Annotated in this window: 91 protein-coding genes, 1 tRNA gene, 2 rRNA genes and 2 pseudogenes (2 of these 96 cut by a window edge); 45 read left to right on the forward strand and 51 right to left on the reverse strand. The window is 70.7% G+C overall.

What is annotated here, in order from left to right:
• Positions 1-255: the beginning of a hypothetical protein gene (locus tag IPH07_31595; GenBank protein MBK6921984.1), read on the reverse strand. The gene continues 558 nt to the left of window position 1, outside the view; the window shows 255 of its 813 coding nt (coding positions 1-255); the start codon lies at positions 253-255; its stop codon lies off the left edge, out of view.
• Positions 256-410: 155 nt separating this feature from the next.
• Between IPH07_31595 and IPH07_31600 the strand changes: the two genes are divergently transcribed.
• The gene (locus tag IPH07_31600) at positions 411-1,283 is read left to right on the forward strand and encodes a fumarylacetoacetate hydrolase family protein (GenBank protein MBK6921985.1); all 873 of its coding nucleotides are present in this window, start codon (positions 411-413) and stop codon (positions 1,281-1,283) included.
• Between the two features lie 169 nt (positions 1,284-1,452).
• On the opposite strand, the gene IPH07_31605 is transcribed toward IPH07_31600, so the two are convergent.
• Positions 1,453-2,205 (reverse strand): hypothetical protein, encoded by a 753-nt coding sequence (locus tag IPH07_31605; protein ID MBK6921986.1) that lies wholly within the window; start codon positions 2,203-2,205, stop codon positions 1,453-1,455.
• A gap of 21 nt (positions 2,206-2,226) precedes the next feature.
• Positions 2,227-3,186: a glutathione synthase gene (gene gshB, locus IPH07_31610; GenBank protein MBK6921987.1), complete on the reverse strand. Its 960-nt coding sequence runs from the start codon at positions 3,184-3,186 to the stop codon at positions 2,227-2,229.
• Positions 3,187-3,382: 196 nt separating this feature from the next.
• Here gshB and IPH07_31615 point away from each other — a divergent pair, with 196 nt between their 5' ends.
• Genes IPH07_31615 through IPH07_31625 form a run of 3 tightly spaced genes read left to right on the forward strand, consistent with a single transcriptional unit; the run spans position 3,383 to position 6,289 of the window.
• Positions 3,383-3,874, forward strand: coding sequence for a hypothetical protein (locus IPH07_31615; GenBank protein ID MBK6921988.1), 492 nt, complete (start codon positions 3,383-3,385; stop codon positions 3,872-3,874).
• A 19-nt stretch (positions 3,875-3,893) separates the two neighbouring features.
• The gene (locus IPH07_31620; GenBank protein MBK6921989.1) at positions 3,894-4,886 is read left to right on the forward strand and encodes a tetratricopeptide repeat protein; all 993 of its coding nucleotides are present in this window, start codon (positions 3,894-3,896) and stop codon (positions 4,884-4,886) included.
• Entirely contained in the window at positions 4,883-6,289 is a 1,407-nt protein-coding gene (locus IPH07_31625) for a hypothetical protein (protein MBK6921990.1), read from the forward strand. The genes IPH07_31620 and IPH07_31625 overlap by 4 nt, the downstream gene beginning before the upstream one ends.
• Positions 6,290-6,313: 24 nt before the next feature.
• Here the strand turns inward: IPH07_31625 and IPH07_31630 are convergent, their stop codons facing one another.
• The 3 genes from IPH07_31630 to IPH07_31640 all read right to left on the reverse strand — a co-directional run bounded on the left by IPH07_31630 (position 6,314) and on the right by IPH07_31640 (position 9,081).
• Complete coding sequence (locus IPH07_31630; protein MBK6921991.1) at positions 6,314-6,529, reverse strand: hypothetical protein; 216 nt, start codon at positions 6,527-6,529, stop codon at positions 6,314-6,316.
• Positions 6,493-7,359: a penicillin-insensitive murein endopeptidase gene (locus IPH07_31635; GenBank protein MBK6921992.1), complete on the reverse strand. Its 867-nt coding sequence runs from the start codon at positions 7,357-7,359 to the stop codon at positions 6,493-6,495. The genes IPH07_31630 and IPH07_31635 overlap by 37 nt, the downstream gene beginning before the upstream one ends.
• Positions 7,360-7,458: 99 nt before the next feature.
• Positions 7,459-9,081, reverse strand: a complete 1,623-nt coding sequence (locus IPH07_31640; protein ID MBK6921993.1) for a B12-binding domain-containing radical SAM protein — start codon at positions 9,079-9,081, stop codon at positions 7,459-7,461.
• Positions 9,082-9,277: 196 nt separating this feature from the next.
• On the opposite strand from IPH07_31640, the gene IPH07_31645 reads away from it, so the two are divergent.
• Genes IPH07_31645 through IPH07_31655 form a run of 3 tightly spaced genes read left to right on the forward strand, consistent with a single transcriptional unit; the run spans position 9,278 to position 12,506 of the window.
• Positions 9,278-11,722 (forward strand): VWA domain-containing protein, encoded by a 2,445-nt coding sequence (locus IPH07_31645; GenBank protein MBK6921994.1) that lies wholly within the window; start codon positions 9,278-9,280, stop codon positions 11,720-11,722.
• Positions 11,719-12,276, forward strand: coding sequence for a sigma-70 family RNA polymerase sigma factor (locus tag IPH07_31650; GenBank protein ID MBK6921995.1), 558 nt, complete (start codon positions 11,719-11,721; stop codon positions 12,274-12,276). Before IPH07_31645 ends, IPH07_31650 begins: the two co-directional genes overlap by 4 nt.
• Positions 12,273-12,506, forward strand: a complete 234-nt coding sequence (locus IPH07_31655) for a hypothetical protein (protein ID MBK6921996.1) — start codon at positions 12,273-12,275, stop codon at positions 12,504-12,506. The genes IPH07_31650 and IPH07_31655 overlap by 4 nt, the downstream gene beginning before the upstream one ends.
• Positions 12,507-12,540: 34 nt before the next feature.
• On the opposite strand, the gene IPH07_31660 is transcribed toward IPH07_31655, so the two are convergent.
• Positions 12,541-12,867, reverse strand: a complete 327-nt coding sequence (locus IPH07_31660; GenBank protein ID MBK6921997.1) for a hypothetical protein — start codon at positions 12,865-12,867, stop codon at positions 12,541-12,543.
• A gap of 378 nt (positions 12,868-13,245) precedes the next feature.
• The gene (locus IPH07_31665) at positions 13,246-14,142 is read right to left on the reverse strand and encodes a sigma-70 family RNA polymerase sigma factor (GenBank protein ID MBK6921998.1); all 897 of its coding nucleotides are present in this window, start codon (positions 14,140-14,142) and stop codon (positions 13,246-13,248) included.
• Between the two features lie 107 nt (positions 14,143-14,249).
• Here IPH07_31665 and IPH07_31670 point away from each other — a divergent pair, with 107 nt between their 5' ends.
• Complete coding sequence (locus tag IPH07_31670; protein ID MBK6921999.1) at positions 14,250-17,165, forward strand: serine/threonine protein kinase; 2,916 nt, start codon at positions 14,250-14,252, stop codon at positions 17,163-17,165.
• A gap of 35 nt (positions 17,166-17,200) precedes the next feature.
• On the opposite strand, the gene IPH07_31675 is transcribed toward IPH07_31670, so the two are convergent.
• From IPH07_31675 to IPH07_31695, 5 genes are all read right to left on the reverse strand, one after another.
• Positions 17,201-18,292 carry a hypothetical protein gene (locus IPH07_31675; GenBank protein ID MBK6922000.1) on the reverse strand — a complete coding sequence of 364 codons (1,092 nt, stop codon included), beginning with the start codon at positions 18,290-18,292 and terminating at the stop codon, positions 17,201-17,203.
• 63 nt (positions 18,293-18,355) lie between these two features.
• On the reverse strand, positions 18,356-19,021 hold the full coding sequence (locus IPH07_31680) for a hypothetical protein (GenBank protein ID MBK6922001.1): 666 nt from the start codon (positions 19,019-19,021) through the stop codon (positions 18,356-18,358).
• A gap of 132 nt (positions 19,022-19,153) precedes the next feature.
• A complete protein-coding gene (locus IPH07_31685) occupies positions 19,154-20,068 on the reverse strand; it encodes a hypothetical protein (protein ID MBK6922002.1) in 915 nt (304 codons plus the stop codon).
• Positions 20,069-20,173: 105 nt separating this feature from the next.
• Entirely contained in the window at positions 20,174-22,021 is a 1,848-nt protein-coding gene (locus IPH07_31690; protein ID MBK6922003.1) for a hypothetical protein, read from the reverse strand.
• A 48-nt stretch (positions 22,022-22,069) separates the two neighbouring features.
• Entirely contained in the window at positions 22,070-23,218 is a 1,149-nt protein-coding gene (locus IPH07_31695; protein MBK6922004.1) for a saccharopine dehydrogenase NADP-binding domain-containing protein, read from the reverse strand.
• A 67-nt stretch (positions 23,219-23,285) separates the two neighbouring features.
• Between IPH07_31695 and IPH07_31700 the strand changes: the two genes are divergently transcribed.
• On the forward strand, positions 23,286-24,170 hold the full coding sequence (locus tag IPH07_31700; GenBank protein MBK6922005.1) for an ATP-sensitive inward rectifier potassium channel 10: 885 nt from the start codon (positions 23,286-23,288) through the stop codon (positions 24,168-24,170).
• Positions 24,171-24,192: 22 nt separating this feature from the next.
• Here the strand turns inward: IPH07_31700 and IPH07_31705 are convergent, their stop codons facing one another.
• Complete coding sequence (locus tag IPH07_31705) at positions 24,193-24,429, reverse strand: hypothetical protein (GenBank protein ID MBK6922006.1); 237 nt, start codon at positions 24,427-24,429, stop codon at positions 24,193-24,195.
• On the opposite strand from IPH07_31705, the gene IPH07_31710 reads away from it, so the two are divergent.
• The 3 genes from IPH07_31710 (at position 24,419) to IPH07_31720 (ending at position 26,556) form a co-directional block, all read left to right on the forward strand.
• Positions 24,419-24,658, forward strand: coding sequence for a hypothetical protein (locus tag IPH07_31710; protein MBK6922007.1), 240 nt, complete (start codon positions 24,419-24,421; stop codon positions 24,656-24,658). The two genes, IPH07_31705 and IPH07_31710, sit on opposite strands and share 11 nt — an antisense overlap.
• Before the next feature lie 56 nt (positions 24,659-24,714).
• Positions 24,715-26,064, forward strand: coding sequence for a hypothetical protein (locus tag IPH07_31715; GenBank protein MBK6922008.1), 1,350 nt, complete (start codon positions 24,715-24,717; stop codon positions 26,062-26,064).
• Between the two features lie 153 nt (positions 26,065-26,217).
• Positions 26,218-26,556 carry a DUF1641 domain-containing protein gene (locus tag IPH07_31720; protein MBK6922009.1) on the forward strand — a complete coding sequence of 113 codons (339 nt, stop codon included), beginning with the start codon at positions 26,218-26,220 and terminating at the stop codon, positions 26,554-26,556.
• 27 nt (positions 26,557-26,583) lie between these two features.
• On the opposite strand, the gene IPH07_31725 is transcribed toward IPH07_31720, so the two are convergent.
• From IPH07_31725 to IPH07_31735, 3 genes are read right to left on the reverse strand one after another with little or no spacing between them, the layout of a single operon-like run.
• Entirely contained in the window at positions 26,584-27,243 is a 660-nt protein-coding gene (locus IPH07_31725) for a cupin domain-containing protein (GenBank protein MBK6922010.1), read from the reverse strand.
• Between the two features lie 17 nt (positions 27,244-27,260).
• Complete coding sequence (locus IPH07_31730) at positions 27,261-27,965, reverse strand: SDR family NAD(P)-dependent oxidoreductase (GenBank protein ID MBK6922011.1); 705 nt, start codon at positions 27,963-27,965, stop codon at positions 27,261-27,263.
• On the reverse strand, positions 27,962-28,633 hold the full coding sequence (locus tag IPH07_31735; GenBank protein ID MBK6922012.1) for a glutathione S-transferase family protein: 672 nt from the start codon (positions 28,631-28,633) through the stop codon (positions 27,962-27,964). The genes IPH07_31730 and IPH07_31735 overlap by 4 nt, the downstream gene beginning before the upstream one ends.
• 24 nt (positions 28,634-28,657) lie before the next feature.
• On the opposite strand from IPH07_31735, the gene IPH07_31740 reads away from it, so the two are divergent.
• Complete coding sequence (locus IPH07_31740) at positions 28,658-29,575, forward strand: LysR family transcriptional regulator (protein MBK6922013.1); 918 nt, start codon at positions 28,658-28,660, stop codon at positions 29,573-29,575.
• Positions 29,576-29,616: 41 nt separating this feature from the next.
• Positions 29,617-29,886, forward strand: coding sequence for a DUF2277 domain-containing protein (locus tag IPH07_31745; protein MBK6922014.1), 270 nt, complete (start codon positions 29,617-29,619; stop codon positions 29,884-29,886).
• A 105-nt stretch (positions 29,887-29,991) separates the two neighbouring features.
• Here the strand turns inward: IPH07_31745 and IPH07_31750 are convergent, their stop codons facing one another.
• Both IPH07_31750 and IPH07_31755 read right to left on the reverse strand, forming a co-directional pair.
• Positions 29,992-30,702 (reverse strand): Bax inhibitor-1/YccA family protein, encoded by a 711-nt coding sequence (locus tag IPH07_31750; protein MBK6922015.1) that lies wholly within the window; start codon positions 30,700-30,702, stop codon positions 29,992-29,994.
• Positions 30,703-31,155: 453 nt separating this feature from the next.
• The gene (locus tag IPH07_31755) at positions 31,156-32,517 is read right to left on the reverse strand and encodes a hypothetical protein (GenBank protein MBK6922016.1); all 1,362 of its coding nucleotides are present in this window, start codon (positions 32,515-32,517) and stop codon (positions 31,156-31,158) included.
• Positions 32,518-32,754: 237 nt separating this feature from the next.
• On the opposite strand from IPH07_31755, the gene IPH07_31760 reads away from it, so the two are divergent.
• The 4 genes and pseudogenes from IPH07_31760 (at position 32,755) to IPH07_31775 (ending at position 37,104) form a co-directional block, all read left to right on the forward strand.
• Positions 32,755-33,678, forward strand: a complete 924-nt coding sequence (locus tag IPH07_31760; protein ID MBK6922017.1) for a LysR family transcriptional regulator — start codon at positions 32,755-32,757, stop codon at positions 33,676-33,678.
• Between the two features lie 133 nt (positions 33,679-33,811).
• Positions 33,812-34,276, forward strand: coding sequence for a nucleoside deaminase (locus tag IPH07_31765; protein MBK6922018.1), 465 nt, complete (start codon positions 33,812-33,814; stop codon positions 34,274-34,276).
• The gene (locus tag IPH07_31770) at positions 34,273-35,259 is read left to right on the forward strand and encodes a hypothetical protein (GenBank protein ID MBK6922019.1); all 987 of its coding nucleotides are present in this window, start codon (positions 34,273-34,275) and stop codon (positions 35,257-35,259) included. Before IPH07_31765 ends, IPH07_31770 begins: the two co-directional genes overlap by 4 nt.
• A 669-nt stretch (positions 35,260-35,928) precedes the next feature.
• Positions 35,929-37,104 (forward strand): annotated as a pseudogene (locus tag IPH07_31775) (chemotaxis protein).
• A gap of 216 nt (positions 37,105-37,320) precedes the next feature.
• On the opposite strand, the gene IPH07_31780 reads toward IPH07_31775, so the two are convergent.
• From IPH07_31780 to IPH07_31795, 4 genes are all read right to left on the reverse strand, one after another.
• A complete protein-coding gene (locus IPH07_31780) occupies positions 37,321-38,772 on the reverse strand; it encodes a bestrophin family protein (GenBank protein ID MBK6922020.1) in 1,452 nt (483 codons plus the stop codon).
• Positions 38,773-38,874: 102 nt separating this feature from the next.
• Positions 38,875-40,320, reverse strand: coding sequence for a VCBS repeat-containing protein (locus IPH07_31785; GenBank protein ID MBK6922021.1), 1,446 nt, complete (start codon positions 40,318-40,320; stop codon positions 38,875-38,877).
• 185 nt (positions 40,321-40,505) lie between these two features.
• Positions 40,506-40,805, reverse strand: a complete 300-nt coding sequence (gene yhbY / locus IPH07_31790; GenBank protein ID MBK6922022.1) for a ribosome assembly RNA-binding protein YhbY — start codon at positions 40,803-40,805, stop codon at positions 40,506-40,508.
• Positions 40,806-40,825: 20 nt separating this feature from the next.
• Positions 40,826-41,638, reverse strand: a complete 813-nt coding sequence (locus tag IPH07_31795; GenBank protein ID MBK6922023.1) for a TlyA family RNA methyltransferase — start codon at positions 41,636-41,638, stop codon at positions 40,826-40,828.
• Between the two features lie 54 nt (positions 41,639-41,692).
• On the opposite strand from IPH07_31795, the gene IPH07_31800 reads away from it, so the two are divergent.
• The 5 genes from IPH07_31800 to IPH07_31820 all read left to right on the forward strand — a co-directional run bounded on the left by IPH07_31800 (position 41,693) and on the right by IPH07_31820 (position 45,629).
• Positions 41,693-41,875: a hypothetical protein gene (locus IPH07_31800; GenBank protein ID MBK6922024.1), complete on the forward strand. Its 183-nt coding sequence runs from the start codon at positions 41,693-41,695 to the stop codon at positions 41,873-41,875.
• A 32-nt stretch (positions 41,876-41,907) separates the two neighbouring features.
• Positions 41,908-41,980: transfer RNA gene (locus IPH07_31805), tRNA-Ala, on the forward strand.
• Between the two features lie 73 nt (positions 41,981-42,053).
• Positions 42,054-42,827: a Stp1/IreP family PP2C-type Ser/Thr phosphatase gene (locus IPH07_31810; protein MBK6922025.1), complete on the forward strand. Its 774-nt coding sequence runs from the start codon at positions 42,054-42,056 to the stop codon at positions 42,825-42,827.
• A 4-nt stretch (positions 42,828-42,831) separates the two neighbouring features.
• The gene (locus IPH07_31815) at positions 42,832-44,076 is read left to right on the forward strand and encodes a hypothetical protein (protein MBK6922026.1); all 1,245 of its coding nucleotides are present in this window, start codon (positions 42,832-42,834) and stop codon (positions 44,074-44,076) included.
• A gap of 137 nt (positions 44,077-44,213) precedes the next feature.
• Positions 44,214-45,629: a hypothetical protein gene (locus tag IPH07_31820; protein MBK6922027.1), complete on the forward strand. Its 1,416-nt coding sequence runs from the start codon at positions 44,214-44,216 to the stop codon at positions 45,627-45,629.
• A gap of 25 nt (positions 45,630-45,654) precedes the next feature.
• Here the strand turns inward: IPH07_31820 and IPH07_31825 are convergent, their stop codons facing one another.
• The 6 genes and pseudogenes from IPH07_31825 to IPH07_31850 all read right to left on the reverse strand — a co-directional run bounded on the left by IPH07_31825 (position 45,655) and on the right by IPH07_31850 (position 53,509).
• Entirely contained in the window at positions 45,655-46,050 is a 396-nt protein-coding gene (locus tag IPH07_31825; protein ID MBK6922028.1) for a PIN domain-containing protein, read from the reverse strand.
• Positions 46,047-46,292 (reverse strand): AbrB/MazE/SpoVT family DNA-binding domain-containing protein, encoded by a 246-nt coding sequence (locus IPH07_31830; GenBank protein ID MBK6922029.1) that lies wholly within the window; start codon positions 46,290-46,292, stop codon positions 46,047-46,049. Before IPH07_31830 ends, IPH07_31825 begins: the two co-directional genes overlap by 4 nt.
• Positions 46,293-46,374: 82 nt before the next feature.
• The gene (locus IPH07_31835; protein MBK6922030.1) at positions 46,375-47,412 is read right to left on the reverse strand and encodes a coproporphyrinogen III oxidase; all 1,038 of its coding nucleotides are present in this window, start codon (positions 47,410-47,412) and stop codon (positions 46,375-46,377) included.
• 51 nt (positions 47,413-47,463) lie between these two features.
• Complete coding sequence (locus IPH07_31840; protein ID MBK6922031.1) at positions 47,464-48,558, reverse strand: putative metal-binding motif-containing protein; 1,095 nt, start codon at positions 48,556-48,558, stop codon at positions 47,464-47,466.
• 190 nt (positions 48,559-48,748) lie between these two features.
• Positions 48,749-52,409 (reverse strand): annotated as a pseudogene (metH, locus tag IPH07_31845) (methionine synthase).
• A gap of 47 nt (positions 52,410-52,456) precedes the next feature.
• Positions 52,457-53,509 (reverse strand): metalloregulator ArsR/SmtB family transcription factor, encoded by a 1,053-nt coding sequence (locus tag IPH07_31850; GenBank protein ID MBK6922032.1) that lies wholly within the window; start codon positions 53,507-53,509, stop codon positions 52,457-52,459.
• Positions 53,510-53,645: 136 nt separating this feature from the next.
• Here IPH07_31850 and IPH07_31855 point away from each other — a divergent pair, with 136 nt between their 5' ends.
• The 3 genes from IPH07_31855 (at position 53,646) to IPH07_31865 (ending at position 56,228) form a co-directional block, all read left to right on the forward strand.
• Entirely contained in the window at positions 53,646-54,737 is a 1,092-nt protein-coding gene (locus tag IPH07_31855) for a hypothetical protein (GenBank protein MBK6922033.1), read from the forward strand.
• Between the two features lie 7 nt (positions 54,738-54,744).
• Entirely contained in the window at positions 54,745-55,239 is a 495-nt protein-coding gene (locus IPH07_31860; GenBank protein ID MBK6922034.1) for a hypothetical protein, read from the forward strand.
• Between the two features lie 74 nt (positions 55,240-55,313).
• A complete protein-coding gene (locus IPH07_31865) occupies positions 55,314-56,228 on the forward strand; it encodes a sel1 repeat family protein (protein MBK6922035.1) in 915 nt (304 codons plus the stop codon).
• Positions 56,229-56,306: 78 nt separating this feature from the next.
• Here IPH07_31865 and IPH07_31870 read toward each other — a convergent pair whose 3' ends face one another.
• From IPH07_31870 to IPH07_31880, 3 genes are all read right to left on the reverse strand, one after another.
• The gene (locus IPH07_31870; protein ID MBK6922036.1) at positions 56,307-58,067 is read right to left on the reverse strand and encodes an amidohydrolase family protein; all 1,761 of its coding nucleotides are present in this window, start codon (positions 58,065-58,067) and stop codon (positions 56,307-56,309) included.
• Between the two features lie 112 nt (positions 58,068-58,179).
• A complete protein-coding gene (locus IPH07_31875; GenBank protein ID MBK6922037.1) occupies positions 58,180-58,353 on the reverse strand; it encodes a hypothetical protein in 174 nt (57 codons plus the stop codon).
• Between the two features lie 257 nt (positions 58,354-58,610).
• On the reverse strand, positions 58,611-59,576 hold the full coding sequence (locus tag IPH07_31880) for an AraC family transcriptional regulator ligand-binding domain-containing protein (protein ID MBK6922038.1): 966 nt from the start codon (positions 59,574-59,576) through the stop codon (positions 58,611-58,613).
• A 141-nt stretch (positions 59,577-59,717) separates the two neighbouring features.
• On the opposite strand from IPH07_31880, the gene IPH07_31885 reads away from it, so the two are divergent.
• The 4 genes from IPH07_31885 (at position 59,718) to IPH07_31900 (ending at position 65,974) form a co-directional block, all read left to right on the forward strand.
• Positions 59,718-60,947, forward strand: a complete 1,230-nt coding sequence (locus IPH07_31885) for a hypothetical protein (protein ID MBK6922039.1) — start codon at positions 59,718-59,720, stop codon at positions 60,945-60,947.
• Between the two features lie 219 nt (positions 60,948-61,166).
• Positions 61,167-62,078 (forward strand): helix-turn-helix domain-containing protein, encoded by a 912-nt coding sequence (locus tag IPH07_31890; GenBank protein MBK6922040.1) that lies wholly within the window; start codon positions 61,167-61,169, stop codon positions 62,076-62,078.
• Positions 62,059-65,058 (forward strand): protein kinase, encoded by a 3,000-nt coding sequence (locus IPH07_31895; protein ID MBK6922041.1) that lies wholly within the window; start codon positions 62,059-62,061, stop codon positions 65,056-65,058. Before IPH07_31890 ends, IPH07_31895 begins: the two co-directional genes overlap by 20 nt.
• A gap of 115 nt (positions 65,059-65,173) precedes the next feature.
• Positions 65,174-65,974 (forward strand): hypothetical protein, encoded by an 801-nt coding sequence (locus IPH07_31900; GenBank protein MBK6922042.1) that lies wholly within the window; start codon positions 65,174-65,176, stop codon positions 65,972-65,974.
• 13 nt (positions 65,975-65,987) lie between these two features.
• Here IPH07_31900 and IPH07_31905 read toward each other — a convergent pair whose 3' ends face one another.
• Positions 65,988-66,692 (reverse strand): hypothetical protein, encoded by a 705-nt coding sequence (locus IPH07_31905; protein MBK6922043.1) that lies wholly within the window; start codon positions 66,690-66,692, stop codon positions 65,988-65,990.
• A gap of 76 nt (positions 66,693-66,768) precedes the next feature.
• On the opposite strand from IPH07_31905, the gene IPH07_31910 reads away from it, so the two are divergent.
• The 3 genes from IPH07_31910 to IPH07_31920 are packed head-to-tail and all read left to right on the forward strand — an operon-like array spanning position 66,769 to position 68,944.
• A complete protein-coding gene (locus IPH07_31910) occupies positions 66,769-67,329 on the forward strand; it encodes a hypothetical protein (protein ID MBK6922044.1) in 561 nt (186 codons plus the stop codon).
• Complete coding sequence (locus tag IPH07_31915) at positions 67,329-67,724, forward strand: hypothetical protein (protein ID MBK6922045.1); 396 nt, start codon at positions 67,329-67,331, stop codon at positions 67,722-67,724. Before IPH07_31910 ends, IPH07_31915 begins: the two co-directional genes overlap by 1 nt.
• A 5-nt stretch (positions 67,725-67,729) precedes the next feature.
• Positions 67,730-68,944, forward strand: a complete 1,215-nt coding sequence (locus IPH07_31920; GenBank protein ID MBK6922046.1) for a hypothetical protein — start codon at positions 67,730-67,732, stop codon at positions 68,942-68,944.
• A 77-nt stretch (positions 68,945-69,021) separates the two neighbouring features.
• Here IPH07_31920 and IPH07_31925 read toward each other — a convergent pair whose 3' ends face one another.
• The 3 genes from IPH07_31925 to IPH07_31935 form a co-directional block, all read right to left on the reverse strand.
• A complete protein-coding gene (locus IPH07_31925; protein ID MBK6922047.1) occupies positions 69,022-70,056 on the reverse strand; it encodes a C40 family peptidase in 1,035 nt (344 codons plus the stop codon).
• A 25-nt stretch (positions 70,057-70,081) separates the two neighbouring features.
• Positions 70,082-70,540 carry a hypothetical protein gene (locus tag IPH07_31930; GenBank protein ID MBK6922048.1) on the reverse strand — a complete coding sequence of 153 codons (459 nt, stop codon included), beginning with the start codon at positions 70,538-70,540 and terminating at the stop codon, positions 70,082-70,084.
• A gap of 238 nt (positions 70,541-70,778) precedes the next feature.
• Positions 70,779-71,735, reverse strand: a complete 957-nt coding sequence (locus tag IPH07_31935) for an HD domain-containing protein (protein MBK6922049.1) — start codon at positions 71,733-71,735, stop codon at positions 70,779-70,781.
• A 248-nt stretch (positions 71,736-71,983) separates the two neighbouring features.
• Here IPH07_31935 and IPH07_31940 point away from each other — a divergent pair, with 248 nt between their 5' ends.
• Genes IPH07_31940 through IPH07_31950 form a run of 3 tightly spaced genes read left to right on the forward strand, consistent with a single transcriptional unit; the run spans position 71,984 to position 73,795 of the window.
• Positions 71,984-72,682 carry a hypothetical protein gene (locus tag IPH07_31940; GenBank protein MBK6922050.1) on the forward strand — a complete coding sequence of 233 codons (699 nt, stop codon included), beginning with the start codon at positions 71,984-71,986 and terminating at the stop codon, positions 72,680-72,682.
• 21 nt (positions 72,683-72,703) lie between these two features.
• The gene (locus IPH07_31945) at positions 72,704-73,024 is read left to right on the forward strand and encodes a glutaredoxin (protein MBK6922051.1); all 321 of its coding nucleotides are present in this window, start codon (positions 72,704-72,706) and stop codon (positions 73,022-73,024) included.
• Positions 73,025-73,066: 42 nt separating this feature from the next.
• Positions 73,067-73,795, forward strand: coding sequence for a hypothetical protein (locus tag IPH07_31950; protein ID MBK6922052.1), 729 nt, complete (start codon positions 73,067-73,069; stop codon positions 73,793-73,795).
• 32 nt (positions 73,796-73,827) lie between these two features.
• Here IPH07_31950 and IPH07_31955 read toward each other — a convergent pair whose 3' ends face one another.
• Together IPH07_31955 and IPH07_31960 are read right to left on the reverse strand one after the other, a co-directional pair.
• On the reverse strand, positions 73,828-74,805 hold the full coding sequence (locus tag IPH07_31955) for a hypothetical protein (GenBank protein MBK6922053.1): 978 nt from the start codon (positions 74,803-74,805) through the stop codon (positions 73,828-73,830).
• Positions 74,806-74,956: 151 nt separating this feature from the next.
• A complete protein-coding gene (locus tag IPH07_31960) occupies positions 74,957-76,093 on the reverse strand; it encodes a hypothetical protein (protein ID MBK6922054.1) in 1,137 nt (378 codons plus the stop codon).
• Between the two features lie 213 nt (positions 76,094-76,306).
• Between IPH07_31960 and IPH07_31965 the strand changes: the two genes are divergently transcribed.
• Positions 76,307-76,750, forward strand: coding sequence for a methylated-DNA--[protein]-cysteine S-methyltransferase (locus IPH07_31965; protein ID MBK6922055.1), 444 nt, complete (start codon positions 76,307-76,309; stop codon positions 76,748-76,750).
• Positions 76,751-76,846: 96 nt separating this feature from the next.
• On the opposite strand, the gene IPH07_31970 is transcribed toward IPH07_31965, so the two are convergent.
• The 3 genes from IPH07_31970 to IPH07_31980 all read right to left on the reverse strand — a co-directional run bounded on the left by IPH07_31970 (position 76,847) and on the right by IPH07_31980 (position 78,703).
• On the reverse strand, positions 76,847-77,203 hold the full coding sequence (locus IPH07_31970; protein MBK6922056.1) for a hypothetical protein: 357 nt from the start codon (positions 77,201-77,203) through the stop codon (positions 76,847-76,849).
• Between the two features lie 714 nt (positions 77,204-77,917).
• The gene (locus tag IPH07_31975) at positions 77,918-78,088 is read right to left on the reverse strand and encodes a hypothetical protein (GenBank protein MBK6922057.1); all 171 of its coding nucleotides are present in this window, start codon (positions 78,086-78,088) and stop codon (positions 77,918-77,920) included.
• Positions 78,089-78,544: 456 nt separating this feature from the next.
• Positions 78,545-78,703, reverse strand: a complete 159-nt coding sequence (locus IPH07_31980; GenBank protein MBK6922058.1) for a hypothetical protein — start codon at positions 78,701-78,703, stop codon at positions 78,545-78,547.
• 170 nt (positions 78,704-78,873) lie between these two features.
• On the opposite strand from IPH07_31980, the gene IPH07_31985 reads away from it, so the two are divergent.
• Positions 78,874-79,206, forward strand: coding sequence for a hypothetical protein (locus IPH07_31985; protein ID MBK6922059.1), 333 nt, complete (start codon positions 78,874-78,876; stop codon positions 79,204-79,206).
• Positions 79,207-79,295: 89 nt separating this feature from the next.
• Here the strand turns inward: IPH07_31985 and IPH07_31990 are convergent, their stop codons facing one another.
• Positions 79,296-80,732 carry a YkgJ family cysteine cluster protein gene (locus tag IPH07_31990; protein MBK6922060.1) on the reverse strand — a complete coding sequence of 479 codons (1,437 nt, stop codon included), beginning with the start codon at positions 80,730-80,732 and terminating at the stop codon, positions 79,296-79,298.
• A gap of 26 nt (positions 80,733-80,758) precedes the next feature.
• Between IPH07_31990 and IPH07_31995 the strand changes: the two genes are divergently transcribed.
• Positions 80,759-81,499: an SDR family NAD(P)-dependent oxidoreductase gene (locus IPH07_31995; GenBank protein ID MBK6922061.1), complete on the forward strand. Its 741-nt coding sequence runs from the start codon at positions 80,759-80,761 to the stop codon at positions 81,497-81,499.
• A 14-nt stretch (positions 81,500-81,513) separates the two neighbouring features.
• Here the strand turns inward: IPH07_31995 and IPH07_32000 are convergent, their stop codons facing one another.
• From IPH07_32000 to IPH07_32020, 5 genes are all read right to left on the reverse strand, one after another.
• Entirely contained in the window at positions 81,514-81,831 is a 318-nt protein-coding gene (locus IPH07_32000; protein MBK6922062.1) for a hypothetical protein, read from the reverse strand.
• Between the two features lie 197 nt (positions 81,832-82,028).
• Positions 82,029-83,363 (reverse strand): hypothetical protein, encoded by a 1,335-nt coding sequence (locus tag IPH07_32005; protein ID MBK6922063.1) that lies wholly within the window; start codon positions 83,361-83,363, stop codon positions 82,029-82,031.
• 41 nt (positions 83,364-83,404) lie between these two features.
• Complete coding sequence (locus IPH07_32010; protein ID MBK6922064.1) at positions 83,405-84,061, reverse strand: hypothetical protein; 657 nt, start codon at positions 84,059-84,061, stop codon at positions 83,405-83,407.
• A gap of 47 nt (positions 84,062-84,108) precedes the next feature.
• Entirely contained in the window at positions 84,109-86,124 is a 2,016-nt protein-coding gene (locus IPH07_32015) for an NAD(+) synthase (protein MBK6922065.1), read from the reverse strand.
• A 38-nt stretch (positions 86,125-86,162) separates the two neighbouring features.
• Positions 86,163-88,493 (reverse strand): DEAD/DEAH box helicase, encoded by a 2,331-nt coding sequence (locus IPH07_32020; GenBank protein ID MBK6922066.1) that lies wholly within the window; start codon positions 88,491-88,493, stop codon positions 86,163-86,165.
• Positions 88,494-88,618: 125 nt separating this feature from the next.
• Between IPH07_32020 and IPH07_32025 the strand changes: the two genes are divergently transcribed.
• The 5 genes from IPH07_32025 to IPH07_32045 are packed head-to-tail and all read left to right on the forward strand — an operon-like array spanning position 88,619 to position 94,041.
• Complete coding sequence (locus IPH07_32025) at positions 88,619-89,992, forward strand: DUF692 domain-containing protein (protein ID MBK6922067.1); 1,374 nt, start codon at positions 88,619-88,621, stop codon at positions 89,990-89,992.
• Positions 89,989-90,714 (forward strand): nucleotidyltransferase domain-containing protein, encoded by a 726-nt coding sequence (locus tag IPH07_32030; protein MBK6922068.1) that lies wholly within the window; start codon positions 89,989-89,991, stop codon positions 90,712-90,714. The genes IPH07_32025 and IPH07_32030 overlap by 4 nt, the downstream gene beginning before the upstream one ends.
• Positions 90,714-91,736 (forward strand): hypothetical protein, encoded by a 1,023-nt coding sequence (locus IPH07_32035; GenBank protein MBK6922069.1) that lies wholly within the window; start codon positions 90,714-90,716, stop codon positions 91,734-91,736. Before IPH07_32030 ends, IPH07_32035 begins: the two co-directional genes overlap by 1 nt.
• Positions 91,733-93,061, forward strand: a complete 1,329-nt coding sequence (locus tag IPH07_32040) for a hypothetical protein (protein ID MBK6922070.1) — start codon at positions 91,733-91,735, stop codon at positions 93,059-93,061. Before IPH07_32035 ends, IPH07_32040 begins: the two co-directional genes overlap by 4 nt.
• Positions 93,058-94,041 (forward strand): TauD/TfdA family dioxygenase, encoded by a 984-nt coding sequence (locus IPH07_32045; protein ID MBK6922071.1) that lies wholly within the window; start codon positions 93,058-93,060, stop codon positions 94,039-94,041. Before IPH07_32040 ends, IPH07_32045 begins: the two co-directional genes overlap by 4 nt.
• 20 nt (positions 94,042-94,061) lie before the next feature.
• On the opposite strand, the gene IPH07_32050 is transcribed toward IPH07_32045, so the two are convergent.
• Positions 94,062-95,654 carry a B12-binding domain-containing radical SAM protein gene (locus tag IPH07_32050; GenBank protein ID MBK6922072.1) on the reverse strand — a complete coding sequence of 531 codons (1,593 nt, stop codon included), beginning with the start codon at positions 95,652-95,654 and terminating at the stop codon, positions 94,062-94,064.
• Positions 95,655-95,904: 250 nt separating this feature from the next.
• On the opposite strand from IPH07_32050, the gene IPH07_32055 reads away from it, so the two are divergent.
• Positions 95,905-98,208 carry a VCBS repeat-containing protein gene (locus IPH07_32055; GenBank protein MBK6922073.1) on the forward strand — a complete coding sequence of 768 codons (2,304 nt, stop codon included), beginning with the start codon at positions 95,905-95,907 and terminating at the stop codon, positions 98,206-98,208.
• A gap of 24 nt (positions 98,209-98,232) precedes the next feature.
• Here the strand turns inward: IPH07_32055 and IPH07_32060 are convergent, their stop codons facing one another.
• The 3 genes from IPH07_32060 to IPH07_32070 form a co-directional block, all read right to left on the reverse strand.
• The gene (locus IPH07_32060; protein ID MBK6922074.1) at positions 98,233-99,054 is read right to left on the reverse strand and encodes a class I SAM-dependent methyltransferase; all 822 of its coding nucleotides are present in this window, start codon (positions 99,052-99,054) and stop codon (positions 98,233-98,235) included.
• 178 nt (positions 99,055-99,232) lie between these two features.
• Positions 99,233-99,349: ribosomal RNA gene (gene rrf / locus IPH07_32065) — 5S ribosomal RNA — on the reverse strand.
• 240 nt (positions 99,350-99,589) lie between these two features.
• Positions 99,590-101,426: ribosomal RNA gene (locus IPH07_32070) — 23S ribosomal RNA — on the reverse strand (it continues 1,102 nt past the right edge of the window).

Consider the following 101,426-nt stretch of genomic DNA (forward strand, 5'->3'; position numbering starts at 1 on the left):
CTTTGCGAGTGCACCGATGTCGGCCGGGGCTCGACCGAGCGCGCACCACGAGGTCGGCACACCGGCGCCCACCAGCACCGCGACCATGGCGTCCAGTGCCGCCGTCGAGCTGCACCACGGCGGGGTCGGGCCGCGCCCGACCAAGGCCAGCAACACGCCGCGGCGGCGCGCCAGTTGCGGCATCGTGTCGAGCAGCGCGACGCCGATGCCCGCACTCACCTCGGCGTGCACGCGCAGGGGGTTCGGCACGTTCACGGCCGGCGGAGGTTAGCACGGACGCTCGGGTCCGTTCCCACGCCCGCCCGCGGTGCTACCATTGCCTCGCACGGGACAGGGACCCGTCGCGCTCGCCCCCACGCCGAAGCGCGACGCCATCGCCACGCGTGGGACCGTTTCGAACGGAGGTCGACGTGAGTCACGAGGTGATCTGGATCGGTCGCGCTTCTCGACCCGGCCGCGCGCGACAGCTCTACGTGCGCGTGCGAACCGACGGGCGCGCACCGACGCCCGACGACGTCGCGACCGCCATCGATGATCCCTTCGCCGCGGCCACGCCGGCCCTCAGCGGCGAGGCCCCGGGCGACGCCGCCGAGCTCGCCGCGTCGCTGCCCGATCGGCCCGAGGTCCTGCGGGCGCCGATCCGCGATCTGACGCTGCGTGCACCGCTGCGCCCCGGCAAGATCATCTGCGTCGGTCGCAACTACGCCGCCCACGCCAAGGAGATGGGCAACGAGGTGCCGACCGAGCCGCTGCTCTTCAGCAAGCCTGCGACCGCGTTGTTGCCGTCGGGAGCACCGTTGTCGCTGCCGCGGGGCTACGAGCGCATCGACATGGAGGCCGAGCTGGTGGTGGTGGTCGGCCGCACCGGCCACAGCTTCGATCGCGAGCGCGCGCTCGAGCACGTGTTCGGCTACGTGCTCGGCAACGACGTGTCGAACCGCGACCTGCAGAAGCTCGACAAGCAGTGGACCCGCGCCAAGGGCTTCGACGGCTTCGCGCCGCTGGGTTCGTTCATCCGCGTGCACGGCGGTGCAGCCCCGCCCGCCGACGCGCGCATCCAAGGCTTCGTCGACGACGCGCTGCGACAGGACGCGCCGCTGTCGGACATGATCTTCGACATTCCGTACGTGCTCGCGTACGTCGCCGCTTGCATGACGCTCGAGCCGGGCGACCTGATCTTCACCGGCACGCCGGAGGGCGTCAGCGCGCTCGCGCCGGGCTGCGTGACCGCGGTCGGCATGACCGGCTTCGAGCTCGGTCGCCTGGCGACCCCCGTGCGGTAGCGGGCTAGTACCTCGACACAGCGATAGTGACGGGCCATAACACCGCCCTGACCGCGCCTCGCTGCGTTGCCGCGCCTTGAAAATACGCCCGGTATTCCGGCGGCACGGCGCCTTGCGGAGTCGCGGCCATGACGGCGTTCTGACCCATCACTATCGCTGTGTCGAGGTACTAGCCCGAGATCAGCCGCTCGAGCTCGTCGTCGAGCATGCGCACGACCGGCAGGCTGCGGTACAGGCTGCCCATGTCGCGGCGCGGGCCATCGGCGTCGTGCGGCTCGTGGGGGATGTCGAGCCCGTGCGGCGGCGCCTTGACGAAGTTGGCCTCCATCGCGATGAGCAGGCGACCGGTGCAGGTGCACGGGTTCTGGTTGTCGACGTGGGTGCAGCGCGGCGTGAGGTAGTCTTCGACGCGCTTGCGTGCGCGGGTGAGGCGCACGCGGTAGGCGCTCTCCTTGATGTTGAGCAGGTCGGCGGCCTCGACCGGGCCGAAGCCCATGAGGTCGGTGAGCACGAACGAGACCCGCACGCCCGGCGGCAGGCACGACAGCGTCGCCGTCAGACAGGTGCGCTTGAGCTCCCACAGCATCGTGTGCAGGCGCGCCGGATCGCCGCCCAGCGGACCACCGGTGAGATCGATGGGCCGCGTGATGTCGCTGCGCAGGATCTCGTCGAGGCCTTCGAAGCTGTAGTCGGACTTGCGGCCGAGCGACTCCTCGAGCGATCGCGCGAGCAGCCCGAGCAGCGCGTCGCTGGGCTTGGGCGCCGACAGGAACTTCTCGTCGCCCTGGGCCCGCGCGTCGACCACGAGCTGACGCACCGCCGTCTGGGCCTCCTCACGGCTTCCGCACATGTGATACGCGAACGCGTACAAGCGGGGGAGTTCGCTGCGCAGAAGCTGCTGGAAGCTCGTTGAATCGGGCATCGGTACGCTCGGCCAACAGTGTCACTTCTTGGCGGTGTAGCCAAGCTTTCGTTCGAGGGCCGCCCAGAAGCGGGCCTGCATCGTGTCGTCGTCACGGAGGCCACCGAGTTGGTTGATCTCCTGCATCCCGGTTGGGCTGGTCACGTTGATTTCCGTGAGCAGGCCGCCAATGACATCGATTCCGACGAAGAACTGCCCTGCTTCGCGCAAGACCGGCCCCACGCGCGAGCAGATCGCGCGATCGGCCGCATCGAGCTCGGTGACGACCGGCCGACCGCCGGCGTGGAAGTTGTTGCGAAGCTCGCCGCTCGCAGGCACGCGCAGCACCGCGCCGATCGGCTCACCGTCGACCAAGAGGATGCGCTTGTCACCGACACTGGCGGCCGGGATGTACTGCTGGGCGATGGTCCAGCGGGTGCCGTCGGCGGTTGCGAGCTCGAACAGGCTGCCGAGGTTGGGATCGTCGGCGCGGGCCAGCAGCACCTCGCGGCCGCCGAAGCCGAACACCGGCTTCACGATCATCGCACCGCCGAGCAGCTCGAGCGTCCGTCGCAGCTCCGCGGGATCGCGGACCACGTGGGTCTTGGGCGTGAGATCGGCGAACGCCGCCGTCGACAGCTTCTCGTTGAAGTCGCGCAGGCCCGAGGGCGCGTTGAAGACCGCCGTACCCGCGCGATCGAGGATCCACGTCGCGGTCAGGTAGCCCTGATCGAACGGCGGGTCCTTGCGCATGAGCACCACGCCGAACTCCGCCATCGATCGCCACTGGACCTCGCCCCGCACGGTCCGCAACGGGGCCTCGGGCGCCATCGCCACCGCGGTCGCGCGCACGTGGGCCTGGGCCTCGCGCAGCACCAGATCCGAGAGCATCGCCACGTACGGGCGATGTCCGCGTCGGATCGCTTCGTCGATCATCACCAGGGTCGAGTCCGCACGGGGTGCGAACGACTCCGGCGGATCGCAGACGAACAGAACATCCATGGACGCTCGCTTTCGGCGCAGCATCCCATGCGGACCATGCTTGGGGAACCCGCCCGATCGACCCGCCCGCGGCGACGCGCGATCGGATGGTTTCTTGGATCGACGCGGACGGCCTCGGTAGGATACGGGCCTACAAGTGTCGGCGGCCGCGAAACGCACCGGGACCCGAGACCCACGCCCGCGCGGTCAGGCGCGCGTGGTCGCGACGCCGCGGCGATCGACCCGCACCGGCGCCGGTGCGATGCCGCCACCGGCGTGGGCGAAGGTCTCGCGCATTCGGCTGATCCGTCGCGAGGTCCGCGAGACGCTCTCGGCGGGCGCGCTCGATCTCCTGCTCGAGCACGCCGAGGTCGTGATCGAAGGAAGTCACGAGCTCGGTGAGTCGCGACCCGGTCCGCGACAGGTGTTCGCGACGGTGATGATCACGATCGATCTCCCGCGCTGCGCCAACCGATTCCGCGAGCCACCCGATGCCGCGACCGCCGAGCGCATCGCCGAGCTGCTGCGCGACGCCACCGTGCTACGCCCGCGACTGGTCGCGCTCGCACGCCCACGACTGGCCGAGCTCGCCGAGCTCGCGCCCGACGCGCTCGATCTCTCGCTGGAAATCCATGTCCGTGCCGACGGCGTGCGCGTGCTGATCGACGGCGATCTGGCGGGCTGGCCACGCGCGCACCGACGGGGTTAGCCTGGGGATCCTCCGAAGCATGAGCGTTGGCGCCTCCATCGATCTTCCCGACATCGAACCCAGCGAGCCCGGTGGCTACGGCGTTCGCGAGGTCGCACGACTCTTCGCCGTGCCCGAGCATCGCCTGCGTTACTGGTCGCAGACCGGCTTCATCGTGCCGTCGCTGCGCATCGAGGGCCGCTCGCTGTACAGCTTCCGCGATCTCATCGCGGTGAAGGTCGCCAAGGCGCTGGTCGACGAGGGCGCGAGTCTGCGTCGCATCCGTCGCTCGTTGTCGACGCTGCGCGCGAACCTGCCCGGCATCGACACCTCGCTGTCGCGTCTGCGCATCCGCTGCGATCAGGACCGCGTGTTGGTCGACGAGGGCGAGCACAGCTTCGAGGCCGAGAGCGGCCAGCTGGTGCTCGACTTCGCGGTGTCGAGCCTGCACGAGCAGGCCGCGCGCGTGCTGGCGATGCCCAGCAACCCGGAGCACGGCGAGCCGACCTCCGCCCACGACTGGTTCCTGCGCGGCTGCGAGCTCGAGCGCGAGCGCGATGGTGCGCCCGGCGATCTCGCGGGCCTGGCCGCGGCGCGCCACGCCTACGAGACCGCGATCGGCCTCGATCCGGCGCTGGCCGCCGCGTGGACCAACCTCGGCGGCCTGCTGGCCGAGCTCGGCGACACCGAGGCCGCGCGCGAGCACTTCGAGATCGCGCTGCAGCACGATCCCGATCAGGCCGAGGCGCAGTGCAACCTCGCGGAGCTGACGCTGCAGGCCGGTGATACCGAGGCCGCGATCTCGGCCTACCGTCAGGTCCTGCGCACGCAGCCCGACTGGGTCGAGGCCCACTATGGTCTGGCGCGCGCGCTGCTGCAGGTCGGCGGCAAGCTGCAGGCGCTGGCGCACCTCGAGCGCTACGTCGCGGCGGTGGCCGCGGTCGCGCCGGAGCTCCGCGACGACGCGCTCGAGGCCCGTCGCGAGTGCGCGGCCCAGGTCGCGCTCGAGCTGCGCGACGAACTGCAGCCGTGACCCGCGAAATCGCGACGCGCGCGCGCGAACAGGCGCTCGTGCGAACGCTCGAGCAGCTCGGCCCCACCCGCGTGGGCCAGCGCCTGGGCCTGGGCCGCATCGCGTCGCTGGCCGACTTCCGGGCCAGCGTGCCGATCTTCGACCGGGCCCGCCACGAGCGGGACATCGAGAATCCGCTCGGCTTCGGCGTGATCGACGACGCCGAGAGCGGCGCGATGTCGTTGGCCGGCGCCACGCTCGAGCGCGAGCAGGTGATCGCGGTGTGGCGCGAGCGACTGGGTGCGGCCCCGATCGCGCGGGTCGCCTCGCTGCACGCCCACGGCGCCGATCCGCTGGCCGAGCGAACCCTGCGCGACGATCTGCGGGGGTTGGGCGGCGAGCTGTTCCACCTCGACCGCCTCGACGACGCGCCGCGTGTGCTCGAGCGCCTGCGCGCGTTCGATCCCGACGTGCTGGTCGTGCCCAGCGCGCTGACGTGCGCATGGTTGCAACGGGTGCAGCGCATGCCGCTGCGCCGCATGTTTCCGGGCTTGCGTGGGGTGCTGTGCCAGCACGATCTCTCGCGCCCACCGCAGACCGGCGTGTCGGTCCACGCGATCGGATGGTTCTTCCGCGGCCTGCGATGTGCGGTGCCGAGCCTGCGCGCCCCGCAGGACTCGATCACGCTCGCGGTCGGCACCCAGCTGCTCGAGCTGCTGCCGTACTCGAACCCCGAGGACGACGGTCGTCGCATCTACGCCGAGCGAACGATCCTGCCCGAACAGGCGCTGCTCGGGCATCGCTACGAGGTCGTGGTGTCGTCGCCCCTGGGCATGCTGCGACTGCGCACCGAGCAGCACGTGCGCGTGGTCGGCTTCGATCCGCCGACCCACGCGGCGCCGCACCCCCGGGTTCGCGTGGTGCGACTATCGACGCCGCCACCCGATGTCGCCCTCGAGGGATGCACGGTCGCCGGCGCGTGGCTCACGGCGTCGGTGCGTCAGGCCCTGGCGCCCGAAGATCCCGCGCTCGTCAGCGCCGAGATCGGCCCCGATCCGCAGAGCCTCGCGTTCGTGCCGTCGCCGCCGTCGTCGTCGAGTCGGCTCGGCGATCCGTTTGGTGAGACCGAGCTGTCGCCGCGCTCGCTGCAGGGCAACGAGGGCACCCGCCGCCCCCGCGCACTGCTGTGTCGCATCGAGCTGCAGGGCTTCGTGCGGCCGGAGCTGGCGCGTCGGCTGTCGACCCGCATCGACGACAACCTCCGCCTGCGCTCACCGGCGTACGCGTGGTTGCGCGAGCGCTCCGAGCTCGACGCACCACGGGTGATCGTGCTCGCGGCCGGCACCGCAGCGTCGGAGACCGAACGCCGCGTCACCGAGCTCGCGACCGGCGTGTGGACCCCCGACGTGCGCGTGATCGCTTGAGCCCGCCGCGCGGCTCGCTCGAGCCTACTTGCAGTACTTCCGGCCCGGGTGTGCCGGCTTGGCCCAGGCCGCGCGTCGATCGAGGAACGCGACCACGTCGGCGTGCATGGGCCCGGCCTTCTCGCGCGCCTCCTCGACGCTGGTGAGCTTGGGCCGCTTGGTCTTGCGCTTGCCCGGCGCCACCACGGCGGCGCCCTGCGACTTCAGCAACGCGCGCTGCCAGGGGTAGATCGGCGCCACGTCGTTGCAGCCGCCAGCGATGTCCTGCGCGGTGCAGAACACACGGATGTGCATGTGATCGTCGTGGGGAACCGCGGCTGACAGGTGACGTCGGCGAAGCGCTGCACGATCTCGGCCGGCGCCTTTGCGCGCTTGGCCTCGGCCAGCAGCAGCGTGCGTAGGTGCTCGACGATGAAGATCTGCTGCACCTGCAGGGTCTCGTCGGCCAGCAACACCGCGACGAATGCCCAGGTGCGCGGCAGATCGATCGACAGCGGCACGTCGTCGTCGGCGATCGCGAGGTCTTTGTAGTCGGTGCCGTTGCCCTCGGGATCGAGTGGCACCGCCTTGCCCTCGGCGGGGGTGCCGTCTTCGTGCAGCAGATAGAACATCACGTCCGCGTCACGACCGGCGCGATGCGAGCCGTGGCCGACGATCTCGCCACCCTCGGGCATGCCGATGTCGCCGAAGGTCAGCGTCGAGCCGGGCAGCTGCTCGTGCACCGCGACTGCGGCACGCACGAGCGCGGCGACCAGCTCGACCGTGCCGTGGCGACGCTCGGGCTTCTTGCGCGGCGAGAAGCGGTAGCCGGGGCCCGAGAGCGGCAGCGGCACACCGCCCTCGAGTGCGCCCTCGTTGGGGCTGCCGATCGAGGTCGAGTGGGACGGATCGAGCGTGAGCGGATCGGGCCCGCCACCGGGGACCTCGGGGGGTGCCGGCACCGGCGCGGGCTCGGGTTGCGTCGCCGCGGCCACCGGAACCGGCGCCGGCTCGGCCTCGGGGGCCTTGGCGCCGGCCCGCGCGGGCTCGGGCCGGTCGCACGCGATCGCACCGGCGGCCAACAGGAGCATGCAAACTCGCCCATGCGCGTGCACGACGAAATCGTGCGCCGGCGGTGGGGGGTCACGCAAGGAATCGTCGCGCGTTCGGGTGCTTCGTCAGGGCGGCGTTCAGGTCGCGATCGGCAGCGCGAAGCGCATGCGCGGCGGCGCGGGGGTCGGCGCAGCGGTCGGCGCGACACCACTGGCCCGCTCGCGACGCACCGCCGCGAGGGCGCGTTCGACCATCGGCAACACGTCCTCCTGCGTGTAGCGCAGGAAGTGCTCGCCCTGGATCGCCTTCTCGAACGCCCACGCGACGTGGCCTGGCGAGCGGCGCAGCACCTTGGTCAGCAGCGCCCAGAAGATCCTGCGGCGCGGGCTCTTGACGCCGAGGTGCCACACCGAGCGCAGCAGGATGCGCTCCCAGCCCGCGCGCAGCCGCGGGCTGCTGGCCCGCACCGGCGTGCGCTCGAGGTACGCCATGCACCGTCGCAGATAGCCCTCGACCGAGTACAGCTCGCGCATGAGCGCCGCGTAGCCCGACAGCAGGGTTTCCTCGTCCATGGCGGTCACGAAGTTGGGCCGCCCGAATGCGTCGCCCATGAAGCCGGTGCGCAGGCGGCCTTCGGCGCCGAGCCGTCGCCACAGCGCGGTGCCGGGCAGCGCCGTGAGCATGCCGATCATCGCCAGGGGAATCGGCGCATCGGCGAGGAACTCGCGCTGGATCTCGAACGCACCGACGTCGTCGGTATCGAAGCCGACGATGAAGCCGCCCATCACCTCGAGGCCGGCACGCGTCAACATGTCGACCGCTTCGACCAGATCGAGCTTGAGGTTCTGTCGCTTCTTGGCCGCCGCCAACGACACGCCGGACGGCGTCTCGATGCCGAGGAACACCGACGAGAAGCCGGCGGTGACCATCTGCGCCACCACCTCGGTCTCCTTCGCGAGGTTGACGCTGGCCTCGGTGTAGAGCTCGTACGGCGTGCCACGTGCGCGCTGCCACGCGGTCAGCTCGGGCAGCAGCTTGCGGACCTCGCGGAGGTTGCCGATGAAGTTGTCGTCGACCACGAACACCGAGCCGCGCCAACCCAGCTCGTACAGGCGGTCGAGCTCGCCGAGCACCTGCGCGGGCGTCTTCATGCGTGGCAGCCGACCGAAGATCTCGATGATGTCGCAGAACTCGCAGGTGAAGGGGCAACCGCGCGAGTACTGCACCGACATGCTGGTGTACTCCTGCATGCGCAGCAGCTCGTAGCGCGGCACCGGCGAGCGCTTCACGTCGGGTCGCGCCGACTTGTCGAGATCGACGCGGCGCTGCTCGCCCGCAGGCGCGTGTGCGGCGGGTCGCTGCGCCTCGATCAGCGCCAGCAGCTCGGCCTCGCGGCCTTCGACCTCGCCGCCGAAGATCGCGTCGGCCTCGGGGAAGGTCTCGGGCGCGGTCGTCGGCCCAGGGCCACCAACGACGGCGCGCTTGCCCAGGGCGTGCGCGCGGCGGATCACCTCGCGCATCGAATCGCCCTGGATGTGCATGCCGCCGACCAGCACGACATCGGCCCACTGCAGGGCCTCGTCGTCGAGCGACTGCACGTTCATGTCGACCAGCCGGAGCCGCCACGCGCTGGGTAGCACCGCCGCCATGGTCACCAGCCCCAGCGGCGGTAGCGAGGCGCGCTTGCCCGCGATTCGCAGGCCGTATTCGATGCCCCAGTACGTCTTGGGGAACTGTGCATAGACGAGCAGCGCGCGCATCGGTCGACCGTAGCAAGCCGCGCCCGCGGCGACTGTCGCGGTTCGGTCGCCGCGGCTGATCGTCTGCACACCCACGGTGAAGGCGGGCGCCAGCGCCCGCGCCGGTCATCGCCCTCCGGCTTGTCACGGATTCGCGGGCCCCTGCGTTGGTGGGGCGCCGCGACGCTTCCACCCCCCGCGGCGAAAGGGTTCCGCCATGATCGCCTCCGCCCACTCCATGTCCGCCGAGTCCCACGCCACGGGTGCCACGCTCGTCGATACCCACGGCCGCACGTTGCCGCTGCGAGCGACGGCGCTGGAGGTCGATGCGGGCGCCGGCCTCGCCCACGTGGTGCTTCGCCAGGTATTCGCGAACATCCACGACGAACCGCTGCGCGTGACCTATCGCGTGCCGCTACCGCCCGATGCGGCGGTCTGTGGCTACCGCTTCCGTATCGGCGAGCGCGAGATCATCGGCACGGTCGAGCGCCGCGATCGTGCGCGCGAGCGCTTCGAGGAGGCGCTGGTTGCCGGCCACACCGCAGCCCTGCTGGAGCAGGAGCGCAGCAGCCTCTTCACGCAGGAGCTGGGCAACCTGCCGCCGGGTGCGACCGTGACGGTGGAGCTGCAGCTCGATCAGAAGCTGGCCTGGATCGCCGAGCGCGGCGGCGGCTGGGAGTTCCGCTTCCCGACCGTGGTCTCGCCGCGCTACCTCGGGGCGCCCGGTCGCGTCCACGATGCCGAGCGCGTGAGCACGCCGACGACCCTCGATGACATCCCGGTCGCGATGTCGCTGCAGCTGACGATCGCCGACGCGCTCGAGGGTGCGGCCCCCGAATCGCCCTCGCATCCGATCCATGCGAGCACCAGCGATGGCTGCCACGTCACGTTCGCCGACGGCGCCGCCGCGCTCGACCGCGATGTCGTCGTGCGGTGGCCCGTCACCTGTCCGACCGCGTGCGTGCGCATCGCGTGTGCCCGCCCGAAGCCGGAGCACAGGCTCGCGCACCAGTGCTTCGCGCGCCTGACGATCGTCCCGCCCGATCTCGCCCACCCTGCGGTCCCGGTGCCCCGCGACCTCATCGTGCTGCTCGACACCAGCGGCTCGATGTCCGGCGCGCCGCTGCAGCAGTCGCAGCGGCTGACCTGCGCGCTCATCGACACGCTCGGCGAGCACGATCGCCTCGAGCTACTCGAGTTCTCCAGCGCGGTCCGCAGCTACGCGGGCGCGCCGGTGTTCGCGAGCGCAGCGAACCGAGCCCTCGCCAAGGCGTGGGTCGGCGCGCTACGAGCCAGTGGCGGCACCGAGATGCGCTCGGGGATCTCGGCCGCGTTGTCGTCCCTGCGCGACGAGGCCCAGCGACAGATCGTGCTGGTCACCGACGGCCAGATCGGGTTCGAGCAGGAGATCGTCGCCGAGATCCTCACGCGCATGCCCTCGGCGTGCCGCGTGCACACCGTGGGCGTGGGCTCCGCGGTGAACCGCTCGCTCACCGAGGGGGCCGCCCAGGCCGGGCGTGGCGTCGAGATCGTGATCGGCGTCGACGAGGATCCCGAGCGTGCGATCACGCGGCTGCTCGCCCACACCACCGCGCCGCTCGTGGTCGACCTCGAGATCGACGGTGACGCGCTGATGGAGCCCGCGTCGCCGCGCCTGCCCGATCTACTGCGGGGGACGCCCGCGTCGATCTCGCTGCGCGTGAGGCCCGAGGGTGGCTCGTTGCGCGTGCGGGGCCGCACCGCCGGCGGCGCCTGGGCGCAGCACGTCGAGGTCCCGACACTGCGCTCGGGCGTAGGCAATGCGGCGATCATCACCCGCTTCGCGCGTGAGCGCGCCGAGTGGATCGAGCTCGGCATCGCGGCCGGAGCTCCGCGCAAGACCGAAGAACAGCGCCTCACCGCCCACGCGCTGGCGTTCGGCATCGCCACGCGCATGACCTCGTGGATCGCGATCGACGAGACGCCGGGCGTCGATCCGCGCCAACCGACGCGACACGAGACGATGCCGCACATGCTGCCGCACGGCGTGTCGGCCGAGGGCTTGGGTCTGCGCCCGAGCGCTGCCGGCCTCGGGCCCGCGCAGGGCTTCGCCGCCGCCTCCGCGGGCGGGGCCGGCGAGCAAACCAGGGTGACCAGCATCGTCGCGCGCGCGGTTCGGCGGCAAGCTCCGCCGGCTGCAGCGGCCCCACCGGCGCCCGCGCCCAGTGCTGCGCCACCCCGCGGCCAGGACGCTCGCAAGGGCAAGAAGATGGTCGAGCAGCGCGATGCGCTCGACGAGCGCGCCGCACCGATCGCGATCGGCGAGGACTCCGGAGGCCCGGCGCACGCATCCGAGTCCGACGCCGAGGGCATCGCGATCCGCGTGCTGCGGGCGCGCGCCTACTGGCTCGCCGACGGCGACCTCGCGCTCGAGCTCGAATCGCCGACCGAGGCACTCGCGTGGCAACCGCCCGCACACGTGACGCTGGTGTTCGCCGACGGTCAGCGGCTGCAGATGCGCGTCGACGCCTCGCGCAGCACCGCACCCGGCGTCCACGGCTCGGGGCTGCAGCTGCGCCTGGTGTGCGTGGCCGCGGCCGACGGCGGCGTCACCCCCTCACCCGCGCTGGGACGACTGACCCACGTCATCGTCGATCCGCAGCTCCACCTGGAGGTGTCGTGACGGTCGATCTCGACACGCTGCTCCCGGCCATCGTCGCCGGCGACGCGGACGCCTTCGGGCGCTTCGTCGCCGGCGCCGAGGCGCGCGTGCGCGACAGCCTGCTCTCGTTCGCCGCCGCGATCGACGTCGAGGCGGTGCTGCAGGAGGCACTCCTGCGGGTGTGGCAGGCCGCCGGCCGTGTGGTGCCCGACGGTCGACCGCAGTCGCTGCTGCGCTTCGCGATTCGCATCGCTCGCAACCTCGCGATCAGTGAGACCCGCCGTCGGCGACCGCAGCTGGCCGTGGGTGAGGACGGGCCCGAGCCATCGGTGGTGCCCGAGACACCCGACCCGCTGCTGCGCGAAGTCATCGCGAAGTGTCACGAGAAGCTGCCGGCTCAGCCGGCGCGAGCGCTGCAAGCCCGCCTCGACGGCCCGTGGCGCGCCGACCCAGAAATCGCCGAGTCGCTCGGCATGCGCACCAACACGTTCCTGCAGAACTTCACCCGCGCGCGCAAGCTGCTCGCGCAGTGTCTGGCCGACCACGGTGTCGACATCCAGGCGGAGCTGCGATGACCGACGACGAACGACGCAATCTCATCGAGCAGGTGGCGGGCGCCTGGCGGCCGCGCTCCGCCACCGGCGAGGTCCGCGATCACCCCGCGTGGCACGACCTCGACGACGACGATCGTCGCGCGGCCGCGGCCCTGGCGGCCGCGTGGCGCCGCCTCGAGGCCGCGCTGGACCCTGCGGGGCTCTCGAGCACCGCCAAGGCCGTGCTCGCGCGCATCCGCGGCGGTGGTTGAGATCGACGACGGTCGGACCGAGCGCCCCGCGTCTTCAGACGCAGATCGATCCCACTTCGGCGACGCAGGCCAGGCCGGGAGGGCAGCTCCCCCCGCCGCTGCAGTCGAGCCCGCACACACTGTGCTGCTGTCCGACCTGGTCCATGATGTCGAGACAGATCGGCGATGCGGTGCCCGCCGGTGGTTGGCCGCAATCCTGCGGCGCGTTGCCGCACGGGGTGACGCTGCAGTAGCCACCGAGGATCTGGCCTCCCGCCGTCAACACGACGCACACGCTCGATGCGCAGTCGCTGTCCGTCTGGCACGGCGACCACATGTCGACCGCCGGATCCGCCGGCCCGCCGCTGCTGCTGTCCCCCATCCCGGACGACGATCCGCCCCCCGACATCTCGGCACCCGTCGATGCGTCGCCGGAGCTTGCGCCGTCGGAGTCCGACCCCTCGCCGCCCGTCGAGGTGGTCTCGTCCCAGGCGCTCGCGCCCTCGGCACCGGCCTCCGTCTCGGCCGCAGTGCCCCCGCCCGCGCTCCCGACCGAGGCGCCGGAGGCAGAGGCACCACTGCCCGTCCCTGCGGCCGAACAGCCCAGTGACGTGGCGACGATCAACCAAAGCTCGCACCGACACGGAAACGGGAGCGAGCGGGAAGTTGCGGGATGTTGCGGTGCCACGTCCGAGTCGACACGGTCCCCCGGACCGATTTGCAAGACGGCGCGGAGAAATCTGCAAGCCCACCGAGCGGCTCACGTCGGCGAGTCGTCGACCAGGCGCTCCGAGGACAGCAGGCTGCGCAGGCTGCCGTCGAAACGACTTCGCACGAGGTCGACCAGCTCGTGGACCGCACGCGACTCGCCCAGCTCGGCCGCAACACGCCTCGCGAAGGCGGCAGCGAGCGCATCGCGGGCCGACGACAGCCAGCGCGAGGCGGTCGACACGTGCACCTGATAGGCCCGTGCGAGCGACTCGAGCGGCAACTCGTCGATGTGCCGCAGACGGAGCAGATTGCGCTCGCGCGGCGAGAGGTCGGCAAAGGCCCCCCGAAACGCGCGCGAGAACAGCTGCTGCGACTCGCGACGCATCTCGGCGAGTTCGGGCGTCGAGACCAGCAGCTGCTCGGTGAAGGCGTCGGGCTCGAGGCTCACCGGCACCTGGCCGCGACGCTCGTTCAGCGCCGTGCGTGTGGCGACGATGCGGATCCACCCGGCGAGCGAGCCACGACCGCGATACTGGGCGATGCGCGGCGGGGCCGAGGAGCTCGCGACCAGCAGACGTACGCGAACGCACTGGCGCAGCTCGTCGAAGTCGGCGGCGGGCAGCGAGAAGCGACGCAGCGCGCGATCGATCTCGGGCAGCAATGTGCGCTCGAAGGTGTCGACGGCGGCGGGATCATTGGCGGCCGCCGCAGCGGCGAGCCACAGATCGGCGGCCGGGAGCACCGCCAACCCTGCCGCATGCGAGCCGCTTGCGCCCTCGACGGCGAGCGCAAGCGCGAGGCCCCACGCATCCGCGGGCAGTCGCACCTCCGGATGTGTGGCGATGGCGTCCGCACACAGCCGCTCCACCACGGGCGCGAGATCGGCATCGGGCCCGAGCTCGGGGATCCGAGCCCGCATCGCGGCGATGACATCGAGGACGTCCAACAGCTTCTGCTACCATCGAAAATGCCGAGGTGTCCATGGTGGGTCATCCGTGCCCGAACGACAGCACGCTGCACGAGTTCGCAACCGGTTGTCTGCCGCAAGCAGACGTGGACGCGATCGACCGGCATCTCGACGCCTGCCCGGCGTGTCGTGCGATCGTCGGCGCCGCCGGCCTGCGAACCGGGGCCGCGGACCCCAACGCGACGCTCTCCGATCGGGGCATCGCTCGCCCGTGCGTCGGTGACGTCATCCACCGCCATCGCCTGAGCGGCCTGCTCGGCACCGGCGCGATGGGAGTGGTGTACCGCGCCACCGACCTCGCGCTCGGGCGCAGCGTCGCGATCAAGCTGCTGCATCACTCGTGCGTCGACCCCAGGCTCGAGCACCGACTCGCCCGCGAGGCGAGCACGCTCGCGCAGCTCTCCCACCCCAACGTCGTGCGCGTGTTCGACGTCGGTCGCTCGAACGGGCGGACGTTCATCGCGATGGAGTTGGTCGAGGGAGCGACGCTCCGCCAGTGGCTGCTCGAGCGGCCGCGGTCCGTCGCAGCGATCGTCGACGCGTTCATCGCTGCGGCCATGGGACTGTCGGCCGCGCACGCCGTCGGCGTGGTCCACCGCGACTTCAAGCCCGAGAACGTCCTCGTCGGCCAGGACGGCAGGGTGCGCGTGACGGACTTCGGGCTGGCGCTCGAGTCCGCAGCGGCGCAGATCGTGACGCAACCCGGCCGGGGCTCTGGTGCCTCGGGCCGGTCGATCGACGCGGAGCGCTCGAGCGGCACCTTCGCGACGGTCGGGACCCCCGCGTACATGGCACCGGAGCAGCACCTGGGCCACGACGTCTCACCGGCGTGCGATCAGTTCGCGCTGTGCGTGGCGCTGTACGAGGCGCTCTGGGGGGAGCGTCCTTTCCCTGGCCGCACCTACGAGGAGCTGCGAGCGGCCGTGCTGCGCGGCGCAATCGCCCCCGGGCGAAAGCCCAACCGCGACGTTCCACGCGGGCTGGAGCGGGCAATCCTGCGCGGTCTCTCGCGGGATCCCTCGCAGCGACATGCATCCATGGCGGAGCTGATCGCCGCGCTGCGTCGGCGGCCCCGAAGCTGGCGCGCGCTGGCGGCCGCCGCCGGTCTGGTGGCCGTCGCGGGCTCGAGCCTCGCGATGGCCGCTCGCACACCGGTCGGTTGCGAGGGGGTCGGCGCCGAGCTCGAGTCGGTGTGGTCCGAGCACTCGCGGGGTCGCGTCCAGCACGCGTTCGCGGCCACCGGCACGTCGTACGCCGAAGCAGCGACCACTCACACACTCGCCACGTTGGACGAACATGCCGCGCGGTGGCGGACGGTGCGTCGAGACGTCTGCGAGTCACGACGCTCGGGCGAGATCACCGAGGCGGGTCACTTGGCCGCCACCGCGTGCCTCGCCCAGCGTTCGAGGATGCTCACCGCAACGGTCGCTCTGCTCGCGCGGGCGGATGCCGCCGTCGTGGAGCGTGCGAGCTCGCTGGTGGGCGAGCTCGACGCACCAGAAGACTGTCGCGACGCCCAGCCGGGGCCGCGCCCTGAGTCCGACGACGATCCCGAGCAGGCTCGACTGCAGGCACTCATCGATGAGGCCACGGTGCTACGTCGCGCAGGACGCATCGACGAGGCCCACGCGCTGCACCAGCGCCACCGTGCGGAGTTCGAGGCCCTGCCGGCGAGCCCACTGCGTGCGAGGGCGCTGCTGTCGTTGGGGATGATCGAGCAGGAGCGGCGCTCGACCGACGCTGCGATCGCAGCGCTGCGCGACGCCCATCACCTCGCGCAGGAACACTCGATGGCAAAGGAGGCCAGCGTCGCGGCGCTACGCCTCGCCGGCGTGTACTGCAACCTCGTCGGAGACCGCGAGATCGCCCACGTGTGGCTGCGCAACGGGCAGCTGGCGAGTCGACCGGCGAATGATCCCGAGCTGACCTCGGCGGCGCTGCGAACGGCGGCGATGTTGCACCGCGCGGAGGGGCAGCACCCGCAGGCGCGCGTCGAGTACCAAGATGCACTCCGCATCCTCGTGCGCGAGGGCAAGACCGATCCGCTCATCACCGCGGGCGTGTGGCTGATGCTGAGCGGCGTCTCGCGGCACCTCCGGGAGTACAGCCGCGCAGAGCTCGAAGCTCGCCAGTCCCTCGTGATCGCACGAACCGAGCTCGGTGCGAATCACCCGTTCGTCGCGCGGGTCTATGGCGGGCTGGCCGACACCGCACTCGCACGCGGCGACCTGCGAGAAGGGCGAGCGTTCATCGACGCCGGAGTTGCGATCGAGCGGCTGCAGAGCACTCGACGTGGCCTCACCCTGCCCACGCTGCTGTACCAGCGGGGGCAGATCGAGGCGGAGGCTGGCGAGTACGTCCAGGCGATCGCGACGCTCGAGGAAGCCGCTTCGCTCTACGAAGAAGCCGGCGCCGAGCAGAGTGCTGCCGCGCCGTTGACGGTCATCGGCCTCACGCAGCTCGAGCTCGGCCTGCTCGACGCGGCACACGCGAACGTGTCGCGCGCGCTCGAGCTCGAGTATCGACGTGGTCAGCTGGGACGCACGGACGAGGCGCTTGCCCTGCACAATCTCGCGACCGTCGAGAGCGCCATGGGCCGCACCGAGGACGCGCGGGCCAGGTTCACCAAGGCGATCGAGCTGTGGGAGGCGACCCTCGGACCCGACGCGCGGACCCTCGGCCTTGCCCTCAGCGGGCTCGGGCAGCTCGAGCTGGCCGCCGGCAATGCCGTGGTCGCGCGAGCCCAGCTCGAGCGCGCTCTGCCGCTGTTCGGCACGCTGCACACCGAGCGCGACGATCTCGCCGAGACGGAATTCGCGTACGCGCGCGCGCTGTGGGCCGATCCGAGTGCCGACGCAACCGAGCGTCGTCGCGCGATCGAACTCGCGGGTGCGGCCGCGACGCGGTTCGCCGACGTCGGCCCCCTCCGAGACCACCGCCGCGACGCGGCTGCGCGCTGGGCCGAGGAGCATGCCGCGCGGCTCGGCGCCACCACACCGTGACTCGCACGCAGCGCCCTTCGCGGTGAGCACCGCGATCAGCCCGCCGGGACGAACTCGTCGCAGGTCTGATCGATGAGCGCCACCGCATCCTCGAAGAACGAGTTGAACGAAGGCGCGCACACGCTGCCACGCGTGTGATTGGGGAACATCTCGACGAACGAACGCAGCTTCACCGCGTCTTCCACCTGTGCCGAACACGAGGGTGCCGGCTGATCGACATCGTTGATGAGCCCGAGCATCACCACCGCACTCGCGTCGCCCTTCTTGGATGCGACGATGTTGGCATACCAACCCTCGGGCGTCCCCGTCGAGCCCTTGTCCTCTTCGTCCGTGATGATCGTGACGACGAGGATGGCGTCGTCGCGGACGAAGCCCTCGTTGCAGCTGCCCGGCGCACCAAGGTCCTCCGACAGCGCTCCGACCATCGCACTCATCGCCATCTCGTCGGATTCGCCGTCACTCCCGACCCTCGCGGCGCACTGGAACGCGCCCGAGAGATCAGGCTCGGAGCTGTCCATGTACCGCGCGCCCGTCGCGAAGTTGCAGCGGTGATTGGTCGCGTGGCTGCCGATCGGGTACGTCACGCCGGCCCCGAGCGTGGCGTCGCAGACCGACGGGGCCCCGGTGGCGCAGGGATAGTCCGGGATCGACGGGCAGAAGCCACCGAAGAACCCACACAGCAGGGAGCAGTCACCACCCCACGCGGCATCGGTGTCGGTGACCATGATGTGATGATCCTGCGCGTCGGTCAGCGTGCTCTGGATGGTCTGGATGAAGCCGGGGAAGCTCGCGATGAGGGCGTCTTGCTCCTCCGACATCGAGCTCGAGTTGTCGATGACGAACAGGAAGTCGACCTTCTTGCAGCCGGTGGCGCCGTCGCCGACCGACGCCTGTCCCCCGCCTTCGGCGGCGACATCGAACACCGAACCATCCCCGGTCGGGACCGCACCGTCGTCGTCGCTGGACTCGACGCCCTGCGTCACCGCGCCCAGCGTGATCGACAGCTGCCCACCGCCCTCGCCCCGGGCTTCGTCCGGCGGCTCGCCACAGGCACCCAGGGCCCCGGGAGCGAAGAGCACCAGCCAGCTGCGCACACCGTTGAATCGACTGCAGTGGAGTGTCGCCACGGGTGGTCGACACACCCGCGCTCGCGCGTTTGCACGGCGAGCGCGAGAAAGTGCGGTCCCCGGTCAGAAGCCGCAGCAGGCCATCGCGTAGGCGTCGAGGGCGTCGAATGTGTCGCAAACGTTGTCGGAGGGGCACTCGGCGGTGAAGATGTCGCCGTCGAAGCACGTGCACGTCGGCCCGTCGCAGATCACGCGATGGTCGTAGTCGGGCCCCGAGCAGCCCCACTCGCAGGTGCCAGTCTCGCCGCCGCCGACGTAGCAGCTCTCGTCGCCGCCGCCGCAGACCTCGTCGGCCTTCTGCTGCGCGATCTCGCAGTCAGGGTTGCCGTTCATCAAGCTCGCGCAGTCGAGGGTGCCGAAGCAGGTGAACGCGTCGCACTGCGCCACCTGGCACTCGGCGGTCGACTCGGCGAGCTCTGCGATACAACCGGTGACGCAGTCTTCGTACGGGCCGGCATCGATGCCACACGTGATGATCGCGGCACAGTAGGACTGACAGCCGGTGACCCAGTCGCCTGCACAGCCCGCGGGCACCCCGGTGGTGTCGAGCGTCGTCATCGCGGTCGTCATCGTCGTGCTCGCCGTGGTCGTGGCGGTGGTGCCCATCGAGCCGCCGGAGTCCGAGCTCCCGCTGCCGCCACCGGTCTCGTCGGAGGGCACCGACGGGGCACACGCAATCCCACCGAGCACGAGCACCACACACCACCGCAAGCACGAGCGATCCGCCATGATCCGGAAGTATGCGCCACCGCCGAGGGCCGGGCGAGAATCGGGGATGGTTCGCGTCCGCGCCGGCTGCTCCCCACGCCCGTCCTCTTGCGGGGTCGCGCAGAACAACCGCCGCGGCGGTCGCAGGCGCGCTCACGCGCAGGCGGGACAACCATCGGGTTCGCCACAGTCGCCAGGGCAGTCGTTCGAGGTGTTGGGGGGCGCGCACGCGGTCTCGTGCGGATCACACTGTCCGTTGCCGCACAACGTCGCACAGCCGAGGAAGTCGCCGGCGCGCTCGCTGTCGAGCACGCTACCGTCGAAGCTGAAGTCCAGCAGCTCCAGGTGGCCGAACAGGCACGGCACCTGCTCGCCGCCGGTGTCCGGGAACACCATCTCCGCCGCGCGCAGCGTGCACCCGACGCCCTCCTCGTGGTGGCAGACGATGCTCGCGAGCGGCACGCCCTCGCTCACGAGCTGATTGCCGTCGACGGCGAGTCCATCGAGCGGCGCCACAGTGTCGCCAGCGGCGTACATCACCTCGTGGGTGTCGCTGCGAACCCAGAGGAACTCGTCGGCAGGCTCGCCGTCGGCGATCGTCGTGGCCCCGGCGCAGCCTCCGTAGACGTCGATGAACGGCTGCATCGGCGCCTCATCGCTGCAGTCGCGCCAGCACGCAGCCCAGTCCTCGCCGGCGGTCGCGTCGCAGATGCCGTTGCCGCAGCAGATCCCACAGTCCGCCTCGCAGGAGCCGCAGCTCTCGTTGGCGGTGCACTGCCCGTCGCCGCAGACATCGGGGCAGACGTTGCAGTCGGACTCGCAGCTCGCGCAGCTCTCACCGAGATCACACGTGCCATCGCCACACGATGGCGCCGCGCTGGTGACGGTGGTCACCTCCGAGCCGCTGGGGTCGTCGCCGTCGTCGGCGACGCCGCTGCTGCCCGGGCTCGGATCGAGCGGGAACGTGGTCGACGTCGGTGAGTCGTCCTTGTCGACGCAGGCCAGTGGGATGAGGTGGGCGAGCGCGAGCATGGTCGCGCGAAGCGTGGGTGGAGCGAAGCGGGACATCGCGGGCCTTTCGGGGCGCGCGGTCCCCCGCGACCGCCCCCTCTGACCCGAGGTGACGCGACCCGGGATTTCGATCCCTTCGCCCGCGATCGGCCGCGGCCGACCTCAGGCCGGCGGGATGTCGACCTGGATCTCGGCGACGTTGTTGCTGTAGTCGCGCTCGTTGATGATCGGCGTGTCGGTCCCCACCGGTGGGTTGTTGAGCCGGATGCGTAGGGTGTAGGTCCCCGCCGGCACGTCGGTGATGTCGATCCACTGGCAATCGAGGTACGAACCGTAGATGTCGGCGAACCCGCGGCTAATGCCCTGGTTGCCGCAGTCGAAGTTGCCGCCTTGTTGCGGCCACGCCCACGACTCGAGATCGATCAGGCAAAACGCCTGCTTGTGTCCGGTCGCGACCAGGCCGGTGCCGTCGTCGAGCTCGTACGCCGCGTAGTTGTCGAAGTGGTAGTGCGCGTGGCAGCCGCTGTAGTGGAACAGGTCGGGGTGATTCGACGGCACACCCATGGCCATGTCGCGCGACCCGATGTTGGGCGTGCGGGTGTCGAAGCGCAGCAGTCGACGCAGGCCAGGGCCATTGACGCAGGCCTCCTGCACCGTGCAGCTGTTCTGGTTGACGAAGATCTCGTCGATCCAGGGGTTGAGCGCGTTCTCGTCGACGAAGATGTCGGGAGCATCGCAACCCATCGCGCCGTTGCCGGGGTCGTCGGGGCTCGCCGGCGGGTTGTCGAAGTCGATGCCGGCGACCGACGACGCGCAGCGGTAGATGCCAGCGTTCACTGCTCCCTGCGAGCAGCACAGGAGGTCGTCGGCGCACGCCGCAGCGCCCATCGCCGGGTCGCATACCGAGCCCTCGCCGCCGTTGCAGAGGTTGTCGCCCTGGTGGGCGATGACCGCGACCGAGTCGATCGCGCCCTCGGTGATGCCGCTGCCGAGGTCGGTGGCGGTCACGCGCAGGCGCGAGCCGGCGACCATCGGCAACCCGCACGCGGCGTACTCGATCGGCGTCCAGGTGTTGCTGTTCGCGATCGACTCGCTGCTCTCGAGCTGTTCGAGCGTGTGATGGCGATAGCCGTCGGGCTCGGCGTCATCGGGTGTCAGCAGCTCGACCTTGAGCAGCGTGCCGGTCTCGGTGCCCGACTTGTAGAAGAAGCGCGACAACTGCACCGTCGCCGACTCGGCGCCGGTGAGGTCGAAGGCCGGCGAGGTCAGGGTCGTGCTGCCTCCCGACACGTCGGCTTGATCGACAATCGCATCGGGGTTCTGGCCCGTGAAGTAGCAGCTGTTGCCGCCGGCACACATCTCCGGCTGCGCCACGTCGGCAAAGCGCATGGTGCCGACCGGCTCGCCGCGCATCCACGCGCCGCTGGTGGCGGTGCCCTCGACATCCCAGCCGAGATCGTCGTCGAACGGATCCTCGAACACCGTGTGCGTGTGACCGTCGCCCGCGGTGGTGAAGGTCCAGGTCGCGCTCTTGTCCGAGTGGCTGGTGTCGGGGAAGTCGGGGTGGATCGCCTGCACCTGCCACGCGTACGTCTGCTCGTAGTTGAGCGTGAGCGGGCCGATGCACGGACCCTCGTACCCCGGCTGATCACCGAGGCGACCCTGCGTGAGCTCGATGTCGTCGACGAAGACGCGGTAGCGCACCGGGTCGCCGTCGGGATCTTCGACCAGCTCCCAGCACAGCTCGGTCTCGATCGCGACCTCGGTCGCGCCGTCGGCGGGCGACACCAGGTTCGGCGTCGGCGGAGGCGCGCCCGGATCTCCGGTTGTGGTGCCGGTGTCGACGCCACTGGTGCTGGTGGTCGGATCGACCGTCGTCGACGCCGTGGTCGTCGAGGGATCGCTGGTGCTGCCACCACCGGTGCTGTCGCCGGCGACACCGCCACCGCCATCGCTACACGCGAGCAGTGGGAGGCAGGCGACCAGCGGGGCGAGGACGGCAATGCGCATGACGCTGGATGGTACGCCGCGGCGCCACCTTCGGTCAGCCCGCCGTGCTCACGAAACCTCGATCTCGAGGCCAGAATCTCGCAATCGCGCCAGCAGCGGCTCGTGCAGCGCGCTCGCGGGTGTGAGCACGCCCCCCCGATGCGGCAGTCGATCGCGCGCCTCGACGAGCACGCGCGCCGACTCGACCAACATCACGGCCGTGAGGCCGTAGCCGGGATCGCGACCGCTCACGGTCGTGCGCACGGTCCGCCCCGAGGCGCCGCGACCGACGAAGGTCGCGGTGAACTTGCTCTTCGCGCGCTCCGACTCGCTGGGCCCGTCGCCGCTGGGGATCTTCGACAGCAACCACCGCCGTGTGGGCCCCAGCTGCGACAACAACGCGATGCCGGCGACACCACCGAGCAACGAGGCCGTGCGCGCGAGCGTCTTGGTCTGCAGCCAGTGGCGATACTGCACGTCGGGCCCGACGTCGGCGCAGAACCGGAGGCTCCGCTTCACCACCAGCGGATCGACCGACGGGAACGGCACCACCCACTGCTCCACCGCGGGCTCGAAGTGCGGCCGCATCGGCTTGCGTGGGCCGGCGCCGGTGCGTTCGCCCTTGGGCGCAGCGGGCTTGGCGTGGCGCAGCTGCGACAGCGCGTGGATCAGCGAGGCCCACGTGCCACCCGAAGGCGCGCCAGTGATGCGCACGTAGCCGTCGATCTCCGCCGAGCGCTCGTCGGCCAGCGCTCGTGCGGTGACCCAGGCGCCCAGATCGTGCGGGATGCTGTCGAAGCCGCAGCACGACACCACCAGCACCCCCGCCGCGACCGCGCGCTCGTGGTGCTTCGCGATGTTGCGCTGCCAGAAGGCGGGCTCGCCGGTGATGTCGACGTAGTCGCAGCCGTGCTCGACGCACGCGGCCACCAGCCCATCGCCGTAGCGATCGTAGGGCCCCACGGTGGTCGCGACCACCCGGCTGCGCGTGGTCAGCTCGCGCAGCGAGTCGGCGTCGTCGCTGCGTGCCGTCAACAACGGCAGCTCGGCGGGTGCCCCGTGGCCGGCGACCAGCTCGTCGCGCAGCTCCGCGAGCTTGCCGGCATCACGGCCGGCCAGGCCCCAGCGCAGCTTCGCGCCGCGGCGCGCCAGCTCGATCGCCGCCAATCGACCGGTGAAACCGGTTGCTCCGAACAACACCACGTCGAGCTCTCGCATCGTGACGCGGAGGCTACCACTTCGGTCGGCTTGCGAGCCCGCAGGCGGCGCGCGACCATCCGCGGCGATGGCCGAGCCGATCCGTCGCAACCCCGCCGACGCGGTGCGCCTGGGCACGCGCGCGCGCCCGCCGTCGGATCTCTACTACGACCTCATGCGGCGCCCGTGGCGATGGCTGATCGCATTTCTCGCCGCGGTGTTCGTGCTCGCGAACCTCTCGTTCGCGCTGCTCTACTCGCTGCAGCCCGACGGCTTCCACGGCAGCGATCACATCGGCTTCCGCGAGGGCTTCGACTTCAGCGTGCAGACCTTCGCGACCATCGGCTACGGCGCGCTCTCGCCCAAGACCCTCTACACCAACCTGCTCGTCACCACCGAGGCGCTCGCCGGCATCATCTACAGCGCCATCGCCACCGGCCTGGTGTTCTCGAAGTTCTCGCGCCCGAGCGCCCGCGTGCTCTTCAGCGAGCCGATGGTCGTGACCCGCCGCAACGGCCGCCCCTACCTGCAGTTCCGCCTCGCCAACGCCCGCGGCAACGAGCTCGTCGAGGCCTCGCTACGGGTCACCATGCTCAAGACCGAGACCACCACCGAGGGCCACGCCATGCGTCGGCTCTACGAGATGAAGCTCGATCGCGCCATGACGCCGCTGTTCACCCTCAGCTGGCTCGTCATGCACGAGATCGACGAGCACAGCCCCATGTTCGGCGAAGACGCCGCCTCGCTCCAAGCCGACGAGGCGCTCTTCATCGTGACCCTCACCGGGATCGACAGCACCTTTGCCCAGACGGTCCACGCCCGCCGCTTCTACGAGTTCCACGACATCCGCTGGGACCACCACTTCGTCGACATCATCACGCCGCATCCCTCGGGACAGCTGCAGATGGACCTCGGCAAGTTCCACCACATCGTGCCGGATGCGAGTGAAGCCTCGGTGAACGCGGACGAGTGAGCGCCTCGCGGAGGGCGCGGCCTCAACTCGCAGCGTTCGCGGCGGCCGGCGCGGACTCGGCTTGCACGGGTTGCACCTCGTCGCCGAAGCGAGTCCGGTTGGGCACACTACCGGCCGGCGGCACGTGGGCGCCGGCGACGACGATCGCCGCAGCACCGACATACGCGGCGGTGCCGACGGTGGCGCCATCGCCGATGCGAGCGGCGTGGTTGATGCCGGCACACGGCTGCAGCAACGGCTCGCTCGGCGTGCAGCTCACCACGCAAGACTGCGCGCAGCTGTCGTTCCTGTTCCAGGGCGGACCGAGCCCGCTGCCGCTGACGATCAGCGGCGACTGTCCGTGCGAGGTGGTCAACCCCTCGGGCACGCCGCCGGTCACCTACTCGGCGCGTTTCAAGCCACCCGCGCGCGGCAGCTGCACGTACGACTGGATCCTGCAGAACAGCCAGCCGACCTGCAAGATCAAGATCATCGTCTCGAAGTCGTAGCAGCGCGCGGCCTCGCGCCCGCCTGTCACACGCGCGGCGCTCGTCCTCCACCGGGCATGCCACCCCGATCTGCGCTCGCGCTGCTCGCCATCTTCGCCGTCGCCACGCCCGCGTCCGCTCGCGTCTCGCCATCGGTGGGCGCCGCGGGTCAGCGGCCGACCCCGACCGCCGCAGACGCGCATCCGACCGCGGGCAAGACACCGCAGCCGCAGCTCAAGCCGGCGAAGTACCGGCTGGCGATCCAGTTCGTGCGCACGGCCGACGACGACGGCGGCCGACCGAGCACGCTCACCCGCGCGAAGGCACAGGCGGCGATCGACGCCGCGAACGTCATCTATCGCCGCAACGGCGGTGACGTGTCGTTCGTGATGCACGCGGACTCGAACTTCGACGCGCCCCCTGTGCGCAGCACTGCGCTCAACCGCGACTGCATCTTCGCGCCGGGGCAGACGATCGCGACCATCGAGGCGAACACCGATCGCAGCGTCGATCCGCAGACGCTGTGCGACTCGACGACGCCGGCCAACGCGCGCTCGGCCTACGGGCTCGAGCGATCGGATCGCATCGTCGTGTTCTCGCGCGGGGGCAACTTCAAGCTCGCGTGGGACGGCGACGCGGGCCACTGGTCGGTGAGTCGCCCGACCGGCGGGGAATCGTGGGGGACGCGGTCGTTCGTGCGCATGCCCAGCACGTTCGACGGCAGCTCGTTGCTGGCCCATGAGCTCGGCCACTACCTCCACAACCCGCACACGTTCGATGGCGGTCCGTCGGTCACGACCGCCGCCGAGGCGAAGGCGGCCATGGAAGCGTGGGTCGCCGATCACCCGGGCGATCATCCGAGCGCGGTGTTCGACGGCGACGCACGCAGCGACTATCCCGTCGACGACACCCCACCCGACCCCCGCGGCTCGCTGCTCATCGACGTACATGGCGGCGACAAGTGCGACCCCGACCACGGGAGCGTGACGATCGGCGTCGTGGTCCGCGGTGCGCGGCAGAACGTCACGCTCACGCCCGACCGCTCCAACGTGATGAGCTACTTCAAGGGCTGCCCGTTCCCGCAGCACTTCAGCAGCGCGCAGTACGAGAACATCCACGCCGCGCTCGCCGGCAACCGACGCGACCTGCTCGCCAGTGACGGCGGTTGCTACTCGCGCGGCAGCGATGGTCCGATCGTGACGAGCGACGACGGGCTGGTCGCGACCATCCGGCGCATCGCCGCCTGCAAGCTGCTCGAGCGCAAACCGATGCCGTGGGAGGAAGTGATGGGCACCATCTACAGCCAGCCCGGCGATCTGAAGGCGGGGTTCCGCAAGGTCGGGATCGCGACTGGTGCGATCGGTGTGCACGTCGCGCGCGAGAAGGCTCTGCTCGAAGCGTTGCGGACCCCACCGGTCGACGACTGAGCTCGCAAAGCCTGCGCGCGCGGCTGCGTCGGTGATCGAGGGTCGGCACTGCTACCGGCGCTTCGCGGTCGGTGCTCGCCGGACGGTGGCGATGTGCCGGCCGCACCAGATCGAGATGGGCCGCTGCTGCGCGTCGGGACGTGGCGCGGTGTCGTGCACGTGTCGGTCTCGTCGCTGTCGCACCTGCTCGACCTGCTCGCAAAGCCCGAGACCCTCGCGGGTGTGGAGCGCATCGTCACGAACCTGCCCGGGCTCTCCCGTGCCCTGCTCGCGCTGCCCACCAGCGACCGCACGCTCGGATTCCTCACCGGCGCGAGCGCGGCGATCGAACGCGTCGCTGCGCGCGGCAGCACCAACCCACTGGGCCTGTTCGGTGCGCTGCGAGCCCTTCGCGATCCAAAGGTGCAGGCGGTCGTCGGCTTCGCAGCCGCGGTCGCCCACGAGGTCGGCGAGGAGCTCGAGAAGCCGCAGCAGCTCCCACCGGCGCGGTGACATCGAACCGGCCGCGAGAGATCGGGCTCAGCGCCGCGCGGCGAAGTGCCCGGTCTTGGTCCACACCTGCGCCCCGGCTGCGGATCGCACCCGCGCCGGTGGAGCCGCACGGCGCCACCATGCGGGTGCGCGTAGCTCGACGCCCGCGGCCTCGAGCGTGCCCTCGCACAGCAGCAGCTCCCAGCCAGCGCCGGTGCCTGCGGGTAGCTCGCCCTCGAATCCGACCGGCAGCTCGAGCAACGCGACCGCTTCGGCGCCATGCGCATGCAGCTCGCAGCGACGCATGCCCGACGGCAACGTCACCCACGCGCGCTGCTGCGGACGCACGACCACGCTGCGCGTGTCGTCGCCGGCGAACTGTCGCAGCTTGACGAAGATCGTGCAGCCCAACGCGGCCGATGGCGCGTGGCGACTGCCTGGTGGGTTGCGCACGTAGGTGCCGGCCTCGTACTGCCCGTGCTCGTCGTCGAAGCGCCCCGCGAGCACCAAGAACTCCTCGCCGCCGCCGTGCTCGTGCGCGGGGAAGCTGCAGCCTCGTGCGTAGCGAACCACGCTGGTGGCACGCGCGACCTCGTCGCCGTCGCGTTCGAGCATGCGTCGTTCGACCCCTGCCGCGGGCGCCGGCACCCACGGCAGGGTCGCGATGGCGATGATGGCGTCGCGCTCGAGGTCGGCGTGGATCTCCATGGGTCGTGCTCCGAGGGCTAGAAGAATCGATCGTCGCAGCGCCGCAGATCGAGTTCGTGGGTCCAGGTGTCGCGGGGCTGGTCGATCACCATCATGAAGGTACGCGCAACCGCGTCGGGGTCCATGCACGCATCGTCCGCCGCTGCGAAGCGGGCCTGGGTGCGCGCGCTGGCGATGAGACCATCGAGCACGACGTGGGCGACGTGGATGCCACGGGGGGCCAGCTCGCGCGCGAGTGACTGCGCGAGCCCGCGCAGGGCGAACTTCGCGGAGGCGAACGCCGCCGAGCGCACCCCGCCACGCATCGACGCGGTCGCGCCCACGAACACCAGCGTGCCGGTGCCGCGTGCGAGCATGCCGGGCAGCACCGCCTGCGCCGTCACGAACGCGCCCAGGCAGGTCGCCTGCCACGAGGACGTGAACACCTCGGGCGTCAGCTCCATCGCCGGCGCGAGCACGACGCGATGGGCATTGTAGATCACCAGCGCGGGCGGGCCGAGCTCGGCCTCGATGGTACCGACGGCCTCGACCATCGCGTGCGGGTCGGTCGCGTCGCCGACGATGCACCGCGTCGCGACCTCGCGTGCGAGCTCGCCCAGCGCTGGCGCTCGTCCGATCGCGGCGGTCGACCAGCCGGCAGCCGCGAGCTGGCGCAGCAACGCCGCGCCGAGCCCGAGGTTGGCACCGACCACCACGGCCACGCGGGGTCGCACGTCGTTCACAGCGGCGACGGGGCTCCCAGCCCGGGCATCGCGACATGGAACGCCGCCGCCTGGAGGCCGTCGATCCACGCGCGCGTGGCCGGGAACCCATCGAGGCTCACGCGGCCCTCGGGCGCGAGCGCGACGCAGGGGTAGCACGCGAGGTCGGCCACCGAGAGCTCCGCGCCGGCGAGGTAGGGCGTGCGCGCGAGCTGCTGCTCGACCAACGCCAGGCTCGCGCGCGCCGCCTGTTGCACGGCGGCGATGTCCATCGGCACCCCGAGCAAGTAGTGCAGGCGAGCGAGATGGGGACCGTTGTGGATCTCGTTGGCGGCGAACGACAGCCACTGCATCACCTGCGCCGCCGAAAGTGGTGTCGCCCCCAGCCAGGTGCCACCGCGATCGAAGCGACGCGCGAGATACACGAGGATCGCCTGCGCGTCGTAGATGGTCGTGCGCTCATCGGGGTCGACCAACACCGGCACCTGCCCACGGGGGTTTCGCGCGAGGTGTGCCGCCTGCTTGTGCTCGCCCTTCACGACATCGACGACCTCCTCGCGATACGCGAGATCGAATGCGCGCAGCATCAAGCGGACCTTGTGGGTGTTGCCGGAGAGTGGGTGACCGAACAGCGTGAACATGCCGATACTTCTTGTCGCGAAGGCGGCCCCGCTGGTAGACCTATCCATCGAATCGCAACATAGCGATCGCCTATGCCGAACTTCGCTGCCCTGCGCTACGCCGCCGCCGCCGCGCGCACCGGTTCGTTCACCGGCGCCGCGCAGGAGTGCGGCGTGGCCCAGCCCACCGTGTCGAACGCGATCGCGGCGCTCGAAGAGGAACTCGGCGCGCGGATCTTCGAACGTGGCGCGCGGGGCCTCGCCCCCACGCCCGCTGGCCGCACGTTGCTGCCGCTGGTCGACGCCGTGCTCGCCGCGGTGGGCGACCTCGAGCGCGGCGCCCATGCGCTCGCCCATCCCGAGCAACAGGTGCTACGGCTGGGCTTCTCGCCGCTCGTCGGCGCACGCATCGGCCTGTTGATGCAGCCATTCGCACGCGAGCACCGCGACGTCGATGTCATCTACAAGGAGTGCACGGTCGACGACATCGAGGCGCGACTGGCCGGCAACACCGTCGACATCGCCTTCGGCGTCGGGCTCGGACGCGGCAAGGATCGTGGTCGACAGGTGCTCTACCGCGAGCGCCTGCGCTACGTCGCGGCCGGCGGCGCATCGAACACCGAGACCATCGACGTCCACGAGGTCGCGCGGCGTCGCTTGCTGCTCACCGTCGGCGTGTGTGGCCTGGCCGCCGCCACGCGGGCGCTGTTCGAGCGCCATCGCCTGGTCCTCGACGAGTACCGCGGCCAAGCCATGAGCTACGGCGTGTTGCAGGAGTGGGCCGACCTCGGCATCGGCGGCGCGATGCTGCCCGAGTCGCTCATCCGCGGCGGACCGCACGGCCATCCGGTGGTGATGGCAGGCGGCAAACCCGTCGCGCTCACGTTCGAGGCGGTGTGGCGCAAGGACCTGCTCGTCGCCGCCCACGTCATCGACGCCGTGCGCTACCTGAGGACCATCGTGCCCACGCTGGCGCGCGGCATGGCGTTGACTTCGCCGGCTTCGCGGTGAGCCCCGGCGCGCCCGCGCTCGGGCATCATCGAGGCGACGCCATGTGTCGCAACATCCGCACGCTCTTCAACTTCGCACCGCCGGCGACCGAGGAGGAAGTCCAGGCCGCCGCGCTGCAGTTCGTTCGCAAGCTCAGCGGCTTCACGCGCCCGTCGCAGGCCAACCGTGAGGCCTTCGACGTCGCCGTCGATCGCGTGACCGTGGTCGCGCGCGATCTGCTGGCCTCGCTCACCACCACCGCGCCACCGCGCGACCGCGACGAGGAGGCCGCCAAGGCCCGCATCCGCTCGCTGCGTCGCTTCGGCGACTAGACGCGTGCTCGACGGTCCAGCGCCGCACGAGCGTGAGCTCGAGGCACTCGAACGGCGGCCGGGCGCAGCGCGAACGCCCGAGCCGCCGTCACTGGCGGGAGGTTCTCAGCGCCGCGACATGAACAGGCGCAGCACGTACCAGAACAGCAGCGCGACCGCGGAGAACAGCGCGAGTGCAGCGGCGACGTGCTGGGTCGTGCGGTAGGTGCGGATGACGTTCGAGGTGTAGAAGAGGATGTAGCCCGACGCGAAGAGGATCATCGCGATGCTGAAGACGTTGCCGAGCTGGAAGCCGAACACGAGGCTGGAGACGACCAGGCCCATCGCGGCGATGCCGGCGATCGACAGCGCGCCGCGCATGAACGAGAAGTCGCGCTTGCTGATGAACACATAGGCGGTCATCGCGGCGAACATCGCCATCGTGGTGACGCCGGCGGTGAGGATGACATCGCCGCCCACGAAATTGCGGGCGATGTACAGCATCGGCACGAAGATGATCGACTCGGCGACGGTGTAGAGCAGCAGTCCGAGGTACTGCGTGCCCAGCGAGGTCGAGCCGCTGGCCCACTTCTCGGCGATCCAGCTGACCCCGACGAACGCCAGCAACACGACGCCCCACGACGCCCGCGTCGAGACCATCAGCTGCGTCATCGAGCCGACGAACGGCATCATCTGCAGGATCGTCGACAGCACGACGAACACCAGGATCGCGCCACCCAAGTGCAGGTAGGTGCGCTCGATGAAGCGCGCACGCGCCTGCGGCGACGCGTCAGCTGCGAGCACATCCTCGATGGCAACACCGACGGGCGCCCCCATCGGCATCCCCATCATCGGCATCGGCCCCTGCGGCGGATACGGCTGCTGCGGATACGGCTGCTGCGGATACGGCTGCTGCGGATACGGCTGCTGTGCCTGCTGCGGGTACGGCTGCTGCGCCTGCTGCGGATACGGCTGCTGCGGGTACGGCTGCTGTGCCTGCTGCGGGTACGGCTGCTGTGCCTGCTGCGGGTACGGCTGCTGCGGGTACGGCTGCTGCGGGTACGGCTGCTGCGGATACGGCTGGTTGGGCTGGTTCATGGGTGGTCGTCCGGCGGTCTCGCTCGCTGCAAGCTCCGCGCGCGGCGAAAGCCTGGAATCCAGCGTGCGGTTCGGGGTCACGCTTGCCCATGTCGGGCGATGTTGGGTTTCCTTCTCGTACGGAGCTGCCCAGCTTGGGCATGGGATCGATGGGCCGCGTCCTTGGCCGCCCGGTGATGTTCGAGGGCAGCGCTAGGGGCTGAGCTGTGCGACCCACAGGTCCCGCGCGTCGGTGCCGACGTCGAGTGCACCGGTCACGTAGATGACCCCCGCATCGTCGATGAAGGCGTCGCGGCCGTAGTCGGGCCCGGCCGCACCGCCGGGGTACTTGCGCGACCACTTGACGTCGCCGTCCGCGGATACGCGGCGCACCAACGCCGCCCGTACGGTCGCTTCGATCTCGCCGCCGACCATCACGAGGTCACCGTCGGGCGCCCGACCGAGCCCGCTGCAGTGCGCGCCCTCCATGGTCTCGCCGAGGTACTGATCGGTCCACACGATCACGCCGTCGCTGTCGTAGCGGCGCAGGAAAGTCTGCCACGGCTGGTTGACGGTGCCCTGGTAGCCGCACACGTACGCGTCGTCGTCGTCGTCCACCTCGACGGCGATGAGATAGTCGTCGAGGCTCGCGGCACCGTTGGTCCCGCGCGACCACAGCAGGTTGCCGTCGACGTCGTACTTGCCCAGCCACATGTTGAAGGCCTCGGCCGCGACGAACTCGGTGCCCGCGACATAGATGTCGCCACCGACGGTTGCGGCCACGCCGTAGCCGCGATCGTCACCGAGCGCCGCGCCGCCGTAGCTGCGGGTCCAGGCCACCGTGCCGTCGGGTCCGAACTTGCGCAGCATGATCTCTTGACCCGCCGCGGTGCTGTCGTGGTAGCCGACCACGATGACGTTGCCTGCATCGTCGATCGCGACGTTCTGCACCACCGTGCTCGCGGCCGCCGACGGTGCATCGAAGGCGCTGACCCACAGATCCGCGCCGAAGGTGTCGACCTTGCGGACGAGGCCGTCGTTGCTGGCATCGGCGCCGCTCTGGTAGCCGACCGCGTACACACTGCCGTCGGCATCGAGCCCGACGCCGGTGAAGTTGTCGTTGCCGGCGCCCGGGCCGGCGTGCATGACCGTCCAGTACGCGCCACCCATGGGGCTGTAGCGACGCACCCAACCGTCGTTGCCGCCAGCCGCAGTCGCGACGTAGCCGACCACGACGAAGTTGCCAGCCGCATCCACGCTCACGCCGAAGCCCTCGTCGACCCCTGCGAGTCCCGAGCCGACCGTCTGCTCCCACAGGATCTCGCCCGACGGCGTGCAGTCGGCGTTGCAGCCGTCGGCGTCGTCGGTGTTGCCGTCGTCGCAGATCTCGTTGACGTCGAGGTTGCCGTCGCCACACACCGCCGGACCACCGCCGTCGTCGTCGTCGGCGTTGGTTAGACTCGTCGGCAGCGTGCCCGAGCTGCCCTCGTCGAGCGTCGCGACCATGGTGGTGACCGCACCGCCGTCGGAGCCACCGCTGCTCCCGACCGACGATCCGGTGTCGTCCTCACCCATCGAACGCCCACCCTGCCCCGCCGCACACGCCCTGAGTGCGAGGCAGGCGAGCTAACTTTATGGTCGACGCGACGAAGGACACGAAGCCATGGCACCACGATAGCAACCCATCGGGGTGCGATACCAGGTGCTGCACCGGGGCAGACGCGGGGGCGACGGGCCGCACGCACCTCGCAAAGTGTTCAGGGCCGGCGACGCGCGGGCGCAATCGCGACTACACTCTCGCCCGAAGCGAACGTGGCGTCCTCCAGTGATCTCTCGCAGCTCGAGGTGTTCGTCCGCGTCGTCACGGACGGGGGCTTCACTGCCGCGGCCGATGGGCTCGGCGTTTCGAAGTCATTCGTGAGCCGACAGATCGGGCACCTCGAAGACCGGCTCGGCGCGCGCCTGCTCAACCGCACCACCCGCAAGCTGACCCTCACCGACATCGGCGCGGTGTTCTACGAGCGGTGCCGCCGCATCCTCGACGAGCTCGCCGAGGCCGAGGGCGCGGTCACGAACCTGCAGTCGGCGCCGCGCGGGATGCTGCGCATCGCCGCGCCCATGAGCTTCGGCGTCGGTCACGTCGCGCCGGCGGTCGCGGAGTTCCTCCATCGCCACCCGGAGCTGTCGGTGAACATCGACTTCTCCGATCGACGGGTCGATCTGCTCGACGAGGGCTTCGACCTCGCGATCCGCATCGGCGCGCTCGCGGACTCCAGCATGATCGCGCGCAAGCTGGCGACGACGCACCTCGTCGTGGTCGCCAGCCCGGCCTACCTCGCCGCGCACCCGGAGATCGAGACGCCGGCCGACCTCCGCGATCACGAGTGCCTGCAGTACGCGTACAGCCCCACCGGGCAGCAGTGGCGACTCACCGACGGGAAAACCACCGTGACGGTCGAGGCCACCGGCCGCGTGACCGGCAACAACGGCGAGGGCCTCGCGCAGTTCGCCGCGGCCGGCCTCGGCTGCGCACTCATGCCCGACTTCATCATCGCAGGGCCGCTCACGCGCGGCGAGGTCGTGCGCGTGCTGCCGGGTTGGTGCCAGGCCAGCGCGGTCTCGGCGGTCTACCCCCACAATCGCCACCTCTCCGCCAAGGTCCGCGTGTTCGTCGACTTCCTCGCCGAGCGGTGGAGCGACCCGCCGTGGCAGACCGAAGACTGCCAGCGCGGGTGAGCGCGCACGACGGGCTCGTCGCGGTTTGCCCCCGCGTGCGACGTGAGCGAAGATCGTGACCCTGGACCCGCACGACACGCCGGTGGGAGCGACCGTACGCGACGACCTCATCGACGCGCGCGACGAGTTCTTCATGCGCGAGGCGCTGCGCGTCGCAGCGCAGGCCGAGCGCGCCGGCGATGTGCCGGTGGGTGCGATCGTCGTCGACGGCGATCGCATCGTCGGCATCGGCCGCAACCGCCGCGAGTGCGACGCCGACCCGGCCGCCCACGCCGAGGTCGTCGCGCTGCGCGACGCGTGTCGCGGCCGCAACCGTTGGCGGGTCGACGGCGCGACGCTCTACGTCACGCTCGAGCCGTGCCCGATGTGCGCCGGCGCGATCGTCAACGCCCGCGTCGGGCGGCTGGTGTACGGCGCGGCCGATCCCAAGGCCGGCGCAGTGCGATCGCTCTACAACATCTGCGACGATCCGCGCCTCAACCACCGCCTCGCGATCACCCCCGGGGTGCTCGCGGGCGAGTGCGGCGCGGTGCTGTCGGCGTTCTTCCAGCGCGCGCGAGAGCGCCGACGCAGCGGCGCCGGAGGCCCACGCCCATGACCGGCAAGCGCACGAAGCTGCCGACCGGCGCCAACACGGTGGCCGACGAGCTCGCGGCGGTGCAGCGCATCCTCGCGCGCGAGCGACTCAGCATCGACGACCCGCAACCCGGCCGCACGTGCTTCCTGTCGCACCTCGGCGCGCAGCCGCGGCTGGTGCCGGGGCCGTGGGTCGGACATCGCGATCTGCTGTACGCGCTGGCGCTCGCCAACCTCTCGCAGTCCCAGCGCGTGAGCCTGGCGCGTGCGGTGATGATCGAGCACGAGCGCGAGTTCGGCGTGGGCCACCTGCAGCTGACGCCGACCTCCTCGGGCCTGCCGTTCGGCGGCAGCTCGTTGTGGCTGCGCCATCGCACCGGCGGGCCCTCGTGCCTGTACACCTGGGCGCTCGCGCCGACCGCCAAGCCGAGCGCCTGCGATTGGTTGTTGCTGCGCGCGCAACCCGAGTGGGCCATCGAGACCCCGCCACCGGTGCTCAAGGCCGAGAGCCTCGAGGTGCTCGCGGCGCTCGGCGGCGAGGTCGTGGTGTTGGTGCCGAGCGCCGTGGGTGCGGTGCAGATCGCGAAGGTCTGCGCGGGCAAGGTCGCGGTCGCGGCGCATCCACGGTTCGCACCCCACGTCGAGGGCCACGATCCCGAGGCCCCGGTGCTGCTGTGGCCGCACGACGCGCTCGATGGCGCCGGCCTTCGTCGGCACGAGATCGCGGCGCTGGTCCTGGTCGGCGCACCCGAGGTCATTCGTCGCGACGCCGAGGCCTGGCGCGCGCGCCTGGGCCCGCGGGGCGAGGCGGTCGAGCTGGTCGAGGTCACATGCCCGGGCCGCACCGACCGCGACGGCGTGATCGATTTCTGGGAGGCGTGCGGGCGGCCGAAGGTGCTGCTGCGTGGCGATCCTCGCTGGGTTGCCACCGGCGCCCACGCCCTCGCGCAGTGCGGCGCAGGGGTCGAGGTGCAGCCCGACGCGACCCAGCTGGAGTTCTTCTAGCGTCCCGATCTGCACCCGAGCGGTGCGCCCACGACGACGCCGGCCTCACCCTGACGAGGGACACGAACACGACCGCGGCCGCACGTTTGTGATCCGCGCCGTGCGCCCGTATATCATGGGGCCCGCCCCGTGGCCGACGTCAACGAGCCCCTTCGCATTCCGCCGTGGATTCCGGTGGTCCTCGGCATCGGTGGACTGGCCGCTTCGCTCGGTGGCGTGCAGCCGGTGATCGCCGGCGCGCTCGCGCTGGTGGCCGGCGTGGCAGGGTGGATGATCGGTGGCGAGGCCAACGCGGAGCTGCGGACCAGCCACCAGCTGCGCGAGCAGCTGGGCAAGCTCGAGGCCGAGTTGCAGGCGGCCCGCTCGCAGCCGGCACTGCCATCGGCGGAGCTCGATCGACTGCGCGCCGAGCTGAGTGCGGCGCGCGAACGGGCCGCCAGCGCCACGCGCGAGGTCGATGGTCAGGTCAACGAGCAGGTCACCGCGCAGGTCACCGCGCGCATCGAGACCGCGACCGCACGCATCCGCGAGCTCGAGGTCGAGCTCGAGCGTGCGCGCACCCGCAGCGGACAGCTCGAGCGCGATCTCGAGGCCAAGGGCGCGACGCCGACGGCCCTGCGTCCGCTGCTCGACGAGTTCGGTCGCGACTTCGACCACGAGCTCAGCAAGGTCGAAGAGACCCGCGCGGCGCTCACGACCATGAGTGACAACCTCCAGGGCATCAGCAGCTCGGTCGAGTCGCTGGCCAGCAACGCCGAGGAGAGCTCGAGCTCGATCCTCGAGATGGCGGCCGCGAACGACGAGGTCGCCGAGAGCATGCTGAACCTCGCGGCCTCGGTGCAGCAGACCGCGACCTCGATCGAAGAGATGACCTTCTCGGTGAAGGAGGTCGCCAAGAACATCGAGGCCCTCTCGTCGACCGCCGAAGAGACCTCGAGCGCGATGAACGAGATGGACATCTCGATCCAGCAGGTCGAGAACAACGCCAACGAGACCGCGCAGCTGTCCGAAGAGGTGGTCTGGGCCGCCGAGGGTGGCGTCGACGCCATCAACCAGACCATCGAAGTCATCAACATGATCAAGAAGTCGGCCGCCGACGCGGTCGCCGTCATCGCGCGCCTGGGCGACCGCATCGACGAGATCGGCAAGATCCTCAGCGTCATCGACGACGTCTCCGAGCAGACCAACCTGCTCGCGCTCAACGCCGCCATCATCGCCGCCCAGGCCGGCGAGCACGGCAAGGGCTTCGCGGTGGTCGCCGACGAGATCAAGGACCTCGCCGAGCGCTCCGCCACCAGCACCAAGGAAATCGCCGAGATCATCAAGGCGGTGCAGCGCGAGAGCAAGAACGCCGTCGCGGCGGTGCAGCGCTCGAGCAAGAGCGTCGACGACGGCGTGCGCGTCAGCCATCAGGCCGAGGACGCGCTCAAGCGCATCAGCGACGCCGCCCGGCGCTCGACGCAGATGGTCCGCGAGATCGCGCGTGCCACCGTCGAGCAGACCAAGGGCAGCAAGCAGGTCACCGACGCCATCAACGTCGTCGCCACCACCGTGCAGCAGGTCGCGACCGCCACCGCCGAGCAAGCCCGCGGCGCCGAGCAGATCATGCGCTCGGCCGAGAAGATGAAGGCCATCACCCGGCACGTCGAGCGCTCCACCCAGGAGCAGACCCGTGGCAGCCGGCAGATCACCCGCGCGGTCGAGACCATCAGCGACATGGTGAACCAGCTCGGCGACGCCCACCGCACCCAGGTCGAGAACGTGATGCGGATCATCGCCCGGCTCGACTCGCTGGAGACGGCGACCCGCCGCCAGATCGACCGCATCGCGTCGCTGCGCGCGTAGACCTCGGGCGGCAACGCGGTTGCGCGCGTGCTAGCCTCGACCCGTCGTGCTCGACCTCAAGGCGAAGCTCGCAGCCGCAGGGCTGGTCACCAAGGACGACGTCGCGCGGGCCGAGGCCGCCAAGGCCAACCGTCGCGGCGGCAAGCCACAGACACCGCCACCGCCGGCCTCGGGGCTCAAGGTGTCGGCGCTGCGCGGCAAGAACAAAGGCGAGATCTACGACGCGGTGCGACGCTTCGTCGACAAGGTCCGGCTCGATCCCGTCGGTGCGCCGCCGAGCGAGTCGGCGCGGGCGTTCCACTTCCCGCTGCCGACCGGCAAGATCGGCCGGCTCGTGCTCGAGCCCGAGCTCGCCGGCCAGCTCGAGGACGGTCGTGCTGCGCTGATCTCGTACATGTCGAACCATGGCCTCGCGCACGCAGTGGTGCTCGCCGCCCACGGCCGCGAGATCGCCGAGCTCATGCCGCTGTGGTTGCGCGTGCTCGTGGGTGACGAGCGTGCGGGTGCGATGGCCGAGGAGCCCGCCAAGCGCGATGAGCCGCGCAAGTGATCGTCTGCCCGACGCGCGCGACGGTCTGACGCGGATCGAGCGCGTGGTGCTCTACGAACTGTCGCGCCTGCAGCGCGAGCGCGGCGATCGCAACGTGCCCACCGCCATGCTCTACGGCCGCGTCGTCGAGCACGTCGACATCTCGGTCGGCGAGCTGCAGCGCGTGCTGCAGCGGATGATCGGCACGCGCTGACAGCAGCGCCGCGGCTCACATCAGGATGCCCTTCGTCGGGCTTGCGCAGCGCCGGCAGCTCGGTCTCACCCAGTCGCTGGCGGAGGTTGACCTCGATCATCGTCGACAGCGCCGACAGCGGCAGCGCCGGCCAGAACATCGTGAAGGGATCCTCGAGCACGCGTCCGACCTCGTTGATCAGCGTGAAGCTCAGGCACACCAGCACGGTCAGCGGGATCGTCGCCCAACCCACCTCACCGACGATGCCCAGCGGCAGCAACACCGCGTAGATGCCGGTGATGCGCGAGGCCAAGAAGCCGTAGCTGGGTGGGAACGGAGTGCGCTTGATGCGTTCGCAGCCGCCCTGCACGTCGAGCAGCGTCGCGATCGAACGATCGAGCGACTGCAGCCGCAGCGGATCGAGGTGACCGGCGTTCGCGAGCGCCACCAGGTCCTCGGTCTGGCGGTGCAGCAGCGCGTGGGTGAGGTTCGACTCGCCGCGCAGGTGCGCGCGGGACTCGGGGTCGAGGAAGCGCTGCACCTCGGGGTCGACGAAGGGGTCCTGCTCGCGCAGCAGGCACCGCAGCACGTGAACGTAGGCGATGTGGCGGCGCACCAGACCCTGCTGGGTCTCGCGCGTCGCATCGTCGAGCTGCACCGCGTAGCTCAACACCTGCGTCGTGAAGTGCCGCGAGGTGTTGACCAGCTGGCCCCACAGTCGCCGCCCTTCCCACCAGCGGTCGTAGCAGGAGTTGGTGCGGAACGAGACGAAGATGCCGATCGCGCCACCGAGCACCGCGAGCGGCACGGTGTCGACCTCGAACCAGTGGATGTTGCCGAGGCGATCGAGCGCGGTGATCACCGTCGCGATGCCGAGATACATCAACACCGCGCGGGCCTGCCAGCCCAGCAGCCCGACGAGGGTTCCCTGATAGTTCACGAACATGGCCGCGCGAGCGTGCCCGCGCGAGCGCGGTTCGTGCAAGCGCGCCGACACCTGCCCGATCGCGCGGGGCTCACCCCGTTCGGATGGCGGGTCGCCTCGCCGTCAGTTCGCGCCCGACCACAGATGGACCGCAGCGCCACCGCCCTGCGCGATGTCGATGCGACCGTCCCCGTCGAAGTCGCCGGCCGCGAGCACGGGGCCTGGGCCCTCGAATTCGGCCATGCAGGTCACGGGCGTCGCGAAGCCGTCGCCGGCCCGCAGCACCACGAGCGCGCCGCCGTCGCTCGCGAGCACGACGTCGTCGCGGGCATCGCCGTCGAGATCACCGGCGACCATGCGGTGGTAGTCGCCATCGACACGGACCTTGGGTTGCTCGGTGAACCCACCGTCGCTGCGGAACGCCTCCCACAGCGCAATGCCGTAATTCGTGCTCACGCGCAGCACGTCGGCCGCACCATCGCCATCGACGTCACCGACGGCGACGCCGGTCGGCAGGGCCCCGACGCCCGAGATGTACGCGTCGGTGGTGCCGTCGAGCGGGCCGCCGCGATAGATGCGGAGATCTTCGTCGCCCGCGACCACGAGATCGGGGGTGAGGTCCTGGTACACCCGACCGATCGCGAAGTCCTCGAGCGCACCGCCGCTCGAGTGGATGTACGGCGCATCGAAGCCGGTGCCGAGGTTGGCCATCACCGCCAGCTCGGTCGAGGGTCCGCCGAAGTCGGCCTCGACCACGAGGTCGCCGAGACCATCGCCGTCGAGGTCCGCGAGCTCGAGGCGCCGCACGATCGAGGTCGGCGCCGCGCCGAGCCCGAAGTTGCCGGCACCATCGTTGAAGAAGAACACCAGCCCGGCGATCGAGCCGGAGGTTGCGAGCGCGATGTCCTGGTCGCCATCACCGTCGAGGTCGCCGACCCCGACGTCGTCGACGTGGATCCCTGCCATCAGCGGCAGCTCGACGACGGCCGTGCCGCCGCCGCTCATCACCTGTGCACCATCGGCGTGACCGATCACGAGCTCGCGCGCCGCATCGCCATCGCCGTCCATGAACGACAGCGAGGTGACCGAGATGCCCGCCGCCAGCGGAATCGGCGGGCCCAGCACGGCGTCGCTGCAGCCGGGCAGCACCGGCGCCTGGTAGCAGTAGTCGTTGCGACAGTACTGGCCGGCGTCGCAGTCCGCGTTGGTGTTGCACACGCCGGTGTAGCAGCCACCGTCGTCGTAGTAGCAGCAGCCGCCACCCTCACCGCAGCAGAAGTCGAGGCAGTAGTAGTACGGCTCGCAGACGCCCGCGATGCACTTGTAGCCGTAGCCGCAGGGCACCTGATAGCAATTGGTCGGACCGCTGTCGGGTCCGCTCGGATCGCTGGGGTTGCTCGGATCGCTGGGGTCGCTCGGATCCGTCGGGCTGCTCGACTGCGTCGGATCGGTGCTGACGTCGGTGTCGGTGCCGGTGCCATCGATGGGAATCAGCGGACCGCAGCCGAGCGCCGCCATCGGCAGCGCGAGCGAAGCCAGGTGCCACGAAGAAATTCGGAGTTCATGCATCGTTCGACCCATCCCCAAGCGAGCATCCGAGCGCCGACGCGAGTGTCGGCTCCGACGTGGTCGGCGACCCACCGGCCGCCCCGCGACGCCGTGGAATCACCACGGCCAAGGTGCGACATTGTGTCGCACGGCGGACGCGTGCGCAAGGCGGGCCCGTAGTCGCCCCGCGAAGGCCGTCTGCGCGCCTACGGCAGCACGATGTTCGGCCGCTCGGGGTCGGGCTTCTTGCGCGGCCGGTACAGCACGATCACACGGCCGATGACCTGCGTCAGGTCGGCGCCGACGCGGGCCGCGAGCTCGCGCGCGCTGCTGCGGCGCTCGCCGGGGAAGTTCTGACCGACGCGGACCTTGATGAGCTCGTGTCGCTCGAGTGCGATGCCGATCGCTTCGCACACACCGTCGTCGATGCCGTCGGCACCGAGCTGCACCACCGGCTCGAGGTGATGCGCGAGCGAGCGCAGGTGGGCGCGGGCACGCGTCGAGATCTTGGGGGCGGCGGGCTTGGTCACGGCGTCGGGGATGGTACTCGCCCGGCGGGCGCGATGGGGCCCGGCCAGCGCAGCCACGTGAACCACTCGCGATTGCCGGTCTTGCCCGCGATCGGCGACTCGCAGTGGTCGAGCACCACGAGGCCGCTGGCCGCCGCCGCCGCCTCGGCCGCAGCCAGCGCGTCGCGGCGATCGTCGTCGTCGCGCACGATGCCGCCCTTGCCCACGCGCGCGGGGTCGAGCTCGAACTGGGGCTTCACGAGTGCGATCACGTCGGCGCCCGGGGCCAAGAACGCTGGCACCGAGGGCAGCACCTTGGCCAGCGCGATGAACGAGCAGTCGATCACGCATAGCTCCACCGGCTCACCGATGCGCGTGGGCTCGAGCGTGCGGATGTTGCTGCGATCGTGCACGACCACCCGCGCATCCGAGGCCAGCTTCCACGCCAGCTGGCCGTAGCCGACGTCGACGGCGTGCACGCGCAGCGCCCCGCGCTGCAACAGGCAGTCGGTGAAGCCCCCCGTCGAGGCGCCGATGTCCATCGCGACGCGCCCCTCGATGACCAACGGCGGAGATGATGCCGCGGCGCCGAAGTGCTCGAGCGCGCCCTGCAGCTTCACGCCACCGCGCGACACGTACGGGTGGTCGTGGCCACGCACGCGGACGTCGGCATCGAGCGCGACCAGGGCACCGGCCTTGTCGACGCGTTGGCCGTCGACCACCACCGCACCGGCGATGAGCAGCGCCTGTGCCCGCGTGCGCGACTCGACCAGGCCGCGATCGACGAGCAATCGATCGATGCGCTGGCGTCGCTCGGCCACCGCCGGCATGCTACCCCCCGAGGTCCCAGCCGGGGCTCGGCCTGCGCCCCGCTTCCACCGACGATGACCCACGTGCTGCAACTCCTGACCACCCCCGACGACCGCGTCGGCTTTGCGCTGCTCGCAATGCTGCTCGGGTACCTCGGGCTCGCGGTCGCGACGCGCGGCGCAGGACGGCCGACGCCCACGCCGGCCCAGGCCCCACCAGCCGGCGCCACACCCCCGCCAGGGGCCTTGCACGGCTGACCGGGTTCGGCTACTGTCCGCGTCCCTTCCATGGGGCTGTAGCTCAGCTGGGAGAGCGGTGCGTTCGCAATGCACAGGTCAGGGGTTCGATCCCCCTCAGCTCCACTTCCAAGGCCTGCGTCGGAGTTCTTCGGCGTGGCCTGGCGCCTCGGCGCCTGACCGCGGCTGATCTCGCGCCATGTACAAGCTGTTCAAGCGCAGCCATGTACCCGGGATCTTCGAGGTCCAGATGTCGGGCGCATGCGATACCGGCATCGCGCGCGATCACAACGAAGACGCCATCGCGATCCAGGAGGACGACGGTCGCGGCTACCACCTCGCGATCGTGTGCGATGGCATGGGTGGCCACAGTGCCGGTGAGATCGCCAGCGCGATCGCGGTGCAGGTGATCGGCGAGTACCTCGGCGAGCACTTCGGTCAGGCCACACCCGACGAGCTGCTGCGCCACGCGTTCACGCTCGCCAACGAGCGCATCGACGACCACGCGCTGGCCAACCCCAACGCCCAGGGCATGGGCTGCACCTGCGTGGCGGTGCTCGGAATCCGCGATCACTTCTGGGTCGCCCACGCCGGCGACTCGCGGGCCTATCGCGTGCGCGAAGGCAACGTCGAGCAGCTCACCGTCGATCACACGATGGTCCAGGAGCTCGTCAGCCAGGGTCTGCTCAAGCCCGAGCAGGCCGCGGTGCACCCCTACCGCGGTCGCATCAGCCGCTGCCTCGGACACGGCCAGCAGAAGTGCGACGCCGACATCACCGAGCACACGCTCGAGCACGGCGACAACCTGCTGCTGTGCAGTGACGGCCTGAGCGACGTGGTCGGCAACCCCGAGATCGCGGCGCTGGTCGGTCAACGAGACGTCCGCGACGCCTCGCGGCGCCTGATCGAGGCCGCGAACAAGGCTGGCGGTCCCGACAACATCTCGGCGATCGTCATGCGACGGGTGGTCTGACGCGATGGACACCGCCCGACACGCCCGCCCGCTCACGGATCCCACGGCCGAGCGTGCCGGTGATCGGGTCAGCGTCGAGGCGACGTCGGAGCCCTGCACCGAGCCCAACGAGCGCTACGTCGGCGAGCTGCGCTTCGATCACGTCCGACGCCTGCGCGCCGACGAGCACGCGCGCGTGCTGGCGCGCCTCACCGCCGGGCCTCGGGTGCTCGCGCGGCACGTCGCCAGCGGCGTGGCCATCACCGCCGGCGCCGCGATTGCGCTGCCGAGCTTTGCCCCCGCGCACGCACTCGCGTTCGGCGGCGGGGCCGGGGTCGCGCTCGCGACGATCGCCGGACTCGGCCTCGCCCACGCCGCAGTCACCGGCGGCACCGGTCTGCGATCGGCGTGGACGCGGGTGGCGGCCGCAACGTTGCTCGGGCTCGCCGTGACCGGCACCCTGCTCGCCCCAACGGAGTTGCTGCCAGACACCGGCGTGGTCACGGGCGCGTGGTCGCAGGCGATCGCGGTCCTGCGGGCGATGTGGGTCGCGATCGTGTTGGTCGGCACCGGCGTGCTGGCGATCGCGATCGGCCAGGCCGTACGCCTGTGGCAGCGGCGCGCGCGGCTGCACGCCGATCTCGCCCACGGTGAGGTCGACGTGTTCCTCCGCGCCGACGCAGCCGGCGCGACGCGATCCGCCGCTTCGCGCCTCGATGTGCTCCGCCATGCGGGCATCGTGCTCGCGCGCGACGGCGAGGCCGCATCGTCGTGGTCGTTCGTCGAGGTCGCCGAGGTCGCACCCGCGCGCCCCCATGCCTTCCGCACGCCGCTGCCCGGCGGTCTGGTCCGCGTGGGCGGGCGGGCGCCCGCGTGGATGCAGCGGCGCAGCCTCTCCCCGGGCGAGCACCTCGAGATCGGCGCGCACATCCGTCGCCTACGTCGCGCGGCCATGCCGGCGCTCGCGGCAGTCATCGCTGCGACCGCGGTGCTCGGCATCCGTGTCGCGCTCGAGCCCGACTGGCACAACCTCGTCGACGGCGTCGCGCTCGGTTGGTATCTGCTCGCCGGCCTCGCGGTGGTCGGTCTGCGACGCCGCCTCGGCGCGGCGCGGCGACTCGCATCGGACCTCTCGCTGCGGTGGGTCGTGACGATCGCCGACCCCAAGGCGGGTCCCGCCGGTGCGCCGCGCCTCGAGGTGCTGCCGGTCTCGATGCTGATGTGGACCGAGCACCAGCTCCCCGCCGGCTGGCGCCTGCACCGAACGTAGCGCCGCTGGTCGCTGCCGCGCGTGCATCGGCCTGGCGCGTGCGTCGACTCGCACCGACCCCGTGGGAACCCGCCCATGCGCCCGCACGCGCGGCGGAGCGCTCGACAGCGCCGCCAACGACGTGCTCTGCTGATTCCATGGCGTGGCTGCAACGTTCCAACGTCGGGTCGTACGTGTTGCTGTCGTCCCTCGCGATCGCGGTCGCGTGCGGCGACTCGGGCCGCGATGGTGGCGCGAGCGGCTCGGCGAGCATCGGCAGCAGCGTGTCGCTGAGCGGTGGCACCGGTATCACGGGCATCACCGTCGGCGACGGTAGCGGCGGCGCCGAGGCCGACAGCGGCGACAAGATCGATGTCGGCACCGCGTTCGATCTCGGCAGCGGCAACGGCGGTGATTGCCCCGGCGGCGGCGGCATGATGGGTGGCGACGTCGAGTTCAGCTACATCTGGATCGCCAACTCGCCGGCCGGAACGGTCTCGAAGATCGATACGATGACCGGCGTCGAGGTGGCCCGCTACGCCACCGGGCCGACCACCCAGGCCGAGCCGTCGCGCACGTCGGTGAACCTCTACGGCGACGTCGCGGTCAGCAACCGCGGCTCGCAGGCCGGAGGTCACGGCGGCGTGACGAAGATCGCCGCGCGCGTCGACGACTGCATCGACCTCGACGGCAACGGCACCATCGAGACCAGCAACGGCCCTGCCAACGTGCTGCCGTGGGGCCAGGACGAGTGCGTGCTGTGGAACGTCGAGATCCCCTCCGATGTCTACCAGCACGGCCCGCGCCCGACCGCGTGGGAGGGCGTCGTCGACGGCGTCGGCTGTGCCGCGCCCAATCCGCGCCTGTGGATGGGCTGGTTCGACTACGCCACCAACACCGGCAAGTTCCGTCGGCTCGATGGCGCCACCGGTGCGACGCTCGACGAGGTCGATGTGCCGCAGTGGAACGCCGGGCTCGACTACGGCCCCTATGGCGGCGCGGTGAACAAGGACGGCGATCTGTTCGCGGTCGGCTGGCAGCTCGGGCCGCTGGTGCGCATCGATGGTGACACCCTGCAGGTCGATCGCTGGGCCTTCCCCGCGCCGCCGCAGGATCAGTCGTGGAGCTACGGCATGTCGCTCGATCAGTACGGCAACCCGTGGATCGCCAGCGCCGGTGCGGCCGCGGGCTTCGACGTCGCCTCGCAGCAGTGGACCTTCGTGCACACCGGCAACCAATCGATGCGCGGCGTCATGGTCGATCAAGAAGATCGCGCCTGGTATGCCGTCGACGCCAGCGGTGCCTTCGGCTGCGGCCTCGGAGTCGTCGACGTCGTCACCAAGCAGCTGCTCGCGCCCGCGATCACGCTGCCCGGCTGCGTGGTCCCGGTCGGCGTCAGCATCGACGTCGAGGGCTACGTCTGGGTGGTCGACCAGGGCGCCAACGCAGCCTTCAAGGTCGACCCCGACACGTGTCAGATCCAGCTCACCGTCAGCGGCCTCACCGCGCCGTACACCTACTCGGACATGACCGGCGCGGGGCTGAACCTGGTGATCAACCCACCGGCGGGGTGACGACTCGCGACCGGCGCGTCGCCTGCTACGTCCAGTTCTCGACGACGAGCCCGGGCACGCGTGAGAAGTGGCGGACGTTGTTGGACACGAGTACGCAGCGCAGGCTGACCGCATGCGCCGCGATGAGAACGTCGAACTCGCCGATCGGCGTACCGCGCTCTGCGAGGATGTTGCCGAGACGCCCGTACTCGATCGCCGCCGCGTGGTCGAACAGCACGACCTCGACCGCGTCGACGAACGTATCGATCAGCGCGTGAAGGCGCTTCGAAGCTTTCCGCTTCGCACCGAATCGAAGCTCTGCCACCGTGATCGCGCTGACGCACACTTCCGAGGGGCGGTGACTGCGAAGCTGCGCACCGACGTCACCGTGCCCGCGAAGCGCGTAGCTCACGCTGTCGGTGTCGAGCAGGAACTTCCTCATGGTCGCTCGAGCGCGGTCGGCTTCGAGCCCACCACAGCTGTGGCGGGGCGCGGGATGTCTTCGCTCCACGCGCCCAAGCACTCGAGGAACGCCGCCGGCCACTCGTCGGCGGGTTCGAGAATCACCTGATTCCCCACGCGCCGGACGATCACCTCTTCCTGGTCGTCATCGAAGCGGCAGGACTTCGGGAGCCTCACCGCCTGACTACCCCCGTTCTGGAAGATCTTCGCCCGCTCGCTCATCGGAACAAGTATATACGCGCGTCTATACTTGTCCAACTCGCGGCTCGAGGAGCGTCGAGGGACCTGCTGCGCCGTGTCCGTGTCAGCGGTGGTTTGCGACCGTCGGTGGCACCACGTCGCCGCTGGCCTGCAGCTCGATCGCCTCGGGGTGCGTGCGATAGAAGGACCGCATCGCCGCGGCGAGCCGCGCCTTGCAAGCATCGTCGACCGGCACGCGCTTGCCGGGCGGCAGCTCGGCGACGATCGCCTCGACGAGCGGGCGCTGGGCCGCGGGCACCTTGGCGGCCCAGCTCGCGAGCAGCTCGCGATCGACGTGCGAGGGCAGCGAGCCGAGGATGCCGACGTCGTTCTGGTCGTGGATCAGCAGGCCCGAGGTGGTGCCGCGATCGAGCGTGAGGACCTGGAAGAGGTAGAGCGTGTGGTAGGCGAGCTGCTGCGCGCGCTCGTCGTCGCTGGCGGGGCCGCGGCCCCGCAGCGCATCGGCGACGAGGCTCGCGTAGGTGTCGATCGCGGTGTCGATCACGCGCTCGGCGAGCGCGGCGTCGGCATCGTGGTCCTGCGTGGCGTAGGCCTCGAGGTAGAAGTGCGCGACGCCGCGGTGACGGCCGAGCGCGGGGATGAAGAAGTAGCGCGCGCCCTGTCCCGCGGCGGCCTCGTAGTGGGCGGGCGCGGCCTCCCGCAGCGCCGCGACGAAGCGGGCGGTGTCCTGCTCGCGTGGGATCGAGGGGTTGAGATCGGCCATCACGCGCCAGTAGCCGTGGCCATCTCGCATCTGCGTCCAGCTGACGTGCACGTGCATCGACGGCGCCTGCGGATGCGCGGGGTGGATGATGGCGGAGAGTGCGGTCGCCGAGGCGAGGCGCTTGTCGGGCTCGTCGTCGTAGTGGACCTGCGAGATGTTGACCGACGCACGGTCGAACACCGCGGTGTCACCGGTGCCCCAGCGCTCGCCGCCACCGTGGTGACCGCCGTCGCGCAGCCACTGCACCGGCGCGAACGACTGCGGGTCGCCGGCCTCACGCGCGACCTGCTCCATCGCGCCGACCAGCCGGCGCTGCAGCGTCTGCACCAACGTGAGGGCCGACGCCGCGGTGGGGGACTGGGCGGGGATCATCGACACGGGCCGCATCGTAGCGTGGCCGGTGTCACCGCGGCGGCACCGTCGTCGGTGTCAGGCCCTGCGCCGTCGCAGCGCCGCCGCGACGACCAGCACCAGCCACGACCACCGCGTCGATCGCCGCGGGCCCACCACGCAGCCGCCGCTCGCATCGCCGTCCTGCCCTGCGGTGTCGGCGACGTCGGTGTCGCCGACCGCACCATCGTCGGTGCCCACGGGATCGGGGTCGACGGGATCGACCTCGTCGACCATGTCGTCGCAGTCGTCGTCGATGCCGTTGTCGATCTCCATGGCGCCGGGGTGCACGGCGGGATCGTCGGGCTTGCAATCGCCACGCTCCGGCGTGTAGCCCTCGGCGTCGTTGCACGCATACTCGGGCGTCGCGAAGTCGCTGGCGTAGCCGTCACCGTCGGTGTCGAGGTAGTAGATGCCGGGCTCGAGGCCCTCGTCGCCCTCGCCGTCGCAATCGTCGTCGATCGCGTTGCAGCGCTCCGCGGCGTCGGGGTGGATCAGCGCGTCGGCGTCGTCGCAGTCGCCGCCCTGTAGGATCATGCCGGTGATCGGCTCGCAGGACAGCTCGCCGCCGCCGGCGTCGCCGAACCCGTCGCCGTCTTGGTCGGGGTAGTAGTAGCTGCCGGTGCAGCCGTGCGCGATGCTGGCGCCCTTGGTCGCGTGGTGATCGTCGGCGGAGTCGCCGTTGGTGTTGCCCGTGATCGACCAGACCGTGAAGTCGGTGACGCCGATCTCGGCCGGCGCCGTCCACTCGAACTGGAACTGCGCGCGCCCCTGCGGGTCGAGATCGCGGGGCTCGGCGTGCAGCACCGCGGTGAAGACCCCATCCATCGCGTAGCGCGTCACGCCGGGCTCGAGCAGGCCGAACGCACCGCGCTCGCTCGTGAGGAACACGCCCGTGCGCAGGGCCTGGGCCCACACCGCCTCGAGTGCGATCGTGACGACGACGGTCTCGCCGACCGCAGGTGCAGAGTTGTCGAACGCGACCTCGATCTGCGGGCCGTTGCTGCTCTCGTAGTGGCAGTTCGCGCAGGCCTGAGGCTCACCGGTCGGTCGCGCCGCCGCCGTCGAGCCCACCATCGCGAACAGCGGCGCCAGGGACAGGACGGTGAGGCGGCGCAGGGCGAGCGATGGCATCGCACGGCATTCTTGGTGACCGCACCGCGAATGTCCATCGGTTCATCGTGTTCGATGCGACACATTCGCGACCACGCGAGTGTGGCGGTCGGTTCTTCGCCGTCGATTCGAGAATCTCTTCGTCGTACTTCGAGAATCTCGATGTTGGTGGCGCGATCCCGTGAACGCGCCACCAACGGAGCGGCAGGCGCTACACGGCGCGGGGCATCTGCCGCGGCGCCGGATCGTAGCCGAGGTTCGGCGCCAACCAGCGCTCGACCTCGGCGACCGGCATGTGCTTGCGGGCGGCGTAGTCCTCGATCTGATCGGCGGCGAGGCGACCGAGCGTGAAGTAGCGCGCCTGTGGATGCGCGAGGTAGATCCCGCTCACGCTTGCCGCTGGTGCCATCGCGAAGCTCTCCGTCAGCGTGATGCCGACCGCGGGCGCCTGCAGCAGCTCGAAGAGCCGCGCCTTCTCGCTGTGGTCGGGGCACGCGGGGTAGCCGAACGCCGGGCGGATGCCGCGGTAGCGCTCCTCGATGAGCTCGTCCTTCGACAGCGGCGCGGGCTCGTAGCCCCACTCGCGGCGCACGCGCTCGTGCAGGTGCTCGGCGAAGGCCTCGGCGAGGCGATCGGCGAGCGCCTTGACGATGATCGCCCGATAGTCGTCATGCTCGATCTCGAAGCGCTTTGCGAGCTCGTCGGCACCGATGCCCGCGGTGACCGCGAACGCGCCGATGTGATCGTGCAGGCCGCTGCTGCGCGGGGCGACGAAGTCGGCCAGGCAGTGATAGGCCTCGTCGGCAGCGCGGTGCTGCTGCTGCCGCAGCATCGGGAACCGCGTGCGCTCGCGTGCCCGCGTGGCGTCGTCGAACACCACGATGTCGTCGCCCTCGGAGCACGCCGGCCACAAGCCGTAGACCCCCCGTGCGCGCAGGCTGCGATCGCCGACGATGGTCGCGAGCAGCTCCTTGCCGTGCTCGAACAGCTCGCGCGCGGCCGCGCCGTACTTGGGATGCTCGAGGATGGCGGGGTAGCGGCCACGCAGCTCCCACGCGGTGAAGAAGAAGGTCCAGTCGATGTACGGCACCAGCTCGCCGAGCTCGACCTCGATCTCGCGGCGACCGACGAAGCTCGGGCGCGCGACGTCCTCGGGGCGCCACGACAGCGAGGGCGCGCCGCGGCGGGCCTGGGCCAGCGGGACCATCGGTCGCGCATGCTTGCTGGCATGCAGCTCCCGCAGCGACTCCTGCTCGACGCGGTTGCTGCGATCGAGCTCGGCGCGGCGCTGCGGGTCGAGCAGGCGACCGACCACGTCCGTCACGCGCGAGGCGTCCTGTACGTGCACACACGCGTTGGGATACGCCGGGGCGATCTTCACCGCGGTGTGCTGCCGGCTGGTGGTCGCGCCACCGATGAGCAGCGGCACCTCGAAGCCCAGGCGCTTCATCTCGCCGGCGACGTGGACCATCTCGTCGAGCGACGGCGTGATGAGCCCCGAGAGCCCGATGATGTCGCAACCCTTGGCCTTGGCGGTCTCGAGGATGGTCTGCGCCGGCACCATCACGCCGAGATCGATCACGTCGTAGTTGTTGCAGCCGAGCACCACGCCGACGATGTTCTTGCCGATGTCATGGACGTCGCCCTTGACGGTGGCGAGCAGCACGCGACCGCGGTGCGACGCGGCGCCCTCGGCCTTCTGCGCGGCCATGTACGGCTCGAGGTAGGCGACCGCGCGCTTCATGGCGCGGGCAGACTTGACCACCTGCGGCAGAAACATCTTGCCCGGCGCCGAACAGGTCGCCGACGACCTTCATGCCGTCCATCAGCGGGCCCTCGATGACATCGAGCGGTCGCGGCAGGCCCTGACGGGCCTCCTCGGTGTCGGCCTCGATGAAGTCGACCACGCCGTGCACGAGCGCGTGCACCAGGCGGTCGCGCACCGGCAGCGAGCGCCAGCCCAGATCGACGACCTTCTTCGAGCCCTGGCCCTTGATGTTCTCGGCGAACGAGACCAGCCGCTCGGTCGCATCGGGGCGACGGTTCAAGATCACGTCCTCGACGTGCTCGAGCAGGTCGCGCGGGATGTCCTCGTAGACCACCAGCTGCCCGGCGTTGACGATGCCCATGTCGAGCCCGGCCGGGATCGCGTGGTAGAGGAACGCCGAGTGCATCGCTTCGCGCACGCGGTCGTTGCCGCGGAACGCGAACGAGAGGTTGCTGATGCCACCCGAGGTGCGCACGCCGGGGCACGCAGCCTTGACCGCGCGCACGCCCTCGATGAAGGCGACGCCGTAGTCGTTGTGCTCCTCGAGGCCGGTCGCGACCGCGAGCACGTTGACGTCGAAGATGATGTCGCCCGGGTCGAAGCCGGCCTCGGTGGTCAGCAGACGATAGGCGCGCTGGCAGATTTCCAGCTTGCGCGCCGCAGTGTCGGCCTGGCCTTGCTCGTCGAAGGCCATCACGACCACCGCCGCGCCGAAGCGCCGCACGGCGCGGGCCTTGGCCAGGAAGTCGGCCTCGCCTTCCTTGAGCGAGATCGAGTTCACGATCGCCTTGCCCTGCACGCACTGCAGGCCGGCCTCGATGACCGACCACTTCGAGCTGTCGATCATGATCGGCACACGGGCGATCTCGGGCTCGCTGGCGATGAGCTTCAGGAACGTCGCCATCGCCGCCTCGGAGTCGAGCATGCCCTCGTCCATGTTGACGTCGATGATGTTGGCGCCGCCGCGCACCTGATCGACCGCGACCTCGAGCGCGGTGCCGAAGTCACCGGCCTTGATGAGGTTGGCGAAGCGCTTGCTGCCGGTGACGTTGGTGCGCTCGCCGATCATCACGAAGCTGGCCTGCGCGTCGCTGCGACCCGCGGCGAGCACCAGTGGCTCGAGCCCCGAGAAGCGCGCGACCTCGGGGTCGGCGGCCGGCACCGCGCGCGGCTGCACGTCGGCGACCGCGGCCGCGATTGCACGGATGTGATCGGGGGTCGTGCCGCAACAGCCACCCACGACGTTGACGAGCCCGGCGCGCGCGAACTCGCCGAGCGCAGCGGCGGTCGCTGGCGGGGTCTCGTCGTACTCGCCGAACGCGTTGGGCAGGCCGGCGTTGGGGTAGCAGGTCACGAACGCGGGTGCGATGCGAGCCAGCTCGGCCACGTACGGCCGCATCTCGAGCGCACCCAAGGCACAGTTCACACCCACCGACAACGGCCTGGCATGGGCGACCGAGATCCAGAACGCCTCGACGGTCTGGCCCGACAGCGTGCGACCGCTGCGATCGGTGATGGTGACCGAGAGCATGATCGGCAGCTCGCGCCCGGTGGCCTCGAAGGCGTCGCCGAGCGCCATGATCGCGGCCTTGAGGTTGAGCGTGTCGAACACCGTCTCGGCGAGGATCAGATCGGCGCCGCCGTCGATGAGCCCGCGGGCCTGCTCGGCGTAGGCGCGCCGCACCTCTTCGAAGCTCACGGCGCGGTAGGCCGGATCCTCGACCTTGGGCGACAGCGACAGCGTGCGGTTGGTGGGCCCGATCGCGCCAGCGACGTAGCGCGGGCGCTCGGGGGTGCTCCATGCATCGGCGGCCTCGCGGGCGATGCGTGCGGCCGCGACGTTCATCTCGTAGGCGTGGGCCTCGAGCCCGTAGTCCGACTGCGCGATCGCAGTCGCACCGAAGGTGTTGGTCTCGATGATGTCGGAGCCGGCCTCGAGATAGGCCTCATGGCAGGCGCGGACGACATCCGGGCGCGTGAGCACGAGGATGTCGTGGTTGCCCTTGAGATCGCCTTCGTGATCCGTGAACCGATCGCCGCGGTAGTCGGCCTCGGTGAGCCGATGCTGCTGCAGCAGCGTGCCCATGCCGCCATCGAGCAGCATGATGCGTCGCGAGAGGATCGAGCGGATGTCGGGGCGGGTGCTGGCGTTCACGTGGGCTCCGGGGCGCGCGGGCGGCTGGCGCGACGGGGGGCGCACAGGACTTCGTCCTGCGATCGCCCCGTGGCACCTTGGCGGCGGGTGGGTGGTGAGGGTTGTGTGCGCGGGCCGGCCGGTCGGCTCGCGAAGGCGCACACGACGTCGAAGTAGGGCTTCTTGCGCTCGCGCGCCGCGACCTCGCAGCGATCGACCGTGAAGCCGGCGTCCTCGAGCAGCGCCTGCAGGCGCGCGGGTGCGAAGCCGCGGTGCAGGTGCTCGTAGGCATCGGCGATCTCGTGGTGGTGGTGCTCGTCGAGCGTGACGAGCACCAGCCGACCGCCCGGCCGCAGCAAGCGGAACCACTCCGCCACGCAGCGCGCCGGATCGTCGGCGTAGGTCAGCACCGAGAACGACAACACGTGATCGACGCTGCGATCGGGCAGCGCGACCTCGTGCATGTCGCCGCACAGGAACTCGACATTGGCCAGATGGTCGAGACGGGCGCGGGCCGCGTCGATCACCTTGGCGCTGCGATCGAGGCACACGTAGCGGTTCGCCCGGGGTGCCAGCAGTTGAGCTATCACGCCGTCGCCGGACCCCACATCGAGCACGTCGCCGAGGTCGATGAGCCCCACGAACGCACGCGCCGTGGCCTCCCACGTGCGGCCCGGCGAGTAGTGGTGTTCCATCTGACCGGCCACCGCATCGGGCCAGTGACTGGCGCTGATCCGCGCCTGCAACACCTCGTCGCAGCGCTCGGCATCGTCGGCGAGCACGGCGTCGTCGAGTTCCTGCACCACCGCCTGCCACGCGATGCGGGCCGCAGCTGGCATCCGTGCCTCGTCGACGCGATAGAAGGTCGAGGTGCCGACCTTTCGATCACGCAGGAAGCCGGCGTCCTTGAGCTTGCCGAGGTGGGTCGACACGCGCGACTGCGGCACCGCGGTGATGCGCGTGAGCTCGGCGACCGACAGCTCCTGCGCGCCGAGCAGCACGAGCAACCGCATGCGCGTCGCATCCGCGAGCAGCCCGAGCAGGGTCGTGGTGTCGGCGAGGTCGGTCACCTGGGTGGTCCATCCTTATATCAGGATTGTCGGATATTACGGCCGAGGGCCTGTACGTGCAAGCCAGGCGTGCTCTACTGGGACGGTGAGCGTTTGCGGCCGGCCCGCCCCCGAAGGGGGCCGCCAGGGTGACCCGATGACGATCGACCCTGCAGCGTCCGGGCGTGGGACTCGGCTCCGACGTCGCGGCGTCGCGGCGTTGCCGTGGCTGCTCGCGTTGTTGATGCTGTGCGTGGCGCAAGTCGCCGCGGCGGCGGTGCGCGTCGACACGCCGGTCGGTTGGCGCCGCGTCGACGACGGCGCCGCACGCCGACGCGTCGACGCTTGGGTCGAGGGGCGCAGCGACGTGCGCGTGCTCGAGGTGCTCACCACCGAAGGGCGCGACGACTTCGCCGAGGTCATGGCGCTGCTCGAGCTCGACGGTGTCCTCGATCGCACGCAGACCAGCGAGCTCGAGCTCGCCCGCGCGACCGAGGGCTTGCTGCCGTGGACGACCACGGCACGCGTGCGCACCGATGACCTCGAGGGCCTGCCACGCATGCAGGCGCACTGGGACGCCGACGCGATCGCCTACGACATCGCGCTGGTACCGAGCGGTGAGCACCGCACGCTGCTCGTGCAGGCGACGCTCGCGAGCGAGACCACGCTGTACCAAGCGCCGTGGGCGACCGCGATCGCGAGCATGCGCGGCGCGACCGAGCCGGTGGCCGCCTTCGACCGCACGAGCTGGCGGCGGCGCTCCGCGATCGCGTGGGGCGTCGGCGGCACACTGGTGCTGGCGCTGCTGCTGTGGCTGCGCCCGTTCGGCGCAGGTGCGATCGTGGTCGGTCGCGCGGTCGCGGTGGTGTTCCTCGCGATCGCGGTCATCGTCGGGGTCGCGGTGCACGATCGTCTGGGCGACTCGACCACCGCGCTGCGCATCGCGGGTCTGTCGCGCGACACGTTATCGGCGGAGCTCGCGGCCCACGGCATCTTCGCGGCGGTCGCCGCGTGGCTCGTCGGTCAGCTGTGGGGCCGCGGCGAGGGTGTGATCGCCAGCGCGCCGGGACTCGGCGCCTTCGCCGATCGGACCGGTCACGGCGGCGCACCGCTGCCGCAGATCCCGATCGTGCCGCGCCCGAGCACGCGCGCGCACGAGGACGGCCCGAGTCGGCTCGAATCCGTGACGGTGCCGCCGGGGCACGCGAACGTGACGGCGATCGAGGCCGAGCGCCAACACGTGGTCTAATCGCGGCATGCCGCTGCGCTTCGACGACATCGACGCCATGCTGACCGCGCTGCCGAACGTCACCGTCGGCGTCAAGTGGAACCAGCGCACGTGGATGGTGAACGGCCACGGTTTCGCGTGGGAGCGTCCGTTCAGCAAGGCCGATCTGCGGCGCTTCGGCGACCAGACGCCGCCGGCCGGCGAGGTGCTCGCGGTGCGCGTCGAGGACCTCGATGCCAAGGACGCACTGCTGGCGATGGGGCTGCCGGGGTTCTTCACGATCGAGCACTTCAACGGATACGCCGCGGTGTTGATCGCCCTGAAGGCGGCACGCGTGAAGGACGTGCGCACCGCGTTGCTCGAGGCGCATCGCTTCATGGCCGCGAGGCCGACGGCGAAGCCGAAGCCCGCCGCGAAGGCCAAGCCCGCGACGAAGGCCAAGCCGGCGGCGAAGGCCAAGCCGGCGGCGAAGGCCAAGCCCGCCGCGAAGGCCAAGCCCACGACGAAGGCCAAGCGTGCGTAGAGGTCGGTGGCACCGCGCATGCGCGTGAGCCCGCTCGCGCGCGTCGCTGCGAACCCCTCGACCACTCGGGCATCATGGGCGTGATGCCCACCGACGACGACGACTACCAACGCGGCCGTGACAGCTTTGATCGGCTCGTGCGTGGCGACGCGATGATCGGCCTGGTGGCCGACGTGCCCGCGATGGAGCGCGAGATGATGGACGCGCTGTGGGCCGCCGCGGCGCGCGGCTCGATCCCCGCGTTCCGCACGCTCGGGGAGTGCTACCTCGCGGCGCTGCGCCCGATCGGCGCGTTCGAAGGGATCGACCCGAGCGACGCCGACGGGCGGCCGTGGCCGCGCGACGTCACCGCGATCGACGATGAACGGCCATCGCTGCAGGCCGCGCTCCGGGCCTACGCCGCGGCCGGCCGGGCCGATCGCGAGGCGCTGCGGCAGTTCGCGAAGCTCAGCCGCAGCTCGAGCCCCGACAACCAACGCCGCGCGCTCGCGATGCTCAGCGATCTCCCGCAGCCCAGTGGCGCGGAGCTCTACCTGCGCGGGCTCGTGCAGAACTGGCTCGGCGAGCTCGAGTCGAGCCATGCGACCCACGTCGAGGCCGCCGCGGCCGGCAACGCCGACGCGATGTTCGAGCTCTACGTGCTGTACACCCAGGGTCTCGGCGTCGAGGCCGATGTCACCGCCGCGCAGCAGTGGCTCGAGCGCGCCGCCGCGGCCGATCATCCGCGCGCGCTGTACAACCTGGGCGCCGCGATCGCGAGCCGCAGCGAAGGCCCCGCGGACATGGCCAAGGCCGCCTCGTACTACGAGCGCGCCGCGCAGCGCGGCAACGCCCGCGCCGCCGCGACCCTCGGCGTGATGATCCTGCAGCAGGAGATCGAGGGCACCACCGACGACGCGATCCGCTGGCTCGATACCGCCGACGAAGGCGGCTACCCGAGCTGGGAGATGCTCGAGGCGGCCGACCTGGACGACCCACGCGAGGGCTGACACGAGCTCACTCGCGCCACCGCAGCACCGCGCCGCCGTCGTCGCAGTGGCCGATCGCGAGCAACGCGTCGCTCCCGCTCACGCACGCCCCGCGCGGACCAGCCGCCCCGGCCGGGCGGCCGTCAGCTGCCCGTCCTGCACGACCACCTCGCCGGCGACGATCGTCGCGCGGTAGCCGACCGCGTGCTGCATCAAGCGCCGCCCGCCGGCTGGCAGGTCGTGCACGAGCGTCGGTCGCGTGAGCGCGAGTCGGTCGAGATCGATCACGTTCAAGTCGGCGCGCTGCCCCACTGCGATGGCGCCGCGATCCGAGAAGCCGACGTAGCGCGCGGTGTCGAAGGCCTGCATCTGCACCAAGCGCTCGAGCGGCAGCCGCCCGCGTGCACGATCGCGGCCCCAGTGCATGAGTAGATAGGTGGGGAAGCTGGCGTCGCAGATGGTGCCGACGTGCGCGCCGCCATCGGAGAGCCCCGGCAGTGCCAACGGATGCGTGAGCATCTCGTGGACCACCTCGAGATCGACGCCGGTGAAGTTGTAGAGCGGGAAGTACAGCAGTGCGCGGCCGTCGTCCTCGAGCAATGCATCGTAGATCACCTCGAGCGCGGTGCGTCCGGTCGCCGCGGCCTCGGCCGCGAGGCACGTCCGTGGATCGGGCTCGTACTCGGGCGTCTCGCCGAGCCGGTACATTCGCCGCGAGATCATGTCGATGCGCGCGAGCAGGTGATCGGCGAGCGGCGGGATCGAGCTGCCGTCGCCCGCGACCCGATCGGTGGTCTCGCCCAGCAGGCGCGCGCGGAACTCGGGGTCGCGCATGCGAGCCACCCGCTCCGATCGCGGCAGCGCGCAGATGGCCTTGTACGAGGGATAGCCGATGAAGGGATGGAAGGTGGCCTCGAGCCCGAGCAACACACCGATCGGCCGCGGCGCCACCTGCAGTCGAATGGTCACACCACGCGCCGCGGCCTGCTCGGCGCGCGCGATGATCCACCGCCATTGCTCGGGCGACTGATCGCGCTGCATCAGCGAGACCGACAGCGGGTGCCCATCGGCGGCCGCGGCCATCGCCTCGATGGCGTCGAACTCGGCGTGGAAGTTGGTGTCACCGACCAGGCAATCGAAGTCGGACACCGCCTGCAGCACGCCGTGGCCGAGGCCCTCGAACGCGCGGGCGATGCCACACAGCTCGCGCGCGTCGGCCTCGGAGGCCGGCGTCGCCTGGCCGCGGGCGGTGCGATGGTTGTCGGAGCGGCCGGTCGAGAAGCCCACCGCGCCGGCCTCGAGCGCGCGTCGCGTCAGCTTACGCATCTGCTCGATGTCGTCGTCGGTGGCGACCGCGTCGGCCAGCGCGCGCTCACCCATCACGAACATGCGCAGCGCGTCGTGGGGCACCTGCACCGCGAAGTCGATCGCATGCGGGAACCCATCGATGCGATCCATGTACGACTCGAAGCTCGACCAGCCCCACGTCAGCCCCTCGGCCAGCGCCGAGCCCGGGATGTCCTCGACGCCTTCCATCAGCTCGATGAGTCGACCGTGATCCTCGTCGCGCACCGGCGCGAAGCCGACCCCGCAGCTGCCCATGACCACGGTGGTCACGCCGTGCAGGACCGACGGCGCCAGCGTGGCGTCCCACGAGACCTGGCCGTCGTAGTGCGTGTGGATGTCGGTGAAGCCCGGCGTGACGATCGCGCCCGCGGCATCGATCTCGCGGCGCGCCGCACCCTCGCACGCGCCCACCGCCACGATGCGCCCGCCGACCACGCCGACATCGCCCGCGTAGCTGGGCCCTCCGGTACCGTCGATGATCGTGCCACCGCGGATCAGTAGATCGTAGGTCATCGTCGCCTCCAGCTTCCGGTGTACCGCAGCCCCGCGGCCGCTCGCCACCGCCAACGTGGGCGAGGGTGTGCACCGAAGCGCCGCTTGGTGCACAACACGATTCGAGGCAGGCTCACGGACGACGAAGCGTCACTTCGCGCGCCGGCGTTCTCGCGCCTCGAACGTCGAGGTCACCAGTGGCGCGAACGAGTCCGTGGACAGCCAGCGCATGTGCGCCGACGATCACGAAATCAACGCGGGCCGCCGACAAGGCGGTCAGGAAGTCCCGCACGTCGTCGATCGCCATCGAGTTCCTTGGGAGCGAGCGCAAAGACGCGTCGGCTCAATCGCCGCAGTGCCTGCAAGCGCTCGGTGGCCGTCGTCGGACCGGACGTCCCGTCATCGGGGTCGAGCGCGTGATCGAGGATCCCGCCACGACGTCGATGAGTTCCGTCCCCTCGCCCTTGCGCCGGCACGCATCGATGGTAGCAGACGCGCCACAGCGGTGGCCAGAACGGCATCGTGCAGGGCGGCGCCCGGCACGACCTGCGCCGGACCGCCCCATCACCCCCAGCGTTGCTGCGCCCGTCGCAGCGCTCGCACGTCGGAGAAGCCCAGCACGGCCGCGATCTGCTCGAGCGCGACGCCGTCGCGCTGCAGCACCACGAGGCGCTCGCGACGGACCTCGTCGACGACGCGGCGGAAGCTGGTGCCGTCGGCTGCGAGATGACGCTGCAGGCTGCGGCTGCTGTGGCCGAGCCGTCGCGCGATCGATCGCAGCCCCGCAGCATCGAGCCGCGGCAGCGCACGCAACGTGCGTTGCAGCTCGAACGTCAGCGGTGGTGTCGGCGTGTCGGCGAGGCCGCGGGCATGCTCGTCGATGACCCGACCGAGCGCGGGGTCGGCCTCGCGCAGCGGCACGTCGAGGCGCAACGCATCGAAGGCGAAGCCGCAGGTGCTGGCGCCGAACTCGAGCGCGTCGCAGCCGAGCACGCGGCGATGCTCCGCGAGCACTCCGCCGGGACTCGCGTGGCTGAACCACACCTGGGAGATCGGTAGCGGTTCGATCACCGACGCGTGCGTCCACGCGACCAGGAGCGCGATGAAGAACTCGTTGGCGTGGCGCCCGAGGTCGCCCACGCGACCGGGCACGAGCATCTCGCAGCGTGCGAGCCCACCGACCTGGGACCACTGCAGCTGCGCGACGCGGTTGAACAGCGCCATCGTGCGGCACAGTCGATCGAGGCCCTCGCGAAGGGTCGCGGAGGCGCGCACGCCGAACTCGAACAGGCCATAGGCACCGCGGGGCACCGACGCGACCAGGTGCAGGCCGAGGTCGTCGTCCCCGAGCGCGGCGGCGGCCAGCGCGTAGAAGCGCTCGAGCGCGTCGATCGGCGCCACGATCGTAGTGCCGTCGGGCAGCGGCCACGGCAGGCCCGCGGCCTCGCACGACACCTGCGGATCGCAGCCGGCCGCGCGCAGGCGATCGACCAGCAGCGGCGGCAGCGGGGTGCGCATCGGCTCGCTCACGGGCGCCCAACGATACCGCCCCACGTCGGGCTTCCGACGGCACGCCGCCCGCCCCCACGCCCTGGCGCGTTCGGTGCCGCATTCTGGCGCCGGCTGCCACCGAACCGGGCCCCTTGGTGTGGCACTCCACCCGTGCTGGCCATGACGATCGTCCGACGCACCCCACTGCTCCCATGCCTGGCCCTGCTCGCGACGGCGTGCGCCGACGCCGAGCCCGAGCTCGCCGGCTCGATCTGCGCCGATGCCAACGACGCCGTCGAGGCCTGCCTCGGCGTGCCCCCCGAGCAGCCGCTGACCGCTTGCGGTGACGACGAGCAGGAGGTCGCCAAGGACGTGCTCGATCAGCTGCGTGCGGCCGGCTGCGAGGCGGTGCCCGAAGGCAAGGAAGACTCGCTCTTCTGCAGCGCACTGGTGTGGGACCCGTTCGGTTGGTGCCGCGCGCCGGCGCCCGTGCTCGGGCCGGTGCCGAGCGGCTCACCGACCAAGTTCCCCATCATCCTCGCGCACGGCTTCAACACCAGCACCACCAACTTCTGGCGCTTCAACGACGTCGACGTCGCGCTGCAAGAGGACGGTCACGTCGCGATCCTCGGCAGCGTGCCGCCGTTCGACACGCCGCAGGTACGCGCGGAGTTCCTCGCCGAGCAGGTCGACGCGCTGCTGGCCGAGACCGGCGCGGCCAAGGTCAACCTGGTGTGCTTCTCGATGGGCGGCATCGATTGCCGCTTCCTCGTCAGCCCCGCCGGCCTCGACTTCGGCGAGAAGGTCGCCTCGGTGACGACCATCTCGAGCCCGCACCGCGGCACCTTCGTCGCCGACGTCGCGACCAAGGTGCTGCCCGGCACCGACCACTCGGCGGCCATCGACGCGCTCGCGACCATGCTCGGCCGCACCTTCAGCGAGGTCGCCGACGACAGCCACATCGTCGCCGCGCTGCAGTCGATGTCCGAGGCCACGATGGTCGACTTCAACCGCGAGATCGTCGACGCGCCGGGCGTCTTCTACCAGTCGTGGGCGGGCGTCAGCAGCGTCGGCGGGCTCTCGCACCCCGACAAGCAGGCCGAGGCCCGCGCGTGCACCGACGCCGACGGCACCGTGCAGATGCTGCGCAACCCCGGCACCAACGATCGCATGGACGCGCTGCTCGTCGGCGCCGCGGCCATCGTCGCCCACGGCACCGAGCTACGCCCCAACGACGGCGTCAGCACGGTCGAGAGCAGCAAGTGGGGCCGCTTCCGCGGCTGCTACCCCGGCGATCACCTCGACGCGGTGGGCCAGATCGACGACGTGCCACCGATCGCCAACACCGGCTTCGACTACCTGAGGTTCTTTCGGAACCTCGCGTTCGACCTCGCCGCGCGCGGCTTCTGATCGCGCGCGCGCGGATGCTCGGCAACGCGAGCAGCGACGGGCGAATCCGACCTTCGCACCACGCAAGGATGACCCGGGCCCGCTGCCGCGTCGTCGCCCGCGATGCTCTCGCTCGCACGCGCTGCCCTGCGGCTCGAAGTGGGCCGCTTGGGTGCCGGACTCGATCCCAAGCATTGCTCGGCTCCGAGCCCGCCGCATGAGAAAATCACAGGCCCCCACGTGGGCACGCCGACGATGCAGGCCTACGCCAGCGTTCGTGGACCCGACGGCTCGACCCACGAGCTCGTCCATGGCGATCTCATCGGTCGCCTGGTGACCTCGGCGATGCCGCTCGACGACGCGCGCATCAGCGAGGCCCACGCGATGGTGAGCCTGCGCGAAGGCGAGCTGCGCTTGATCGCGCTGCGCGGCGCGATGGCGGTCGACGGCCGCCGGGTCGGTGAGGTCGCGATGACGCCGGGGCTCGAGATCACGCTCGCGCGCGGCGTCGGGCTCGAGGTGCTCGACGTGCACCTTCCCAGCCACGTGTTGGGGATCGAAGGGCCCGGCATCCCACGGCAGCTGCTGCCGCCCGTGGCCTCCGTGCTCACGCAGCCGCTGCGACTGGTCGCCGGCCATGTCGACGCCGCCGCGGCGTGGCTGTGGCACACCGGCTCGAGCTGGCGTGTGCGCCGAGCCGACGGCAGCCTGCACACACTCGAGGCCGGCATCGAGCTGGAGCTCGATGGTGCGCGGCTACAACTACTCGCGCTGCCGCTGCAGCAGGCCGGTCTGCCGCGCACCCGCGCCGCCGCCGGCTCGCTCGCGCCGCTGCGAGTGGTCGCGAGCTTCGACACCGTGCAGATCCACCGCGAGGACGGCGCGCCGGTCGTGCTCGGCGGTACGCAGGCCCGCGTGGTCTCCGAGCTGGTCGCGCTCGGCGGGCCGGCGGCGTGGCGCATCGTCGCCGATCTCATCTGGCCCGACGAAGACGACGCCGACGTGCTGCGTTCGCGCTTCGACGTGACGATCTCGCGGCTGCGCCGGAAGCTGAAGGAGTCACGCATCCGCACCGATCTGGTCCACACCGACGGCAGCGGCCAGATTGAGCTGCTGCTCTACCCGGGCGATCATGTCGACGACCGTACGTGACTCGACGCTGAGCCTCGAGCCGCAGGCGGCGTTGAGCGGCGGCTCGCTGGGCCTGACGGCGCCCGCAACGGCACCCGCCGAGGCGTGGCCCGGCGATGACGACCCGGCGCGACGCTATCGCGACGCCGGCGTGCTCGCACGCGGCGGCATGGGCGAGGTCCGCATTCGCTTCGATCACCGGCTCGAGCGCAGGGTCGCGGTCAAGATCCCCATCCTCGATCACCCCGCGGCGCGGCAGCTGTTCGTCGCTGAGGCGCGGCTCACGGCGAAGCTCACCCACCCTGGCATCGTCGCCGTGCACGACGCCGGCTACCTGCCCGATGGTCGGCCCTACTACACGATGCCGATCCTCGAGGGGCGCACGCTCGCCGAGGCCGTTGCCAACGCACCGGTGGCGCAGCGGCTGCGACTCGTGCGGCACGTGCTCGACGCCTGCGAGGCGGTCGCCTACGCCCACCGCGAGGGCATCGTGCACCGCGATCTCAAGCCCGCGAACATCCTCGTCGGACGCTTCGGTGAGACCGTCGTGCTCGACTGGGGACTCGCGGGCCCGATCGGACGCACCGCACCGGGCCGCGTCGGCACGCCCCGCTACATGCCGCCCGAGCAGGAGCGCTGCGCCGCGCTCGATGCCCGCACCGACGTGTTCGCGCTCGGCGTCACCCTGCGCGAGGTCGTGACCGGGTCGACCGATGCCGCGATCACCACCGGGCTGACCGCGGAGCTGGGCGCGATCATCGAGCGTGCGACCGCGGCCGATCCGGACGCGCGCTACCCCGATGGTCGCGCACTCGCCGACGACCTCATCGCATGGTTCGAGGGTCGTCGCGTCGCAGCCCACGACTACGGGCTGCTCGAGCTGCTCGCGCGGGCTTGGACCGCCCACCGCGTACCGGTGCTCGCAGCGGTGCTGACACTGGCCGGCGTCGCGACCGCGACCGCGATCGGCTACCGGCGCACCGCCGACGAGCGTGCACGTGCGCAACGGTCCGAGGCCGAAGCGATCGCCGCGTACCGTCATGCGGCCGACAACCTCGCGCAGGTCGAGATCGCCCAGGCCCTGGTCGCGATGGAGCATCACGCGTGGTCCGACGCCGAGCTGTACGCAGCCGCGGCGCTGGTCCACGCGCCCTCGCCCCATGCGCGCGGCGTGCTCGCGCGCTTCGACGAGGCCGCGCGGCCGCAGCTGTCGCAGCGCGTGGAGCTGCCTGCGTGTCGGCACGCGGTGCTCTCGCCCGACGGCCACACCGTGGCGTGCTCACGCGGCACTGACATCGCGGTCGGCAACGTCGACGCCGGCTGGCGCCAGCTCGGCGAGCTGACCTCGAACGGCACCGCGGTCGCGGTCTCCGATGGCGATCCGACGGTGCTCGTGCGCGAGCTCGATGGCCGCATCACCGCCTTCGAGCTGTTCGGCACCCGCGCGCCGGTCGAGTTCGCCGACGTCACGGGCAATCCGCAGCGCTTTCGGCTGCGCGGTCGCGGGGCCTCGTGGATCAGCGGGGTCGGGGAATTCTGGGCCGACCTCGACCGCGGACGCGACACGCTCGAGACCACGCGGCTGTGCCTCGCTCACGGCGTGCCGAGCGTGACCGCGCGCTTCGACGACGAGCGCGTGGTCGTGTGCCAAAACGGCACCATGCTCCGCGCGCGCGCGTCAGATACCGTCGCGGCCACGGTGGTGGAGATCGCGGGCGACGCGGGTGCGCCGCTGTCGATGGCGATCGACGGCGAGCTGGCCGCGATTGGCACCACGCGGGCCCACATCCTGCTCGTCGACATGACCACGCAGCGCATCGTCCACGAGCTCGTCGGCGATCACGGCACGCCCTCCGACCTCGCGCTCGCCGACGGACGCCTCGCGGTCGCACACGCCGGCGATCGTGTCGACATCTGGGACGCGACCACCGGCGCGCTCGTCACCGGCCTCGCAAGCGACGCGCTGAGCGTGCGCTGGGTGGACGGCGGCACCACGCTGCGCACCGTGGGCGCGGCGCTCGAGGACTTCACGGTGTCGGCGACGCCGTGGCGCCCTCACCTGCAACACCACGAGTCGGGGATCGCCGCGGTGACGATCTCGTCGCGCGACGAGATCGTCTCGGCGCACGGTGATGGTCGCGTGCGCGTCACACCTCGCACGCAGGTCGAAGCTGCCATGACCCTGCCGCTGCACTGGAGCGTGACGAAGGACATCGAGGCCTCGCCCGACGGTCGCCGCGTCGCCGCCGTGTCGGCGCAGAGTGACGAGCTCCGCATCATCGATCTCGATGATCCGCTCACCGTCGAGTCACTGCCGGCGCGAGCCAGTGCGCGGGTCGTGTGGCTGGTGGGCGACCACCTCGTCTGCGCCCCCTACACCGGCGGCCTGCTGCAGTGGCGGCACGGTGCCGCGTTCGAGGACGCCAGCGACACCGCGGCGCCGCGAATGTTCGACCTCGAGTCCGACGCCGATCGCACCGCGGCGACGGCGGTCGACGGCCGCGGCGACATCTATCGCCTGCGCGCCGACGATGGCGTGCTCGTGCCCGTGGCGCACCTCGACGGGGCCAGCTCGGTGGCCGGTGGCGGCGACACGGTGGTCGCGGCGGGCGAGCGTCGGCTGGAGGTCTTCGTCGACGGCGTCTCACAGGGCGTCGCGGCCCTCGAGGTGCAGGAGGCCGACGTCGCCCTCGCACCCGATGCGCGACGCGTCGCGGTCGCGCACACGGATGGCTCGGTCTCGATCTGGGACGTCGCCACGCTGACCCCGCTGGCGCGGCTGGTCGGCCACACCGGACACCTGCCGTCGGTGGCGTTCTCGAGCGACGGTGCTTGGCTGTTCTCCGGCGGTTGGGACGGCGATGTTCGACAGTGGTCGCTGCGATCGCTCGAGCGTCCAGCGCCCGAGTTGCTGCGCACGATCGAACGCGCGTGGGGTCGCAGCATCGATGATGTGCTGCGCGAGCGATCGGGTCTGCGCATCGCACCTGCGGGCCTGTAAGAGATCGGAAAGGACCCGGTTCACGCGGGCCGCACTACGCTGGGATCAAGACGAGATGCACTCGTCTGCGTGCCGCCACGACGCGGCAGCCACCCTGCTTCGAGGATCCATGTCCATGCGCTCCGTGCTCCCTGCCCTCGCGACCTTCCTGACCGCCAGCACCGCCCTCGCGGCCGCCGACGTCCGCGTGACGATTCCCGCCCCGGCCGCGACCCACGTCTACGACCCGATCGCGTACGGGATCCAGGTCGCCAACATCGGCAACAAGACCGCCAGTGCGGTCGCGGTCGACATCACGCTCCCGCGCACCCACACCAGCCCCGGCGTGTACGTGATGGGTCAGGTGTCCGCGGTCGATCCACGCTGCAGCCAGTCCGGTACGCACCTGCTGTGCAACCTCGGCAACCTCGCGCGCAACACCAGCACGACCATCGCGTTCCAGATCGCACTGCCCGAGGCCGACGAGGTGCTGTCGATCTCGGCGTCCGGCAGCACCAGCTCGAACGAGAACAGCCACACCAACAACACCGCGAGCAACACCCCGAGCCTGCTCCACTACGACATCCCGCTCGGCGGCGGCGAGCTGATGACCGCCGAGCACTGCACCGGCACCAGCCTCACCTCGTACTACGAGTGCACGCTGTTCCCGTCGTCGATCTCGTCGTTCGACTTCGAGCTGGTGGTCGGCGGCACCGTCGAGATCGACGGCGAGCCGGACTTCGGGGGCACGTGGTCGCAGACCCCCGCGGGCGCACAGCAGAGCGACCCCGAGTACCTCGCGCTCGAGTTCACGTACGCCGGCGACGTGGTGGCCGAGTTCGAGGGCTGGGGCAGCAACGACGCGCCCGAGTGCTTCGAGGGCATGACGACCTTCCCGGGCAGCAGCTACGTCTCGCCCTACCGCGTGTGCCTGTGAGTCGCGGCGGTGGCTACGGCCAGTTGGCGCCGTCGGGCGCCGCGGCGGCGAGCCACGTCGCGAGCACGTCGAGGTCCTCGGCGGTGATCGTCTCCATCATCCCCTCCATGCCGCACGGGAACGGCGGCATCGGCAGGGGATTGTGGTGGACCACGCGCTCCTCGATCCCCACCCACGCCTCCTGCATGGCGTAGCCCATCGGGAAGGTCCCGGCATAGGGCACGTGGAAGTCGGCGTGCGTGGCCATCGGGACCTTGTTCGACTTGTAGTCGATGTACTCGCCGGGCGTGACGTTGTCGGTGTAGTGACAGCCGCAGTTGCGCAGCAAGACCTCGCCGACCACGGTCGGGATCTGCCCGGCGCCGTCGCCCATGTCGATCACCATCGTGGGGTCTGCACTGGGATCGACGCTGAGTAGATCACAGGCCTTGCGCGGCGGCGGCATGAAGCCGGTGTCGGTGTCGGGGGTGGAGCCGCTCGAGCTGCTGCCGTCGGCCGAGGTGCCCTGCGTGGTCGCGAAGGTGGTGCCGTCGACACCCGTCGATGCGTCGCCGCTGGTGCTCGAGCCGTGACCGACGCTGCCGTCCTCGGAAGCGGTCGTCGCCGCGGCGCCACCTGTGGTGTCGGTGCCGGTGTCGGAGCCCCCGTCCGCACAGCCCGCGCCGAGCACCGCGGCCCACGCCACGGCGTGCAGCCGCCATCGCCATCCCCATCGCATGTCACGATGATGCCCGAGATCGGCGGCCGGTCGAATGGCTTAAACCGCCACAGGCCCCGCGGAACGTGGGGGGCAGATGCTGCACGCAACCCCCGCCCTCGCGGCGCTCGTCGGGCTCTCGCTCGCGGCCAGCGAACCTCCCCACGCGCCCACGCCGGCCGCCACCGCGGTCGTCGACGAGGCGCTCGCCGCACAGGCGCCCGTACCGGCGTGGCTCCCCGAAGGCGGCGCCGATGCCCACACGAGCGACGTCGACCCCCGCGAGGCCACGCGAAAGATCCGGCGCACCGCGGTGACCGGCCTGTCCGGCGGCATCCTCGGCCTGCTCGGATTGGTCGGGCTCATGGGCGGCTACGTGATGATCTTGCAGCCGAACAACAAGCTGAAGAAGCTCAAGGAGCAACACGGCGGCGTGTTGCCGACCGATGATCCCGCGCGCCAGCGCGCGATCATGACCGCCAAGGCGGCCCCGTACATGCTGGGCGCGAGCGCGGCGATGGTCCTGGTCGGCGCGACCATGACGCTGATCTCGGCACGTCGACTCAAGAAGCTGCGCGAGGAACGGCGCACGCAGGTGGCGTTCGGTGCGATGCCGGGCTGGGGCGGAGTCTCGTTCTCCGCGGAGGTGAGGTTCTGATGGCACGCCCACGCGCTCGCCACCTCGTGCCTGCGTTCGTGCTCGCCGCGATCGCGGGTTGTTTGAGCGGAAGGCTCGAAGACGAGCCCTGCCTCGAGGACAAGGAGTGCTGGACCGACCAGGTCTGCGTGCGCACCGACGCCGAGCGAGCCGCCGACCTGCCCGGCATCTGCCGGCCCAAAGGCGAGAGCTGCGCCCCCGGCAAGCATCTCGGCTGCAGCTGCGACCCTGCGAACTCCTATGCCTGCGATGAGCCGGCGTTGCCGGACGAGATCGAGTACCCCGCGATGATCTGCGACGCGACCGCGCTGGTGTGCGTGCTCGACAGCGAGGCCTCGAGCAGCGGCAGCAGCGGCGACACCACCGAGAGCTCCGACACCACGACCGAAGGATGATCACCATGCGAACGCTCCTCGTCACGCTCGCCGCCACCGCGCTGCTCGCCGACTCCACCGGCTGTTCGCTCCTCATCGCCGGCCTCGCCGGCAATGTCACGGGCAGCGATGGCGTCGCGCTCATGGCCAACATGGACAAGTACGACGTCGACGCCATCGACGTCGTGTTCGACGGCACGCCCACGCACTGGTGCCCCGGCGAGTCGCGATCGTTCAAGGTCGTCGCCCAGGCCCGCGACCACAAGAAGAACCACCCGGTCACGCTCGAGACCGCAACGGAGTTCGCCACCGCCAAGGAGAAGCGCGGCAAGATGGATCTCATCGAGTTCGCGATGGAGGGCCGCGGCGGCAAAGTCTCCCGCGGGGTCTTCACCGCCGACTACGATCCGTTCGCGTCGCTGCTGGGCTACGACGTGCGGGCGAAGTACCGCAACGATCCGAGCAAGCAGGTCGAGCTGCACTTCGAGCCCAGCTACGCGTGCATCGGATCGATCGGCGCGAGCGGAGCGACTGGCCAAGAGGGGCAGTCGGGCTACGACGGCGCCGAGCCGGGCCAGGGTGGCAGCAACGGTGGGGCCGGCGGCGACGGTGGGCCCGGCCCGCGCGTGCAGGCCTACGTGACCATCGTGCGCACGCCCAAGTACGAGCGCGTCGGCCTGGCGCGTGTCGCCGATGGTGCCGACGGCATCACGCTGTTCGATCTCGAAGCCGGCATCACGATCTACGCGCGCGGCGGCACCGGTGGGCGCGGCGGCTTCGGTGGCGCCGGTGCCCAGGGTGCAGACCCGCAGGGCGCGGGCGGCTTCGGGGGCAACGGCGGCCCCGGTGGCAATGGGGGCGACGGGGGCGCGGTGTCGTTGGTGATCGACGATCGCTATCCCGAGCTGGGGCAGGTGGTCCGCATCGACGTCTCGGGCGGCGAGCCCGGCTACGGCGGCGATGGTGGCTACGGCGGTGCAGGTGGACCCGCACCCGAGCGTGCATGCGACAGCTGCGACGATCCGCCGCCCGGTCCCGAGGGCACCGGCGGTGCCGGTGGACCCGGCGGCACTGCGAGCGGTCGCCCCGGCATCAGCCAGGTGCTCTTCGAGGATCTCACGCACTCGTTCCGCGAGCTGCCGCCCGGTGTGCAGCTGCGCGACGATCCGCGCCGCGTGACCGCCCCCCCCGCGCCGGCACCGAAGCCGAGCGGCCGAAAGAAGCCGCGACCGCGTCGCTAGCACGCTCGAAACATGGCGCAGGACGTTCGCGGATGATGCGGACGTCCTGCGAGGCCGTGTGGTGCCACTGCGCCGACTCACAGCCCCTTGCGACGCAGGTACAGGCGCGGCATCTGGTAGCTCTTCGCGGAGAAGTGGCTGATGCCGACGGAGCTCGACCCGCTGTTGTCGTAGAAGGTCTCGTCGTCGATCACGATGCCGACGTGCCCGCCCTTCACGTTGGAGCCGAGCTCTTCGCGCCACACCACGAGGTCACCGGGCCGCGGCGTCGTCACCTGCACGAACTGGCCGCTGCCGAGCTTCGAGAGGCCCTCGGTGCCGGTGAAGTCGTAGTCGATGCCGACGTGGTGGTAGACCAGCCACACGAAGTACGAGCAATCGAAGGCCTTGTCGTCGTAGCCGTCGACCTCGCCCGCGGCCTCCGGAAACAGCACGTGCTCGCCGTACGTGTAGCGCTGCCACTTCGGGTCGGCGGCCTCGGCGAGGATGCGCTTGCCGAGATCCTTGCCGCCACCCTTCGCGGCGCCGTCGTGCTTGCGCTTGTGCAGCCCCTGCGACGCGACCGAGACCTCGAAGCCCGCGGCCTTGCCGTCGACACCGGCGGCCACCAGCACCACCACCGAGTCCTCGGACTCGCCGGGGTTCTCGTGCAACGCGAAGGCGCGACCAAAGCCCCGCACGTCGGCGGGCATGCGCTTGGCGAGGTGCCCGTCGGGGAGCAGGTCGGCGAGCCCGACCTGCGACCAGGTCTTGCCGGCGGTGCGACGGTAGCGGCACATCAACACGTCGACCGCCGCACCGGCGCCGGAGCGCGCGACCTTGACCCCGGTCGGTCGACCCGCGGCGCCGGGCTGCGTCACGATCGCGGTCGGCTTGCCGACCGCGATCGCAACCCCCTTGGCGTCATACGCGAGCTTGCCAGGCGCGGCTTGGATCGCGTTGGCCTCGTAGGGCACCGCCGCCGAGGAGAGCGTGCGCAGGACCTGGGCTTTCACCGCGGCGTCGCTGCACTTGTACTTGCCGCCGTAGTCGTCGAGTCGCGGCGCGTCGTTGGTCGGCGCGGCTGCGAAGAACGCCGCCGCCCACAAGAACCCCATCGTCGTGATGCCCATGGTCGTGTCTCTCCGTTCCGGTCGATCACTCGTTGATGAGGATGGTGAGTTCCTGCGGCTCGAGCGAGCACACCGGCTGGATCGCGCCCGCGCCGGCAGAGTCGGACTTCGGCTGCGAGAACTTCGGGTTCGCGCCAGCGGTCACCTGCTTGCGGTAGGTGACGGCGGTCGCGAGCTTGTGACCCGCGGGCACCATCACGTCGACCACCGGCATCGGCACCGTCGCGCCGCTCACCGGGCGATAGCGGCTGCCCGACAGCTCGAACTCGGAGTAGTAGCCAGCATCCGAGCTCGAGCTGATGCGAACCTTGTCGACCTGCACGGTCTGATCGAGTGCGTTCTTGATCCGGATGCGCGCCCGGCAGAACGTCTCCTTACCGGTCTTCGAGGCCGTCAGTCCGGGATCGTCGGCCTGGGCCGAGGGCACGGCGAGGGCGGTGGTGGCGAGCAGCAGGGCAGCAGCAGCAAACATTCGGTTCTTCATGGCTTCCTCCATCGCGGCCCGGGTGTTCCACCACCTCGAGCCATCGCGGCGCCTGCGAACGAGCTCATCGTGTCGGTCAGCATCGACCGCCCACGAGCACAGGGCACCTACGCCCAGATCATTGTCGGGCTCGCGCGAAGAGATGACGCGCGCCCACGCGAGCACGCGTCGGCTCGACCGGCCGCCGACTTTGGCCCAGCGAACGCGTGATCCCGCGCCGGCGCGGTCGCAGCGAGCTTCAGCCCAGGCCGCGCGGCGGCACGATCGCGAGCCCCTCGAGCAGGCCGCGGGCGCGCACGAGCTCGACGTAGTACTCGGGCTCGCGACCGCCCTCGACCTCACCGGCCTCGAACAACGCCTCGAGTCGCGCACGCAGCTCACCGATGTGCTTGCCCGGCGGCAGCGCCAACGCGCTCATCAGCAGGTTGCCGAGCCCCGCCGGCAGCGGCTTGGGCTTGTCGTCGTGCTCGGCGAGCTCGCGCATGCGCTTGCCCAGCGCGCTGATCGATCGCAGGCACCGCATGCGCTTGCCCGGTCGCTTGCTGGTGACGTCGGCGCGCGAGAGATCGAGCAGGTCGCGGAGGATGGGCTCCATCTCGCGGTGGAACCGACGCACCGCGGTGTCGGTCCACGAGCCGTCGTACTGCCCCGGTCGCAGGTGGTGCAGGATCAACAGCTCGACATCGGCGCGGACGTCGGGCGGGAAGCCGATGCGCTGCCCCGGCCCACGCCGGAACATCCGCACGCCCTCCTCGGCGTGGCCGTGGAAGGTGACCTTGCCGTCCTTCGCGAAGCGCCGCGTCGGCACCTTGCCGATGTCGTGCAGCACCGCGGCCCAGCGCACGCGCGGCCGCGGTACCGCCTGCCACACCACGCACTTGGTGTGCTCCCAGACGTCCTTGTGCTTGCGATCGGCCTCCTGCGAGAACGCGACGGTGGCGTCGAGCTCGGGCAGGACATGCGCGAGCAGACCGGTGTCGCGCATCCACTGGAGCACGAGGTGCGGGACCTTGCTGCACAACGGCGGCGTCAGCAGCTCGTACACGCGCGCCGGCTCGATCTCGCGGACGCGCGCGGCGTTGGCCGCCACCTGCGCCATCACCGACTTCGCGGGATAGGTCTGGGTCGCCGCGATCTCGCCCAGCGGCGCGAGGAGGTCCTCGGGGACCCACGGTTCGGTGCTCGGCGTGGCCACGGCCGTTCGTCCTCGGGAGAGGGTCAAAGAGGGGCCCGGGGCTTATCACGAAACGCGCGACGAGGGCGAGCCCTCGCGCCCAATCCGCTGCTGCGCGGGTCACGGGCGGGCAGGAAGCGGCGGGCTGAGGTCCCGAGCACGAGCGCGATCCGGCCCAGACGCGGTCGGTCCCTCTTCGTTCGGCGCGCCCGAAAGCGGCGACCCCGGCGGGCTTCGTGTTAGGCTTGGCGTGCAAGGGCTCTCGCCCAATGAAGTCCGCGTCGCCTCAGCTCGGGTACAACCACAACATTCCGCATCGCGGTCGCCTCTACCACGTGCAGACCGAAGACTCGGGCGTCGACAAGGCCCACATCTTCACGCACGTGTTCTACGACGGCACGATCATCGCGAGTCGGAAGACGGAGTACCGCGATCGCCTCGGCGAGGGCGAGGTCGCGCCGATGATCATCGGCCTGATGCAGGACTCGCACAAGGCGATGATCCGGGCCCTGCGCAATGGCGAGTTCGACGAGAAGATCGAGCGGGTCATCGGTGCGCACCCGGTCGCCGACAACCGCGAGATCACCGAGCTGCCGCCCGACACCGCGACCGCGCAGCGGCCCGAGCGTCGCGCCCCGCCGGAGCCCCGCGACGTCGAGCCGCAGGGCCCGCCGCTGGCCGACGGTCGACCCGGACCGACGGTCGATCCGGGGCTCTCGCACCCGGTCTTCGCCGCCGCCGAGGCGCGAGCGCAGGTGGCCGCCGCCGCGGCGGGTCACGGCCAGTCGCGACCGAGCCCGGGCCCGAGCCGCATCCGCCGTCGTGCGGTCGGTGGCATCGGTGGCGCAGGCGTCAAGGCCGGCACACCCATCACGCAGCGCCGCGACATCATCGTGGGCAAGTTCGCCAGCGAGCACCAAGCGCAGCTCGACGAAGAGATCCTCACGCTGCTCCGCGAAGACGCGTGAACGCGTCCGCGGGAGGTCGCCATGGGCACGCCGCCGACAGAAAAGCCACCTGCTCCGCCGGGCATCGATGCGCCCGAGTCGATCGCCGCCAGCGTGGTCGCCTACACCACGCCGTGGTGCCCGTACTGCATCTCCGCCGTGCGCATGCTGAAGAAGCTGGGCGTCGACTTCGTGCAGGTCGACGTGCAGGGCAACTCCGCTGCGCGACAGTGGCTGGTGCAGCGTACCGGTCGCTCGACGGTGCCGCAGATCTTCGTGCACGGCGACGCGATCGGTGGCTACGACGATCTCGCGGCGATGCACGCCTCGGGTGCGTTCGAGCGCGCATTGCAGCGTGCGTAACGTGCTTGCTATCCTCCGCCCGAAACGAAGAACGACGACACCATGACCATCTCGCGCACCCGCACTCGCTCGCTCCGTTCTCCCCTCGCGGCGCTGGCCCTGGTGGCCGTGCTGGGAACCCCGGCACTGGCCTTCGCCGGTGAGGTGAAGTTCGGCACCGAGGCGCTCGCCGTCGACGGCGAAGGCAAGCTCACCGACGCCGGCCGAGCCGCCGCGAAGGACGAGATTCCGAGCGCCCCGGGCGAAGAGCTCTGGGTCGCGCACCTCTGGGCCAAGCTCGACAAGCCCGCGCCGGGCGGACTCAACGTCGAGTTCTTCGGTGAGCTCGACGGCAAGCGCTACCTCGCCCATCGCCACGTGGAGGCGAGCTTCGACGGCGGCAAGTACCTCAGCCTCGAGCTCGAGCTCGAGGGCAGCGACGGCTTCAACAAGAACAAGTCCTACGACGTGGAGATCACGCAGGAGGACGACAAGGGGCGTCACTTCAAGCTCGCCGCTGGCAAGATCAAGCTCGGCTGGACGCCGGCGCCGAAGGAAGACCCCAAGGCCGACGGCGATGACGACGGCGAGGAGCCCGAGGCCGACTCCGCCGCCCAGGACGCACTCGACACCATCAGCGGTGGTGGCGATGGCGGTGGCGACGGTGCCACCGGTGCGCCGCCGCCGGTCGAGCCCAAGAAGAAGGGCTGCTCGATCGACGGCGACGCCGGGGTGGCGCCGCTCGGGCTCGTGGTGCTGCTCGCGTTCGCCAATCGCCGCCGTCGTCGCTGACGCGCGGCGATCGGTCGCTGGTTTCGCGTGGGCTAGTTCGCGCAGGCCAGCTCGACCTCGGGATAGCCGCTGTCGGCCCACACGAACTGCGCCACGAACGGCAGCGGACCACCTTCGACGTGGGTATCGACGGTGCCGGTCAGGCTGCCGTGCTCGACGAAGTGGAGATCCCAGCGATCGACCAGCAGCGACTGTCCCAGATCGCTGCGCTCGGCGGTCGCCGACTGGAGGCCGAGCACCATCGCCTCGCCGTCGAGCAGCGCGCCCGCGGACATGCGCGGCGTGTCGACGTGATAGACCACGGTCGCGTGCTCGCGGCGATCGTCCAGATCGATGCGGGTCTCGAAGTCGAGCGCGCCGAGTCGGCGCTGGATCTGCTCGAGGTCGGTGTAGTCGACGGGGAGCGGGTTCGGTGGCGCTGCGCCGAACCCCATCAGCTCGACCAGCGGCCCGTGCGACGCGTACTGGATCTCGCTGACGCCGTCGACGAGGTCGACCACCAGCACCGCGCCGACCAGGTAGCTGTCGACCAGGAACAGGTTGTGCTCGACGAGGTCGCCCGCGTGGCCGAACGACGTGTCCTGCGCGAGGTAGAAGCGGGTCTCCATGGTCGCGCCGTTGCCCGCCGTGCGGTAGACGCCGTCGTCGAAGCTCCAGCCGTCGGGGGTCGCATCGTTGGTGCCCGCCGCGATCGCGTCGACGATGCCCTCGACGATCGCGCCGACCAGTGCGACCTGCAGCATGCCGCAGGCGATCATCTCGTGGACGCTGTCGCCGTACTCCTGGGCGATGACGACCGCATCACGTCGCTGCGCCGGGGTCGCGTCGCCCGGGCATTCGTCGAGGGCCCCGGGATCGAGCTCGCCGCTGTCACCGGCGCTGGCGCCGTCGCTGCCGTCGTCGGCCCCGTCGGAGCCCGACGAGGAGCTCTGCGTGGAGATACAGCCCGGTATGAACGCAAGCGTCGACGCCAACGCGATGATGATGCGAGTCCCAGAGTGATAAGTCATGACGATCTCCAAGTCCTTCGAGCAAGGTAGATCGCCAGCGTGACACCCGACCGCTGCGGGTGCAAAGCCACCGGGGCGATGCGTCGCATGGCGCCCACGCCATGGCGATCGAGATCACATCGCGTGGGTTTCGTCAGCTCGTCGCTGCGCGTCAGCCTGCGGGCACCGTCGCGCAGCCGAGCGAGATTTCGATCGTCGCCGCGTCCACGCCCTGGATCTTCTGGCAGGTCTGCGGGCACGCGAGGATCTTCGTGGGCGCGGCGGGGTTGTCGTAGTACCAGCCATCGATGACGTTGGCGCAGTCGGCCTCGGACTCGACGTAGCCGATGTCGAAGCCGCCGCCCATGCCGTCATCGAACGACACGTTGACCTGCATGGGGTCGAACGCCTCGCCGTCGGGCGGCGCGGGCACGTCCCACTCGCACGCGATCTGGGCACCGGCGATGACCTGCGTGGCGAGCTCGTCGAACACCGGCTGGAAGTCCTGCAGGCACAGATCGCCGATGATGCCGCCGGTCAGCTGCCCGAGCGCGATGTAGACCTGACCGATCGCCGCGGTCTCGTTGCATTCGGTGGTGCAGACGATTCCGTTCAGCTTGTAGGCCGCGTACGCGGGGTTGATGGCCTTGAGCGCGTCGTCGAACGCCAGCGCGCCGAGGTCGGACTCGTCGTCGCTGACGATCATGAAGTGCAGCTGCGCGTCGGGCCGCAGCAGCGGACCCCACACGGGCTCCTGCGCGAGCACGTGCTCGAGCGCGTCGTTGCTGTTCACGCGTTGATCGATGTGGGCATAGATCGGCGGGTTGGTGTCGCTGTCCGGGCAGCCGCCGTTGCCGAGCGGCGGCGCCACGCAGATGCCGTTGCCATCGCCGGGAAAGCTCGAGATCAACACCACGCGCACGTCGATGCCGCTGTCGACGATCTGCTGCGAGAAGCCGTTCAGGTTGGTCTGCACCGCCTGGGCCTCGAAGTCCATGCTGCCGGAGTTGTCGACCACCACGATGATGTCGGCGGGCTGCTTCTTGTTCTCGGCCGGCGTCACCTGCGAGGCACACTCCTCTCCGCCGCCGGGCCCGCCGCTCGTCATGCCGACATCGGGGAACGGATCGAGCGAGTCGTTCGCGGTGCCATCGCCGCCACCGCTGCCGTCCGAATCGCCGCCCGAGAGCGACAGGCCCGAGCTGATGCCCGAAGCTCCGGCGTCGCCGCCGGCTCGCCCCTCGTCGTCGCCGCCACATGCCACCGCCAGGGCGATCGCTGCCAGTGCTCGGAACTCTCGTCGTGCCATGCCGTTGATTCCCTGGAGTCGCAGCGTCACGGGCTGGTCGACCGGCTGCGCACGGTCGGACACCGACGGTACCGCGGCTTTCCGAGCCCGAGGTGCGATCTCGAGGCCCGCGGGCTCCCGCGGGCCCGAAATCGCGGCGGGTTCCTACCAAGCCACGCCCCCGCGCCCCGCGGCGCCGCGCTGGCGGATTCCCAGCTACGCTGACGTCGAGGCGTGACCGCGCTCGAGCAGCACATCCACGCGGTGGTCGCACGCATCCCGCCGGGCGCGGTTGCGAGCTACGGACAGGTGGCGTTCCTCGCGGGCTCCGCACGGGCCGCGCGAGCGGTGGGTCGCGCGCTCGCCCGCGTGCCCCCCGGATGCACGCTGCCCTGGCACCGTGTCGTCAACGCCCGCGGTGCGATCAGCCTCCGCGGTGCGGCCGCGGTCGAACAGCGTCGTCGCCTGCGTCGCGAGGGCGTCGTCGTGGACGACACGGGGCGCATCGATCTGCGTCGCTTCGGCTGGCGCGGCGACGTGGAGCCTCGCGCCGCACGAGGGCGGCCGGCGGCCCGAGCTGGCACCAAGGCCCGAGCTGACACCAAGAATGGTGTGGCCAAGAAAGCCACACCACGCGTTGCGGCCAGCCGCAGCGGCACGCGACGCGCACGGGCATGACGCCCGTGTCCTGGTCGTGCACGCGCACCCGAAGGTGGTCCCGCGCACGTGCGGACCCGCGGCTGCCTTGATATTCTGCAAGCCGGAAGGTTGTCCTTAGCCCATGCGACTGACCCATGCTCGACTGCTTTCGGCCCTCTCGTTGCTCACCTTCGGCTGTCGCGACGACCGCACGCAGAACGACGACGACGGCACCACGACCTTTCCCACCACCACGCTGACGACCACGATGTCGGCGGACACCAGCAGCACCGGTGACGAGACCACCTCGACCACCGATCCGACGGTGAGCCCCGACTCGAGCGGCACCACCGGCCCGGGCCCCGCCTGCGAGACGGTGCAGTGCGGCAGCGAGTGCTGCGACGACGACGAGGAGTGCGTGCTCGGGGCCTGTCTGCCCGCGTGCGCCAGCCAGGTCCGCTGCGGCGACGACCTGGGCACGTGCTGCGACATGGGCGACGTGTGCCTGCAGCCCTCGTGCGTCACGCCGGGCCAGGACTGCCTCGACTCGTACGACTGCCCCGAGGGCGAGTTCTGCGAGCCCACGCTCGGCAAGTGCCTGCCCAACCAAGACCCGATCGCCTGCGAGATCGTGCCGACCTTCAGCGAGGTCGTGCCCACGCTCGAGTGGTCGTGGGAGGCCGACTGGTCCAACACCATGCCGCTGGTCGCCGACATCGACGGCGACGATCAGACCGACGTCGTGGTGGTCGCACGCTTGCCGCCGTCGAACGGCTTCGCCGGCGAGATCGTGGTGCTGAACGGCCAGACCGGCGCCGAGAAGTTCCGCATCCACGACAACCCGGCAATGAGCAACTACGGCGCCTACATGCGCGGCACGCCGGCGCTCGCCGACGTCGACGGCAACGGCCTGCCCGACATCATCTACGGCGGCCTGCCCACCGCGATACCTGCAGTCGCGAACCGCTCGCTCATCCATGCGGTCAACGGCCAGGGCGCGCATTTGTGGAGCACGCACGCCACCAACGGCACCGACCACTACATCTACACTCGCAACGGCGCCGTGCTCGCGGTCAACCTCGACGACGATCCCGAGTCGGAGATCGTGCACGGCATCGCGATCGTCGACAACGACGGTCTGGTGGTCTCGGACGCCTTCAACAACGAGTACAACGTCGGCTCGGGCGGCTTCGGCAGCCCGCCCGGCTACGTCGGCAGCATCGCGACCGCCGTCGACATCGACGGCGACATGTATCCGGAGATCGTGACCGGCCGCGAGGCCTTCTCGGTCTCGTGGGTCAACCCGATGATCGGCTTCCCCAACGTGACGCCGACCCAGCTGTGGACCGCCGGCGACGACGACGGTTTCCCGGCCATCGGCGATCTCGACATGAACGGCACCCCCGAGGTCGTGCTGGTCAGCAATGGCGTCCTGCGCATCCTCGAGTCGGACACCGGCCTGCTGTGGTGCGGCGCCGACCCGACCGGCGTGATGTGCATGGGCAACAACGCCGCACGCACGCAGCCGATCGCCCTGGCGACGGACAACCTGGGCGGCGAGGTCGGCCGCGGGGGTCCGGCCACGGTCGCCGACTTCGACGGTGACGGTCGACCCGAGGTCGGCGTCGCGGGGGCTTCGGCCTACGCCGTCTACGACTTCAACCGCGAGGACGAAGAGGTCGTGCAGCCGATGGGCTCGCTGCCGCCGGGCCCGGGCGACATCTACGTGCGCTGGTCGCAGCCCACCCGCGACGCCTCGTCGAACGTGACCGGCTCGTCGGTGTTCGACTTCCAGGGTGATGGCGCGGCCGAGGTCATGTACCAGGACGAGTGCTACGCGTGGGTCTTCGACGGCGCGACCGGCAACGTGCTGGTGCAGCTCGAGAACTCGTCACCGACGATCCACGAGTACCCGATCGTCGCCGACATCGACGGCGACGGGAACAGCGAGTTCGTGGTGGTCGCGGCCAACTCGAACCCCGAGCTGTGCATGGACCTGCCGGGCTACTCGGGCCGTCAGGGCGTGTTCGTCTACGGCGACTCGAGCGACGCGTGGGTCCGCACCCGTGCGGTCTGGCCGCAGCACACCTACCACGTGACCGACGCGACCTCGTCGGGCCTGGTGCCGGTGTCCTGCGCCCGATCTGTCGGTCGAGATCGCGGTGGGCCTCGCGACCTGCCTCGACGAGGTGTTCGAGATCTACGTGACGGTGCGCAACTCGGGCTCGATCGGCATCCCCGCCGGCGTGCCGGTGTCGCTGTACGAGGGCACCGACGCCAACGGCGAGCTGGTCGGCACGCAGATGACGATGCAGCCGCTGCTGCCCGGCGCGTTCCAGCAGTTCGTGTGGAACGTGCCCGCACCCGCGCAGGAGCCGAAGAACTACTACGCGGCGGTCGACGGTGCCGACACCGATACGAGCGCGATCCTCGAGTGCAACGAGGACAACAACGAGGGCACGACCGAGACGGTCGCCTGCCCGATCCAAGGCTAGCAGCGTGCCCCCTCGAGGGGGCCAAGCTCCTGCGTGTCCGTGTCCGTGTCCCTGCCCGTGCCCGCCCCCTCGGCGGGCACGCGCAATTCTCAAAGCCGATGCACCCGCGCCGTCGCAGCGATCGCCGCCAGCGGAGCCTCGCGCAGCGTCGCGTCGGCGTGCTCGGGCATCAACGCCGCCACCGCCCGCGCAATCCACCCGAGCGTCGCCTGCTCGCGCATGCCCTCGATCATCTCCGGCAGGCACAGCCACGTGCGACCGAAGCACGCCGCCGCGACCACGCGCTGCTCGAGCGCCGCATCGACCGGCCCCGAGCGCATCACCAACGCCGCCGCGGTCGGGCTCGACAGCAAGCGCGCCGCCTGGGCGATCGCCGACAGCCGGACGCAGGGTGGTTCGTGCTCGTCCCGCCAGCTGCGCTCGACCTGCCACGCTGCGGCGGCCGCGTCGGCGATGACCGAGCAGCGCGCGGCCAGATGGGCGACCAGCTCGGGGTCGTCGGGCTCGCGATCGTCATCGTCGCGCAGCGCACCGTGACGCGCGAACGCATCGGCCCGCACCCACAGCCGCGCGATCGCATCGTCCTCGGCGGCGCACTGCGCCTGCAGGCGATCGATGGCCTCGCACGCGGCCGCGCGTGACACCGTCACGCCCTCGCGCAGCACGACCTGCTCGGGCACCCGCGCGACCACGACCCCGCGCGGCAGATCGGCGCCGCGCCGCACCCCCGCCGGCAGCAGCGGCGCGGCGGTGGGCTCATGCGTCGCCAGACACACGCACTCGACGAACACCGTCGCGCGCAGCCCCGCGCCGTCGTCGACGATGCGCGTCGGGAACCATCGACAGCCGATCGGCTTGGCCTCGGCGCCGCCGCGGGCGTGCAGCGAGCAGCCCCGCGCATCGAGGAAGCGACAGCCGCCGTCGCGTAGCGCGATGGCCTGCGCGGGCCCCGGCGCCGACCCGGCCAGCGGCAGGAACACGCGGTGCTGCAGGTGCGCGAGCTCGAGGTCCTCGGGCAACGTCGCCGCGGCCCGGTGCACGTCGTCGGGCAGCACCGTGATGCTGTCGTAGCTGCGGCAGCAATCACCGCGACCATCGCAGTGGTAGCGCCCCTGCGGCCACTCCACGATCACCCGCTCGTCGCCGTGGGTCGGCGGCGGCTCGGGCAGGCCCGCGCGCAAGGTCTCCGGCGCATCGCCCACCAGCAACCCATGCTGCGCGAGCTCGCCCAGCAGTGCGCGCGCCTCGGCCAGCTCGACGCGCGCGCCGAGCCGTCGCGCCGCCATCACGAGCCCCGCGAGCTCGCGGGTGCCATCGGCGTGCACCAGCAGCGACCACGCCCGCGCCGGCAGCGTCAGCACGCGCCGCTGCTGGCGGTCGAACAACAACAGTCGCTCGCGACCGGCGCGGCGATCGAGTCGCGCGAGCACGTGGTCGGCCAGTCGCGGGCGCTCGGGCGTCATGACGGGCACGATGGTCGCACGCCGCAGGCGGCGAGCGCGAGGCCGCAGGCGGCGTGCGGGCATGCGCGACGTAGTACGCTTCGCCCGTCATGACCCGCGTGCTCGTGCTCGGTGCAACCTCTGCGATCGCGGCCGCGGTCGCCCACCGCCTCGCGCGACGTGGCGCAACGCTGTTCATCGTCGGACGCAGCGCCGACAAGCTCGATGCGCTGCGATCGGAGCTCGGCCCTGCGTGCATCGGTGCGCTGCAGGCCGATCTCGACGCGCTCGAGCGCAACGCGGCGGTGGTCGAGCAGGGCATCGCGGCGCTGGGCGGCCTCGATCTCGCGATCGTGGCGCACGGGTGGCTCGGCGATCAGCAGCGCAGCGAGCACGATTGGGCCCACGCGGAGGCGGTGCTGCGCACCAACTTGCTCTCGCCGATCTCGCTGTTGCTGCCGGTGGCCAACCATCTCGAGCGCGAAGGTGCCGGCGACATCGCGGTGCTGTCGTCGGTCGCGGGTGAGCGCGGTCGGCCGCGCAACTTCACCTACGGCGCAGCCAAGGCTGGCCTCACGGTGTACACCCAAGGCTTGCGCAGCCGTTTGTGGCCGCGCGGCGTGGGCGTGCACACCTTCAAGCTCGGTCCGGTCGATACGCCGATGACCCTCGATCACCCGAAGAACCTGTTGTTCGCCCAGGTCGACGCGGTCGCAGATGCGATCGTCGCCGGCATCGATGCGAGGGTCGGCGAAGTCTACACACCCGGTTACTGGCGGCCGATCCTCGGCGTCGTGCGGCGTCTACCCGAATCGATCTTCCAACGCGTCGCCGCGCTCGCGGGGCGCTGAGGCACGCGAAGACTTCAGCCGGCCCGCGCGGCGCGGCCCTGACCGAGATCGGCGATCAAGCGCGCGACCACGGCGGCACGCTTGGTGTCACGATGGCTGCGCAGCAGCCACAGGCCCTGCTTGAGCGCATCGATGCCGGCGTCTTCGCGACCGGCTCGCATCAGCATCATGCCCAAGCGCACCCACGATGGCGGATCCTGCTCGCGGTGGGCGAGCTCCGCGAGGGCGATTGCGGCCTTGCGGTACTGCTTGGTCTTCGCGAGCTTGATGCAGCGACGACGCAGGGGGTCGAACTCGAGGCACACGACATCGTTTCGGGATCGCAGGCTCATCGCGCCCACCAAAAGAGCAACCGCCGTGCCATCCCGGAACCATTCGGCTTGGCCTGCAAGCGCGAGCAGGGCGGCCCATCTCGGGACCCTCGCGCCCACGGCACGATGGTCAGTCGGCTGGCGGTGCGCCAACGCGTGGACACGGGCCGCGCTGCGGACGGCTAGTACTGACCCGTCACAATCGCTGTGTCGAGGTACTAGCGCAGGCGGTTGAGCACATGCTCGCCGAAGGTGGTCCGGCGTCGACGCGGCGACTCCTCGGCGTCGGGGCTCGCGCCCGCGGTGGCCGACTCGCTGGGGGCCGGGGCCGGGGCCGGGGCCGGCTTCGCCGCCGGTGCGTCGGCGTTTCGACGCCGCCGCTTCTCGCCGCGGGCACGACGCGACGACGAGACTGCGGACTCTGCTTCGGCGTTCGCCTCGGCCTCGATCGCGCCGTCCGCTTCGTCGCCCTCGGCCACCGCCTCGCCACCGGCGAACGGCGCCGCGGGCTGCAGCGCGTCGACCACCATCGTGTTGCCCGTCTGCGGCACCGGGCGGATCTGCGTGCCGCCCTTGGGCGGATCGATGCGCACCCGCGGCACCGGCTGGGCCGCGACCGGCGTGTGGGCCCCCGACGACCGCGACGCGATCGAGCCCGACACCGCCGGGCCCGCGGTCTCGGGCGTGGTCGGATGCGAGCCCGAGGCCGCGCGAGTCGACGCGCTCGAGGGCGGCACCGCGATGGGCGGTGCCTGTCGGACCGCACCGGGGGCGTCGACGGTGCGATAGATCCGCGTGCGCTCGCGTGCGACCGGAATCGGCTCGCCCTCGCTGCGGGCCTGCGCCTGCGCCTGCGGTCCGGTCGGGGCGCTCTGCGAGCCCGAGGGCGCGCGCGTGGTGGTCCTCGGCGTGCCCGCGTTGGAGGCAGTGCGAGCCGCCCGCGAGCTCTCGATCGGCGACGGCGACGCGACCGGCTTGGGCGCCGGTGCGCTCGTCGGCTGCGAGCCGGTCTTGCCGGTGCGCGCGCGAGTGCTGCTGCTGCTGCGCGCCGCGGGCTCGACCGGCGCGTGCACATCGGTTCGATTCGGGCTCCCGGGGCTCGGGGCCTGGAACTGCGGCGCCGCGCGTCGCGGCACCTTCGCGACGAGATTTGCCGACTCCGCCAGCACCGTGTCGACCAGCGCGAGCACGCCCGTGTCGACGCGCTTGCTGGGCTTGGGCCGCCGCACCAGCTCCGACAGCTGGGGATGGCCGGGATGGCGCTTCTGCATGATCGACAGCAGCTCGTAGGCGTCGTCGAGCAGACCCTGCTGCAGATAGAACCGCACCTCGACCAGCTCGCTGGTGATGTTGGGCCAGCCACCGGGCGGGGCCGCGAGCTCCGTCATGCGCGCGCGCATCTCCGTGTTCTCCATCGGCGACGCACAGAAGCCGCAGTAGCTGAAGCCCTCCGGGTTGCTGCGCTGGCAGGAGGTGCACACCCGCATCGCTGCGCGAGGATGCGTCGGGCCGAGCTTGGTACCGCAGGTCGGACAGATCTCGGAGCGGCTCATCGCCAGCGACGGTCGCGAACTTCGTCGCGCCGTGCAAGCGGTCATTTGTCGGCGTCGGCGACCACCTCGAGGACGAACGTACGTCGCTGCGAGTCCCGCTCGAACACGACCGTGAAGCGTCGCGCCGATCTCAGCTGCAGGTAGAGCTGTGGGGCGGACTGCAGGGATTGCAGGGCCAGTCCGTTCACCGACACGAGCAGGTCGCCGTCGCGAAATCCCATGCGCAGTGGCAGCGGCTCCAGTCGGCTGATACGCATGCCGACCACGCGGGCGTCGACACGGTGCGGCTCCACGTGCGCCTGGTGCAGCACCACGCCCGGATTCGCGCGCAGACGATCGGCGAGCGACTGCGTGATGGTGCAGCGTTGCTCGTCGCACACCACCGCGGTCTCGGCCTCGCGGGCGACCTGCTCGCGCAGCGCGGCGTCGTCGGTCATCGTCGCCTGCGCGGCGTCGTCGACACGCTGGCCAACGTCCTGCGCAGCACGCCCGATCTCCTTGCCGGCGGCTTGGACCTGGCCGCGCGCGACCTCGAGACCCTCGGCGACGCGCTCGCCGGCCTGGTCCGCGACACGCCCGGCCTGGTCCGCGACGCGCTCGGCCTGTTCGACGTCGATGTTCATCGCCTCGCCGGCCTCGCGGCAGCCGAGCAGCGGCGCCACGACGATCGCGAGCCGCGCGATGACGCTTCGATCCACGACGGCGAGTGTACGGCGAAATCGCGGCCGCCGACACGAGCGGCTGGTCACACGCCGGTGTAGCGATCGACCTCGGCCAGCCAGGTGCGCACGCGAGCATCCGAAGGCATGCGCCAGTCGCCGCGCGGAGACAACGCCACCTGCCCGACCTTGGGCCCATCGGCGGTGCAGGAGCGCTTGAACTGGTGCGCGAAGAACCGCGACAGGAACAGTCGCAGCCACTTCTTGAGCACCGGGACCGCGTAGTCGTCGCCGAAGGCGACCCGCGCGAGATCGAGGATCCGCGTGGGCGTCTCGCCGTGCCGCACGAAGTGATAGAGGAAGAAGTCGTGCAACTCGTAGGGCCCGATGGTGCCCTCGGTGAGCTGGGCGATCGCACCCTCGGGATCGGCGGGCAGCAGCTCGGGCGAGATCGGCGTGTCGAGGATCGCGAACAGTGTCGCGCGCAGCTCGTCGACCGCCGATGACCAGGTCGCCGCGCGCTCGTTGGCGACCCAGCGGATCACCGACTGCATCAGCGTCTTGGGCACACCGGCGTTGACGTCGTACATCGCGATGTGATCGCCGGCGTAGGTCGACCAACCCAGCGCCTTCTCGGAGAGGTCGCCGGTGCCGACCACGATGCCGCCGACTTGATTGGCGATCGTCATGAGCACGAGCGTCCGCAGCCGCGCCTGTACGTTCTCGAACGCGACGTCGCCGAGCTCGGGCTGCGCGCGGACGCGGGCCAGCATGGCCTCGACGTCGTCGCTTCCGGTCGCGGCGGCGTGGCCGACCAGCTCGAGCATCACGCGCGAGGGCTCGCCGATGCCATGGGTGCGCAGCTCGGCCCCGAGCGCGGCGGCGAGGCGCTCGGCGTTGCCGCGGGTGGTCTCGGTGGTGCCGAGCCCTGGCATCGTCACGCAGACCAGCTCGCTGGCCGGCCGCCCCAGCAGCGCGAGCGCACCGACGCCGACCAGCGCCGCGTGGGTCGAGTCGAGCCCGCCCGACAGCCCCAGCACCGGCTTGGGCGTGCCGATGGCCCGCATGCGCGTGGCCAGGGCGTTGGTCTGGATCTCGAAGATCTCCCAGCAGCGCTCGCCGAGCGTGCGGGGGTCGCTGGGCACGAACGGATGCCGCGCGACCGCGCGGCGCAGCGGCATGGTCACGGCCGCCGGGGCCTCGAAGGCGATGCGTCGGTGCGCACGCGCGTGGGCGCGGCTGCACTCGCCGAAGCTGGTGGTGGTGACGCGCTCGCGCACCAACAGCTCGAGATCGACGTCGACCGCGACCAGCTGCGGCTCGCGAGCGAACCGCTGCGAAGCCGCGAGTTCGCGGCCGTTCTCGCAGACGAACGCATCGGCATCGAACGCGAGATCGGTCGAGGACTCGCCGGGCCCGGCGGCGGTGTAGATGTACACGCACTTGCCTCGGTCGGACGCGCTGCGGGCCAACAAGCGCCGGAGCTCCGACTTGCCGACCGTGAAGTTCGAGGCCGAGAGGTTGCCGATGACGGTCGCACCGGCCGAGACCGCATAGACCGACGGCGGCACGTGCACCCAGTAGTCCTCGCAGAGCTCGAGCCCGACCACGAGCTCCGGCAGCTGCCGCGCGGTGAAGAGGAGATCCATGCCGAACGGCACCGCGACGCCGTCGATCGTCGCGCTCGCGCCGGGCTCGAGATCGAAGCCGGCGCGGAACCAGCGACGCTCCTCGAACTCGCGGTAGTTGGGCAGGTAGGCCTTGGGCACCACCCCGAGCGCGCGACCGCCCTGGATCGCGATGCCGACGTTGTAGAGCGCGTCGCCGACCCGCAGCGGAGCGCCGACCACCGCCATCGTGGCCAGCTTCGACGACGCCGCGCACAGCCGCGTCAGGCCCGCGTCGACGCCGTCCTGCAGGTGGCGATCGTGGAACAGATCGCGGACCGTGTAGCCGCACAGCCCCAGCTCGGGGAACACCACCACCGCGCAGCGCTCGGCGTCGGCGCGCCGCCACAGCGCGACCGTGGCCTCGACGTTGGCATCGACATCACCCACCGCCACCAGCGGAACCGCGGCGGCCACACGCGCAAAGCCTCGCATCGATTGTCTGCGTAGCGTGCCCCCGGCCGCGGCCGGGTTCAAGTCGCGCCGGAGCTGGCCGCGACCGACGATGCGTCTTCGGCCGACAGCGGCGCGAACAGGTCGTCGACGTCACCCTCGGTCCACGGCACCCCGCCGGGCCCACCGGTCGCCAGCAACGCGTCGGACAGCGACTGCTTGCGCTGCTGCAGGGCGATCATGCGCTCCTCGACGCTACCTGCGATGATGAGCTTGTAGACGAACACCGGCCGCTTCTGTCCGATGCGATAGGCGCGATCGGTGGCCTGGTTCTGCGCAGCCGGGTTCCACCACGGGTCGTAGTGGATGACGGTGTCGGCGCGGGTCAGGTTGAGACCGGTGCCGCCGGCCTTGAGACTGATGAGGAACACGCGCACGCGGCCCGACTGGAAGCGGTCGCACTCGGCCTCGCGATCGGCGGTCGCGCCGGTGAGCAGCGCGAACTCGATGCCGCGGGCCTTCAGCGACTGGCCGATGAGGCCGAGCATGGTCGCGAACTGCGAGAAGATGAGGATGTTGCGATCCTGGCCCAGCTGGGTCTCGACCATCTCGCACAGCGCCTGCAGCTTGGCGGACTCCTCGATCTCGCGGGCCGCGGAGACCCGCACCAGCCGCGGGTCGCAGCAGACCTGGCGCAGCTTCATGAGCGCGCCCAAGATGTCGATCGCTGCGCCCGACATGCCGCGCTGCTTGACGGCCTGACGCACCGCCGCGTGGCCCGCGAGCCGGATGCCCTCGTAGAGGTCGCGCTGCGAGCCGTGCAGCTCGATGGCCCGCACGATCTCGGTCTTGGGCGGCAGCTCCTTGGCGACCTGGTCCTTCATGCGACGCAGCACGAACGGTGCGATGCGGCTGCGCAGGCTCTCCATGCGCTGCGCGTTGCCATCGCGCTCGATGGGGCCGCGGAACACCGCACGGAAGGTCGCGGCATCGCCCAGCAGCCCCGGCAGCAGCAGGTCGAACAGCGCCCACAGCTCCTCGAGGTTGTTCTCGATTGGCGTACCGGTGAGGAACACGCGATGATCGGCGTCGAGCGAGCGCACGGCCTGATGGGCCTGACTGCGGGCGTTCTTGATGGTCTGCGCCTCGTCGGCGACCAGCATCGAGAAGCGCGCGCCGACCAGCTGCTCGCGGTCGCGCACCAACAACCCGTACGAGGTGATGACGACGTCGTGATCGGGCAGCTCGAGCCGGCGACGGTGTCGATCGGCACCCCGCAGCTCGAGTACGCGCAGGCTCGGCGCGAACTTCTTGAGCTCGCGGCGCCAGTTGCCCACCAGGCTGGTGGGCGTGACGATCAGCGCGGGCGAGCGCAGCATGCCGCGCTGCTTGCAGGCGACGATGTGCGCGATGGTCTGCAGGGTCTTGCCCAGGCCCATGTCGTCGGCGAGCACGCCGCCCTGCCCGAGCTCGGCGATGCGCTGCAGGAACGCCAGACCCAGCTTTTGATACGGCCGCAGCTCCGCCTGCAGCCCCTTGGGCGAATCGGCGGGCTCGTGCGGCTGCCGCATGCGCTCGATCGCCGCGGTGTGCGAGCGACCGTGCCACACCGGCGGCGCCTCTCCGAACGCCTCGTCGATCTTGTCGAGCCAGCCGGGCACCATCTCGGGGATCCTCAGCTTGCCGTCCTTGCCGGTGCCCTCGACGCGGTACAGCTCGCTCAGCACCTTGAGCAGGGTCTGCAGCCGCTCGGCCGGAACAATGAGGTGTCGGCGCGCGCCGAGATCGACGATCGCGGTGCGACCGACGCCCCGCGAGATGCGATCGAAGCCCTTGCTCTGGATGATGTCGAGCAGCACCGGCAGCAGGTCGACGCGGCGACCATCGAGCTCGACGCCGAGCTCGAGCTCGAACCACCCGCGCTCGTCGGACTCCATCGACGCGTACCAGTTGCTGCCATCGATGATCTCGAGCTGCAGATCGCCATCGACCTCGACCTGCCAGCCGAGCGCGCGCAGCTGCGGGATCGCGTGGCTGCTGAAGCTGCACAGCCGCGCGGCGTCGCCGTGCGGGTCGACCACGTAGTCGAAGTCGGCGTCGGGCGACGGCGCACAGTGATCGAGCGACTCGACCTCGATCGGCCCGAAGCCTTCGAGCACGCGGCGCGCCTGTGCCTCGGCACCGATGTCCCGCCGGAGCCCGCTGGGCGCCCGCGCGGCCGAAGCCCGCACGCGCACGCCCCCGTAGTCGAACGACAGCTCCAGCGCGGCGGTGGGAATCTCCTGACAGTCACCGTCGCCCGCCACGAACAGCGTCTCGGGCACCACGCGCAGGACCGGCGTGCAGCGGATGCAGGACGAGGGGACCGAGCTCGATGTGGGTTCGCCGCGCGCGTCCGGAGTCAGGGTCACGATCGGCGCATTATGAAAGAAGTCGGATCGCTGTAAAGTATCTGGAGCGCTTTGTCGTGACGGAGCCGGGACCCACCGCGGATCGGATCGACGCGCCGGCGAGCCCAGGCCGCGCACCACCCTCGATGGCCGGCTCGGCGATCGGCCCCGTGCAGGGCGTGGGCCTGGGCCACCGCCCAGAGCTCGCAGGCGACCTCCTGCGGGATCCCAGCTGCGTGTCCTTCGTCGAAGTGGTCGCCGAGGCCTGCATGGCCAACCGCCTCGCACGGCGCGAGGCCGCGGCCAATCGGGCGCTTTGGCCGGTCGTGCCCCACGGGGTCAAGCTCTCGCTGGGAAGCGCCGACGGCATCCGCGAGGACCACGCACGGCGGCTGGGCACCCTCGCGCGCGAGCTCGGCGCACCGCTGGTCTCGGAGCACGTGGCCTTCACCCGCGGGGGTCCCCGCGAGATCGGGCACCTCACGCGGCTGCCGTACACCAAGGCCGCGGTCCGCGTGCTCGCGCGCAACGTCGCGCTCGCGCGGCGGCACCTGCCCGACGTGCCGCTGCTGCTCGAGAACGCCGCCGCGACCCTCACGTGGCCCGACGACGAATTGGACGAGCCCGACTTCTACGCACAGGTGGTGCGCGCGACCGGCTGCTCGCTGCTCCTCGACGTCGGCAACCTCTACGCCAATGCGGTCAACGCCGGACACGACCCGGTGCAGACGCTGCTGCGCTTCCCGTTGTCGTCGGTCGCGATGCTTCACGTCGCAGGTGGCACCTGGGAAGACGGCTTCTACTTCGACACCCACGCCGACCCGATCGCGCCGCCGGTGTTCGCGCTCGTCGAGCGCACGCTGGCCGAGGTCGGCGCGGTGCCGATCCTGCTCGAGCGCGACGGCGGCTTCCACGGCTTCGCGCCGCTGCGCGACGAGCTGGAGCGCCTGCGCGCACTGCAGGGGTCGTCGCCGCGCGCCCGCACGCCACACCTCGACGCGCCAGGGATCGCCATCGCCGACGAGCCAGCGCTGCTCGCCGACCAGCAGCTGCTCGCACGGGCGCTGACCGACCTCGCACCGCCGGGCCCGGCGCTCGTGCAGCGCTTCGGCGCCGACGCGCTGGCGCGGACGCGCACGATCCTCGCACGCAAGCGCATCGACGATGCCCTGCCCCACCTACCGCGGCTGGCGGCACACGGCGAGCGCGTGCGCGTCCACGCCGAGCATGCGCTCGCCGGCCGCGTGCGCACCGATCGCAGCGCGAGTGTCACAGACGCCTGGCACATCCTCGCCCACGTGCGCACGATCGCCGCGCTGCACGACGACGCCGAGCTCGACGCTCTGGTGCTGCGCGCCCGTTTCCGTGCCCCCATCGCCGATCACCCGGTGCGACCGCGTCGGCTGCCGTTCCTCGGGCGCGCCCGCGGGGGCGGACGCACCGTCTGGGCGCTCAAGGGCCCCGGCGACGACGCCACCGTCCACGTCCTGACCCCCGCCGCACCGAGGTCCCGTCCATGAACGATGTCCGTCTCGATCGACTCCCGCGGCACGCCCGCGATCACCTCATGCGCCTGTGTGACGCCCTCGAGGCCGGCTTCGAGCGCGACCTCGTGGGCGTGCTCGTGTACGGCAGCCTCGCGCGGGGTGGCTTCGACCCCGATCGCAGTGACATCGATCTCGTGATCGTGGTGCGCAAGGACGACCGCGAACACCTGTTCGCGGTTGGCGGCGCGCTCGAGCTGGCCCGTCACGCCGCGCGCATCGAGCCGATCGTGCTGCGACTCGACGAGCTGCGCAGCGCCGCCGACGTGTTCCCGCTGCTCTACGACGACATCCGCAGCCGCAACATCGTGTTGCGCGGCGAGAACCCCTTCGCGGGCCTACAGATCCTCGACGAGCACCGACGCCTGCGCATCGAGCAGGAGCTTCGCGAGGCGCGGATCCGGTTGCGCCGCGTGGCGGCGGAGTCCGTCAGCGTGCCGCGGATGTTGGCCGGCGCAGTCGAACGCAAGCTCAAGCAGATGCGCGGCCCGCTGCACGCGCTCGCAACCCTGCGCGGCTTCGCCGGGGATGACGACGCGGCGGCGGTGATCTCCGCCTGCGCGAAGCAGTACCAACTCGATCTGACGGGGCTCGCGCGCGTGCGTGATCAGCCGCTCGAGGCCTACGATGCGATGGTGCGGCTGCTCGAGGCGGCGATCGCCGACGTCGACCACGTCGCGAACGAGGAGGTGGCGTGATGCTGCAGGTGTTCCCGTTCGATCTGCCCCCCGGTCCGACCTTCATGTTCGTCTACCTCGCGATCGCGATGGTCGGCTTCACCGCGCTGTGGATCGTGACCCGTGTGGTCGGCAACGCGCTCGATCGCCAGGCCGTGCCCCGCACGCCGCCGACGCACATGGGCGGCTACCGCACGCAGGCGCCCGAGACCGCATCGATCGGCATCGGGCGGCTACCGCACGGCAACGAGCGCTGGGCGGTGGCGTACCTGCGCGGCGATCTGCTGCAGGTGGCCGATGCGCTGGTCGCCGCCGCCTTCGTGCGCGACCTGCTGGGCGTCGACGCCGAGCAGAACCTCGTGTTCATGCCGCGGCCGTACGTCGACGACGCGCTGGTCGCCGAGCTGAGCGACGATCTCGGACGCATCACCAGCGGTGGTGGCACACTGACGCCGACGCAGGTCCACGACGCCGCGCAGGCGGTCGCAGGCCGCCACATCGCGGAGTTCGAGGCGCTGCTCGAGCGCTCGGGCCTGCGCCGCACCCGGGGCACGACCGCTACGTTGCGCGTGTTCGTGCTGCTCGGCACCTCCGCGATCCTGGCGATCGGGGTGCTGCGGCTGGTGGTGCGGGCGCGGCTCTACGGCGGCGATGCCCCGCTGCCGCTGTTCCTCGTCGGCGAGCTGTGTCTGTTCGCGTTCATCGGCCTCATCATGGCGCGCCACCACCGGACCTCGGCGGCGGCCAACGACTATCTGGCTTGGCTCGGCGACGCGACCATGACCATGCGCGCGGACGTGAGCAGCGGCCGTCGACGCGAGCCCGAGGACGTCGAGACCGCGGTGTTGGTGGGCGGCCTGGTCGCGCTCTCGGCGGTGCCGATGCTCGCGACCTTCCAGACGTTCTATCACCAGCCGATGATGACGGCGCTCGCCAGTGGGAACAGCGGCGCGGGTGGATCGAGCTGCGGCTCCTCGAGCTGTGGCGGCGGCGGTGGCTGTGGCGGCGGCGGCGGGTGTGGAGGCGGCGGCGGCTGCTCGTGAGCCACGCGTTCGAGCTGCTCGACGCGCTCGGGTGGTGCACGCTGGTGCGTCGCAGCCCCGACCTCGATGGCTCGATTCCACTGCGCGCGGCACGGGCCTGCGTGCCCCTGCTCGAGGGCAACGCGTTCGGGTGGCAGCTGATGCCGCATGCCCCGTTGCAGCTCGCGAAGCGCCGTGGCCGATGGCAGCTCGACGACGATGACGCCGTGCGACAGGCCCGCGCGTGCGTGCCGTACCTGCTCGCCGACGGACTCGTGACGCCGGCGTGGGCGGAGCTGCTCGCCGACGGACCGCTATTCCCGTTGCCGCGTCCGCGCTGGCGCAGCGCGCCGCGATGGGGCCTGTGGACGGGGCTGCTGGTGCGGGTCGAGCCCGGACACGTGCTGTGGTGCGGCGACGCCGGCAATCGTCGCAATCGCGACGTGGCACTCGAGGAACACGTCGTCGTCCCCGCGCAGCGATGGGTCCCGCTCGCGCTCGAGCTGCGCCTCGACGGCGCGCGCGACCGCGTGCAGTGGCGCGCCGAGCTGGCCACACTGGCGGCGCTGTCGACCCGTGCGCGAACGAGCTGTGTGCCGCTCGCAAGCCGCCCCGAGCTGGGGCTCGCGCACCTTTGCTTCTACGACGCGCAGTACTTCGCGCAGAAGCAGCATGGGCCCACCCGCAAGTACCGCCAGCAGCTGCAGGCGCCCGCCAGCACGGCCGACGGCAGCGAGGTCGTCGCCGCGCTCGCGGGCCCGGTCGACCTCGAGATCGTGCCGCTGCAGCGCGTTCACGGCGCGCACGGGCCCGACGAAGTCGGCACACCCCCAGCGCTGCAGCGCTTGCAGTGGCGCTCGCCGCTGGCCTTCACCGCGCGCTACGACGGCCTGCAGGTCACGATCGAGCACGATGCAGCGGCGCTCGATCGGCTCGCGCGCGCGACCATGCAGTGCTGGCGCGAGGTCTATGGCGACGAGGTCCTCGCCGAGCACCGCGGCGCGCTGCTGTACCTGAGCAAGTTCTTCACGCCCCACGTGGCCGGCGAGCCGCACTTCTTCGTCAAGCCGCCGGCGCTCTTCGCCACGCCGCCGGGTTGGTCGATGCTGCTGCAAGGCCCGCGCTGGCCGACTGCCGAGGTCCTGCGCGGCGTCGTGCACACCGATCGATTCCACGCCGCCCCCGCCGTGTTCGCGATGCACGACACCACCGCGCTCGCGATCGGCGTCGGCGATCCGCTGCTCACGCTGCTGCCGTTCGAACCCGCGACCGCTCGACTGTCGCCGCGCTGGGCCCCGCCGCTGCCCACCGCCGCGCGCCGACACAGCCCCGAGGCCGACGCATGAACCCGGGCACGCTGCGCGAGCGACTCGCCGAGCACGGCTGGGCGGTGATCGAACTCGACGAGCTCGCGCAGGTCCGACTCGCGACGCCATGGCTGCTGGTCGACACGCTGCTCGGCGAGCCGCCGGTGATGCTCGAGGTGCAGCCGATCCGCGCGATCGCCCACGCGCGGTCGTTCGCGGCCTCGCAGGCCGCCGCGCCGCTCCACACCGACGCGCAGCTGTGGCACGCGCGACCGCCCGAGCTGCAGCTCACGGCGTGTCTGCACGCCTCGTCGCAGGGCGGTGCGTCGTTGCTGGTCGACACGTGGGCGGTGCTCGATCGTCTGCAGCGCGACGAACCAGCCCTCGCCCGCGCCGCGTTCGAGCATGCTCGCCGCATCCCGTTCGTGTTCGGCGACGTGCTCGGCGCGACCGCAACGATGCGCGGCGGCCGAGCCTGTGTCGTGCTCGGCCCGCACGCCCCGATCGACGACGTGGTCGGCCGTGGGTTCGCCCGTGCGATCGCAGCCGCGCCGTGCGAGCGCGTGACGCTGCGCCCCGGCCAAGCGCTGCTGCTCGACAACCACCGCGTCGTGCACGGTCGCGATGCCTTCGACGATCCGCGCCGGACCTTGGTGCGCGTGCTCGCGTGGCTCGATCGACCGCTCGGCGCGGCGCCGCCGTGGCAGCCGATCGCCGAGCGGGTCGCTGCGCGGGTGCGCGAGCGGCTCGCCGAGGCGCCAGCGCACCTGCGTCGGGCCTGCGGGGTCGAGGTCGATCCACCGCTGCGCCTCGACGAACGACTCGTCATCGCGATGCTGGCCGGCGCACCGCCGGGGGCGCTCGCGCGCCGCCACGGCATCGACGAGCCCGCGCTCTACCGTCTGCGTGCACGCTGGCTCGCCGACGCCGCGCGCATCGCCGGGGCACACGAGCTCGAGCCGCCGGCCGATGGGGCCTCGTCCGACGCCGTGCTCGCGCGCTTGAACGCCGCGTCGTGATCGCCGGGGCCGCGCCGGTCTCACGCACGCGCGCGACCGGACCATCGCGCCCGCAGCGGCGCGAGCTTGGCCGCGATCAGCTGCTCGAGCACGGTGCGCTGACGACCGCGGGCGAGCGTCTTGGCGGTCTGCAGCACACGTGCCGGGCGGCGCAGCCACGACAGCGCGAAGAAGCCACCCAGCAGGCCCAGCTGCGTCGCGAGCAAGCGACGCGGACCCCATTGCCCGTGGTGGCTGCGACCACCGCCGACCGAGCGCAGCAGCGAGCCGTAGATCCAGCGCTCGTCGTGCGCAACCGTCCCGTTCGCGACCGCGGCCTCGTAGGCCTCGCTCCCGGGATACGGCGCGAACACCATGACCGAGAGCGTGTGCAGCCCCGCCCACGCCAGCTCGGCGACGAAGCGCGTGGTCTGCAGCAGCTCGCCGGTGGTCTGCCCGGGCATGCCGATGATGATGCTCGCGTGCGTGACCATGCCGGCCTCGACGGCACCGCGCACCGAACCCAGCAGACGCGACGGCACCACGCGCTTGCGCATGCGCGCCAGCTCGGTCGGCGCGCCGCTCTCGGGCGCGTAGCAGAAGTTGCGACAGCCGGCCGCGACCAGCCGCTGCGCGGCCTCGCGATCGATGGCCTCCGAGCGCGTACCGGAGGGCAGCTGCCAGGTGAAGCGCAGCCCTCGTCGCTCGATCGCCGCGCAGAACTCGAGCAACCACTGCTTGGTGAGCAGCGCGGTGAGGTCGTTGATGTTGATGTTCTGCACGCGATGGCGCCGCTGCAGGAACTCGATCTCGTCGAGCACGCGCTCGGGGTCGCGGCGAACGTAGCGGGTCCCCCACATCTGCGGCGACGAGCAGAAGCTACAGCGGTAGGGGCAGCCGCGGCTGGTCAACACCGGCAACGAGCGCCCGAGGTCGACGCCGCTGCCGTGCCGATGGGAGAGGTAGGCCTCGATCGGAAACAGGTCCCACGCGGGCCACGGCAGCGCGTCGAGATCGAGACGACGTGTCGACACCGCCGCGCTGGCGGCCGGTGCGGCCCCTCGCGTGAGCACGCCCGGCACGACGCCCGGGCTGTGCCCCATGCCTACGGCCGCCAGCAACGCGACGAAACGATCCTCGCCCTCGCCGCAGACGATCGCATCGAGCGCGTCGCACTGTGCAAGCATCCGCGAGCCCATCGCGGTCGCGTTCTCGCCCCCGGCCACCAGCACGGCAGATGGGTGCGCCCGTCGGAGGCGGCGCAGCAGCTCCGCCGCCAACGGCCACTCGTGGAGGAACATCTGCGCCACGCCGATGACCTCCGTACCGGGCGGGACCCCGTCGACGATCGCGTCGAGCTCGAGGCCGTGCGCGCGCAACGGGCCCAGTGTGGTCGGGTGGGTCCACGCGTGCTCGATCGCCGCCCCCGGTCCGTCGACCACCGACACCGTGTGGCCGGCCGCGCGGGTGGCCGCGGCGACGTAGGCCAACCCGAGGTCCGGAACCGCGCCGTAGTAGCTGAGGCTCCGCGGCACCGTCACCACCGGCGGGCGCACGAGGCACACGTGCAGCCGCCTCGCTGCCGTCGACGGGCCGAGGCGCCCCGGGCCGGGCTCGATGCGTCCGCGGGCCATCTCGGCGACGGAGATCGTGCCCCAAGGCCGCCGTGGCGGCCAGTCGGGCCGACGCGCGCGTGGTCGCGAGGCTCGACACGGTGCCGAGTGCGTCTCCGGCCACGCGACGCGCGGCCGGAGACGATGGATTCGTCAGCGCGCGCACGTGATTCCTCGGTCGCCCCCGGACAGAACACCCCCCCGCGGGTACTAAGGGACGATGGGCAAGTGCGGGCGGGGTCTGTGGGCGACGGCGTTGACCGGCGCCGCGATGGTGGGTGGCTGTGGCGGTGCGTCATCGTCGGGCTCGGCGTCCGAGGACTCCGGGGGCATCAGCGTCACGCTCACCGCAGGCATGACCGACGGGTCCTCCTCGGGCGTGACCGACTCGGCCGATGGCAGCAGCAGCGACAGCAGCGGTGGCCAGTGCCCCGCCGAGCTCGTGTGTGAGGCGGCCTGCTGCGAGCCCGGTCAGATCTGCACCGACGGCGCCTGCGTGGTGGACTGCGGCGACGACGAGCCGTGCGGCGCCGACCAGGTCTGCTGTGCCGACGGCGAGCTCTGCTATGCCGGCAATTGCGTGGTGCCCGGTGGTGCGTGCAAGGGCCTCGCGTGCGCCACCAACACCACGCAGGAGTGCGAGGACAGCGAGATCTGCGATCCGACGCTCGGCTTCTGCGTGCCCAACCTCGCCGATCCGACCTGCGCGTTCCAGCCCGAGAAGGGCGTGTTCGATCCGATCCCGCGCTTCAGCTGGGGTGTACGGCAGGTCCGGGCCTGCAGCCTCGGCTGTCAGGTCGAGGAGAGCTGCGTCAACGACGTCTGCACGCCGAACTGGACCCACCACGACATCGCCGACGACGACTTCCCCGAGTGGCACCAAGTCGTGATGACGCCGATGATCGCGGACCTCGACGGCGACTGCGTGCCCGAGATCGTCTTCAACAGCTACCGCGACTCGACCTACACCACCAACGGCATCCTCCGCGCGCTGCACGGTGACGACGGCACCACCGCGTGGAGCATGGGCGACGACGCCTACCAGACCGACCCGAGCGGTCACCCCGCAATCGGCGATCTCGACCTCGACGGCCAGCCCGACGTGGTCTCGCCCGGCGAGGGCGCCTACCTCGTTGCGGTCCACGGCGATGGCACGCCGATGTGGATCTCCGAGAACTACGGCTTCGGCGGCAAGAGCGGAGCGCCCTCGATCGCCAACATGGACGGACAGGGCGCACCCGAGGTCGTGTTCGGCCGCGCCGTCTACGACAACACCGGGGCGATCGCCTACGAGTTCGCCACCGGAGCCACCGGCACCAGCGGCGGGTTCGGACCGCTGTCGTGCGTGGCCGATCTCGACGCCGACGGGCGCCCCGAGGTGATCGCGGGCGGCACCGCCTACGCGTTCACCGGCACCGTCGGGGTCGACTTCACCGGCAGCGTGCTGTGGACGGCCTCCCCCGCCGACGGCTACTGCGGCATCGCCGACTTCGACCTGGACGGCACCCCCGAGGTCGGGCTCGTCAACTCCGGCCACATCTACCTCCTCAACGGCCAGACCGGCGCGCAGCTGGCCGACTTCACGGTGCCCGGTGGTGGCGCGGGCGGTCCGCCCAACATCGCCGACTTCGACGGTGACGGCCTGCCCGAGCTCGGCACCGCCGCCGCCGACCACTACGTCGTGGTCAAGTACGACGGCACGTCGGCGTGGACGCAGCTGTGGATCTCCGACACCAAGGACGGCTCCTCGCAGCGCACCGGTTCCTCCGTCTTCGACTTCGACGGCGACGGCCGCTCGGAGGTGATCTACGACGACGAGTGGTACCTGCGGATCTACCCCGGCCTCGAGCCCGACTGCCCCGGCGGCGTGAACTGCGACGGGGTGATGTCCGACAGCGAGATCCTGTTCATCGACATCAACTCCTCGCGGACGCGTACGGAGAACCCGGTCGTCGCCGACGTCGACGGCGACTTCAAGGCCGAGCTCATCATCAGCTCGAACAACGAATCGAGTCAGGGTGCGATCGGCGACGCCGGCATCGAGGTCTTCGAAGATCGCCTCGACAACTGGGTCGCAACGGTGCCGATCTGGAATCAGCACACCTATCACGTGACCAACGTGTTGGCCGACGCCACGATCCCCGACGTCGAGCCCGACAACTGGTCGACGCCCGTGAGCGCGCCGTACAACAGCTATCGCCGCAACACCCAGGGCGAGCTCGAGACCCTGTGCGCACCCGACCTGGCGCCCACGGACCTGACGGTCGACACCTTGATGTGCCCCGCGCTGGACCTCAGCGTGCGCGTCCTCAACCAGGGCTGCCTCGGCGTGGGCCCCGGGGTCAACGTCGCCTTCTACGACGACGGTGCCCTGCTCGGCGTCGTGCAGACCGTCGGTGCGATCCAAGCGGGCGCCTCCGAGAAGGTCTCGCTCAGCGTCCCGGACGCACCCGGTGGTCCCTACGTCATCACCGCGGTCGTCGACGACGACGGCACCGGCACCGGCGCCCTCAACGAGTGCCGCGAGGACAACAACGCCACCCTGCCCAGCGAGTGGTGCAAGCCGATCGGCTGAGCGACGCCGGCTCGCGGAGCCGCTTCAGTCCTTCGCGAAGATCATGATGTTGCCCATGGCGTAGCGGGGATTTCCGCCGTGCTCGAAGTACGCCATGTTGGCGCGGTACAGCACGCGCTTCAGAGCCCTCAGCGGCAGCGCCGTATAGGCCTCCGTCAGCTGGCCCGCGAAGCGGTCGACGAGGTGGCAGCCGTGCTGGGCGAGGAAGCCCTCGAGCCACTCGACGTCGATCTTGCGCACCATCAGGCCGCCATCCTCCTGGCGCATCCACTCCTCGACGCCTCGCACGTTGCGCTCGCGATCGGCGATCCGCCGCCGCACGAAGCGCTTGAGGGTCCGCAACGCGGGCTCGAACAGCTTCACGTGCAGGGAGTCGGCGTTGTTCTCCATCAGCACCAGCCGGCCGCCGGGCTTGAGCACCCGAACGAGCTCGGACAGCGCCCGCTCGACCTCGGGGATGTGCATCAACACGCCCCAGCACGAGACCACGTCGAACTGCGCATCTGCGAAGGGAAGACCCAGCAGATCGCCCTCGACCAGCGTGACGTGCCCCGCGAGCCCGTTGCGATCGAGGTTGCGACGTGCGGCCTGCAGCGCGCTCGCCGAGAAGTCGACGCCCGTCACCTCGAGGCCCCGCCGCGCATAGCGGGCCGCGTGCAGGCAGTAGCCACACCCCGCGTCGAGTAGCGCGGCGCCCGGCGGCACGCCGAGTCGCCGCACGATCGCGTCGAAGGCCGCTTCGTAGAACGGCTCGACCTCGGGGTTGAGGTAGTCCGACTCCCACTGCTCGTGGATGTCGGGCTCCGCCAAGTAGCTCCGCGATTCCTGTGTTCGCGCTTCCGCCATCGGCGGCAGGTCTCGCACGAAACACTGTCCGGGCGCCAGGACAGTCCCCACGCAGCGGCCTCACGTCGCAGCCGAACCGATGCATCCGCGGCCAACCGGCCGACGCCGCCCGCCAGCGCTCGCGAGGCCAAAAAAAAAGGGCCAGTCATCCGCCTTGCAGCGGATGACTGGCCCATAGATCTGGCGACGTCCTACTCTCCCACAGAGTGTCCCCTGCAGTACCATCGGCGCTGGAGGGCTTAACTTCCGAGTTCGGGATGGGATCGGGTGTGACCCCTCCGCAATAGCCACCAGAAACCTGTTCGCGCGGCACCCTCACCAGCCAGGACCGCCACGCCATCGCGTGCTGTCATCCCGACCGGGGGTACTTGCCCGAGCTCTTGCGAGCTCGAGCTCCTCCAAAGGCGTGCAGTGCACGTCATGGTTTCGCTCGAAACCTTGGAATCGACCCAACGCCGCCCGAGTGCCGGGCGATTGGCGGTGGACCGCGTCATATGAGAAACGGTACTTCGCTTGCGCGAAGCCGTCTCAGCGAGTGGCCAAGCCGAACGGTCGATTAGTATCGGTTAGCTCCGTGCCTTGCAGCACTTCCACATCCGACCTATCAACGTCGTAGTCTACGACGAACCTTCGGGGAATCCTCATCTTGGAGTTGGCTTCCCGCTTAGATGCTTTCAGCGGTTATCCATTCCGGACGTGGCTACCCGGCGATGCTCTTGGCAGAACAACCGGAACACCAGGGGTCCGTCCATCCCGGTCCTCTCGTACTAGGGACAGCTCTCCTCAAGATTCCTGCGCCCACGGAAGATAGGGACCGAACTGTCTCACGACGTTCTGAACCCAGCTCGCGTACCGCTTTAATTGGCGAACAGCCAAACCCTTGGGACCGACTACAGCCCCAGGATGCGATGAGCCGACATCGAGGTGCCAAACCACGCCGTCGATGTGAACTCTTGGGCGTGATAAGCCTGTTATCCCCGGAGTACCTTTTATCCGTTGAGCGATGGCCCTTCCATACAGAACCACCGGATCACTAAGACCGACTTTCGTCCCTGCTCCACTTGTATGTGTTGCAGTCAAGCACCCTTATGCCTTTACACTCTACGGCCGGTTTCCAATCGGCCTGAGGGTACCTTTGTGCGCCTCCGTTACTCTTTCGGAGGTGACCGCCCCAGTCAAACTACCCACCAGACATTGTCCCGGATCCGGCTTACGGACCTCGGTTAGTTTTCCAGACTTACCAGGGTGGTATTTCAACGTTGGCTCCACAGAATCTAGCGACCCTGCTTCAAAGCCTCCCACCTATCCTACACAGATCAGCCCGAAAAACAGTGTCAAGTTGCAGTAAAGGTTCACGGGGTCTTTCCGTCTTTCCGCGGGTAGGGGGCATCTTCACCCCCAGGTCAATTTCGCTGAGTCCCGGGTCGAGACAGTGGGGAAGTCGTTACGCCATTCGTGCAGGACGGAACTTACCCGCCAAGGAATTTCGCTACCTTAGGACCGTTATAGTTACGGCCGCCGTTTACCGGGGCTTCGATTCGATGCTTTGGATTGCTCCTGACATCTCCTGTTAACCTTCCGGCACCGGGCAGGCGTCAGACCCTATACGTCGTCTTACGACTTAGCAGAGTCCTGTGTTTTTGGTAAACAGTCGCTACCCCCGATTCTCTGCGACCCCCACTCGCTCCCCGCGTTCGCGGTTCACGAGTATGGGCACACCTTCTCCCGAAGTTACGGTGTCAATTGGCCGAGTTCCTTAACCCGAGTTCTCCCAAGCGCCTTGGAATATTCTTCCCACCCACCTGTGTCGGTTTGCGGTACGGTCAGCACAGCAGTTGACCTACGCGAGGCTTTTCCAGGAAGCCGAGAATCACCGAGTTTTGCGCCCGAAGGCACTCCTCATCACCCCTCGGCCTCGAGACTGCGTTTGTGGCCATTGCCTCCTACAGTCTCAGCCTATGAGCTTGAACCACCATCCAGTAGATGGCTCGGCTATCTTCCTCCGTCCCCCCTCGTAGAACTATCCGTGCTGGTGCAGGAATATTCGCCTGCTTCCCATCGACTACGCCTTTCGGCCTCACCTTAGGGACCGACTAACCCTGAGCAGATTATCTTTACCCAGGAACCCTGGGGCTTACGGCGACAGGGTTTTTCACCCTGTTTATCGCTACTCATGCCAGCATTAGCTCCTCTCTACGCTCCACCGCTCGTTACCGTACGGCTTCACCGCAGAAGAGAGTACTCGCCTACCGCGTGCTTGCGCACACCCATAGCTTCGGTTCTTTGCTTGAGACCCGCTGAATTTTCGGCGCAGGTTCGCTCGACCAGTGAGCTGTTACGCTTTCTTTAAAGGATGGCTGCTTCTAAGCCAA

The sequence above is a fragment of the Deltaproteobacteria bacterium genome, from assembly GCA_016709225.1.
Classification (GTDB): domain Bacteria; phylum Myxococcota_A; class Polyangia; order Nannocystales; family Nannocystaceae; genus Xiheibacterium; species Xiheibacterium phototrophicum.

Coding starts and splice junctions, on each gene's coding strand:
- IPH07_31605 (MBK6921986.1), bottom strand. CDS start 2,205: ATGCCCGATTCAACGAGCTTCCAGCAGCTTCTGCGCAGCGAACTCCCC.
- gshB (MBK6921987.1), bottom strand. CDS start 3,186: ATGGATGTTCTGTTCGTCTGCGATCCGCCGGAGTCGTTCGCACCCCGT.
- IPH07_31620 (MBK6921989.1), top strand. CDS start 3,894: ATGAGCGTTGGCGCCTCCATCGATCTTCCCGACATCGAACCCAGCGAG.
- IPH07_31635 (MBK6921992.1), bottom strand. CDS start 7,359: ATGCTCCTGTTGGCCGCCGGTGCGATCGCGTGCGACCGGCCCGAGCCC.
- IPH07_31640 (MBK6921993.1), bottom strand. CDS start 9,081: ATGCGCGCGCTGCTCGTCTATGCACAGTTCCCCAAGACGTACTGGGGC.
- IPH07_31645 (MBK6921994.1), top strand. CDS start 9,278: ATGATCGCCTCCGCCCACTCCATGTCCGCCGAGTCCCACGCCACGGGT.
- IPH07_31655 (MBK6921996.1), top strand. CDS start 12,273: ATGACCGACGACGAACGACGCAATCTCATCGAGCAGGTGGCGGGCGCC.
- IPH07_31660 (MBK6921997.1), bottom strand. CDS start 12,867: ATGGGGGACAGCAGCAGCGGCGGGCCGGCGGATCCGGCGGTCGACATG.
- IPH07_31680 (MBK6922001.1), bottom strand. CDS start 19,021: ATGGCGGATCGCTCGTGCTTGCGGTGGTGTGTGGTGCTCGTGCTCGGT.
- IPH07_31685 (MBK6922002.1), bottom strand. CDS start 20,068: ATGTCCCGCTTCGCTCCACCCACGCTTCGCGCGACCATGCTCGCGCTC.
- IPH07_31690 (MBK6922003.1), bottom strand. CDS start 22,021: ATGCGCATTGCCGTCCTCGCCCCGCTGGTCGCCTGCCTCCCACTGCTC.
- IPH07_31695 (MBK6922004.1), bottom strand. CDS start 23,218: ATGCGAGAGCTCGACGTGGTGTTGTTCGGAGCAACCGGTTTCACCGGT.
- IPH07_31700 (MBK6922005.1), top strand. CDS start 23,286: ATGGCCGAGCCGATCCGTCGCAACCCCGCCGACGCGGTGCGCCTGGGC.
- IPH07_31715 (MBK6922008.1), top strand. CDS start 24,715: ATGCCACCCCGATCTGCGCTCGCGCTGCTCGCCATCTTCGCCGTCGCC.
- IPH07_31725 (MBK6922010.1), bottom strand. CDS start 27,243: ATGGAGATCCACGCCGACCTCGAGCGCGACGCCATCATCGCCATCGCG.
- IPH07_31735 (MBK6922012.1), bottom strand. CDS start 28,633: ATGGATAGGTCTACCAGCGGGGCCGCCTTCGCGACAAGAAGTATCGGC.
- IPH07_31740 (MBK6922013.1), top strand. CDS start 28,658: ATGCCGAACTTCGCTGCCCTGCGCTACGCCGCCGCCGCCGCGCGCACC.
- IPH07_31745 (MBK6922014.1), top strand. CDS start 29,617: ATGTGTCGCAACATCCGCACGCTCTTCAACTTCGCACCGCCGGCGACC.
- IPH07_31750 (MBK6922015.1), bottom strand. CDS start 30,702: ATGGGGGCGCCCGTCGGTGTTGCCATCGAGGATGTGCTCGCAGCTGAC.
- IPH07_31755 (MBK6922016.1), bottom strand. CDS start 32,517: ATGGGTGAGGACGACACCGGATCGTCGGTCGGGAGCAGCGGTGGCTCC.
- IPH07_31765 (MBK6922018.1), top strand. CDS start 33,812: ATGCGCGAGGCGCTGCGCGTCGCAGCGCAGGCCGAGCGCGCCGGCGAT.
- IPH07_31770 (MBK6922019.1), top strand. CDS start 34,273: ATGACCGGCAAGCGCACGAAGCTGCCGACCGGCGCCAACACGGTGGCC.
- IPH07_31780 (MBK6922020.1), bottom strand. CDS start 38,772: ATGTTCGTGAACTATCAGGGAACCCTCGTCGGGCTGCTGGGCTGGCAG.
- IPH07_31785 (MBK6922021.1), bottom strand. CDS start 40,320: ATGCATGAACTCCGAATTTCTTCGTGGCACCTGGCTTCGCTCGCGCTG.
- IPH07_31795 (MBK6922023.1), bottom strand. CDS start 41,638: ATGCCGGCGGTGGCCGAGCGACGCCAGCGCATCGATCGATTGCTCGTC.
- IPH07_31800 (MBK6922024.1), top strand. CDS start 41,693: ATGACCCACGTGCTGCAACTCCTGACCACCCCCGACGACCGCGTCGGC.
- IPH07_31810 (MBK6922025.1), top strand. CDS start 42,054: ATGTACAAGCTGTTCAAGCGCAGCCATGTACCCGGGATCTTCGAGGTC.
- IPH07_31815 (MBK6922026.1), top strand. CDS start 42,832: ATGGACACCGCCCGACACGCCCGCCCGCTCACGGATCCCACGGCCGAG.
- IPH07_31820 (MBK6922027.1), top strand. CDS start 44,214: ATGGCGTGGCTGCAACGTTCCAACGTCGGGTCGTACGTGTTGCTGTCG.
- IPH07_31825 (MBK6922028.1), bottom strand. CDS start 46,050: ATGAGGAAGTTCCTGCTCGACACCGACAGCGTGAGCTACGCGCTTCGC.
- IPH07_31830 (MBK6922029.1), bottom strand. CDS start 46,292: ATGAGCGAGCGGGCGAAGATCTTCCAGAACGGGGGTAGTCAGGCGGTG.
- IPH07_31840 (MBK6922031.1), bottom strand. CDS start 48,558: ATGCCATCGCTCGCCCTGCGCCGCCTCACCGTCCTGTCCCTGGCGCCG.
- IPH07_31855 (MBK6922033.1), top strand. CDS start 53,646: ATGACGATCGACCCTGCAGCGTCCGGGCGTGGGACTCGGCTCCGACGT.
- IPH07_31860 (MBK6922034.1), top strand. CDS start 54,745: ATGCCGCTGCGCTTCGACGACATCGACGCCATGCTGACCGCGCTGCCG.
- IPH07_31865 (MBK6922035.1), top strand. CDS start 55,314: ATGGGCGTGATGCCCACCGACGACGACGACTACCAACGCGGCCGTGAC.
- IPH07_31870 (MBK6922036.1), bottom strand. CDS start 58,067: ATGACCTACGATCTACTGATCCGCGGTGGCACGATCATCGACGGTACC.
- IPH07_31875 (MBK6922037.1), bottom strand. CDS start 58,353: ATGGCGATCGACGACGTGCGGGACTTCCTGACCGCCTTGTCGGCGGCC.
- IPH07_31885 (MBK6922039.1), top strand. CDS start 59,718: ATGACGATCGTCCGACGCACCCCACTGCTCCCATGCCTGGCCCTGCTC.
- IPH07_31895 (MBK6922041.1), top strand. CDS start 62,059: ATGTCGACGACCGTACGTGACTCGACGCTGAGCCTCGAGCCGCAGGCG.
- IPH07_31900 (MBK6922042.1), top strand. CDS start 65,174: ATGCGCTCCGTGCTCCCTGCCCTCGCGACCTTCCTGACCGCCAGCACC.
- IPH07_31905 (MBK6922043.1), bottom strand. CDS start 66,692: ATGCGATGGGGATGGCGATGGCGGCTGCACGCCGTGGCGTGGGCCGCG.
- IPH07_31910 (MBK6922044.1), top strand. CDS start 66,769: ATGCTGCACGCAACCCCCGCCCTCGCGGCGCTCGTCGGGCTCTCGCTC.
- IPH07_31915 (MBK6922045.1), top strand. CDS start 67,329: ATGGCACGCCCACGCGCTCGCCACCTCGTGCCTGCGTTCGTGCTCGCC.
- IPH07_31920 (MBK6922046.1), top strand. CDS start 67,730: ATGCGAACGCTCCTCGTCACGCTCGCCGCCACCGCGCTGCTCGCCGAC.
- IPH07_31925 (MBK6922047.1), bottom strand. CDS start 70,056: ATGGGCATCACGACGATGGGGTTCTTGTGGGCGGCGGCGTTCTTCGCA.
- IPH07_31930 (MBK6922048.1), bottom strand. CDS start 70,540: ATGAAGAACCGAATGTTTGCTGCTGCTGCCCTGCTGCTCGCCACCACC.
- IPH07_31940 (MBK6922050.1), top strand. CDS start 71,984: ATGAAGTCCGCGTCGCCTCAGCTCGGGTACAACCACAACATTCCGCAT.
- IPH07_31945 (MBK6922051.1), top strand. CDS start 72,704: ATGGGCACGCCGCCGACAGAAAAGCCACCTGCTCCGCCGGGCATCGAT.
- IPH07_31950 (MBK6922052.1), top strand. CDS start 73,067: ATGACCATCTCGCGCACCCGCACTCGCTCGCTCCGTTCTCCCCTCGCG.
- IPH07_31955 (MBK6922053.1), bottom strand. CDS start 74,805: ATGACTTATCACTCTGGGACTCGCATCATCATCGCGTTGGCGTCGACG.
- IPH07_31960 (MBK6922054.1), bottom strand. CDS start 76,093: ATGGCACGACGAGAGTTCCGAGCACTGGCAGCGATCGCCCTGGCGGTG.
- IPH07_31970 (MBK6922056.1), bottom strand. CDS start 77,203: ATGTCGCAGCACGTGCCCAGGTCGTCGCCGCAGCGGACCTGGCTGGCG.
- IPH07_31975 (MBK6922057.1), bottom strand. CDS start 78,088: ATGGCCGGGAAACCGTCGTCGTCGCCGGCGGTCCACAGCTGGGTCGGC.
- IPH07_31980 (MBK6922058.1), bottom strand. CDS start 78,703: ATGCACAGCTCGGGGTTCGAGTTGGCCGCGACCACCACGAACTCGCTG.
- IPH07_31990 (MBK6922060.1), bottom strand. CDS start 80,732: ATGCCCGCACGCCGCCTGCGGCCTCGCGCTCGCCGCCTGCGGCGTGCG.
- IPH07_31995 (MBK6922061.1), top strand. CDS start 80,759: ATGACCCGCGTGCTCGTGCTCGGTGCAACCTCTGCGATCGCGGCCGCG.
- IPH07_32000 (MBK6922062.1), bottom strand. CDS start 81,831: ATGAGCCTGCGATCCCGAAACGATGTCGTGTGCCTCGAGTTCGACCCC.
- IPH07_32005 (MBK6922063.1), bottom strand. CDS start 83,363: ATGAGCCGCTCCGAGATCTGTCCGACCTGCGGTACCAAGCTCGGCCCG.
- IPH07_32015 (MBK6922065.1), bottom strand. CDS start 86,124: ATGCGAGGCTTTGCGCGTGTGGCCGCCGCGGTTCCGCTGGTGGCGGTG.
- IPH07_32025 (MBK6922067.1), top strand. CDS start 88,619: ATGGCCGGCTCGGCGATCGGCCCCGTGCAGGGCGTGGGCCTGGGCCAC.
- IPH07_32030 (MBK6922068.1), top strand. CDS start 89,989: ATGAACGATGTCCGTCTCGATCGACTCCCGCGGCACGCCCGCGATCAC.
- IPH07_32035 (MBK6922069.1), top strand. CDS start 90,714: ATGCTGCAGGTGTTCCCGTTCGATCTGCCCCCCGGTCCGACCTTCATG.
- IPH07_32045 (MBK6922071.1), top strand. CDS start 93,058: ATGAACCCGGGCACGCTGCGCGAGCGACTCGCCGAGCACGGCTGGGCG.
- IPH07_32050 (MBK6922072.1), bottom strand. CDS start 95,654: ATGGCCCGCGGACGCATCGAGCCCGGCCCGGGGCGCCTCGGCCCGTCG.
- IPH07_32055 (MBK6922073.1), top strand. CDS start 95,905: ATGGTGGGTGGCTGTGGCGGTGCGTCATCGTCGGGCTCGGCGTCCGAG.
- IPH07_32060 (MBK6922074.1), bottom strand. CDS start 99,054: ATGGCGGAAGCGCGAACACAGGAATCGCGGAGCTACTTGGCGGAGCCC.